This window comes from Bauldia litoralis, assembly GCF_900104485.1.
GTDB classification, from domain to species: domain Bacteria; phylum Pseudomonadota; class Alphaproteobacteria; order Rhizobiales; family Kaistiaceae; genus Bauldia; species Bauldia litoralis.
Genome location: NZ_FMXQ01000001.1, coordinates 1 through 110,902, shown reverse-complemented (window position 1 = coordinate 110,902; position 110,902 = coordinate 1). Strand labels below are relative to the sequence as shown.

The 110,902-nt window shown below is 66.9% G+C and carries 108 protein-coding genes, 1 tRNA gene, 1 other RNA gene, 2 pseudogenes and 1 riboswitch (1 of these 113 cut by a window edge); of the genes and pseudogenes, 64 read left to right on the top strand and 48 right to left on the bottom strand.

Annotation, left to right across the window (positions count from 1 at the left end; all coding sequences use genetic code 11):
* Positions 1-440 carry the 5' end (the start) of an NAD(P)H-quinone oxidoreductase gene (locus tag BLT60_RS00555; protein ID WP_090874273.1) on the bottom strand. The gene continues 571 nt to the left of window position 1, outside the view, so the window shows 440 of its 1,011 coding nt (coding positions 1-440); it begins with the start codon at positions 438-440; its stop codon lies off the left edge, out of view.
* 125 nt (positions 441-565) lie between these two features.
* Between BLT60_RS00555 and BLT60_RS00550 the strand changes: the two genes are divergently transcribed.
* Together BLT60_RS00550 and rcdA are read left to right on the top strand one after the other, a co-directional pair.
* Positions 566-760, top strand: coding sequence for a DUF1192 domain-containing protein (locus tag BLT60_RS00550; protein WP_090874272.1), 195 nt, complete (start codon positions 566-568; stop codon positions 758-760).
* A gap of 327 nt (positions 761-1,087) precedes the next feature.
* Positions 1,088-1,609, top strand: a complete 522-nt coding sequence (rcdA, locus tag BLT60_RS00545) for a protease adaptor protein RcdA (RefSeq protein ID WP_090874271.1) — start codon at positions 1,088-1,090, stop codon at positions 1,607-1,609.
* Between the two features lie 71 nt (positions 1,610-1,680).
* Here rcdA and rpmE read toward each other — a convergent pair whose 3' ends face one another.
* From rpmE to tkt, 11 genes are all read right to left on the bottom strand, one after another.
* On the bottom strand, positions 1,681-1,905 hold the full coding sequence (rpmE, locus tag BLT60_RS00540) for a 50S ribosomal protein L31 (RefSeq protein WP_090874270.1): 225 nt from the start codon (positions 1,903-1,905) through the stop codon (positions 1,681-1,683).
* Between the two features lie 82 nt (positions 1,906-1,987).
* The gene (locus BLT60_RS00535; protein WP_090874269.1) at positions 1,988-3,022 is read right to left on the bottom strand and encodes a peptidoglycan -binding protein; all 1,035 of its coding nucleotides are present in this window, start codon (positions 3,020-3,022) and stop codon (positions 1,988-1,990) included.
* Positions 3,022-3,981 carry a flagellar motor protein MotA gene (locus BLT60_RS00530; protein WP_090874268.1) on the bottom strand — a complete coding sequence of 320 codons (960 nt, stop codon included), beginning with the start codon at positions 3,979-3,981 and terminating at the stop codon, positions 3,022-3,024. The genes BLT60_RS00535 and BLT60_RS00530 overlap by 1 nt, the downstream gene beginning before the upstream one ends.
* A gap of 231 nt (positions 3,982-4,212) precedes the next feature.
* A complete protein-coding gene (locus tag BLT60_RS00525; RefSeq protein ID WP_090874267.1) occupies positions 4,213-5,004 on the bottom strand; it encodes an inositol monophosphatase family protein in 792 nt (263 codons plus the stop codon).
* A 72-nt stretch (positions 5,005-5,076) separates the two neighbouring features.
* Positions 5,077-6,387 (bottom strand): tetratricopeptide repeat protein, encoded by a 1,311-nt coding sequence (locus tag BLT60_RS00520; RefSeq protein ID WP_090874266.1) that lies wholly within the window; start codon positions 6,385-6,387, stop codon positions 5,077-5,079.
* Positions 6,384-7,028, bottom strand: a complete 645-nt coding sequence (locus BLT60_RS00515; RefSeq protein WP_090874265.1) for a thiamine phosphate synthase — start codon at positions 7,026-7,028, stop codon at positions 6,384-6,386. Before BLT60_RS00515 ends, BLT60_RS00520 begins: the two co-directional genes overlap by 4 nt.
* 118 nt (positions 7,029-7,146) lie before the next feature.
* A complete protein-coding gene (locus BLT60_RS00510) occupies positions 7,147-8,178 on the bottom strand; it encodes a class I fructose-bisphosphate aldolase (RefSeq protein ID WP_090874264.1) in 1,032 nt (343 codons plus the stop codon).
* On the bottom strand, positions 8,162-8,644 hold the full coding sequence (locus BLT60_RS00505) for a GNAT family N-acetyltransferase (RefSeq protein ID WP_244521091.1): 483 nt from the start codon (positions 8,642-8,644) through the stop codon (positions 8,162-8,164). Before BLT60_RS00505 ends, BLT60_RS00510 begins: the two co-directional genes overlap by 17 nt.
* Before the next feature lie 3 nt (positions 8,645-8,647).
* Complete coding sequence (locus BLT60_RS00500) at positions 8,648-9,844, bottom strand: phosphoglycerate kinase (RefSeq protein WP_090874263.1); 1,197 nt, start codon at positions 9,842-9,844, stop codon at positions 8,648-8,650.
* A gap of 16 nt (positions 9,845-9,860) precedes the next feature.
* Positions 9,861-10,871, bottom strand: coding sequence for a type I glyceraldehyde-3-phosphate dehydrogenase (gene gap / locus BLT60_RS00495; protein ID WP_090874262.1), 1,011 nt, complete (start codon positions 10,869-10,871; stop codon positions 9,861-9,863).
* 20 nt (positions 10,872-10,891) lie between these two features.
* Positions 10,892-12,886 carry a transketolase gene (gene tkt / locus BLT60_RS00490; protein WP_090874261.1) on the bottom strand — a complete coding sequence of 665 codons (1,995 nt, stop codon included), beginning with the start codon at positions 12,884-12,886 and terminating at the stop codon, positions 10,892-10,894.
* A 331-nt stretch (positions 12,887-13,217) separates the two neighbouring features.
* Between tkt and BLT60_RS00485 the strand changes: the two genes are divergently transcribed.
* The 5 genes from BLT60_RS00485 to BLT60_RS00470 all read left to right on the top strand — a co-directional run bounded on the left by BLT60_RS00485 (position 13,218) and on the right by BLT60_RS00470 (position 15,581).
* Positions 13,218-13,502, top strand: a complete 285-nt coding sequence (locus BLT60_RS00485; RefSeq protein WP_090874260.1) for a DUF4164 domain-containing protein — start codon at positions 13,218-13,220, stop codon at positions 13,500-13,502.
* Between the two features lie 22 nt (positions 13,503-13,524).
* On the top strand, positions 13,525-13,905 hold the full coding sequence (locus BLT60_RS00480) for a cell division protein ZapA (RefSeq protein WP_090874259.1): 381 nt from the start codon (positions 13,525-13,527) through the stop codon (positions 13,903-13,905).
* A gap of 67 nt (positions 13,906-13,972) precedes the next feature.
* Positions 13,973-14,128: non-coding RNA, 6S RNA (gene ssrS, locus BLT60_RS25015), on the top strand.
* Between the two features lie 28 nt (positions 14,129-14,156).
* Entirely contained in the window at positions 14,157-14,750 is a 594-nt protein-coding gene (locus BLT60_RS00475) for a 5-formyltetrahydrofolate cyclo-ligase (protein ID WP_090874258.1), read from the top strand.
* A 6-nt stretch (positions 14,751-14,756) separates the two neighbouring features.
* Positions 14,757-15,581, top strand: coding sequence for a TIGR00282 family metallophosphoesterase (locus tag BLT60_RS00470; RefSeq protein ID WP_090874257.1), 825 nt, complete (start codon positions 14,757-14,759; stop codon positions 15,579-15,581).
* Positions 15,582-15,781: 200 nt separating this feature from the next.
* Here the strand turns inward: BLT60_RS00470 and BLT60_RS00465 are convergent, their stop codons facing one another.
* Positions 15,782-16,789, bottom strand: coding sequence for a hypothetical protein (locus BLT60_RS00465; RefSeq protein ID WP_139167722.1), 1,008 nt, complete (start codon positions 16,787-16,789; stop codon positions 15,782-15,784).
* 119 nt (positions 16,790-16,908) lie between these two features.
* Between BLT60_RS00465 and BLT60_RS00460 the strand changes: the two genes are divergently transcribed.
* From BLT60_RS00460 to BLT60_RS00450, 3 genes are all read left to right on the top strand, one after another.
* Entirely contained in the window at positions 16,909-17,634 is a 726-nt protein-coding gene (locus BLT60_RS00460; RefSeq protein ID WP_175478221.1) for an alpha/beta hydrolase, read from the top strand.
* A 131-nt stretch (positions 17,635-17,765) separates the two neighbouring features.
* A complete protein-coding gene (locus BLT60_RS00455) occupies positions 17,766-18,515 on the top strand; it encodes a YebC/PmpR family DNA-binding transcriptional regulator (RefSeq protein ID WP_090874254.1) in 750 nt (249 codons plus the stop codon).
* A gap of 25 nt (positions 18,516-18,540) precedes the next feature.
* Positions 18,541-19,158 (top strand): Pr6Pr family membrane protein, encoded by a 618-nt coding sequence (locus BLT60_RS00450; RefSeq protein ID WP_090874253.1) that lies wholly within the window; start codon positions 18,541-18,543, stop codon positions 19,156-19,158.
* On the opposite strand, the gene BLT60_RS00445 is transcribed toward BLT60_RS00450, so the two are convergent.
* Positions 19,155-19,898 (bottom strand): sulfite exporter TauE/SafE family protein, encoded by a 744-nt coding sequence (locus BLT60_RS00445; RefSeq protein WP_090874252.1) that lies wholly within the window; start codon positions 19,896-19,898, stop codon positions 19,155-19,157. The genes BLT60_RS00450 and BLT60_RS00445 overlap by 4 nt on opposite strands.
* 97 nt (positions 19,899-19,995) lie before the next feature.
* Here BLT60_RS00445 and BLT60_RS00440 point away from each other — a divergent pair, with 97 nt between their 5' ends.
* The 3 genes from BLT60_RS00440 to ruvC are packed head-to-tail and all read left to right on the top strand — an operon-like array spanning position 19,996 to position 22,112.
* Positions 19,996-20,922: a DMT family transporter gene (locus tag BLT60_RS00440; protein ID WP_090874251.1), complete on the top strand. Its 927-nt coding sequence runs from the start codon at positions 19,996-19,998 to the stop codon at positions 20,920-20,922.
* Positions 20,919-21,551, top strand: coding sequence for a DUF1906 domain-containing protein (locus BLT60_RS00435; RefSeq protein WP_090874250.1), 633 nt, complete (start codon positions 20,919-20,921; stop codon positions 21,549-21,551). Before BLT60_RS00440 ends, BLT60_RS00435 begins: the two co-directional genes overlap by 4 nt.
* 60 nt (positions 21,552-21,611) lie before the next feature.
* A complete protein-coding gene (ruvC, locus tag BLT60_RS00430) occupies positions 21,612-22,112 on the top strand; it encodes a crossover junction endodeoxyribonuclease RuvC (protein ID WP_090874249.1) in 501 nt (166 codons plus the stop codon).
* Here the strand turns inward: ruvC and BLT60_RS00425 are convergent.
* A complete protein-coding gene (locus tag BLT60_RS00425; RefSeq protein ID WP_090874887.1) occupies positions 22,079-23,305 on the bottom strand; it encodes an NAD(P)/FAD-dependent oxidoreductase in 1,227 nt (408 codons plus the stop codon). The two genes, ruvC and BLT60_RS00425, sit on opposite strands and share 34 nt — an antisense overlap.
* Positions 23,306-23,380: 75 nt before the next feature.
* Between BLT60_RS00425 and ruvA the strand changes: the two genes are divergently transcribed.
* Positions 23,381-23,998, top strand: a complete 618-nt coding sequence (gene ruvA, locus BLT60_RS00420; protein WP_090874248.1) for a Holliday junction branch migration protein RuvA — start codon at positions 23,381-23,383, stop codon at positions 23,996-23,998.
* Positions 23,999-24,000: 2 nt separating this feature from the next.
* Here the strand turns inward: ruvA and BLT60_RS00415 are convergent, their stop codons facing one another.
* Positions 24,001-24,333, bottom strand: a complete 333-nt coding sequence (locus tag BLT60_RS00415) for a TraR/DksA family transcriptional regulator (protein WP_090874886.1) — start codon at positions 24,331-24,333, stop codon at positions 24,001-24,003.
* A 140-nt stretch (positions 24,334-24,473) separates the two neighbouring features.
* Here BLT60_RS00415 and ruvB point away from each other — a divergent pair, with 140 nt between their 5' ends.
* The 10 genes from ruvB (at position 24,474) to ftsH (ending at position 34,715) form a co-directional block, all read left to right on the top strand.
* Positions 24,474-25,514 (top strand): Holliday junction branch migration DNA helicase RuvB, encoded by a 1,041-nt coding sequence (gene ruvB, locus BLT60_RS00410; RefSeq protein WP_090874247.1) that lies wholly within the window; start codon positions 24,474-24,476, stop codon positions 25,512-25,514.
* Positions 25,507-25,962, top strand: a complete 456-nt coding sequence (gene ybgC, locus BLT60_RS00405) for a tol-pal system-associated acyl-CoA thioesterase (RefSeq protein WP_090874885.1) — start codon at positions 25,507-25,509, stop codon at positions 25,960-25,962. The genes ruvB and ybgC overlap by 8 nt, the downstream gene beginning before the upstream one ends.
* Before the next feature lie 227 nt (positions 25,963-26,189).
* Complete coding sequence (gene tolQ / locus BLT60_RS00400; RefSeq protein ID WP_090874246.1) at positions 26,190-26,903, top strand: protein TolQ; 714 nt, start codon at positions 26,190-26,192, stop codon at positions 26,901-26,903.
* A gap of 33 nt (positions 26,904-26,936) precedes the next feature.
* The gene (locus BLT60_RS00395; protein ID WP_425284943.1) at positions 26,937-27,353 is read left to right on the top strand and encodes an ExbD/TolR family protein; all 417 of its coding nucleotides are present in this window, start codon (positions 26,937-26,939) and stop codon (positions 27,351-27,353) included.
* A gap of 76 nt (positions 27,354-27,429) precedes the next feature.
* Complete coding sequence (locus BLT60_RS00390) at positions 27,430-28,320, top strand: energy transducer TonB (protein WP_139167721.1); 891 nt, start codon at positions 27,430-27,432, stop codon at positions 28,318-28,320.
* Positions 28,313-29,650 carry a Tol-Pal system beta propeller repeat protein TolB gene (tolB, locus tag BLT60_RS00385; RefSeq protein WP_210185512.1) on the top strand — a complete coding sequence of 446 codons (1,338 nt, stop codon included), beginning with the start codon at positions 28,313-28,315 and terminating at the stop codon, positions 29,648-29,650. The genes BLT60_RS00390 and tolB overlap by 8 nt, the downstream gene beginning before the upstream one ends.
* A 196-nt stretch (positions 29,651-29,846) precedes the next feature.
* Complete coding sequence (gene pal / locus BLT60_RS00380) at positions 29,847-30,341, top strand: peptidoglycan-associated lipoprotein Pal (RefSeq protein WP_090874884.1); 495 nt, start codon at positions 29,847-29,849, stop codon at positions 30,339-30,341.
* 157 nt (positions 30,342-30,498) lie between these two features.
* Positions 30,499-31,350: a tol-pal system protein YbgF gene (gene ybgF / locus BLT60_RS00375; RefSeq protein ID WP_175478220.1), complete on the top strand. Its 852-nt coding sequence runs from the start codon at positions 30,499-30,501 to the stop codon at positions 31,348-31,350.
* On the top strand, positions 31,337-32,656 hold the full coding sequence (gene tilS / locus BLT60_RS00370; RefSeq protein WP_090874241.1) for a tRNA lysidine(34) synthetase TilS: 1,320 nt from the start codon (positions 31,337-31,339) through the stop codon (positions 32,654-32,656). The genes ybgF and tilS overlap by 14 nt, the downstream gene beginning before the upstream one ends.
* 136 nt (positions 32,657-32,792) lie before the next feature.
* Positions 32,793-34,715, top strand: coding sequence for an ATP-dependent zinc metalloprotease FtsH (ftsH, locus tag BLT60_RS00365; protein WP_090874240.1), 1,923 nt, complete (start codon positions 32,793-32,795; stop codon positions 34,713-34,715).
* A 182-nt stretch (positions 34,716-34,897) separates the two neighbouring features.
* On the opposite strand, the gene BLT60_RS00360 is transcribed toward ftsH, so the two are convergent.
* Complete coding sequence (locus BLT60_RS00360; RefSeq protein WP_139167720.1) at positions 34,898-35,977, bottom strand: hypothetical protein; 1,080 nt, start codon at positions 35,975-35,977, stop codon at positions 34,898-34,900.
* A gap of 377 nt (positions 35,978-36,354) precedes the next feature.
* Between BLT60_RS00360 and BLT60_RS00355 the strand changes: the two genes are divergently transcribed.
* Positions 36,355-37,131, top strand: a complete 777-nt coding sequence (locus BLT60_RS00355; RefSeq protein WP_175478219.1) for an outer membrane protein — start codon at positions 36,355-36,357, stop codon at positions 37,129-37,131.
* A 112-nt stretch (positions 37,132-37,243) separates the two neighbouring features.
* Here BLT60_RS00355 and BLT60_RS00350 read toward each other — a convergent pair whose 3' ends face one another.
* From BLT60_RS00350 to BLT60_RS00335, 3 genes are all read right to left on the bottom strand, one after another.
* On the bottom strand, positions 37,244-37,696 hold the full coding sequence (locus BLT60_RS00350) for an Lrp/AsnC family transcriptional regulator (RefSeq protein ID WP_090874237.1): 453 nt from the start codon (positions 37,694-37,696) through the stop codon (positions 37,244-37,246).
* A 416-nt stretch (positions 37,697-38,112) separates the two neighbouring features.
* Positions 38,113-38,811 (bottom strand): hypothetical protein, encoded by a 699-nt coding sequence (locus tag BLT60_RS00340; protein WP_090874235.1) that lies wholly within the window; start codon positions 38,809-38,811, stop codon positions 38,113-38,115.
* Positions 38,808-39,821 (bottom strand): prolipoprotein diacylglyceryl transferase family protein, encoded by a 1,014-nt coding sequence (locus tag BLT60_RS00335; protein ID WP_090874234.1) that lies wholly within the window; start codon positions 39,819-39,821, stop codon positions 38,808-38,810. Before BLT60_RS00335 ends, BLT60_RS00340 begins: the two co-directional genes overlap by 4 nt.
* A gap of 315 nt (positions 39,822-40,136) precedes the next feature.
* Between BLT60_RS00335 and BLT60_RS00330 the strand changes: the two genes are divergently transcribed.
* The 6 genes from BLT60_RS00330 (at position 40,137) to serA (ending at position 45,719) form a co-directional block, all read left to right on the top strand.
* Complete coding sequence (locus tag BLT60_RS00330; protein ID WP_090874233.1) at positions 40,137-40,451, top strand: hypothetical protein; 315 nt, start codon at positions 40,137-40,139, stop codon at positions 40,449-40,451.
* 131 nt (positions 40,452-40,582) lie between these two features.
* Positions 40,583-40,813, top strand: coding sequence for a hypothetical protein (locus BLT60_RS00325; protein WP_090874232.1), 231 nt, complete (start codon positions 40,583-40,585; stop codon positions 40,811-40,813).
* Positions 40,814-41,045: 232 nt separating this feature from the next.
* Positions 41,046-42,068, top strand: a complete 1,023-nt coding sequence (locus BLT60_RS00320) for a YHYH protein (RefSeq protein WP_090874231.1) — start codon at positions 41,046-41,048, stop codon at positions 42,066-42,068.
* Positions 42,069-42,269: 201 nt separating this feature from the next.
* Positions 42,270-42,410 (top strand): hypothetical protein, encoded by a 141-nt coding sequence (locus tag BLT60_RS24245; protein WP_175478218.1) that lies wholly within the window; start codon positions 42,270-42,272, stop codon positions 42,408-42,410.
* A 341-nt stretch (positions 42,411-42,751) separates the two neighbouring features.
* Positions 42,752-43,942: a phosphoserine transaminase gene (locus BLT60_RS00315; protein ID WP_090874230.1), complete on the top strand. Its 1,191-nt coding sequence runs from the start codon at positions 42,752-42,754 to the stop codon at positions 43,940-43,942.
* Positions 43,943-44,129: 187 nt separating this feature from the next.
* Positions 44,130-45,719 carry a phosphoglycerate dehydrogenase gene (gene serA / locus BLT60_RS00310; protein ID WP_090874229.1) on the top strand — a complete coding sequence of 530 codons (1,590 nt, stop codon included), beginning with the start codon at positions 44,130-44,132 and terminating at the stop codon, positions 45,717-45,719.
* A 252-nt stretch (positions 45,720-45,971) separates the two neighbouring features.
* On the opposite strand, the gene BLT60_RS00305 is transcribed toward serA, so the two are convergent.
* A complete protein-coding gene (locus BLT60_RS00305; RefSeq protein WP_342028549.1) occupies positions 45,972-46,898 on the bottom strand; it encodes a DMT family transporter in 927 nt (308 codons plus the stop codon).
* Between the two features lie 231 nt (positions 46,899-47,129).
* Between BLT60_RS00305 and BLT60_RS00300 the strand changes: the two genes are divergently transcribed.
* The 4 genes from BLT60_RS00300 to BLT60_RS00285 all read left to right on the top strand — a co-directional run bounded on the left by BLT60_RS00300 (position 47,130) and on the right by BLT60_RS00285 (position 52,187).
* Positions 47,130-48,422 (top strand): adenylosuccinate synthase, encoded by a 1,293-nt coding sequence (locus tag BLT60_RS00300; RefSeq protein ID WP_090874227.1) that lies wholly within the window; start codon positions 47,130-47,132, stop codon positions 48,420-48,422.
* A 40-nt stretch (positions 48,423-48,462) separates the two neighbouring features.
* Positions 48,463-50,214 carry a hypothetical protein gene (locus tag BLT60_RS00295; RefSeq protein WP_090874226.1) on the top strand — a complete coding sequence of 584 codons (1,752 nt, stop codon included), beginning with the start codon at positions 48,463-48,465 and terminating at the stop codon, positions 50,212-50,214.
* Positions 50,215-50,282: 68 nt separating this feature from the next.
* Positions 50,283-50,387: riboswitch (TPP riboswitch) on the top strand.
* Positions 50,388-50,493: 106 nt separating this feature from the next.
* Entirely contained in the window at positions 50,494-51,237 is a 744-nt protein-coding gene (locus BLT60_RS00290) for an ABC transporter permease (RefSeq protein WP_090874225.1), read from the top strand.
* An 11-nt stretch (positions 51,238-51,248) separates the two neighbouring features.
* Entirely contained in the window at positions 51,249-52,187 is a 939-nt protein-coding gene (locus BLT60_RS00285; RefSeq protein ID WP_090874883.1) for an ABC transporter substrate-binding protein, read from the top strand.
* Between the two features lie 85 nt (positions 52,188-52,272).
* Here BLT60_RS00285 and BLT60_RS00280 read toward each other — a convergent pair whose 3' ends face one another.
* The 4 genes from BLT60_RS00280 to BLT60_RS00265 all read right to left on the bottom strand — a co-directional run bounded on the left by BLT60_RS00280 (position 52,273) and on the right by BLT60_RS00265 (position 55,545).
* Complete coding sequence (locus tag BLT60_RS00280; RefSeq protein WP_090874224.1) at positions 52,273-52,995, bottom strand: carbonic anhydrase; 723 nt, start codon at positions 52,993-52,995, stop codon at positions 52,273-52,275.
* Between the two features lie 79 nt (positions 52,996-53,074).
* Entirely contained in the window at positions 53,075-53,857 is a 783-nt protein-coding gene (locus BLT60_RS00275; RefSeq protein WP_090874223.1) for an SDR family oxidoreductase, read from the bottom strand.
* A gap of 112 nt (positions 53,858-53,969) precedes the next feature.
* Positions 53,970-54,551: a peroxiredoxin-like family protein gene (locus tag BLT60_RS00270; RefSeq protein ID WP_090874882.1), complete on the bottom strand. Its 582-nt coding sequence runs from the start codon at positions 54,549-54,551 to the stop codon at positions 53,970-53,972.
* 103 nt (positions 54,552-54,654) lie between these two features.
* The gene (locus BLT60_RS00265; RefSeq protein ID WP_090874222.1) at positions 54,655-55,545 is read right to left on the bottom strand and encodes an NmrA/HSCARG family protein; all 891 of its coding nucleotides are present in this window, start codon (positions 55,543-55,545) and stop codon (positions 54,655-54,657) included.
* Between the two features lie 118 nt (positions 55,546-55,663).
* On the opposite strand from BLT60_RS00265, the gene BLT60_RS00260 reads away from it, so the two are divergent.
* Entirely contained in the window at positions 55,664-56,626 is a 963-nt protein-coding gene (locus tag BLT60_RS00260; protein ID WP_090874221.1) for a LysR family transcriptional regulator, read from the top strand.
* Between the two features lie 134 nt (positions 56,627-56,760).
* On the opposite strand, the gene rpoH is transcribed toward BLT60_RS00260, so the two are convergent.
* On the bottom strand, positions 56,761-57,666 hold the full coding sequence (gene rpoH, locus BLT60_RS00255; protein WP_090874220.1) for an RNA polymerase sigma factor RpoH: 906 nt from the start codon (positions 57,664-57,666) through the stop codon (positions 56,761-56,763).
* A gap of 140 nt (positions 57,667-57,806) precedes the next feature.
* The gene (locus BLT60_RS00250) at positions 57,807-58,814 is read right to left on the bottom strand and encodes an RluA family pseudouridine synthase (protein ID WP_090874219.1); all 1,008 of its coding nucleotides are present in this window, start codon (positions 58,812-58,814) and stop codon (positions 57,807-57,809) included.
* Between BLT60_RS00250 and BLT60_RS00245 the strand changes: the two genes are divergently transcribed.
* The 3 genes from BLT60_RS00245 (at position 58,813) to BLT60_RS00235 (ending at position 60,522) form a co-directional block, all read left to right on the top strand.
* Positions 58,813-59,184, top strand: coding sequence for a hypothetical protein (locus BLT60_RS00245; RefSeq protein ID WP_090874218.1), 372 nt, complete (start codon positions 58,813-58,815; stop codon positions 59,182-59,184). The genes BLT60_RS00250 and BLT60_RS00245 overlap by 2 nt on opposite strands.
* Before the next feature lie 79 nt (positions 59,185-59,263).
* On the top strand, positions 59,264-60,373 hold the full coding sequence (locus tag BLT60_RS00240; RefSeq protein ID WP_175478217.1) for an AI-2E family transporter: 1,110 nt from the start codon (positions 59,264-59,266) through the stop codon (positions 60,371-60,373).
* A gap of 74 nt (positions 60,374-60,447) precedes the next feature.
* A tRNA-Glu gene (locus BLT60_RS00235) sits at positions 60,448-60,522 on the top strand.
* Positions 60,523-60,594: 72 nt separating this feature from the next.
* Here BLT60_RS00235 and BLT60_RS00230 read toward each other — a convergent pair.
* Complete coding sequence (locus tag BLT60_RS00230) at positions 60,595-61,599, bottom strand: energy transducer TonB (RefSeq protein WP_175478216.1); 1,005 nt, start codon at positions 61,597-61,599, stop codon at positions 60,595-60,597.
* Positions 61,600-61,663: 64 nt separating this feature from the next.
* Between BLT60_RS00230 and hemP the strand changes: the two genes are divergently transcribed.
* The 12 genes from hemP (at position 61,664) to dhaL (ending at position 73,750) form a co-directional block, all read left to right on the top strand.
* Positions 61,664-61,966 (top strand): hemin uptake protein HemP, encoded by a 303-nt coding sequence (gene hemP / locus BLT60_RS24970; RefSeq protein ID WP_342028567.1) that lies wholly within the window; start codon positions 61,664-61,666, stop codon positions 61,964-61,966.
* Between the two features lie 40 nt (positions 61,967-62,006).
* Positions 62,007-62,906, top strand: coding sequence for a heme/hemin ABC transporter substrate-binding protein (locus BLT60_RS00220; RefSeq protein ID WP_244521090.1), 900 nt, complete (start codon positions 62,007-62,009; stop codon positions 62,904-62,906).
* Between the two features lie 16 nt (positions 62,907-62,922).
* Complete coding sequence (locus BLT60_RS00215) at positions 62,923-63,999, top strand: FecCD family ABC transporter permease (RefSeq protein WP_090874213.1); 1,077 nt, start codon at positions 62,923-62,925, stop codon at positions 63,997-63,999.
* A 4-nt stretch (positions 64,000-64,003) separates the two neighbouring features.
* The gene (locus BLT60_RS00210; protein ID WP_090874212.1) at positions 64,004-64,777 is read left to right on the top strand and encodes a heme ABC transporter ATP-binding protein; all 774 of its coding nucleotides are present in this window, start codon (positions 64,004-64,006) and stop codon (positions 64,775-64,777) included.
* Between the two features lie 261 nt (positions 64,778-65,038).
* Positions 65,039-66,895 (top strand): calcium-binding protein, encoded by a 1,857-nt coding sequence (locus BLT60_RS23935; protein ID WP_139167719.1) that lies wholly within the window; start codon positions 65,039-65,041, stop codon positions 66,893-66,895.
* Complete coding sequence (locus BLT60_RS00200; protein ID WP_090874211.1) at positions 66,892-68,916, top strand: TonB-dependent receptor domain-containing protein; 2,025 nt, start codon at positions 66,892-66,894, stop codon at positions 68,914-68,916. Before BLT60_RS23935 ends, BLT60_RS00200 begins: the two co-directional genes overlap by 4 nt.
* 39 nt (positions 68,917-68,955) lie before the next feature.
* Complete coding sequence (locus BLT60_RS00195; RefSeq protein WP_090874210.1) at positions 68,956-69,948, top strand: heme acquisition protein HasA; 993 nt, start codon at positions 68,956-68,958, stop codon at positions 69,946-69,948.
* Positions 69,949-69,969: 21 nt separating this feature from the next.
* Positions 69,970-70,557 (top strand): biliverdin-producing heme oxygenase, encoded by a 588-nt coding sequence (locus tag BLT60_RS00190; RefSeq protein ID WP_175478214.1) that lies wholly within the window; start codon positions 69,970-69,972, stop codon positions 70,555-70,557.
* 285 nt (positions 70,558-70,842) lie between these two features.
* A complete protein-coding gene (locus BLT60_RS00185; RefSeq protein WP_090874208.1) occupies positions 70,843-71,613 on the top strand; it encodes a triose-phosphate isomerase in 771 nt (256 codons plus the stop codon).
* Positions 71,614-71,624: 11 nt separating this feature from the next.
* Positions 71,625-72,080, top strand: coding sequence for a D-erythrulose-4-phosphate isomerase (derI, locus tag BLT60_RS00180; RefSeq protein ID WP_090874881.1), 456 nt, complete (start codon positions 71,625-71,627; stop codon positions 72,078-72,080).
* A gap of 96 nt (positions 72,081-72,176) precedes the next feature.
* Positions 72,177-73,136 (top strand): dihydroxyacetone kinase subunit DhaK, encoded by a 960-nt coding sequence (locus tag BLT60_RS00175; protein WP_090874880.1) that lies wholly within the window; start codon positions 72,177-72,179, stop codon positions 73,134-73,136.
* A 2-nt stretch (positions 73,137-73,138) separates the two neighbouring features.
* Entirely contained in the window at positions 73,139-73,750 is a 612-nt protein-coding gene (gene dhaL / locus BLT60_RS00170; protein ID WP_090874207.1) for a dihydroxyacetone kinase subunit DhaL, read from the top strand.
* 22 nt (positions 73,751-73,772) lie between these two features.
* Here dhaL and oiaX read toward each other — a convergent pair whose 3' ends face one another.
* Together oiaX and dacB are read right to left on the bottom strand one after the other, a co-directional pair.
* Complete coding sequence (gene oiaX, locus BLT60_RS00165) at positions 73,773-75,008, bottom strand: 3-oxo-isoapionate-4-phosphate decarboxylase OiaX (protein ID WP_210185530.1); 1,236 nt, start codon at positions 75,006-75,008, stop codon at positions 73,773-73,775.
* A gap of 141 nt (positions 75,009-75,149) precedes the next feature.
* Entirely contained in the window at positions 75,150-76,673 is a 1,524-nt protein-coding gene (dacB, locus tag BLT60_RS00160; RefSeq protein ID WP_175478213.1) for a D-alanyl-D-alanine carboxypeptidase/D-alanyl-D-alanine endopeptidase, read from the bottom strand.
* A 358-nt stretch (positions 76,674-77,031) separates the two neighbouring features.
* Between dacB and BLT60_RS00155 the strand changes: the two genes are divergently transcribed.
* Complete coding sequence (locus BLT60_RS00155; RefSeq protein ID WP_090874204.1) at positions 77,032-78,756, top strand: IlvD/Edd family dehydratase; 1,725 nt, start codon at positions 77,032-77,034, stop codon at positions 78,754-78,756.
* A 39-nt stretch (positions 78,757-78,795) separates the two neighbouring features.
* On the opposite strand, the gene glgA is transcribed toward BLT60_RS00155, so the two are convergent.
* Positions 78,796-80,235 carry a glycogen synthase GlgA gene (gene glgA / locus BLT60_RS00150; protein ID WP_210185529.1) on the bottom strand — a complete coding sequence of 480 codons (1,440 nt, stop codon included), beginning with the start codon at positions 80,233-80,235 and terminating at the stop codon, positions 78,796-78,798.
* Positions 80,235-81,503, bottom strand: coding sequence for a glucose-1-phosphate adenylyltransferase (glgC, locus tag BLT60_RS00145; RefSeq protein WP_090874879.1), 1,269 nt, complete (start codon positions 81,501-81,503; stop codon positions 80,235-80,237). Before glgC ends, glgA begins: the two co-directional genes overlap by 1 nt.
* A 97-nt stretch (positions 81,504-81,600) precedes the next feature.
* Here glgC and BLT60_RS00140 point away from each other — a divergent pair, with 97 nt between their 5' ends.
* Positions 81,601-82,284, top strand: a complete 684-nt coding sequence (locus BLT60_RS00140) for a DUF938 domain-containing protein (protein WP_090874202.1) — start codon at positions 81,601-81,603, stop codon at positions 82,282-82,284.
* 74 nt (positions 82,285-82,358) lie between these two features.
* Entirely contained in the window at positions 82,359-83,786 is a 1,428-nt protein-coding gene (locus BLT60_RS00135; RefSeq protein WP_090874201.1) for a tetratricopeptide repeat protein, read from the top strand.
* Between the two features lie 13 nt (positions 83,787-83,799).
* Here the strand turns inward: BLT60_RS00135 and BLT60_RS00130 are convergent, their stop codons facing one another.
* Positions 83,800-84,552 (bottom strand): hypothetical protein, encoded by a 753-nt coding sequence (locus BLT60_RS00130; RefSeq protein ID WP_139167718.1) that lies wholly within the window; start codon positions 84,550-84,552, stop codon positions 83,800-83,802.
* 177 nt (positions 84,553-84,729) lie between these two features.
* Between BLT60_RS00130 and BLT60_RS00125 the strand changes: the two genes are divergently transcribed.
* Positions 84,730-85,545 (top strand): DUF1194 domain-containing protein, encoded by an 816-nt coding sequence (locus tag BLT60_RS00125; RefSeq protein ID WP_090874199.1) that lies wholly within the window; start codon positions 84,730-84,732, stop codon positions 85,543-85,545.
* Here the strand turns inward: BLT60_RS00125 and BLT60_RS00120 are convergent.
* Both BLT60_RS00120 and BLT60_RS00115 read right to left on the bottom strand, forming a co-directional pair.
* The gene (locus tag BLT60_RS00120; protein ID WP_090874198.1) at positions 85,532-86,953 is read right to left on the bottom strand and encodes a coiled-coil domain-containing protein; all 1,422 of its coding nucleotides are present in this window, start codon (positions 86,951-86,953) and stop codon (positions 85,532-85,534) included. The two genes, BLT60_RS00125 and BLT60_RS00120, sit on opposite strands and share 14 nt — an antisense overlap.
* A 152-nt stretch (positions 86,954-87,105) precedes the next feature.
* The gene (locus BLT60_RS00115) at positions 87,106-87,780 is read right to left on the bottom strand and encodes a DUF1134 domain-containing protein (protein WP_090874878.1); all 675 of its coding nucleotides are present in this window, start codon (positions 87,778-87,780) and stop codon (positions 87,106-87,108) included.
* A 218-nt stretch (positions 87,781-87,998) separates the two neighbouring features.
* Here BLT60_RS00115 and chpT point away from each other — a divergent pair, with 218 nt between their 5' ends.
* Both chpT and BLT60_RS00105 read left to right on the top strand, forming a co-directional pair.
* A complete protein-coding gene (gene chpT, locus BLT60_RS00110) occupies positions 87,999-88,679 on the top strand; it encodes a histidine phosphotransferase ChpT (protein WP_090874197.1) in 681 nt (226 codons plus the stop codon).
* Between the two features lie 98 nt (positions 88,680-88,777).
* Positions 88,778-89,143, top strand: a complete 366-nt coding sequence (locus BLT60_RS00105; protein ID WP_090874196.1) for a response regulator — start codon at positions 88,778-88,780, stop codon at positions 89,141-89,143.
* Positions 89,144-89,227: 84 nt separating this feature from the next.
* Here the strand turns inward: BLT60_RS00105 and ctrA are convergent, their stop codons facing one another.
* Positions 89,228-89,929 carry a response regulator transcription factor CtrA gene (gene ctrA / locus BLT60_RS00100; protein ID WP_090874195.1) on the bottom strand — a complete coding sequence of 234 codons (702 nt, stop codon included), beginning with the start codon at positions 89,927-89,929 and terminating at the stop codon, positions 89,228-89,230.
* A 453-nt stretch (positions 89,930-90,382) separates the two neighbouring features.
* On the opposite strand from ctrA, the gene BLT60_RS00095 reads away from it, so the two are divergent.
* A complete protein-coding gene (locus BLT60_RS00095) occupies positions 90,383-90,766 on the top strand; it encodes a flagellar export protein FliJ (RefSeq protein ID WP_090874194.1) in 384 nt (127 codons plus the stop codon).
* Here BLT60_RS00095 and BLT60_RS00090 read toward each other — a convergent pair.
* Positions 90,763-91,389: a GNAT family N-acetyltransferase gene (locus BLT60_RS00090; RefSeq protein ID WP_090874193.1), complete on the bottom strand. Its 627-nt coding sequence runs from the start codon at positions 91,387-91,389 to the stop codon at positions 90,763-90,765. The genes BLT60_RS00095 and BLT60_RS00090 overlap by 4 nt on opposite strands.
* Entirely contained in the window at positions 91,386-91,694 is a 309-nt protein-coding gene (locus BLT60_RS00085) for a DUF3572 domain-containing protein (protein WP_090874192.1), read from the bottom strand. The genes BLT60_RS00090 and BLT60_RS00085 overlap by 4 nt, the downstream gene beginning before the upstream one ends.
* Before the next feature lie 97 nt (positions 91,695-91,791).
* Here BLT60_RS00085 and BLT60_RS00080 point away from each other — a divergent pair, with 97 nt between their 5' ends.
* Positions 91,792-92,163, top strand: coding sequence for a response regulator (locus BLT60_RS00080; RefSeq protein WP_090874191.1), 372 nt, complete (start codon positions 91,792-91,794; stop codon positions 92,161-92,163).
* Positions 92,164-92,174: 11 nt separating this feature from the next.
* Positions 92,175-93,542, top strand: coding sequence for a PleD family two-component system response regulator (locus BLT60_RS00075; protein ID WP_090874190.1), 1,368 nt, complete (start codon positions 92,175-92,177; stop codon positions 93,540-93,542).
* Between the two features lie 379 nt (positions 93,543-93,921).
* On the opposite strand, the gene rpmG is transcribed toward BLT60_RS00075, so the two are convergent.
* Complete coding sequence (gene rpmG / locus BLT60_RS00070) at positions 93,922-94,089, bottom strand: 50S ribosomal protein L33 (protein WP_090874189.1); 168 nt, start codon at positions 94,087-94,089, stop codon at positions 93,922-93,924.
* A gap of 83 nt (positions 94,090-94,172) precedes the next feature.
* Here rpmG and BLT60_RS00065 point away from each other — a divergent pair, with 83 nt between their 5' ends.
* Positions 94,173-95,105 carry an SMP-30/gluconolactonase/LRE family protein gene (locus tag BLT60_RS00065; RefSeq protein ID WP_090874188.1) on the top strand — a complete coding sequence of 311 codons (933 nt, stop codon included), beginning with the start codon at positions 94,173-94,175 and terminating at the stop codon, positions 95,103-95,105.
* Here the strand turns inward: BLT60_RS00065 and BLT60_RS00060 are convergent.
* A pseudogene (locus BLT60_RS00060) lies at positions 95,093-96,148 on the bottom strand (aminotransferase class I/II-fold pyridoxal phosphate-dependent enzyme); the annotation flags it as partial. The gene BLT60_RS00065 and the pseudogene BLT60_RS00060 overlap by 13 nt on opposite strands.
* Positions 96,149-96,449: 301 nt before the next feature.
* A pseudogene (locus tag BLT60_RS00055) lies at positions 96,450-97,870 on the bottom strand (aminotransferase-like domain-containing protein).
* 85 nt (positions 97,871-97,955) lie between these two features.
* On the opposite strand from BLT60_RS00055, the gene BLT60_RS00050 reads away from it, so the two are divergent.
* Positions 97,956-98,891, top strand: a complete 936-nt coding sequence (locus BLT60_RS00050; RefSeq protein ID WP_090874186.1) for a DMT family transporter — start codon at positions 97,956-97,958, stop codon at positions 98,889-98,891.
* On the opposite strand, the gene BLT60_RS00045 is transcribed toward BLT60_RS00050, so the two are convergent.
* From BLT60_RS00045 to topA, 3 genes are all read right to left on the bottom strand, one after another.
* A complete protein-coding gene (locus BLT60_RS00045) occupies positions 98,855-99,340 on the bottom strand; it encodes a DUF983 domain-containing protein (RefSeq protein WP_090874185.1) in 486 nt (161 codons plus the stop codon). The two genes, BLT60_RS00050 and BLT60_RS00045, sit on opposite strands and share 37 nt — an antisense overlap.
* A gap of 62 nt (positions 99,341-99,402) precedes the next feature.
* Positions 99,403-101,727 carry a ribonuclease R gene (rnr, locus tag BLT60_RS00040; protein WP_425284958.1) on the bottom strand — a complete coding sequence of 775 codons (2,325 nt, stop codon included), beginning with the start codon at positions 101,725-101,727 and terminating at the stop codon, positions 99,403-99,405.
* The gene (gene topA, locus BLT60_RS00035) at positions 101,724-104,369 is read right to left on the bottom strand and encodes a type I DNA topoisomerase (protein WP_090874183.1); all 2,646 of its coding nucleotides are present in this window, start codon (positions 104,367-104,369) and stop codon (positions 101,724-101,726) included. Before topA ends, rnr begins: the two co-directional genes overlap by 4 nt.
* A gap of 271 nt (positions 104,370-104,640) precedes the next feature.
* On the opposite strand from topA, the gene BLT60_RS00030 reads away from it, so the two are divergent.
* Entirely contained in the window at positions 104,641-104,829 is a 189-nt protein-coding gene (locus BLT60_RS00030) for a hypothetical protein (RefSeq protein WP_090874182.1), read from the top strand.
* Positions 104,830-104,832: 3 nt separating this feature from the next.
* Here BLT60_RS00030 and dprA read toward each other — a convergent pair whose 3' ends face one another.
* From dprA to BLT60_RS00010, 4 genes are read right to left on the bottom strand one after another with little or no spacing between them, the layout of a single operon-like run.
* Entirely contained in the window at positions 104,833-105,954 is a 1,122-nt protein-coding gene (gene dprA / locus BLT60_RS00025; protein ID WP_090874181.1) for a DNA-processing protein DprA, read from the bottom strand.
* Complete coding sequence (gene plsY / locus BLT60_RS00020) at positions 105,951-106,562, bottom strand: glycerol-3-phosphate 1-O-acyltransferase PlsY (RefSeq protein ID WP_090874180.1); 612 nt, start codon at positions 106,560-106,562, stop codon at positions 105,951-105,953. The genes dprA and plsY overlap by 4 nt, the downstream gene beginning before the upstream one ends.
* A 21-nt stretch (positions 106,563-106,583) precedes the next feature.
* Positions 106,584-107,924, bottom strand: coding sequence for a dihydroorotase (locus BLT60_RS00015; RefSeq protein ID WP_244521088.1), 1,341 nt, complete (start codon positions 107,922-107,924; stop codon positions 106,584-106,586).
* Positions 107,917-108,873, bottom strand: coding sequence for an aspartate carbamoyltransferase catalytic subunit (locus BLT60_RS00010; RefSeq protein WP_090874179.1), 957 nt, complete (start codon positions 108,871-108,873; stop codon positions 107,917-107,919). Before BLT60_RS00010 ends, BLT60_RS00015 begins: the two co-directional genes overlap by 8 nt.
* A 111-nt stretch (positions 108,874-108,984) precedes the next feature.
* Between BLT60_RS00010 and BLT60_RS00005 the strand changes: the two genes are divergently transcribed.
* Positions 108,985-110,625 (top strand): acyl-CoA dehydrogenase family protein, encoded by a 1,641-nt coding sequence (locus BLT60_RS00005; protein ID WP_090874178.1) that lies wholly within the window; start codon positions 108,985-108,987, stop codon positions 110,623-110,625.
* Positions 110,626-110,902 lie beyond the last annotated feature (277 nt).

The following is a 110,902-nucleotide window of genomic DNA, read 5'->3' as shown; positions in this document are numbered from 1 at the left end:
AGGGATAGCTGGCCGCGTTCCATAATGCTCGGCCAGATGGTGAAGAAGGTCTCCGGCACCGCCGCCGCCTCGCTGATCGACAGGCGCTTCGGCGCCGGCAAGGCATTCGACTCGTGGACCTTGGCGAACTCGGCATATCCGCCGCCGGGCAACAGGGCGCAAACGGCGTCGCCGAGCGCGAACCGCGTCACGCCGTGGCCGAGCGCGGCGACCTCGCCGGCGACCTCAAGGCCCGGGATATCGGCGGGCGCGCCGGGCGGCGGCGGGTACTGGCCGCGACGCTGCATGATGTCGGGGCGGTTGACCCCAGCTGCCCGGACCTTCACCAGGATCTCGCCGTCACCGAGCCTTGGCAGGGGGCGCTGTTCCGCGACGAGCATCTCCGGGCCGCCCGGGGCCCGGATCACCATGGCGGTCATCGTCTCGGGGAGTGGGGCCATGGGTCAAAATCCTTGTCGGTCGCATCGGTCCGCATCCGGGCCGGCAGCCCGATCTAGCGGTTACCCCCGACGATGACAATCCGGCTATCGTGGATTAGCTTCTGGCGAAGAACGAGGATTGCCCGATGACGATGCCCGAGGATAGCGCGCCCCCGAAAAAGCCGGCCGGGCACATCGTCGGCGAGGACCTGGCGACGCTGTCCCTCGACGAACTGGCGGAGCGGGTGGTCCTCCTCAGGGAGGAGGTTACCCGTATCGAGGCGGCGATCGAAGCCAAGCGGGCCAGTGCCGACGCCGCGGCATCTTTCTTCAAGAAATAGCGGTTCTCGCGCCTCAAGGGGGTCCCGATATGAAACACTACCGGGACGACCGTCGCCCCGATGGCGAGATTCCGTTAACCGATTAAGGGTTCCTTAAGCTTTACAGGTCTTAACTAAGGCTCATCCAGTCATCTGGATTCGAGTGGCTCCTGTCCACTCTGTTTGACGCCTCCCTGTTAAACTCTTCAGAGCCGCCACGAGCGGCTCTTTTTTTGTCTTCTCCCCACGTTCCTTGCGCAACGCTTCGGCATGAGGCTTGCGGCGTGCTAATGTGTCCGTCCCAAACGGGGACGGCACCGTTTGGGGCTGGACGAGATCAATCAAGACATGGCTGACGAAAGAACCGAGACCAATCAACCGATCGTGTTTGCCCGGCGGCTCGTCGCCCCGGAAGTCTTCCGTGGTCTTTTCCGCGAAGGCATGACGCTGGTCGAGGAAACGGCCACGTATCTCGACGGCGATGGCAGGACCGAGTCTCGCAGCCTTCCGAGGTCGGCCTCGCTTGGCTATGCGACCGAATCCATGCGGCTGACCACGCGCCTGATGCAACTGGCGTCGTGGCTCTTGCTGCAGCGCGCCGTCAATGACGGCGAGATGCCGCCCGAGCAGGCGAGCCTGGAGAAAGCCAAGATCAAGCTTGGCGGCCTGGCGACTGCCACGGAAGGCCCGAGCTGGGACGAACTGCCGGAGCAGCTCAGGTCCCTGATCTTGCGGTCGCTCAGCCTGCGGGAGCGGATCCGCATGATCGACAGGGCGGACGCCTCGGTCGAACCGCCGGTTTCCGTTGAAAATCCGGTCGCCCGGCAGATCGACCAGATCGCCCAGGCCTTTGGCGGCGCCGCCAAGTAGGCCGGTCTCCAAACGAAAAAGGGCCCGTCTGGCGGGCCCCTTGTCGATTTCCCGGGAAGTGAAGCGCTGCTTCAGTTGCCCATCAGACCCTTGTAGCGGTTCTTGAACCGCGAGACGCGACCGCCACGGTCGGTCAGGTGCTGGCCGCCGCCGGTCCAGGCCGGGTGCGTCTTCGGGTCGATATCGAGGGTGAGGGTGTCACCGGTGGCGCCGAAGGTGGAGCGGGTGACGTATTCGGTCCCGTCGGTCATCACGACCTTGATCTCGTGATACTCGGGATGGATGTCTTTCTTCATGACGTAGCCCTTGGAATCCTGGGGGCGCGCACGGAACGCGCGCCGGGTTGGGCGTGGATATAGCCGAGCCGGCGCCGCGCGTCTAGCGTTCGGTCAGTTTCAGCTCGATGCGCCGGTTCTTGGCGTAGGCTTCTTCGGTGTCGCCTTCCTCGATCGGCTGGAATTCGCCGAAGCCGGCGGCGACCAGCCGCTCGGGCGGGATGCCTTCGTCGATCAGGTGGCGGACGACCGAGATGGCGCGGCCGGCGGACAGGTCCCAGTTGGACTGGAAGCGCCCGGTGGTGCTGGTGATCGGCCGCTTGTCGGTGTGGCCGTCGATCCGCAGCACCCACGGAATATCTTCCGGGATCTCCTGGCTCAATTCGACGATCGCCGCCGCCAGCTTGTCGAGTTCGGCGACGCCCTCGGCGCCGATCTCCTCCGAGCCGGTCTGAAAGAAGACCTCCGACTGGAAGACGAAGCGGTCGCCGACGATGCGGATGTCCGGCCGATCGCCGAGAATCTCGCGCAGGCGGCCAAAGAAGTCGGAGCGGTAGCGCGACAGCTCCTGGACGCGCTGCGCCAACGCCACGTTCAGCCGGCGTCCGAGGTCGGCGATCTTGGTCTGGCTTTCCTTGTCGCGATCCTCCGACGCGTCGAGGGCGACTTCGAGCGCGGCGATCTGGCGCCGCAAGGCCGATATCTGCTGGTTGAGCAGTTCGACCTGGGCCAGCGCCCGCTGGCTGACCTGGGATTCGGCCTTGAGGTCCTCGGTCAACTGGGCGACCCGGTCGCCGGCGTTGAGCGCGGCATCGGACTGGCTGTCGAGCAGGCCGCGCAGGCGGTCCCGTTCCGATTCCGCGGCGCTCAGGCTGGCGGCGAGGTTGGCTAGGTTGTCGGTGGTCTCGCTCTGGCCGGCGCGCTCAAGGGCGAGCAGTTCGGTCAGTTCCGCGATCTGGGCGTTCAGCCGCAACAGCACCTCGTCGCGACTGGAGACCTCGCGGGTGAGCAGGAACTGCACCAGGGCGAAGATCGACAGCAGGAAGACGAAGACCAGGAGCAGGTTCGTCAGAACGTCGACGAAGCTCGGCCAGTATTCCGTCCGCGCGGCAACGCGTCTCGACCGGGCGGCGGCCATTACTCACCTGCCGCGGGGTTCTGGAGCGCCCGTGAGATCGTCTCGAGAAGCTGCTGCATGTCGCGCTGCTGTTCGGATTGCGTTTCGACCCAGCTCCTGATGACCTGCTGCTCCGTCCGCATGTGCTGGACGAGGCCCTGGATGCCTTCGGCGAGGTTGGCCATGGCGGTCGTCGCCCGCTGGGTCGAGCCGCCGTCCTGTTGTGCGACGCCGCCTTCCTGGATGATCCGCGTCAACCGGTCGATGGCGATGCGGAAATCCTCCGCCGAGGTGCCGCCGCGGCTGTCGAGCAGTTCCGGATCGAGGTCGGTGACGGTCGACAGCCAGTCTTCGAGGTCGTTGTAGAACATGTTCTGCGCCTGCCCGGCCTGCAGGTCGAGGAAGCCGAGAACCAGCGAGCCGGCGAGGCCGAAGAGGGACGACGAGAAGGCCGTGCCCATGCCGCCGAGCGGTTCGGTCAGGCCCGCCTTGAGATCCTCGAAGATGACGCCGGTATTGCCGGATGAGACATCGAGGTTCTGGATCGTGCCGGCGACGGCGGCCACTGTCTGCAGCAGGCCCCAGAAGGTGCCGAGCAGGCCGAGGAAAATCAGCAGGCTGACGAGGTAGCGCGACATGTCGCGATCCTCGTCGAGGCGCATGAGGATCGAATCGAGGATCGACCGCATCGTCTGGGTGGAGATCGCCATGCGGCCGATGCGATCGCCGAGCAACGTCGCCATCGGCGCCAGCAGGATTGGCGCGCGATCGACCTCGATGCCGGGCTCGGCGACGCGGAAGGTGTTGACCCAGCGTATCTCGGGAAACAGCCTCAGCACCTGGCGGAATCCAAGCAGGATGCCGATGATCAGCACCGCGACGATCACACCGTTCAGGCCGGGGTTGGCGAGAAAGGCGGTGTAGACCTGACGGTAGAGAATCAGCGCGATGAAACCCGAGATGATCAAGAAGATGATCATCCGCCAAAGGTAAATCTGTGGGGTGGCGAGCTTGTACGGATCGTACTCGCGCGCGCGGCCTCCTCCAAACAGACGCAAGTTTCCAAGCCCTTTCTCGGTCGCCACGATTCTTAACGTGATTTGCCAACAGAGAGAAACGGCAAAATAGCGGCGACCGCTCTGAAACAGGGAAGAAAGTGCCGGATCGGAGTCGATTCGGCTAGTTTGTCACTGGCGTCGACGGTGACGACGTCAGCGTGATGCGTCGAGCAGTTCGATCATCCGGCGATGGATCGTCTCGTTGGCGGCGAGGATCGAGCCGCTTTCGAGCACATTCTCGCCGCCGGCCTGGTCGGAGACCATCACGCCCGCCTCGCGGGCGATGACGATGCCGCCGGCGACATCCCAGGGCGACAATCCGCGCTGCCAGTAGCCGTCGAAGCGGCCGGAGGCGGTCCAGGCGAGATCCATGGCGGCCGAGCCGTTGCACCGGACGCCGGCGACCTGGCCGATCACCGTGGAGAGTTCCTTGAGATATTCGGGCTGTCCCGGCCGGTTGAGCTGCGGAATGCCGGAGGCGATGACGCAGTCGGCAAGGTGGCTGCGGTTGGCGACGCGGAGCCGGCGGTCGTTGAGAAAGGCGCCGCTGCCGCGCTCGGCCACGTACAACTCATTCAGGATCGGATTGTAGATGACGCCGGCGACCATGGTCCCCTCGCGTTCGAGGCCGACCGAGATGGCGAAGATCGGATTGCCGTGAAGGAAATTCGTCGTGCCGTCGAGCGGGTCGATGATCCAGCGGTGGACGTTGTCGGAGCCTTCGGTGACGCCGGATTCCTCAGCGAGGAAGGAATAGCCGGGCCGCGCCTTGCGCAGTTCGGCAATCAGGGTCTCTTCCGCACGACGGTCGGCGGCGGATACGAAATCGCCGGGGCCCTTCAGGGAGACCTGAAGGTTCTCGACCTCGCCGAAATCGCGCGCAAGACCACGACCGGCCTTGAGGACGGCGTTGACCATGACGTTGAGCAGCGCCGTGCGTGCCATGAGGATCTCCTGCCGCGGAGTGCGGCGAGCGCTTGTCGACCATACTTTCGGAGCCGATTCAAGCCGCCGGCGTCAGTTGGCGGGCCAGCGCTGCGCGGCAGCCAGCGCCGCCTGCTTCTGTTCGCCGCTCAGCCCGTCGACAAAGGTGTCGAGCCATTCGTCGTCCTTGCCGGCCTCAACGGCAAGGAAATGCCATTTGGCGGCTTCGACAGGGGCGGCGGTCTCGCCGATACCGGCGGCGAGGATTCGCGCCAGGCGGTTCTGGGCGATCGCGTCGCCGGCATTGGCCGCCCGCTCCAGCCATTGCGCACCCGCGGTCTCGTCCTTGGCGATGCCCCGGCCGTTGAACAGGCGGATCGCGTATTCGACCTGCGCCGGGACGATCCCGAGCTTCGCCGCCGAGCCGAGCCACTGGGTCGCGAGCGTCTGGTTCGGGGGCACGCCGATGCCCTGCGAATAGAGTTGCGCCAGCGTATACTGGGCGTCGCCGTTCTCGGCCCGAGCGGCGCTCTCGATATATTGCGCGGCAAGCTTCGGATTCGGCGGGCGCACCGAGCCCTCGAGATAAAGCAGTCCGACATTGTAGATCGCGTCGGTCTGGCCCTGCAGCGCGGCTTTCTCAAGATACTCGGCTGCCTTGGCGCGATCGATCGGCGTGCCGCGTCCCTGCAGGTACATGATGCCGAGGGCGAATTGCGCTTCGCGATCGTTGGCGTCCGCGGCCAGCTTGTACCAGTTGACCGCGTCGGGGAAGCTCTGCGGGATGCCGTAGCCGCCTTCGTAGATCAGGCCAATCAGCGTCTGGGCGGCAACGTCGCCGGCCTCGGCGCGCCGGATCGCGAGATCGAAGGCGGTCAGGTAGAGGCCGCGCTGGAAAGCGCCATAGGCCAGGTCCGGTCCTTCGGTATCCGCCGGCTCGGGGCTGAGCGCGGCGAGGTCGACATCGTCCGGCAACTCGCTGGCCACCGGCTGGAGCGGAGGGGCGGCTGCCACGCCAAGATCCGCCGGGTCGGGAATGGGCTCGGGCGAAGCGTTTTCAAAGGCGACTGATGGCAGCGTCGCTGGCGTCGGGGGCGTCAGGTCCTGGGCGAGTGGCTGCTGCAGGTCGTCCGGTTGCGGCAACGCCTCCACCGCCGGAAGCGGTGGCAGGTCGGCGGTGCTCGCCACGTCCGGGTCGCGACCGGGTCTTGGTGTCGGCAGGGGGATCTGGGAGGCGGGGGGCAACACGGCGACCGGTGCGGCGGGGGCAGGGGCGATCGGGACCGGCTCGGCCACGACGGGTGGGCCGCCGGCACCCGGCGGCGTCAGGACGATCGGCTCCTGTGCCAGCGCGCCGCCCGACATGCCGAGCACGGCGAGAAGGACGGAGGGCGCCCGCCTCATGCCGCCTCCCGCCTCACGGCGTCGAGCAGGCGGTTGGCTTCGCTGACGGCGGCGGCCGGGCCGTCCGGATGCCGCCACACTGCGTCGCGCAACGCAACGAATTCGATGCCGGCCCCGGCGGCCTCGGTGACCGAATTGATGCTGCCACCACCCATCACCATCGCGGGGATGACGAAGACCGACGACCACCACGTCGCAAGGTTCAGCGCCTTGGGAAAGATGCCGTCCTTGTTGTCGCCGTCGAGCCGGCCGAAGAAGATGTAGTCGGGGTCCGCCTCGCCGGCGACCATGGCGTCGTGCCGGGTCCGCGGACCGCCGGCGCCGACCAGCTTGTCGGGATGGAAGGCGTCGATTGCCGCCTGCAGGTCGGCCGGACCGGTGTCGACATGGACGCCATCGGCCCTGGCGCGGCCGGCGATGCGGGTGTCGTTGAGCACCAGCGCCGCCACGTCATGGGCCTGGGCGATCGGCACCAGCGCTTCGGCGATCGCCTGAAGGTCGTTGCCGTCACCGGTGATGATGAGCGAGGCAACATCACCTCCGCCCAGCGCCGCATCAAGCAGCGGCCGGAAATCGGCAATGTTGGTGTCCGCCGTCGTCACGAGACAAAGGCGGCACCGGTTTTCGTCGGCATCAGGCATCACAGAATCCGCGGTTCTCTCACCGTCCGCGGCCCCACATGCCGGTGCAATGCGGCCAAAATCGACCGCTCTGCATCGATTGCGGCCAATATAGAACCAAAATCGCGATGCGCGGAAGTCAGGCGGCCTTTTTCTCCAGGTCGGTCGTCCAGGCGCCGGTCGCCGCCAGGCTGTTCATATGGGCCCGGTGCAGCAGCGCGCGCTCGGCCGCGGCAACGTTTTCGGGCTTGCCCGCCCAGGTTTCCAGCGCCGCCGCCTGCAGGGCGCGGCCGTAGGAGAAGGTCACCGCCCAGGGCAGGGGACCGAGCTGGTTGATCAGCGAAAGGTGCTGGGTCGCGGCCACTTCGCTCTGTCCGCCGGAGAGGAAGGCGATCCCCGGAACCGCGCTCGGGACGCAGTTCTTGAGAACCCGCACGGTCTTCTCGGCGACTTCCTCAGGCGAGGCGGCCTTCTGGCTCTTGCTGCCGGGGACGACCATGTTCGGCTTCAGGACCATGCCCTCGAGGCTGACGCCGGCATAGTAGAGTTCCTGGAAGACTGTCTTCAGGGTCCATTCGGTGATCTTGTAGCAGGTGTCGATGTCGTGGTCGGCGTCCGGTCCGTCCATCATCACCTCGGGCTCGACGATCGGCACGATCCCGGCCTCCTGGCACAGCGCAGCGTAGCGGGCCAGGGCATGGGCATTGGCGTTGATGCAGTCGTGGCTCGGCCGGCCCGGTCCGATATCGATCACCGCCCGCCATTTGGCGAAGCGCGCGCCGATCTCGTAATACTCGGCCAGTCGCTCGCGCAGGCCGTCGAGGCCTTCGGTCACCGTTTCGCCAGGCCTGAGGGCGAGCGGCTTGGCGCCGGTATCGACCTTGATGCCGGGGACGGCGCCCGCGGCCTCGATCAGCTTGACCAGCGGCGTCCCGTCCGCCGCCTTCTGGCGAATCGTCTCGTCGTAGAGGATGACGCCGGAAACATAGTTGCGCATCGCCTCGTCGGTGCGGAACAGCATCTCGCGATAGTCGCGCCGGCTGTCGGCGGTGGACTCGAGGCCGATCGCCTTGAACCGCTTGCCGATGGTTCCGGTGCTTTCGTCGGCGGCCAGCAGGCCCTTGCCCTTCGCGACCATGCGCGCGGCGATGTCTTCAAGTCTCTCGGCCATGCCTGTTTTCCTCCTGGAGCAGTCTTCGATACTGGATGAAGCCGGGCCGCGCCGCCACCTTGTCATAAAGGGCGCGCGCAGCGTGGTTGTCTTCGTGGGTGAGCCAATAGACCCGGTTCGCACCGGCCTCAAGGGCCTTGTCCCCCACCGCCTCGATCAGGGAACGCCCAAGGCCGCGCCCGCGCGCCTCCGGGGCGACGAAGAGGTCCTGCAGGTAGCAGTAGTCGCCGACCGTCCAGAAAGAGCGATGAAAGAGGTAGTGGGTGATGCCGAGCAACGTGTCGTCGACCCAGGCGCCAAGCGCATGCATGGGCTCGGCCGGGTCGTGCAGTCGGGTCCAGAGGACGTTGGTCGCTTCCGGCGGCTGCGACGCCTTGTAGAAGGACAGGTAGCCCTGCCACAGCGGCTCCCATTCGGGACGCTCGCGCGACGACAGCGACCGGATACTGACCTCCGGTCCGGACAAGGGTCAGCCTTGCCGAAGGACGTCGACGCCGGGGAGCGGCTTGCCCTCGAGCCATTCGAGGAAGGCGCCGCCAGCCGTCGAGACGAAGGAGAAATCGTCGGAGGCCCCGGCAAGGTGGAGCGCCGAGACCGTTTCGCCGCCGCCGGCCACCGAGTTCAGCCCGGCGGTCCTGGTGCGTTCGGCTGCGTGCTTGGCCGCGGCGACCGTCGCCGTGTCAAAGGGCGGCACCTCAAAGGCGCCGAGCGGGCCGTTCCAGACGAGGGTCTTCGCCTTGTCGATCCAGCCGTTGACGGTGGCGATCGACTGCGGGCCGATATCGAGGATCATCTGATCGTCCGGCACCGCATTCGCATCAACGGTACGGCTTGCCGCGCCGGCCTTGAATTCGCTGGCGACGACGACATCGACCGGCAGCACGATGGCGCAGCCCGACTTGTCGGCCGCGGCCATGATCCGTCGGGCTGTCTCGACCAGGTCTGGCTCGGCCAGCGACTTGCCGACCGCGACGCCCTTGGCCAGCAGGAAGGTGTTGGCCATGCCGCCGCCGATCACCAGCGCGTCGACATTGGACGAGAGGTTTTCGAGGACGTCGATCTTGCTCGATACCTTGGCGCCGCCGATGACAGCGACGACCGGCCGCTCCGGCTTGCCAAGCGCCGATTCCAGCGCTTCCAGTTCGCGCTGCATCGACCGGCCGGCATAGGCCGGCAGCTTGCGGGCGATGCCCTCGGTCGAGCCATGGGCGCGATGGGCGGCTGAGAAGGCGTCGTTGACATAGAGGTCGCCGAGTTTGGCGAGGGCGGCGGCGAACGCTTCGTCGTTCTTTTCCTCGCCGGCGTGGAAGCGCGTGTTCTCGAGGAGCAGGACATCGCCGTCCTGCATCCCGGCGACCGCCGCCTCGGCATCGGCGCCGATGCAGTCGTCGGCGAAGGCGACAGGACGGCCGATGACCGCGCCGACTGCCGTCACGATGTGCTTCAGCGACATCGCGTCGTTGGGCTGTCCCTTGGGGCGTCCGAAATGGGCGAGCAGGATCACCCGCCCGCCCTTGTCGGCGATTTCGTTGATGGTCGGGGCGACGGCACGAATGCGCGTGTCGTCGCTTACCTTTCCATCCGCCATCGGCACGTTGAGATCGACGCGGACGAGGACCCGCTTGCCGGCAAGGTCGGCGTCATCAAGCGTGCGAAAGGCGGTCATGGTGACTCCCGAAGGTCTAGCCGAGCTTGCTCATCGCGATGGCGGTGTCGGCCATGCGATTGGAGAAGCCCCACTCGTTGTCGTACCAGGAAACCACGCGGACGAAGTTGTCCGCGATCACCTTGGTCTGGTCGATGGCGAAGATCGAGGAGTGGGGGTCGTGGTTGAAGTCCGACGAGACCAGCGGCTCCTCGGTAAAGCCGAGGACACCCTTCAGCGGACCGGCGGTCGCCGCGTCCTTGATCGCCTTGCTGACTTCGTCGACGGTCGTTGCGCGCTTCGCGACGAACTTGAAGTCGACCAGCGAGACGTTCGGCGTCGGGACGCGGATCGAGCTGCCGTCGAGCTTGCCCTTCAACTCCGGAATGACCAGGCCGATCGCCTTGGCCGCGCCGGTCGAGGTCGGGATCGAGTTGAGCGCCGCGGCGCGGGCCCGATAGAGATCCTTGTGCATCGTGTCGAGCGTCGGCTGGTCGCCGGTGTAGGAATGGATCGTCGTCATGAAGCCGTGGTCGATGCCAATGGCGTTGTTGATGACGAAGGCGACCGGGGCGAGGCAGTTGGTCGTGCAGGACGCATTGGAAACGATGATGTCGTCCTTGGTCAGCTTGTCGTCGTTGACGCCGTAGACGATCGTCTGGTCGACGTCGGTGCCAGGCGCGGAAATCAGCACCTTGCGAGCGCCGGCTTCGAGATGGGCCGAAGCCTTCTCCTTCGTGGTGAAGATGCCGGTGCATTCCAGCGCGATGTCGACATTGAGCTCCTTCCAGGGGAGCTCGGCCGGATTGCGGATGGCGGTGACCTTGATCGGCCCGCGACCGGCGTCCATCGTGTCGCCGTCGACCGTGACCGTGTGCGGGAACTTGCCGTGGACGGAATCGTGGCGGAGAAGATGGGCGTTGGTCTCGATCGGACCGAGGTCGTTGACGCCGACGACTTCGATGTCGGTGCGGCCGGACTCGACGATGGCCCGCAGAACGAGGCGTCCGATGCGCCCGAACCCGTTGATGGCAACCCTGACGCTCATTTCCCTATCTCCAGTCCTGATCAGGCAAGCGCGGTAAGTCGGTCCAGTGCCGCCTTTGCCGCCGCTTCCGCGGTGATGCCAAACTTGGCGTAAAGTTCCTTATACGGCCCGCTGGCGCCGAACCGGTCCATGCCGATGAAGACGCCGCGATTGCCGATGAAGCGATCCCAGCCCTGGCGGATCGCCGCCTCGATCGCGACCTTGACCGGCGCGGTTCCGAGGATGTCGGCCTGGTAGTCCTCGCTCTGTTCCTCGAACAACTCGAAGCAGGGGACCGAGACGACGCGCGCCTTGTGGCCTGCGGCTTCGATCTGCGCCTTTGCCTCAAGAGCGATCTCGACCTCGGAGCCGCTGGCGAAGATCGACACGTCCGCGTCGCCGTCGGCGGGCGCCAGCTCATAGGCGCCACGGCTGCAGCGGTTGTTGTGTTCGAAGACGGTCCGCACCGTCGGCAGGTTCTGGCGGGTGAGGGCGAGGAGGCTCGGGCCGGTGCGGCGTTCGAGCGATAGTTGCCAGCACTCCGCCGTCTCGACCACATCGGCGGGCCGGAAGACCAGCAGGTTCGGGATGGCGCGCAGCGCCGCCAGTTGCTCGACCGGCTGGTGGGTCGGTCCGTCCTCGCCGAGGCCAATCGAATCGTGGGTCATGACGAAGACGACGCGGTTGCCCATCAGTGCCGCGAGGCGGATCGCCGGGCGGGCGTAGTCGCTGAACACCATGAAGGTGCCCGAATAGGGGATCACGCCGCGATGAAGGGCCATGCCGTTCATCGCCGAAGCCATGCCGTGTTCGCGGATGCCCCAGTGAATGTAGCGGCCGGAGAAATCTTCCGGCGTCACCGCGACCATGCCCTTCGAGCGGGTGTTGTTCGACGGGCTGAGGTCGGCCGAGCCGCCGATGGTCTCGGGAACGGCGGCATTGATGACGTCCAGCGCCATCTCGGAAGCCTTGCGGGTGGCAACCTTCGGCTTGTCGGCCGACAGCTTCTTCTTGTAGTCGGCGATCGTCTCGTCGAAGCCGGCCGGCAGGTCGCCGCGGATGCGCCGTTCGAATTCGGCCCGCTTCTCGGCGTCGATGCTGCCGAGATGCTTCTCCCAGTCCTTGCGGACCTGGCTCGCCATCAGGCCGGCGATCCGCCAGCTGTCGCGGACGTCGGAGGGGATCTCGAAGGGCGGGTAGTCCCAGCCAAGCTGCTTGCGGGCGCCGGCGATTTCCTCGGCGCCGAGCGGCGAACCGTGCGAGCCGGCGGTCCCGGCCTTGGTCGGCGCGCCGAAGCCGATGGTCGTCCGGCAGGCGATCATTGTCGGCCTGTCGCTCTTGTGCGCGGCCTCGACCGCCGCGGCGATCTCGTCGGGATTGTGCCCGTCGATCCGCGAGGCGTTCCAGCCGGCGGCCTCGAAACGGGCAACCTGGTCGCCGGTCTCGGACAGCGATGTCGGGCCGTCGATGGTGATGTGGTTGTCGTCGTAGAAGACGATCAGCTTGGACAGCTTGAGATGGCCGGCGATCGAGATCGACTCGTGGCTGATGCCTTCCATCAGGTCGCCGTCGGACGCGATGACGTAGGTCCGGTGGTCGACGATGTCGTCGCCGAATTCGGCCGCGAGAAGGCGCTCGGCCATCGCCATGCCAACGGCGTTGCCGAGACCCTGGCCAAGCGGGCCGGTGGTCGTCTCGATGCCGGTGGTGACGAAATTCTCGGGATGGCCCGGCGTCTTCGAGCCGAGCTGACGGAAATTCTCGAGCTCCGTCATCGTCATCTCCTCGACGCCGAGGAGGTGGAGCAGCGAATAGAGCAGCATCGAGCCATGGCCGGCCGACAGCACGAAGCGGTCGCGGTCGGGCCAGTTGGGCTCGGTCGGATCGAACTTCAGGAAGCGGCTGAACAGAACCGTGGCGATATCGGCCGCGCCCATCGGCAATCCGGGATGGCCGGAATTGGCTTTTTCTACCGCATCCATGGCAAGCGCGCGGATCGCGTTCGCCATACGTTGGTGTTTGACGAGGTCGGTCATGGTCAGATGTCGATCCGGTGCCGGGGCAGGAATATGCGGCGGTCCGTCGGCCCGGTTTGTAATCGATGACATCGATCATCGACCGGTGCGCGCGAAGCCGGGGCGAGACATAGCAGGTCGATTCGGCGAGTCAATGCGGGCCCCCGCGGTGCCACATGGCGGCAATGGCCCGGCCCTGCTGCCCCGGCGTTGACGTTTTCTTCGGGTGATGCCTAATCTCTTTCATGCAATGCATTGGCAGGCCTTCGATTCTCTCGAGCCGTGTCCAATGCGCCGGTCTTCAGCGGAGACGGTGCGCTTCGTCAATTGTAGGGTCCCGGAGGACAACCGTATGCCCGGTGGGTCAGTTCTGGACGATGCTCTGCGGCGCATGGAAGCAGTGCTCGGCCGTGTCGAAAGCGCGGTGGATCAGCGGCTAGATCATGCCGATCGCGTTTCCGATCTGGAGAGCGAATTGCACCGGGTCGGCAACGACCGGTCGCGGCTCGCCCAATCGCTCGATGCGGCCGAGGCGCGCTCGGGCCGTATCGCCGACGCCAACCAGGAAGTCTCCCGGCGGCTCGTCGACGCGATGGAGTCGATCCGGGAGGTCCTTAACCGCAACGGCGGCGGCTGACCGCATGGCGGGGGAATGAGCGATGGGCCAGGTCAACGTCACCATCAACGGCAAGACTTTCCGCATGGCCTGCGACGACGGCCAGGAAGAGCATCTGTCGAATCTCGGCCAGCAGCTCAGCGAGACGATCGAGCTGCTGCGCGGGCAGTTCGGCGAAATCGGCGACCAGCGGCTGACCGTGATGGCGGCGATCACCATGGCCGACCAGTATGCCGAGACCGAGAAGCGGCTGCGCCATGTCGAGGGCGAGATCGCCGGGCTTGAGGAGGCGCGGGCCGCACTGGTCGAGCGCCAGGAACTGGCCGAAGCCGAACTGGCGCAGTCGATCGATACGCTGACCGATCGCCTCGAAGCGATCGCCGGCCGCCTGAATGGCACCGATCCTCTCGAAGGGAGCGGCTGACCGCCGCGGCCGCGCCGTTTCCATTGCCTCTGGCGCTGGCCGGTGCCCGGCTCTATATCTCTAATCGGCGAGGCTGTGGGGCCCGGCAGGAGAAGCATTCCCCGGGGCCTTATCAATCCTAAAGGGAGCTGTCCCTGTGCGGGCTCGTGGGCTCGCGTATACGGCGCCCACCTACTCTGTAGGTCTCCGGGATTCGATACTCCACCGGCTTTGCGGCCTCGCTCTCTCTTCCCGTTCGCCACAACGGATCCATGCTGGTCACTTCCGCGACACCCAAATCGTCCCTGCGCGCCACGGCCCTAGCGCGGCGAGACGATCTCTCGCCGGAGGCGCGAAGCGCCGGTTCCGCGGCGATCGCCGAAGGCGCGATCGCTCTCCTGGCGCCGCTGCATTTCGATTGCGTCTCCGGCTTCCTGCCGATCCGCAGCGAGTGCGATCCCGGCCCGATCCTGACCCATGCCCGGTCGAAAGGGGCTGCCATCGCATTGCCGGCTTTCCTCGATCCGGTGACGATGGTCTTCCGTCGCTATCGCGATGGCGATGCGCTGGTCGCCGCCGGTTTCGGCACCCGCGAGCCGCACGCCGATGCGCCGGCGGTCCAGCCCGACGTGATGCTGGTGCCACTCGCGGCCTTCGACCGGTCCGGCTCGCGGATCGGCTACGGCAAGGGCCACTACGACCGCACGATCGCCGCCATGCGCAAGGCGGGACATCGGCCGCTGCTGATCGGGCTCGCTTTCTCGGTTCAGGAGGTTGACCGCATTCCCGCCGAAACGCATGACGTGAGGCTCGATTGGCTGGTCAGCGACAGCGAGGTCCTCGACTTTCGCGACCATGCGGCGTGAGGTGACATGCGACTTCTGTTTCTCGGCGACATCGTAGGGCGTAGCGGACGGAACGCGGTGGTCGATCGGCTGCCCGGCCTCGTCGCCGATCGCCGGCTCGATTTCGTCATCGTCAACGGTGAGAATGCGGCCGGCGGTTTCGGGATCACCGAGGACATCCACATGGCGATCCTCGACGCCGGGGCCGATGTCGTGACCACCGGCAATCATGCCTTCGACCAGCGTGAGGCGCTGGTCTTCGCCGAACGGCAGGATCGATTCCTCAGGCCGACGAATTACCCGCCCGGAACACCGGGCAAGGGATCGGGCCTATACACCGCGCGCAACGGCGCCCGCGTCCTGGTGATCAACGTCATGGGCCGGGTGTTCATGGATGCGCTCGACGACCCCTTCGCGGCGATCGACGCCGAACTGGCGGCATGCCCGCTCGGCGAGCAGGCCGACGCGGTGATCATCGACTTTCACGCCGAGGCGTCGAGCGAGAAGCAGGCGGCGGCGCATTATGTCGACGGCCGGGCGACCCTGCTCGTCGGCACCCATACCCATGTCCCGACCTCCGACTACCGGGTGCTGACGCGCGGCACCGCGTTCCAGACCGATGTCGGCATGTGCGGCGACTACGACTCGGTCATCGGCATGGACAAGGAGGAGCCGGTGCGCCGCTTCCTCACCAAGGTGCCGGGCGAGCGCTTCTCGGCGGCAAAGGGCGAGGCAACGCTTGCCGGACTGGCCGTCGAGGTCGACGACACCACCGGACTCGCCATTGCCGTCGCGCCTTTCCGGCAGGGCGGTATGCTGGCGGAGACGATCCCGTCCTTCTGGGTCGACTGAGCGCCGGTGCCTCGGCGTGGTGCGTGCTTCGAGGCGCGCGTTGCGCGCACCTCAGTATTGCGGGGTGGTTTCCCGATGCGATCGATCGATGGGAGGCCGGAAGCCTCTTCTCGGGATTTCCTCAACGCGGACCATCCTGAGGTGCTCCGCGCAGCGGAGCCTCGAAGGACGCACCAACACACGCCAATGAGCCGCGGGCCTCAATCCCCCTGCCAGTAGGAAGCGTAGCCGTCAGGCGTCCAGAAGAACAGCACGCTCGACGAATCCTCCTTGCCGATGACGATCCCGTCGCCGTGCAGCGTCGGGACCGGCTCGCCGGTCGCCCCGGTGCCGACGGACGTGTCCGCAGGGTGGATTCCCCACCAGTCGATGTGGTCGAAATAGGCCGGCACCAGTTCGCCCATCTCGCCATCGAGGCCAACGATATCCAGCCATGTTCCAGCGCGGCAGACGGCGACGGCGCGCTTGCCATCGCCCTCGCGGGCGACCGGCGCGGCGATGTCCAGCGACCCGTCGCCATCGAAATCGCCCTCGAGCGAAGCGGTGTTGAGAAAGGGCTCCAGCGCGAGGTCGGTCGGCAGGCCGCAGGCGCCGAACCGCTCGATGAGTTCCGTCGTGACGACCTCTTCGATCGGCACCATGTCGAGGTTCGACGGCCAGGTCAGGCAGGCCTCGAACTTCAGGTAGGTCATGCGCGCCTGCTGGCTGGGGTCGAGATCGGCAAGCCCGATGTCGAGGAGGCGCAGCCAGCCGCGCCCGCCAGCCTTCTCGGCGTCGTCCGGCGTGATCTCGCCGGAGGGCTTGATGCCGGCCGTGCCGGTCAGGTTCGGCTCGAAGAGAAACAGGCGAAGGTGCTGGGGCGCGTTGACGCTGCCGTCATTCGGCCCGGTATTGTCGGCGTTGCGGAAGTGCCAGCCGTAGATCTGGCGCGCGTTCGGCCCGTGGAGCGGCGGCGTGATCTGGCTGAGGTCGATGCCGCCGGGGTCGAAGACCCGCAGGTCCCATCCCGCCGCCGCCGGCAGGAGCGCCAGCGTGTAGCCGGGGCCGACGGGGAGGGCCAGCCCGTTGGCGCCCGCCACCTCGCCGGAAAGGCCGGCCGCGCTCCGGCCGGGGACCGGTTCGCAGCGCAATTCCTGTCCGACCGAGGCGCTCGCCATGGCCACAAGCGCCGCCAACGGGCCGAGCAGTCTCATCGCCAAACCGCGCATGGATCGTTTCCCCCCGATGACTGTCGCGGCAGTGTCGCCGATGACGAGGGGCGCGCCAACCATCTTCGGGGCTGGTGTGCTCGGAGGTGGTAGACTGCATGCCTCGACGGGCGAATCGCATGAAGCCTCCGATCCTTCTCCTTCACGGGGCCTGCAGCCAGCCGGCCCATCTCGACGCGTGGCAGGCCTTCTTTGCCGCGGCCGGCTATGCCTGCAGGGCGCCGGCATTGCCTGGCCACGTTCCGGACGATCCGGGCGCGCTCGCCCGGCTGACGATGAAGGACTACCTGGCGGCAGTTGTCGCCGCGCATGGCGAATGCGACCAGCCGCCGATTGTCATTGGCCATTCGCTCGGCGGTCTCCTGGCGCAACAGTTGGCCGCTCAGGTCGACTGCGCCGCGATCGTGCTCGTGGCCTCGTTGCCGCCCGGGCCGCTGCCGATGACGGCGTTGGCCGCTCCGCATTTCCTGCCGCTGGCCCCGCTGGTGCTTCTCGGCCGGCCGCTCCGGCCGACGCGCATCGGCCTGGAGATGCTGACGCTGCATGACCTGGCGGTGGCGGAACGCGAGGAGATCCTGCCCGATTTCGTCCACGAATCCGGCCGGGTCTATCGCGCGCTGGTGTTCGGTCTGGCGCGGGTCGACCCGGCCGCGGTGCGCTGTCCGGTCCTCGTCGTCCACGGCAAGTCCGACCGCCTTGTGCCGCTCTCCACAGGGCGGAAGCTGGCGAAACGCTACGGCGCCGAGATCGTCGCGCTCCCCGGCCACGGGCACTGGCTGATTGCCGGTTCGCTGCTGGAAACGGCGGCCGCGCCAGTCCTCGACTGGATTGAAAGCCTGCCCTGAACCGGGCCGACGGACGGACGCACGCCCTTTCTTTCGGCCGGAGGCGGACGTATAAGGCCCGGCATATCATTCAGACCCGCCGAAATGCCGCCGTCGTCAGCGCGGCATTCGATTCGCATACCGGAGAGCACATGGCCGGCCATTCACAATTCAAGAACATCATGCACAAGAAGGGCGCCGCCGATGCGCGCCGTTCGAAGGTTTTCTCCAAGCTGGCGCGCGAAATCACCGTCGCCGCCAAGATGGGGTCGCCCGACCCGGGCATGAATCCGCGGCTGCGCCTCGCCATCCAGAACGCGCGGGCCGAGAACATGCCGAAGGACAATATCGAGCGCGCCATCAAGAAGGCGTCCGGCGGCGATTCCGAGAATTACGAGGAGATCCGCTATGAGGGCTACGGCCCGGGCGGCGTCGCCATTGTCGTCGAGGCGCTGACCGACAATCGCAACCGGACGGCCAGCGCTGTCCGTTCCTGCTTCACCAAGTTCGGCGGCGCCCTCGGCGAGACCGGCTCGGTTTCCTTCATGTTCGATCGCGCCGGGCAGATCTCCTACAAGGCCGAGGTCGGGTCGCCGGACGAGATGCTCGAGGCGGCGATCGAGGCCGGCGCCGATGACGTCCAGAGCGACGAGAACGGCCACATCATCACCTGCGCCTTCACCGATCTCGGCGACGTGGCGAAGGCGCTCGAGGAGAAGCTCGGCGAGGCCGAGACGGTCAAGGCCGTCTGGGTGCCGCAGACGACGACCGATCTCGACGAGGACAAGGCCGGCACGATGCTGAAGCTGGTCGCCGCCCTCGACGACGACGACGACGTCCAGACCGTCTATTCGAACTTCGAGGTCTCGGACGAGATCATGGAGCGGCTGACCGCGGCCTGATCGCGGCGGTCGCAGCGGGGATGCGATGAAGCGAACCTATGCCGGCATTTTCGCCCTGGTCGGCTGGTTCGCGGTCATCGGCCAGTATGTCGTCGCTCACGCCGGCTCACTGGCCGACACGGTCAACTACCTCAGCTATTTCACCATCCTCTCGAACATCCTTGTCGCCGCCACGCTGACCGCGGCGGCGGTCTCGCCTTCGTCGCGGCCCGGACGTTTCCTGCTCGCACCACCGGTGGCGCTGGCGACCGCGGTCTACATCACCGTCACCGGGCTGACCTATTACTTCATCCTGTCGAGCCTCTATCACCTCGAAGGCTGGACGAAGCATTTCGACCACCTGCTGCACTACGTCATGCCGCCGGCCTTCATCGTCTTCTGGCTGGTGGCGGTGCCGAAGGGACGGCTGCATCTCGGCAATGTCGCCTGGATACTGGTGCCGCCACTCGTCTATGCCGGCTGGACGCTGGTCCATGGGCCGCTCTCCGGCTTCTGGCCCTATCCCTTCATCGACCTGCCGAAGATCGGCTGGCCGCATTTCCTCCGCAACGTGGCGGAATTCATCGTCTTCTTCAGCCTCGTCGGATCGATCTATGCGCTGGTCGACCGGGTCGTCGGCCACCTGCAGACGCGTCGGTCCTAGCCAAAGAGCCCGTCGAAGAGCGGTGCGCTGGTCACTGCCGCCAGCGCGATGATCGCGTAGGCGACCGGCCGGTAGGCCGCCCCTTTCGTGCGCCGGAAGAGCCGGGCGCCGACCAGCAACCCGATGGCGTAGACCGGTCCGAGAAGGATGAAGAGATCGGCGACATCGCGGGTGAACAGCCCGTTCCAGAAATAGGCGGCGAAGGACGAGAGACTGATCACCGCGAAGAAGCACAGGAGGTTGGCGCGGATCACCGACGGCGGGTTCGGGCCGCTGATCCAGTAGGCGACGACCGGCGGGCCGGAGACCTGGCCGAAGCCGCCGAGGAATCCCGCCGTGCCACCAACGCCCAGGGAGGGCAGGGGGCGCGGCTCGCCGGCATAGCGCCAACCGGACATCAGCAGGATCAGCAGCGCAAAGACAATGGCGGTGATTGCCCAGCGGATCGCCAACGGATCGCCTTGGGCAAGGACATAGGCGCCGAGCGGCGCGGTGATCAGGGCGCCGATGGCTGCCGGCAGGACGGTTGGCCAATGCACCTGACGCAGCGCCGAGATGACCAGCGGCAGGCCAAGCACGAAGTCTGTTACCAGAAGCACCGGGGCCGCGAGTTGCGGAGAGAAGGCGGCGCCGGCCACCGGCATGAAGATCAGTGCCGAGCCGAACCCGGTGAAGCCCCGCACAAAGCCGGCGACGAAGGTCGCCGCGAGTGCGACCAGATGGGCGATGTCGAGGAGCATGGCGGCCTGAAGCGGGCGGGAGCGACGAGTCGCGACAGAATAGCAGATATGCGATGCTCGTCTGTCGCCGGGCTCGCCATTGGGGTAGTCGGGAGCAATGACCGATCGCACCGCCCCGGCCGCTGAGAACGCGCCACCCTCCGGCTCCAGGATGATCCTCGGCGGCCTGCTCGCCCTGGTCACGGTGGCGATCTGGGCGATCTGGATCGTCGGCACCCGCCAGGCGATGACCCACGATCTGCCGCTTGCCTGGATCGGCCTGCTCCGCTTCGGCGTGCCGGCAATCGTGCTCACGCCCTTCTGGTGGCGGGCGGGACTGCTGCCTGCCGGCGTCGACCGGGGGCTGCTGGCGTTGATGGTTCTCGGCTCGGGCGCGCCGTTCTTCGCCGCGACGGCCTTCGGCATGAACTTCGCCAACGCGGCGCAGGCCGGGGTGCTGTTGCCGGGCACCATGCCGCTCTTCGTCGCTGTGCTTTCCGCTGTCGTGCTCGGCGAGCGGTTTACCGCCTCGCGGCTGGTCGGCTTTGCGCTGGTGGTCATCGCCATGCTGCTGATCGGCGGGCCGGCGCTGATGGCGGGGCAGGGGGCTGGCCTCCTCCTGATCCCGTTCGGCGCCTTCCTCTGGGCGGTCTACACGCTCGCCTTCCGTCGTTCGGGGCTTACCCCTGCGACGGCCGCCGGGATCATCGCCGTCTGGTCGACCTTCTGCCTGCTTCCCTTCGCGATCGTCTCCAGCCCGGCGCCGCTGATCCATGCGGAGCCGCTGATTCTCGGCTGGCAGTTGCTGTCGCAGGCGGTGCTCTCCGGTATTCTCGCGCTGGTCAGCTACGGCGCGTCGGTGCGCCTGCTCGGCTCGTCGCGGGCGGCGATCTTCTCGGCGCTGGCCCCGGCGCTTGCGGCGTTGATCGCGATCCCGGTGCTGGGCGAAATCCCGTCCGGCCTGACGGTGGCGGGGATCGTGCTGGTCGTGATCGGCGTGGCACTGGCAAGCGGGGCGGCGCGGCTCGGACGCAGGCGGTCATGACGATCATCGATACCAGCCGCAGCACGGTCGGATGCGTCGATTGCCTCAAGGATGCCGGGGTGACCACCGTCTTCCGCTACTACGCGCGCGAGACTCGGTTGCCGGAAAAGCGCCTGACGCGTGACGAAGCGGAACGGCTGATCGCGGCCGGCATCGCCATCGGCGCGATCTTCCAGAACGCCGGTGACAGCGCGGCGTGCTTTTCGGCCGAACACGGCGCGGCCGACGCCGGCTCGGCGCGTGACTATGCTGCCTCGGTGATCGGACAGCCGGCCGGGTCGGCGATCTGGTTCGCCGTCGACTACGACGCCGGCGACGGTGATATCGCGGCGCGGATCGTCCCGCATTTCCGGGCGATCGGTCGCGAACTGACGATCGGCGGGGCTTCCTATCGCGTCGGCGTCTACGGCACTGGTCGGGTTTGCGCGGCGGTGGCTGCGGCGGGCCTCGCTGATTTCACCTGGCTGTCGAACCGGCCAGGTGACGGGCCGTTCGCGGACTGGACGCTTCGCCAAGAGGCGCCGGCCGCGCTCTGCGGGCTTCCCGTCGATGGCAACAAGGCGCGTCAGGGTATTGTTGAATTCGGCGCCTTTGCGGGGCTCGACGATCCGGGGCAAACCCGCCTCTGACCGGCGAGGCCGCCGCTCCGGCGTGGCGTCGGGGTCGGATCGGGTTTACCCAAGGCCTTGATGAACGCGCCGATTCGCATCCTCGGGGTCGATCCCGGTCTCCGCCGCACCGGTTGGGGCCTCGTCGTCATGCGCGGCAACAGCCTCAGCTTCGTCGCCTCGGGCACGATCAAGGCGCCGCTCGACGGTGAACTGGCGCAGCGCCTGCTCGCCATTCATGTAGGCCTTGCAGAAATCGTGCGGGTCCATCAGCCGGACGAGGCGGCGGTCGAGCAGACCTTCGTCAATCGCGATGGCGCGGCGACCCTCAAGCTCGGCCAGGCGCGCGGCGTCGCCATGCTGGTGCCCGCGCAGGCCGGCCTCGAGGTTGCCGAATACGCGCCCAACGCGGTGAAGAAGACCATCGTCGGCGCCGGCCATGCCGAGAAGGCCCAGATTCGCGCGATGGTGAAGGTCCTGCTTCCGCGCGCCACCTTCGATACCGACGATGCGGCGGACGCCCTGGCCATCGCCATCTGCCACGCCCATCACCGCACGGCGCGGGTCCTGGCGAAGGCGTAGAGGTCGGCGTCGGGATCGCTCTTGCCCGAGAGCGCGGCGTTGATGATGTCAGCAGCGATGCGGCTGTAGGTGATGCCGTTACCACCGAAACCGAGAACCGCCCACGCGTTCTTCAGGCCGGGGACCGCGCCGATGCTAGGCAGTCCGGTCGGGGTCGATCCGAAGGCGCCGGCCCAGGCGAAGTCCGGCGTCGTATCGATGTGCGGCAGCATCTTGCCAAGCTTTCGGCGGATCGCCTCGGTCTTCTGCGGGATCAACGCATCGCGTGCCTCGTCGTCGGAAAACTCCTCGTCCTCGCCGCCGCAGATCACCCGGCCGTCCGGGGTCGAGCGGAGATAGAGATAGGGATCCGACGCCTCCCAGATGAAGCAGTCCTCGGGCAGCGGCTTCTGTTTCTGGCGGACGGTGGCGATGGCATAGGTCGACATCACCTGGTGCCGCCGTTTCGGCACGTAACGCGGCAGTTCATAGCCGGTGGCGAAGACGATTGCGCCGGCGCGGATCGTCCTGCCGTTGGCGGTCGTCGCGGTGACCCCGTCGCTGCCCGATTCGACATCGGTGATTTCGGTCGGCGCATAGACCCGCGTTCCGCGCTCGATCGCGGCGTTGAGAAAGCCGCTGGTCAATCGGCGTGGATCGAGGGCGAGGTCGTCGAAGGCGAGCAGCGCCGCCGGGCGCTTGATGCCGAAGCGGTCGGCGAGCGTCCGTCGGTCGAGGAACAGCGTCTCGATGCCGGCCTGGCGGCGGGCCTGCGCCTCGGCCGCGATTCCGTCGGCGTCGAGCAGGCTGCCGGCAAGATAGAGATTGTCGGTCCGGCGCGTATCGGCGGCGATGCCCAGCGCGCGGGTCCGTGCGGCCAGCGCATGGAGCGCCAGATGGGACCGGCGCCAGGCGCGTTCGGCCTTGACCCGCCCGATCTGCTTCGACAGGTCGATCAGGGGAGTGTCGATCTCGTATTCGACCAGCGCCGTGCTCGCCGGCGTCGACCCCATCACCGGCCCGCGCTTGTCGACGACGATGACGCGGTGATGGTCGGACAACGCCTCGGCAACCAGCGCTCCGGAAATACCGGCGCCGACGACCAGGACATCCGCCTTCACGTCTCGGGTCAGCGGGCGGTGCGGGACGGCCGGCATCGGCCGGCTCTGCCAATAGGTCCGCCCGGTGCGCAGGTCACGGTCTTCGGTTGTCATGAGAAAAGCCCCTTTGAAGGGCGGCAACGCCCGAAGGGCCATTTCGATCCATCGGACTCATGCTAACAAGGCGCGATGATCGGCAAACTCAAGGGCATCATTGATTCTTACGGCGAGGACTGGGTGATCGTCGACGTCGGCGGCGTCGGCTATCAGGTCCATTGCTCGTCGCGGACCCTGCAGACGCTGCCGTCGCCCGGCGAGGCGGCGAGCCTGGCGATCGAGACCTATGTCCGCGAGGACATGATCCGGCTCTACGGCTTCGCCAGCGACCTCGAGCGCGAGTGGTTCCGCCTGCTCCAGACCGTCCAGGGCGTTGGCGCCCGGGTGGCGCTCGGCGTCCTCGGGGTGATGACCCCCGGCGACCTCGCCACCGCCATTGCGCTGGAGGACAAGGCACAGGTGTCGCGCGCGCCCGGTGTCGGCAAGAAGGTCGCCGAGCGCATCGTCGCCGAATTGCGCGACAAGGCGCCGGCCTATTCCAGCGCCGATCCGGCCCTGATCAACCTGCAGGCCGACCTCGCCGAGCGCCGCGCCCCGCAGCCGATCGCCGACGCGGTCTCGGCCCTCGTCAACCTCGGCTATGCCCAGGTTCAGGCCAGCGCCGCCGTTGCCGCCGCCGCGCGCAAGGCCGGAGAGGATGCGACAACGGCCGACCTCATCCGACTCGGGCTGAAGGAACTGGCGCGGTGACCCTAGCTGCCGCGCGCGCAGTCGACGCAGAGCGTCGCGGCCGGGTCGATCTCCAGCCGTTTCTCGGCGATCTCCTCGCAGCAGCGCAGGCATTCGCCGTAGCTGCCGTCGTCGATGCGGATCAGCGCCGCGTCGATGCGGGCCATCTCGGTCGCCCGGCGCTGCTCGGCCGCCTGCGCCATCGCCTGGCCCTGCAGCGCGTCCATCCGCGACAGCCGGCCGACGCTCTGCTGGTCGAGCGTCACCGGCGCACGGGCTTCGGCGCTCTGCTCGCGCAGCGCTTCGAGCTCGGCGCGCGCGGCGATCAACCTGTTGCGGGCGGCCTCAGGGTCCATGCCGAGAACCATAGGGCGCCATGCCACGCGGGTCGATGTGCGATGCGGTGGCCAACAACGCCGTCTTCGGGGAAACTGCGACGCATGACCGATCGACCGGAAACATTGCGGCCACCGCTGAACAAACGGGGCGCCGTCGCATGAGCCGTGTCGTCACGCCCGATATCCGCGACGACGATGCGCCGGATGCGAGCCTGCGGCCGCAGTTGCTCGCCGATTTCGTCGGCCAGCCACAGGCCTGCGCCAACCTCAAGGTATTCATCGACGCGGCGCGGTCGCGTGGCGAGGCGCTCGATCACGTGCTTTTCGTCGGGCCGCCGGGCCTCGGCAAGACGACGCTCGCCCAGATCGTCGCGCGCGAACTCGGCGTCAACTTCCGGGCCACCTCCGGGCCGGTGATCGCCAAGGCCGGCGACCTCGCGGCGCTGCTCACCAATCTCGAGGAGCGCGACGTGCTCTTCATCGACGAGATCCATCGCCTGTCGCCGGCGGTCGAGGAGATCCTCTACCCGGCGCTGGAGGATTTCCAGCTCGACCTGATCATCGGTGAAGGGCCGGCGGCGCGCTCGGTCAAGATCGAGCTGGCGCCGTTCACCCTGGTCGGCGCAACAACCCGGCTGGGCCTGCTGACGACGCCGCTCCGCGATCGCTTCGGCATCCCGGTTCGCCTCAATTTCTACTCGGTCGCCGAGCTCGAACACATCGTCCGCCGCGGCGCCCGCATCCTCGGCATGACGCTGACCGAGGACGGCGCTACCGAGGTTGCCCGCCGGTCGCGGGGAACGCCGCGGATCGCCACGCGCCTGCTGCGACGGGTCCGCGACTTCGCCTCGGCCGACGCGGTCGAGGCGGTCGACGCCAAGGTGGCCGACCGCGCGCTCCAGCGCCTTGAAGTCGATTCCCTCGGTTTCGACGCCCTCGACCGCCGCTACATGGAGCTCATCGCCATGAGTTTCGGCGGCGGCCCGGTCGGCATCGAGACCATCGCAGCGGCGCTGTCCGAGCCGCGCGACGCGATCGAGGAGATCGTCGAGCCCTTCCTGATCCAGCAGGGTTTCGTCCAGCGCACGCCGCGCGGTCGCCTGCTCGCCGCCAACGCCTTCCGCCACCTCGGCCTCGAAGCCCCGGCCAGCCCGGCGGCACAGTTCGGCCTGTTCCAGGAGGGCGATGCGGATGACTGAGCCCTGGCCCGACCTTGCCGGCAAGCTGGTCCCCGGCGGCCATGTGCTGCCGGTGCGGATCTATTTCGAGGACACCGATTTTTCCGGCGTCGTCTATCACGGCAGCTATATCCGCTTCATGGAGCGCGGCCGGTCGGACTTCGTGCGCCTCATCGGCATCGGCCATACCGGGCTGAATGACGGCGAGCATGGCGAGCCACTGGTCTTCGCCGTCCGCCGGATCAACATCGACTTTCTCAAGCCGGCGCGCATTGACGATCTGCTGGAGGTCCGCACCCTGGTCGGCGAGATGGGCGGAGCGCGGCTCGAACTCAAGCAGTCGGTGCTCCGGGGCGGCGAGACGCTGGTCGAGGCCGATGTGACGATCGTCCTCGTCAGCCGGAACGGTCGAGCCAGGCGCATCCCGGATTCGGTCCGCGCCCGGATGGACGAAGCGGCCCGCGACTAACACTTCGTTAACCCTGACAAGCGTAGATATGCCAAGGGTTTGCGAGGGTGGAGCCGCGTCCGGCGGCCCTCGTTTTGACAAAATTGAAGGCGAGACACCGGCCCCCGAGCAAACGCCCGGACCGATGGCTTCAGGAAGCCCGGACGCGGTCCGACTACCGCTGCGGCGATCCTCGTCAGACCTGCCACGCTGCGCTGTAGCAACCATGTCCGAAAGGTGAATGATCCATGCCAATCGATGGGGTGACGGAGGCGGTCCTGATCTCGCCGGCTGGCGATATTTCGCTGATCTCGCTCTTCTTCCAGGCCCATATCGTGGTCAAGGCGGTCATTCTCGGCCTGCTGCTTGCCTCCGTGTGGAGCTGGGCGATCATCGTCGACAAGACCGTGCTCTATTCCCGCACCCGCCGTCAGATGGACCGTTTCGAGAAGGTCTTCTGGTCCGGCCAGTCGCTGGAGGATCTCTACCGGTCGCTGTCGGGGCGCACGCCGTCGGGCATGGCGTCGATCTTCGTCGCGGCGATGCGCGAGTGGAAGCGCAGCTTCGAGGCCGGCGCCCGTTCGCCGATCGGCCTGCAGACCCGCATCGAGAAGGTCCTCGATGTCACGATCAACCGCGAGACCGACAAACTGGAGCGGCGTCTGCTGTTCCTGGCGACCGTTGGCTCGGCCGGCCCCTTCGTTGGCCTGTTCGGCACGGTCTGGGGCATCATGTCGAGCTTCCAGGCGATCTCGGCGTCGAAGAACACGTCGCTTGCCGTCGTCGCCCCCGGTATCGCCGAGGCGCTGCTGGCGACGGCCCTTGGCCTTCTTGCCGCCATACCGGCGGTGATTGCTTACAACAAGCTGTCAAACGAGGCTGGCAGGATCGGCCAGCGGCTCGAGGGATTTGCCGACGAGTTCTCCGCCATTCTGTCGCGCCAGATCGACGAAAGGGTTTGAGGCATGGCGATGTCGATGGGATCTGGCGGTGGTATGCGCTCCCGGCGCCGCCGCCGCAGCGCCCGGCCGATCAGCGAGATCAACGTCACGCCCTTCGTCGACGTGATGCTTGTCCTGCTGATCGTCTTCATGGTCACCGCGCCGCTGCTTTCGGCCGGCGTGCCCATCGACCTGCCCAAGGCGCCGGCAAGCCCGCTGGCGCTCGAGAAGGAGCCGATCACCGTCACCATCGACCCGGAGGCGCGGATCTTCGTTCTCGAGGAGGAAGTGACCATTGCCGAACTGGTGCCGCGTCTGACGGCGCTGGCCACCGACGGGCTCGACGAGCGCATCTACGTTCGCGGCGACCAGGCGGCCAGCTATGGCACGATCATGAAGGTGATGGGCACGATGAACGGCGCGGGCTTCAAGCGGATCGGCCTGGTCGCGCTGAAAGACCCGGACGGCTGATCGGGTGATGCTGCGCCCCGGGCTCATTGTCTCGGCTATCGTCCACCTCGTCCTGATCGGGTGGGGGGCGATCTCATTGAGCGCGTTCGAGCCGCTCGATGCCAGCGACATCGAAGCCGTGCCGATCGAGTTTGTCGAGATCGACGAGATCAGCACCACACCGCTCGGCCTGAAGGATGCCGAGCCGGCGGAAGAGAACGCCCCGAACGATCCGACCGAGGTCGTGGCCGAGACGCCGGCTCCCGCGCCGGAACCGCCGGCCGAGGAACCGGTGACGCCGACCCCGCCACCGCCACCGCCGCCGCCTTCGCCCGATCCCGAGCCGCTCCCCGTGCCGGAGCCGCCGGAGCCCGAGGCGCTGCCGCAGGACGCCGAAGCGATTCCGGAGCCGCCGCCGGAGGTGGAGCCGATCCCCGAACCGGACCAGCTGGCCGAGCAGGAGCCGCCGGAAGAAACGCCCGAGACGCCGACCGAAGTCGCCGCCGTCGAGACGCCGCTGCCGCGCGCCCGTCCGCCCCGGCCGGCGCCTGCGCCGCCGACGGAAGCGACGGAATTCTCCGACGAGATCACGGCGCTGCTGGACAAGTCGAAACCGGCCGCCGCACCGGCGGAGTCGGACAAGCAGGCGACGATCGGTGCGGTCACCGGGTCGCCCTTCACCCAGCTCAGCCAGAACGAGATCGACGCGCTGCGGGCGCGGCTTGCCGCCTGCTGGGATATCCCGCCGACGCGGGTCGACCCGGTCGAGTTGCGGGTCAAGGTAAAGGTCTTCCTCGGTCCCGACGGTCAGCTGACGCGCGAGCCCGAGGTGGTCGAGTATCGGCCGACCCAGATCGGCCAGGTCGCGGCGGAGAGCGCCATTCGCGCCGTCAAGCGGTGCGCGCCGTTCACGCTGTCGCCGGAAAAATACGCGAGCTGGAAGGAAATCGTCATGACGTTCGATCCGAGGGATATGTTCGGTGGCTGACGCCCGCACCTTGAGCGCTGCGCGCGCCGTGACGTTCGTCATCCGCGGCTTGCTGGTGCTTCTCGCCCTGGCGCTGCCGGCGCGCGCCCAGCTCGAGCTCGACGTCACCCGCGGCAACATCCAGCCGGTGCCGATCGCGATCCCGGCCTTCCTGACGCTGGCCGGCGATCCCCGGCTCGGCCCCGAGATTGCCAACGTCGTTGCCTCCGACCTCCAGCGGTCGGGCCTCTTCCTGCCGCTCGACCAGACGACTTTCGCCGAGCGCTCCGCCAATACCAGCGACGTGCCGAACTTTGCCAACTGGCGACTGGCCAATGCCCAGGCGCTGGTGATCGGCGGTGTCGAACAGCTTGCCGACGGCCGGCTGCGCACCGAATTCCGTCTCTGGGATGTCTTCGCCGGCAACCAGGTCGCCGGGCAGCAATTCTTCACCAGTCCGGAGAACTGGCGCCGGGTCGCTCATATCATTGCCGACGCGATCTACGAGCGGTTGACGGGCGAACGCGGCTATTTCGATACCCGGGTCGTATTCATCGACGAGACAGGCCCGAAGGACAATCGCATCAAGCGCCTCGCCATCATGGACCAGGACGGCGCCAATATCCGCTACCTGACCGACGGGCGCGACCTTGTCCTCACGCCGCGCTTCAGTCCGTCCACCCAGGAAATCACCTACATGTCCTATGAAGGCGGGACGCCGCGGGTCTATCTCCTCAACATCGAGAGCGGCCAGCGCGCGTTGGTCGGCGATTTCCCTGGCATGACCTTCGCGCCGCGTTTCTCGCCCGATGGCCAGCAGGTGATCATGAGCCTGCAGCAGGATGGTAACGCCAACATCTACGCCATGGACCTGCCCACGCGGCGAACGACGCGCCTGACCGACGACGCGGCAATCGACACCAGCCCATCCTATTCGCCCGACGGCTCGAAGATTGTCTTCGAATCCGATCGTGGCGGCTCGCAGCAGCTCTATGTAATGGACGCCAACGGCGGCAACCCGGAGCGCATCACCTTCGGCCAGGGTACCTATTCGACGCCGGTCTGGTCGCCGCGTGGCGATTACGTCGCCTTCACTCGGCAGCGCGCCGGGCAGTTCGGCATCGGCCTGATCAAGCCGGACGGCAGCGGCGAGCGCATGCTGACCGAGGGCTTCCACAACGAAGGGCCGACCTGGGCGCCGAACGGGCGCGTGCTGATGTTCTTCCGTGATACGCCGGGCGGCAATGGCGGCCCGCAACTGTGGACGATCGATGTCAGCGGCTACAACGAATTCCGGGTGCCGACCCCGAGCTTTGCGTCGGATCCGGCCTGGTCGCCCTTGATCAACTAAGGGGCGCCGTTTACCGTGGTCGCCGCGGGGAAGGGGGCCTGACCGTGATGGTGAAATCGAGCCGTCGCGGGGATTTGTCGCCAGGGGCGACGGCAAACGGGCGCGACCTTTGACCGATCATTAACCAAGTCGCTGAACGTGTGCTTAACCACAAGCCGGTTACATGGCCGGCATGGTGCACAAGGAGTTAAATGGAATGCCGCAAGTCTCGCGCTTTGGGCGGATTGTGTTGATCGTCGGTGTGGCGCTGGTCCTGGCGGCCTGTTCCGGAAAGAAGAACCTCACCGGGGCCGACCTCAGCATCACGGGCGCTGCCGCGACCCCGGGAAGCTCGCAGGAATTCGTCGTCAATGTCGGCGACCGGGTCTTCTTCCTGACCGATTCCGTCGAATTCACGCCGCAGGCGATCGCCACCCTCAACCGTCAGGTCCAGTGGCTGAACCAGTATCCGCGCTACACCTTCCTGATCGAGGGCCATGCCGACGAGCGCGGTACGCGTGAATACAACATCGCTCTGGGCGCAAGGCGCGCCACGGCGGTTCGCGACTACTACGTCGCGCGCGGCGTCGCCGCCAACCGCATGCGGGTCATCTCCTATGGCAAGGAACGTCCGGTGGCGGTCTGCAACGATATCTCCTGCTGGTCGCAGAACCGGCGCGCGGTCATCGTTCTCAACAACGCCGGCGTCTGATACAGCCTCCCATCGGGAAGGTGCGAACGGCGGCTTCGGCCGCCGTTCCGGTTTCCAGCGCCCAACTTTGGCCGAACTCGCGCGGCCACTCTGGCGTTTCGGATGGAACTGCGCTGGTGGATGCCAAATCCGCCTTGCGCCGAGGGGATGGACCGACGTGAAGACCAGACTTGGGACGATTGCCCTTGCAGGACCGCTGCTCGCGGCGCTGGCGCTGACGCCGATGGTCGCCGAAGCGGCCTGGCGACCCTTTGCCAAGCGTCAGGAGACCGAACAGCTCCAGCCGGGCGGCGACGGGATCGAGGTTGCGCAGGCCGATGTTAGCGAGCGGCTCAATCGCGCCGAGGCCCGGATCCGCGAGTTGACCGGCGCCGTCCAGGAACTCGACTACCGCATGCGCCAGCTCGAGCAGCAGCTTGGCGTGGCGCCGCCCGAAACCGTGGCGACCGGCGGCGTGGTGACGATCGGCGAAGCTGACGGTGTCATGGTCGACCCGGAGCCGCTCGGGCGGCTGATCATCGATGCGCCGGGGGCCGACCAGCCGATCGACCTGACCGCCCCGGTGGCCGGTGCGGCGGCGGCCAAGACCAACGAGTTGCGCGGCAGCACCCAGGTGGCCTCGCTCGGCGAGCCGGGCGCCGATTACGAGCGCGCCTATTCCAGCATTCTCTCCGGCGACTACCAGCTTGCCGAGGCGTCGTTCCGCAGCTTCCTCGCCACTTATCCCGGCGACGAGCGGGCGCCCGACGCGCAATACTGGCTCGGCGAGAGCCTGTTCGCCCGCGGGCAGTTCGGTGAAGCGGCCGACGAGTTTCTGGCCGGCTACAAGGCTTATCCGCAGAGCGCCAAGGCGGCCGACACCCTGCTCAAGCTCGGGCTGTCGCTGGCGGGGCTCGGCGAACGGGAAGCGGCCTGCTCGACCTATACCGAGGTGTTGCGGAAATTCCCCAATGCTTCCAATGCGCTGAAGCAGCGGGTCGCGACCGAACAGGCCGTTGCGGGCTGCTGAGGCCAACCAGCCGCTGACCGACGCCGAGGTCGAGGCGCTTCTCGATCCGGTTGCCGGGGCCGACGTCATTGCGCTCGCGGTGTCCGGCGGCGCGGATTCCCTTGCTCTTCTCGATGTGGTCGATCGCTGGCGGAGGCGCTCCGGACGGCCGGAGGCGATCGTGCTGACCGTCGATCACGGGCTGCGGCCGGAGTCAGCGGGCGAGGCGGCTGACGTCGCCAAAACCGCGGAACGGCGCGGGTTTTCGGCGCGCGTCCTGACCGCGAGCGGGCCTGCGCCGACCAGCGATATCGAGGCGGCCGCGCGGGATTTGCGGTACCGGCTTCTGGTCCGGGAAGCGAGGGTTTCCGGGGCTTCTCACCTGCTTCTGGCGCATCATCGGGACGATCAGGCGGAGACGTTTCTGATGCGGCTGCAGCGCGGGTCCGGGGTGTTCGGGCTGGCGGCGATGCGACGCTGTGTGACCAGCGATGGAATGGCGGTTTTCCGGCCTTTTCTCGACATTCCGCACACCCGTCTGGTGGCGACGACGGCGGCTGCGGGGCTGGTTCCGGTCGAAGATCCGATGAACCGCGACCCGCGATTCCTGCGTGCAAGGGTGCGGAAGGACATGCCGCGACTTGCCGAAAACGGCATGGATTCCAAGGTCTTGGCGGATCTGGCCAGGCGATTTGCGAATGCTGCCGATGCGATCGATTCCTCGGTGGATCGGCTCATTTCTGCGGTTTCGGTCGACCAGCTGGCGACGGCGCGGGTGGAACTTGTTGATTTTGCTGCGGAAACGGCGGAGGTCCGGCTGCGGTTGCTGGTCCGGCTGCTGGCGGCGATCGGCGGGGAGGGATATCCTCCGCGTTTTCAGAGGCTTGAGGCACTCGACGCGGCGCTGCGGCAGGGCGGGCGGTGCAAGCGGACGCTGGGCGGGGTTGTCGCTGAAACCCGCGGAAAATCAGCGTTTTTCTACCGGGAATCGGGTCGGGACGGGCTTCCCGACATCGCGCTCGGGGCCGACGGGTTTTCGGGCGTCTGGGACGGACGATACAGGGTCCGGACGGGGCCGGACGGGGGGCGGGCGCTGAGGCTTGCCGCACTGGGCGAGGCCGGACGGCGGGCGATACAGGCGCGAATCGCCTCTGTCCCTGCGACAGTGCTCGAAATCCAGCCGGCCCTGTGGCGGGGGGGCGAGGTGGTCGCCGCGCCGACGATCGGCTACCGCGCCGAGGGGGTGCGACTGCCGTCGATCGCCGTCGGGCAGATCGTCGCGGAGCGGCTTGCAAGTCCGTCGCGGTTCCCCAGATATGGCGACTGAGCCGCCGTCCTGTTCACCCTGCCGTAATTTCAGCATGATACGCCAACAGACTCTTGTTGGAATCCTGCCATTCGGCACCTATCTTAATGCCTGAGAAACCGGGCTTGAGCGGACGATGGGCCGCTAAGGGACAAGTATGAACGCCAATTTCCGAAACTTTGCGTTGTGGGTGATCATCGGACTGGTGCTCATCGCCCTGTTCAATCTCTTCCAGAATTCGAGCCAGCGCGTCGCCGGGCAGGACATCTCCTATTCGACCTTCCTCGCGGATGTCGAGGATGGCCGCGTCCGCAACGTGGTGATCTCCGGCCAGCAGATCGCCGGCGTCTATTCGGACGGCGGCGCCTTCCAGACCTTCGCGCCCGAAGATCCCGACCTGGTCAAGCGGCTCGAGGAGCGCGGCGTGATGATCACGGCGAAGCCGCCGGTCGAGGCCGGCCAGTCGCTGATCGGCATGCTGGTCTCCTGGCTGCCGATGTTCCTGATCCTGGCGGTATGGATCTTCTTCATGCGCCAGATGCAGGGTGGCGCCGGCGGCAAGGCGATGGGCTTCGGCAAGTCGAAGGCCAAGCTTTTGACCGAGGCCCATGGCCGCGTCACCTTCGAGGACGTAGCGGGCGTCGACGAGGCCAAGGAAGACCTGCAGGAGATCGTCGAGTTCCTGCGCGACCCGCAAAAGTTCCAGCGGCTCGGCGGACGGATTCCGCGCGGCGTGCTCCTGGTCGGACCGCCCGGCACCGGCAAGACGCTGCTCGCCCGCGCCATCGCCGGCGAGGCCAACGTGCCGTTCTTCACGATCTCGGGCTCCGACTTCGTCGAGATGTTCGTCGGCGTCGGCGCGTCCCGTGTCCGCGACATGTTCGAGCAGGCGAAGAAGAATGCGCCCTGCATCATCTTCATCGACGAGATCGACGCGGTCGGCCGCCACCGTGGCGCCGGCCTCGGCGGCGGCAACGACGAGCGCGAGCAGACGCTGAACCAGCTTCTCGTCGAGATGGACGGCTTCGAGGCGAATGAGGGCGTCATCCTGATCGCCGCGACCAACCGGCCCGACGTCCTCGACCCGGCGCTGCTGCGCCCCGGCCGCTTCGACCGCCAGATCGTCGTGCCCAATCCCGACGTCGTCGGCCGCGAGCGCATCCTCAAGGTCCATGTCCGCAAGGTGCCGCTGGCGCCGGATGTCGACCTCAGGACGGTGGCGCGCGGCACGCCCGGCTTCTCCGGCGCCGACCTGATGAACCTCGTCAACGAGGCGGCGCTGCTTGCGGCCCGTCGCGGCAAGCGGCTGGTCACCATGTCGGAATTCGAGAACGCCAAGGACAAGGTGATGATGGGCGCCGAGCGCCGCACCCTGGTGATGACCGAGGACGAGAAGCGGCTGACCGCCTATCACGAGGCCGGCCACGCCGTCGTCGCCTTCCACGTTCCGGCGACCGACCCGATCCACAAGGCGACGATCATCCCGCGCGGCCGGGCGCTGGGCATGGTGATGCAGCTCCCCGAACGCGACAAGCTGTCGATGAGCCTCGAGCAGATGACCTCCCGCCTCGCCATCATGATGGGTGGCCGGGTCGCCGAGGAAATCGTCTTCGGCCGCGAGAAGGTCACGTCGGGCGCCGCCTCGGATATCGAGGGGGCGACGTCGCTGGCCCGGATGATGGTCACCCGCTGGGGGCTGTCCGAGGAACTCGGCACGGTGTCCTATGGCGAGAATCAGGAAGAGGTCTTCCTCGGCCATTCGGTGTCGCGCCAGCAGAACGTGTCCGAGGAGACGGCGCAGAAGATCGACGCGGAAATCCGGCGGCTGGTCGAGACCGGCCTGTCGGAAGCCCAGAAGATCCTGACCGACCACCGCGACGAACTGGAGACGCTGGCCCAGGGGCTGCTCGAATACGAGACCCTGTCGGGCGACGAGATCCGCGGGTTGTTCGCCGGCCAGGCGCCGGTGCGGGACACCGGCGACGACCAGCCGCCGTCGCGCGGTTCGGCGGTGCCGGTGACCAAGGGCAAGCCCAAGGGCGAACCGCCGGCCGGCCTGGAGCCGCAGCCGCAGGCCTGATCGCCACGCTCATTGCCAAATGCTTCAAACCCCGGGATGGCTGGCGCTGTCCCGGGGGTTTTTGTTTCGGTACACCGACGGGCACGCCGGTGATCAGCGCTTCACACCCAACGGCCGTCTAGATGTCGGGCGTAGCGCCGAAACAGCATTGATCCGCTTGGACGGCATCGTGGCCCGTACTGCTAAGGGGCCCAGCAGATGACTGCATAGCCAGTATGGCCACACCATCCGCCGCCATGGTTCATTGCCGTCTTGATGCTGATGAGTTGGTTGCCTGGTGAGCATAGCTTGCTGAATTCAGCGACGCGTTGTTCCGGTGTACCGAGGGCGGGTCCGCCCAAGTTATGACAGGTAAAGCGAAAATCGGTAGGCCGGTGGTTGTCGCCGACATAGACAGTAAACATCTCAACGCTTTTCAAGCGCTTGTCCAGATGCGCATTCTCCGCTTTCAGCGACGTGACTGCGGCCCGTTCTTGGTTTCTTTCGGCTATAGCCCGGTCGAAAGCGGCTTTTGCTTCGCTCGCTAGGTGGAACCCTTGCAGTCCGTCGCCGGGAAGTACCACTTGGTAGGAACCCTCCGATGTCGATAGCGTAACGACACGACGTGGGTAGAAATCCTCGTCGCCGAATTTGATGGGCGTACGGTCACAACGGATGCCCACGTCCTTCTTCTCAACGGTGAAACCCTGGTCCGTTCCTACGACAACCGACGACTGATCGTCTTTAAGCGACGTTGACTTACAGGCGACGTCATCGCCAATTCCGCCGATGCCGTGGATCACTAATTTCTTATCAGGGTCGTTTATTTGAATATCGAACGTCACGCCCCGCGGGTTGTCGGTCGTGTGTGTGATTTCAATGTCCTTCGCGAGCAAGGCTACGCAATCGTTGAAACTCTGCAGGGCATCAGTCACGACGGTAGTCTCAAACGACGTATCTGCACTCTCGAAAAAGTTGTTACCCGCGCCGATCTGGCAAAATTCGGTGAGCTCCTCCTTACTCCAGTCGCTGTCACCTTCCGCCTTGAAAGGAACCCCCTTGATTGGAAATCCCACAGAGGCCGACGAGACCCAATCCTGCTGGGATCCGTCTTTCCTACAATAGAGATTGAAGTAATAAGATTTTTCAGACCTATTTTTTGTTTCGATCGAAATCTCTGTTACAGCATCTTTATAGACGGCGTCGCAGACGGTCTCTTGCGCTATAGCAGCAGAGGCTAGTGCAAATTGACCAGTGATCGCGGCCAATGTGAGTATCCGCATCGTCTTTCCTCCCTTAGGTCTATTCCGACCGGCCGTCCGGATTGGGAAATGCGGGAGCAGCGCGGCCAACTGACAATTGAAAGTTTGCCCCAAATCAACTAGGGGCTTCAAGGGCGGCGCGCATTAGGGATTGCGCGCAATGACGATCATCGTTCGGTCGTTGGAGTCGGCCAAGATAATAGAACGTGCATTCGAGCGTACCGAAATTTGGCGTTCGAGTTCGCGGTCAAGCCGATTGCCGCCTTAGACATCGCCACAACCCATACGGTTAATGATCGTGGTTAACACGGATTTAACCATTAACCACAACAATCCCTTACCAAGGCGCCGCTGTTGGCGACCGCTTGTTGCTGGGCGCAATGGAAAGGATCGGGACGATGTTGAGTATTCGGGGTTCAGCTCTGCTCGGAGCGATGGCGCTGCTCCTGCCGTCCGCGGCGGCGATGGCGGCGGACCTGGGGGCGATCTACTACGAGGAGCCTGTGGCGACGCCGTATGAGATCGGCAGCAACTGGTACCTGCGCGGCGACATCGGCTACAAATGGTACGCGGCGCCGAATGCCAGCTACAACGTCAACGGCTATGGCGACATGATCGACGAGAGCCTGGCGCCGACGGGGCTCGCCGGCATCGGCTTCGGCTACCGCTTCAACGACTCCTTCCGCTCGGACGTGACGATCGACTACGAGTGGGAAAGCGAATTCAAGGGCAAGCTGACCTGCCCCAATCCCTGCACCGGCAAGCCGGGCAAGGAATACTCCAAGGAATATGCGAACATCGAGGCCTGGAGCGGGCTGGTCAACGCCTACTGGGACTTCGGTCTCGGCGGCGAGGGCATCGCCGGGGTCATCCCCTATGTCGGCGCCGGCATCGGCGTGTCGAGCCTGACGACCTCGAAGGTCAGCTACACCAATCCCAACGGAACCACCGGGACCTGGAAGGGCGCGACGACGACCAACCTCGCCTGGGCGGTGATGGCCGGCGTGTCGGTGCCGATCACCAACAACTGGCTGGTCGACCTCAACTACCGCTACATGGATCTTGGCGACGCGCAGTCGGGCAAGACCATCCCGGCGCTCGGCAACAAGCGGATCAAGTATGACGACATCACCGCTTCGGAAGTGCGTGTCGGCTTCCGCTACCAGTTCGACTAGGCGCTAAATACACAAAGCATGATTTTGGGGCGCATCGAGAACGCGGCGGGGAATTTCCCCGCCGCGTTTCGTTTGAGCGGGCGGGCGATCGAAAAACGGAGAGCGGCAGGGCTCAAAGCCGCATTGCCGTTTCCTCCTTCGCGGTCCGGATGACGATCATCGTGAAGTAGCGGGCGACGTTGTTCTCATCGCGGAACAGCCTGTCGCAGAGTGCATCCAGTTCGTCCATGTCGCGCAGGCCGAGCATCAGAACGACATCGGTTTCGCCCGTCACGGCATAGGCGTGTGAAACGACCTCTTCGGTGCGGGCGATGTCGAGAAAGCGGCGCATATGGTGCTCGCCGTGCAACTTGAGCTCCACCGTGACCAGGGCCTTTATCGCGCGCCCGGCCCGGGCGGGATCAAGAATCGCGACAACGCGGTCGATCACGCCTGACTTGCGCAACCGCTGGACGCGGCGCAGGCAGGAGGAGGGCGACAGACCCACCTCTTCGGCCATGTCGACATTCGTCCGCGACGCGTCGCGCTGCATGAGGTTCAGGAGCTTGCGGTCGATCCGATCCATTCTCCCAGAATAATCGTCACGGACCGATGTGCAATAAAATTGCGCGAAGCTGCAATCTTTGACCGCATATGCGAGGCGGGTCGGGCTACGAGACCGGGGCAACCTTAAAGGAGGTTCCCTTGTCGATCCTGACGACCAACATGCATATCGAAAGACGGTCTCTCTCCGAAAGGCGATCCGGCCCGAAAGACGAAGAAGCGTACCTTCGGGCGCATGAGGCTTGCTACGCGGACTCAGTCCGCAAGCCGCTGGACGCGATCTCGTCGCTTTGCGGAACGCGTCCGGGGCGATGGCTCATGCGGTTGCCTCGGCGACTGTTCGACGGGTCATTCTCCGCGCGGATCGACGCAGTGAAGGCAGAATGACACTGATGTGGCTGAACACGCCCGCCGCTTCTTGTCCGGGCGGGCGCGTCGTCAGTCGGCCTGCTCGAGATCGAGGGCGAGGCGCAGGCCGGGTGCCTGGCGTGACGCGAGGTTGTAGAGGACGACCACGCAAAGGCCGGCCAGCGCGCCGGCGGCAAGGCCGTAGCCAAGGCCGGCGAGGAAGAGGTTTTCCTCGACGCCGCGGATCTGCTCGATGATCGGCAGCGCCACCGCCTCGTAGAGCGACAGGAGGACCACCGGCACCCAGATCGACGTGGCGACGATCCGCCATGGTGTCTCCCCCCAGCGAAAGCGCACCGACAGCCATGGCGCCGGCCCGGCCGACAGCCGGTAGAGGGCCAGCACGATGAGGGTGCTGGCCGCCAGCGAACAGGCGGCGCGCAGCATGACGGTGACGGTGGTGTAGGGGGTGAAGTCGAAGATCGCCTGGAAAAAGAAGATCAGCGCCAGGAAGAGCCCGCCCCAGATCGCGACGACGAAGGGCCGCTCGACATGAAGCGCGCCGCCGGCGATCCGCGTCGACAGCGGCGTGCGGCCGACGAGGTTGATCAGCAGGACGACGGTCAGCATGCCGATATAGCCGAGCAGCAGGCCGGACTCCGGCGGCTTGGAGATCGGGCCGTCGGCCGGCAGGCTGGAGACGAAGGGCAGGATGGCGACCGTGACGCCCTCGAGTGCCGCGGCGATGCCGACCAGGACCCAGGGCAGGCGCGCGACCGCGACCTTCAAGCGGGCTCGTCCTTCCATTCGAAATGCTGGCCGAGCTTCTTGTAGTGGGTGCCCCAGAAATAGAGGTAGGAGACGAAGATGATCGCCATGGCGATGAGGTTCTGGATCTGGAAGACATCGGCCATGAGGAAGCCGCCGATCGTCAGCGGCGCGGCGAAGGTCAGGATCGGCGCCTCGTCCCACAACACGAAGGCGAGGTAGCCGAGGCCGAAGGTCAGGATCAGCGCGGCGACGCCCATGTAGAACTTCATGTGCACCGTCTTGGCCGAGACGTTGACGACGCTGAGCCGGTAGCGCTCGATGAAGATGCGGAAGAGGTTATAGGCGAGGATGAAGACGCCCGAGACGATGCCGGCCCTGGGCGACAGCGAGAGCCCCCATATCATCAGCAGGAAGAGCCCGAAGGCATAGCCGGCGGAGATCAGCTGGGTCGGGACCAGCGGCACGTTGACCAGCTCGGGGAAGACCCGGAGCGCCTTGGTCAGCGGGTGGGTGTAGACGGTGGCGTAGCGGCTCGTGGTTTGGCGGCCGTGGCAGCAGCCGTAGCTGTAGCAGCCGATCCGGCCCAGCGCGAGCGACAGGCAGCCGGCCGTCAGGTTGATGTCCATGCAGGCGAGGAAGTCGATGCCGGTCGACCAGGCGAACCACACCGTGCCGAGGAAGACGCCGATCTGGCCGCCCTGGTTGTAGAAGGCGGTCTCGGCCATGTATTTGCGCGGATTGCGCAGGAACTCGCGGCCGAGCGCGAAAAAGTGGAAGACCTTGCTGAAGACCAGCGAGAAGAAGACGACGCCGACCAGCTTCCACAGCCAGCTGCCGTCGGCGGTCTGGGCCGGGAACATCGTCAGGTAGAAATACGAGGCGACGAGGAAGGAAAGCACCGCGGCGACGGAGTTAATGAAGCCGCCGGTGACGATGTAGACGTCCTTGAACCGGAAGAGGATCGGGTAGTCCTTGAGGACGAGGATCGGCGAGGAAATGGCGTAGAGGATTGACCTGAAGGCTGTCATGTCGGCTCGTGTGGTCCCCGTTTGTCAGGTCGTAATCCGCCCCGCGTGGCGGAGACGCATAGCAAACGGCAACGACTACTGGAAGCCAATTGCCCTCTCTCGCCCGGCAATCCCGGGTAAAGCCGGCCGTGGCGGCGCGAAAAGGCCGCAACGGGCGGGCATTCCGCCGGCAGGCGGGGACCGGACGGGGGCCGATTCACCCGGTCTTAAGCTCCGCGCGCCCATTCAGGGGAAAGCCAATGCGCGCGCCGGGCGGACCCTTGCGCCGGCCGGGCCAAGCGCGATCGTGAGCGGCAACAGGATGGAGAGCGGAAAATGGCGATGCATCGGAGCGTGGCAGCGGGTTTCGCGGCGGTTCTCATGACGGCTGGCGCGGCCGCCGCGGCCGACCCGGCGGCGATCAAGGAAGCCTGCGTCAAGAATACAAGCTGGACCGCGGAGGCGTGCGAGTGCCTTGCCGGAAAGGCGAAGTCGTCGTCGCTGTCGTCGGACCAGCAGGCCTATGTCGTCGCCATCCTTGCCGAGGATTCCGACGGCGCGAAAAAGGCCGAGGCGGCGCTGACAGTGCCGCAATTCGCCGACGTCAGCTCGTTCCTGGTCAACGCCGGCACGGATTGCACCGGCGACTGACCGGCCGGAACTGGCAAGGCCGGTTCCGATGCCTATCTAGAAAACGGGGGCGTGGCCTCGCCCCTCCCAAGCAGCCAGAGGCCTGTCCAGGGCCAGACTTCACCATGGGATCAAAGCAGATGAGACATCCGATGCGTACCGTTGCCATCGCCGCCGCGTTCGCAGTCGTCGCAGGCCTTGCCGCCGCCCCGTCGGTCCTGGCCTTCGGTGGCAGCAGCAACTCGATCGGCGCCGGCCGCGGCTGGGTCGGTGGAACACAGAACCCCAACGACTTCCCGAACTGCATGATCTGGAGCCAGCGCGACCGCGCTTACATGTGGATCTGCGGCAAGCCCTATCCGGCGGGCTACCTCCACCGCTAGGGCTGCGGCCACCGCGAAGATCCGGCTGCGTGTGGTCACGCCGGCCGCCGGGCTTCGCTGCAAGGAAAGACTGCCGCCGGTCGTCCGGCGGTGGTGACCTTCGACCGTCGGCAGCCCGTGCGTTTGCCGACTGACCTGCAGCCTCCCGTTTGCAACCTCGTCATTAGGATGCTAACGATTGGCGAACGGAGCCTCGCGTCCGCATCGGCGGCGCAAGGGAAGAGAGGTCGACATGGCACAGCGCATTCTCAATGGATCGAAACGCCTCCTGATCGCCGGCCTGGCGACGCTTGGGACGATGGGTCTGGCGCAGGCCGCGGATGACAGCCTCGCCGGGGTCGCCGCCTTCTTTGCCGATGCCGACGTGGTCGGCGCACCGACGACCGTCGACTGCACGCTTTCCGGCGGCGCCGAGACGACGTGCTTCTCGATCACGGTCAAGGCCGATCCCCAGAGCTACACGCCGGGTCCCTGGTGTCCGACAAACATCGCGGATGGTGCGGATGCCGGCGGCATCTGGATGCGGGACGGCGACGTCTACGACGTCGATGGCGCCTTCATCGCCAACCTTGCGGAGTTCTACGGCGACACCGAGTGGCAGCTCTTCGATCCCGCCACGGGCGATGTCCGGTTCACCGGAACGCTGGAGGCCTGCGAGGCGGCTGCGCGCCCCGATGTCGATGCGGCCTACAACAATTACTGCGTCCAGTGCCTGCCGGAATACATGCCGGCCGATGCGACCACGACCTATGTCATCCCGCTGGAGCCGCAGGCGGCCAGCCGGCCGCAGCCGACGAACATGTCCGGGTCCGGCATCGCCTATAACGGCATCCGGCTGGACGGGCCGGCGCCGCTCGACGCGATTCTGGCCGCGCACACGATCGCGCCCTTCGACGACTGCGGCGGCCATGTGAACACCCATGTCGGCTATCACTACCATGCCGTCACCGACTGCCTTCCGGACGCGCCGGCCAGCTTCGGTCCGGTCGACGGCGAGTCCGCTGCCGATCATGGCACGCAGATCGGCCTGGCGATGGATGGCTTCCAGATCTTCCCGCACCTTCTGGCATCGGGCATGACGCCCGACGATCTCGACAGTTGCAACGGGCATGAGGGCGAGGGGCTCGCGTATCATTATCACGCGGGTGCGCCGGGCTCGAATGCGATCCTCGGGTGCCTGACCGCCCAGGCCGGGTGCGCGCTCGGCAGTGCGGACGCGTCCTGCGACGCTTCGGTGCGCCCGCCGCGTCCCTGAGCGGGCCGACTGTCACCGGTCATGTGAAGCCGGCGGGCGCCTCCCGGGTGGCTACCCGGCCGCCACTCTCCCCGTCCGTTCCTGACACTTGCGATTGCCGTCGTCGCGAGAGCAACGCCTGCTTGTGATCCGGTTCACTGCGACACGGGAACCGGCCGCGTATTGAGCGGCCAACCGAAATCGAGACAGGGAACACAGATCATGAGCATGACCTCGGAAAAGACGAACCGCGCCGGCAAGCACACCAACGCCAATGCCAAGCATCGGATCGATGGCGCGGACCAGGTGTCCTTCGCCCGCGCCGCATGGCCGGTGTGGCGCATGACCGGGCTCACCCGGTAAGGCCGACGACCGCCGCCGCCAGACGCGGCGCGTGAGCAAAGTCCAGCCGTTCCGATCGATTCAGGACGGCTGACTTTTTGTCCACACGGGGCGGGGGGCGGACAACGTCCGCGGCCGGCAGACGGACAGCCAGCCTCCAGCCCACCCCATCATCCTCTCTTTATCCTGCAAGAGCCTGGCGGCCTGATCCGCCCGGGCGCTTCCTGGCACGTGCCTGCGGCATCCTGCATCACGCCGTTGGAATCGTCGCCGGGGACCTTGCGCTTCGCGTCAGTTCGGGTAGGAAGGCGGCGGGCCACCCCTCCCCAACGAGGGGCTCCTATCTGAGAGGATAGACTACAATGACAGATACCGCCGCCAACGGCATGGCTGCGCCTGCGTGCAAGCCGTCAAATCCCAACTTCTCTTCCGGACCCTGCGCCAAGCGACCTGGCTGGTCGCTCGAAGCCCTGCGCGATGCGGCGCTCGGCCGTTCGCACCGGTCGAAGATCGGCAAGTCCAAGCTCAAGCAGGCCATCGACCTGACGCGCGAGGCGCTCGAGGTTCCGGCCGACTACCGGATCGGCGTCGTGCCGGCCTCGGATACCGGCGCCGTCGAGATGGCGCTGTGGTCGATGCTCGGGGCCCGGCCGGTCGATGTGCTGGCCTGGGAGAGCTTCGGCCTCGGCTGGGTCACCGACGTGGTCAAGCAGCTCAAGCTCGACAATGCGCGGGTGATCAAGGCCGATTACGGCAAGCTGCCCGATCTCGGACAGGTCGATTTCAGCCATGACGTGGTCTTCACCTGGAACGGCACGACCTCCGGCGTCCGCGTTCCGGACGGCGACTGGATCGCCTCCGACCGCGAGGGGCTGACGATCTGCGACGCGACCTCGGCGGCCTTCGCCCAGCCGCTTCCCTTCGACAAGCTCGATGTCGTCACCTTCTCCTGGCAGAAGGCGCTCGGCGGCGAAGCGGCGCACGGCATCCTGATCCTCAGCCCGCGCGCCGTCGAACGGCTGGAAAGCTACGTCCCGGCCTGGCCGCTGCCGAAGCTCTTCCGGATGACCAAGGGCGGCAAGCTCAACGAGGGCATTTTCATCGGCGAGACGATCAACACGCCGTCGATGCTCTGCGTCGAGGACTATCTCGACGCGCTCACCTGGGCCAAGGCCGAGGGCGGGCTCGACGGGCTGATCGGCCGCGCCAACGCCAACTACAAGGTGCTGGCCGACTGGGCGGATCGCACGCCCTGGGTCGACTTCTTCGCCGAGGACCCGGCGACCCGGTCGAACACCTCGATCTGCATGCGGATCGTCGATCCGGAGGTGACCGGGCTCGATCTCGCCGGCCACGAGGCCTTCGTCCGCGCCATCGCATCGCGGCTCGACAAGGAAGGCGTCGCCCATGACATCGCCTTCCATCGCGACGCGCCGCCGCATCTGCGGATCTGGGGCGGGGCGACCGTCGAGGCCTCCGACCTCGCGATCCTGACCGAATGGCTCGACTGGGCCTTCGCCCAGGAAAAGGCATCGCTGAAGCAGGCGGCCTGAGCCGCCCGCCGCTCTTCCTCAAAGGAGCCTCGCGGCCCCTCCACAGCACGTCACCCCGGCGAAAGCCGGGGTCCATCTCCACCGGTGCCGACAGGGTTCCGCGTCAGCGATGGATTCCGGCTTTCGCCGGAATGACCGGGAGAGGGGACATGACGACGGCTCACAAACGACCAGGGAATCAAAATCAATGACTGCTCCCCGCGTACTGGTTTCAGACAAGCTTTCCCCGACCGCCGTGCAGGTCTTCAAGGACCGTGGCATCGACGTCGACTACCAGCCCGATCTCGGCAAGGACAAGGACGCGCTGCTGGCGGCGATCGGCGACTATGACGGGCTCGCCATCCGCTCGGCGACCAAGGCGACCGAGAAGCTGCTTGGCGCGGCGTCCAGGCTCAAGGTGATCGGCCGGGCCGGCATCGGCGTCGACAATGTCGACGTGCCGGCGGCGACGGCGCGCGGCATCATCGTCATGAACACGCCCTTCGGCAACTCGATCACCACGGCCGAGCACGCCATCGCGATGATGTTCGCGGTCGCTCGCCAGATCCCCGCCGCCGACGCCTCGACCCAGGCCGGCAAGTGGGAGAAGAACCGCTTCATGGGCGTCGAGATCACCGGCAAGACGCTCGGAATCATAGGCTGCGGCAACATCGGCTCGATCGTCGCCGAGCGGGCGATCGGCCTCCGGATGAAGGTGGTCGCCTTCGATCCCTTCCTGTCCGACGAGCGGGCGGTGCAACTCGGCGTCGACAAGGTCGACCTCGACGAGCTGCTGCGCCGGGCCGACTTCATCACCCTGCATACGCCGCTGACCGACAACACCCGCAACATCATCGACGCGGCGGCGATCGCCAAGATGAAGAAGGGCGTGCGCGTCATCAACTGCGCCCGTGGCGGGCTGGTGGTCGAGGAAGACCTCGCCGCCGGGATCAAGGACGGCAAGGTGGCCGGCGCCGGCTTCGACGTCTTCGTCACCGAGCCGGCCGAGTCGAGCCCGCTCTTCGGCCTGCCCAACGTCGTCTGCACGCCGCATCTCGGCGCCTCGACCACCGAGGCGCAGGAGAATGTCGCGGTGCAGGTCGCCGAGCAGATGTCCGACTACCTGCTCGACGGCGCGGTGACCAACGCGCTCAACATGCCGTCGATCTCGGCGGAAGAGGCGGTGCGGCTGACGCCCTTCGTCCGGTTGGCCGAGGACCTCGGCTCCTTCGCCGGGCAGCTCACCGAGTCGACCCTGCGCGGCATCACCATCGAATATGCCGGCGAGGTCGCCGAGATGAACACCAAGGCGCTGACCTCGGCGCTGCTGGCCGGCCTGCTGCGGCCGATCCTGACCGAGGTCAACATGGTCAACGCGCCGGTGGTGGCGCAGGGCCGCGGCATCGCCGTCGACGAGGTGCGCCAGTCCCAGCGCGGCATCTTCGAGACCTATATCCGCCTCACCGTGCGGACGGAGCGCCAGGAGCGTTCGGTCGCCGGCACCGTCTTCTCCGACGGCAAGGCGCGGCTGATCCAGATCAAGGGGATCAGCATGGAGGCGAGCTTCGGCCCGCACATGCTCTACATCACCAACCGCGACAAGCCCGGCTTCATCGGTCGTCTCGGCACGCTGCTCGGCGCCGAGGAGGTCAACATCGCCACCTTCAACCTCGGCCGTGCCGCGGTCGGCGAGGAGGCCATCGCGCTGATCGAGGTCGACGGCCCGATCGACGACGCGGTGCTCGACAAGGTGATGGCGCTCGAGGGCGTGGTGCAGGCCAAGCGCCTGCGCTTCTGATCGACGGGTGAGGGGTGGTGCGCGCTTCGAGGCGCGCACCTCGGTCTTCCCTTCTGTCATCCCCGGCGAGGGCGAAGCCCGAGGGAAGGGGATCCAGTAAACGATGGCTGTCGATTTGTGGGCACGGCCTTCGCGGCCGTCCCCGTCGTTGGTCGCCGCGCCAAAACGCCCTGCCGCATCGGTTACTGGATCCCCTTCCCTCGGCCCTTCGGGCCTTGCCGGGGATGACAGTCTAACCTCGCAACCCGTCGTCTACGGTGGCGGCGTCGCCCGGCCCCAGGTGCGCTGGGCGGTGACGATGCCGGCGATGATCAGGGCGTAGCCGACGCCGTGGAACCACTCGGGGCGCTCGCCGAGGAACAGGATGGCGCTTACCGATCCGAAGACCGGGATGAGGTGGAAGAACTGGCCGGCGCGGTTGGCGCCGATCAGCTCGACGCCGCGGTTGAAGAAGAAATAGGACAGGATCGACGGGAAGAGGATGACGTAGAGGATGACGCCGAAGGCCGCCGGCGTCGGGTCCATTCGGTAGCCGGCGCCGTATTCCATCAGGAAGAGCGGGATCATCATCACCGCGCCGGCGGCGATGATGAAGGTGAGGAAGGACAGGAAGTGGATCGCCGGCCGCTTCCTGAGCAGGACGGTGTAGATCGCGTAGACCGCCATCGCGGCGACCAGCCAGATGTCGCCGACATTGAGCGACAGGTGGAGCAGGATGTCGAGACGCCCCTGGGTGACGATGACCAGCACGCCGACCAGCGAGATGAGGATGCCGATCAACTGGGCTCGGGTCAGGCGGTCGCGAAACAGGATCAGCGACCACAGGCCGACCAGCAGCGGCCCGCTCGACTGCATCAGCAGCGCGTTCAGCGCCTGGGTATAGTTGAGGCCGGTATAGGCCATGGTGTTGTAGAGGGTGACGCCGGTCAGGCTGAGGACGATCAGCATCGGCAGGTGGGCGCGGATCGTCGGCCAGTCGTGGCGCAGGTGACGCCAGCCGATCGGCAGGAGAATCAGCGCCGCCCCACCCCAGCGGATCTGCGCCAGTGTCGCCGGCGGAACCGTGCCGGCAATGAACCGGCCGAGGATGATGTTGATCGACCAGAACAGCATGGCGAGCGACAGGAGAAGGTAGGGACGGTCCAGCATGGACCGGCCGCGGGCAGGGCTGGCATCCACGTGATCAGTCTCCTGGCGTTTCCGGCGCCCCGACTACGACGGGCCGCCGTCGGAGTAAAGCGCGGCCGGCGGGCGGATCGGCTATGCTTTGATTAAAGTGCGAATCGTTTGGTGCGGGCGACCTAAGCAGTCGCCGCGAGCGATTCGCGTGTCTATAGTGCGCCCGCCGGGACCGGCCGGGGCCGGGGCAGGCAGTTTATTGCGCGTTCGAGACGGGGGATCGTCATCTAAATGGCCAATGTGGTGGTTGTCGGCTCGCAGTGGGGCGACGAAGGCAAGGGAAAGATCGTCGACTGGTTGTCGGAGCGGGCCGATTTCATCGTCCGCTTCCAGGGCGGTCACAATGCCGGCCACACGCTGGTCATCGACGGCGTCAGCTACAAGCTCAGCCTGCTACCCTCCGGCGTCGTGCGGCCGGGCAAGATGTCGATCATCGGCAACGGCGTCGTCGTCGACCCGATCGCGCTGATCGCCGAGATCGACCGGCTGACCGGGCAGGGGGTCGCGATCTCGCCGGACAACCTGCGAATCGCAGAGAATGCGGCGATGATCCTGCCGCTGCACCAGGAACTCGACGTTGCGCGGGAAACCGCGAATACCGGCACGCGCATCGGCACCACCGGGCGGGGCATCGGCCCGGCCTATGAGGACAAGGTCGGCCGTCGCGCGATCCGGGTGATGGACCTCGCCAATCGCAAGACCCTCGAATTGCGCATCGACCGGCTGCTGACGCACCACAATCCGCTGCGGCGCGGCCTCGGGCTCGCCGAGATCGATCCGGCGACCGTGCTCGCAGACCTCCTGGCTGTGGCGCCGCGCATCCTGCCGTATGTCGCATCGAGCTGGCGGTTGCTCGCCGAGGCGCGTCGCGAGGGCAAGCGGATCCTGTTCGAAGGCGCGCAGGGCATCCTGCTCGACATCGACCAGGGCACCTATCCCTATGTCACCTCGTCCAATACCGGGGCGGGGCAGGCGGCGACCGGATCTGGCCTCGGGCCCGGGGCGATCGACTACGTGCTGGGAATCACCAAGGCCTACACCACCCGGGTCGGCGAGGGGCCTTTCCCGAGCGAGGACCATGGCGAAGCCGGTGAATTTCTTGGCCGGCGCGGCCACGAATTCGGCACCGTCACCGGCCGCAAGCGACGCTGCGGCTGGTTCGACGCGACGCTGGTGCGCCAGAGCATCCAGACGTCGGGGATTGACGGCATTGCCCTGACCAAACTCGATGTGCTTGATGGCCTTGAAACCATCAAGATTGCAGTGGGATATCGCCTCGACGGCGAGGAGATCGATTACTTCCCCGCGGTCGAGGATGCTCAGGCTCGGGTCGAGCCGATTTACGAGACGATGGACGGCTGGCAGGATTCGACTGCCGGCGCGCGGACGTGGAACGATTTGCCGGCTCAGGCGATCAAATACGTCCGCCATGTCGAAGAACTGATTGGTGCGCCGGTGGCCTTACTTTCGACAAGCCCCGAGCGTGAGGATACAATTCTGGTTCACGATCCTTTCCAGGGCTAGGGATCGCACGACAAGAGGGCCCTGTCGGCAGGGCGAACACATGGCCGAATACTATACTGTACTGAAGAGAGCGATTTCCGGAATCGATCCGAAGCTGTCGGACGCGCGCCGGACCGTCTATGACAAGGCGCGCAACGCGTTGATCGGTCAGCTCAAGGCTGTCGATCCGCCGCTGACGACCGCCGAGATTTCGCGGCAGCGACTCGAACTCGAGGAAGCGATTCGTCGCGTCGAGCGCGAAAGCGCCGCCGGACTCGGGTCGCCGCCCCCTCAGGCGCCACCGCGACCGCCGCCGCAATATGCGGCGCCGCCGATCGCCGCGCGCCCGGCACCGTCGCCGACCCCGCGCAGCGAGGCGCCGCGCGGCGAGGGCCAGTCGAACCCGCAGGATGTCTTCCGGCGGGCGATCCAGGAAGCCGGCATGCGCGGCGATGCCGCTGGCCGCGAACCGGCGGAGCGCTCCCGCGTCACCGCCCGCGTCGCGGCCGCACGTCACAGCGCGACCGCGCCCGATCTCAAGCGGCCCGGCAGGCCTGCCGACGAACAGCGGCCGGCGGCGCGCGAACCCGTGCGTCGGACGCCGCCTCCGCCACCACCGCCGCCCGAGCCGCAGGACGAGCCTGCCCAGTTCGAGCGATACGATCCGTCGGAGGAATACGTTCCGGCAAGCGGATACCGGCTGCCGGCCTCGGTCCCGGCCGAGACCCGCAATCCGGAGCCGTCGATTGCTCCCGAATACGACCAGGAATGGGATGAAGCCGGCGACGCCGAGCCGGCGCCCGTGCTGCGTGCGCAGCCCGGACCGCAGGTCGACAGCCGCGACCGGCTCGCCTTCACCCAGAAGAAGCGCCGCGGCCGCGGCAATCCGGAGGCCGAGGCGCCCGAACCGGATTTCGACGAAGACGCCAAGCCACGCCGCTCGCGGTTGCCGGGGCTCATCCTCGCGATCCTGATCATCGGCGTGGTCGGCGGACTGGGTGCGCTCGGCTGGTCGCAGCGGGCCGTTCTTACGGATCTGCTGGCCTCCTTCGAATCGAGCACTCCGCCGGCGATCAGCGAAGCGCCGTCCGAACCGGCAGTCCCGGCTGCGGATTCCGGCAAGAACGACGACCGGCTGCTTGCCGGCGATGCGCCGGCCGCGGATGTCCGCACCGTCGGGGCGCGGGAAGATACGGCACCGGCGATGGCGGCGGCGCCCGCCGCCGATTCGGTTCCGCAGGCACCGGCGGCTCCCGCCGCGGGCGATCCGCTCGTTGCCCAGAAGGCGATCCTCTACGAGGAGCCGGTCGGCGATGCGGGCGACGGCGCCGGCGTTACCGCGATCAACGCGGCCGTCACCTGGCGGTTCATCAACGACGGGCCGAACGGTCCGGAAGTCGAGGCCCGGCTGGACGTGCCGGAGCGCGACATGTCGGTGCGCTTCTCGTTCCACAAGAACTCGGACGAAACCCTGCCGGCCAGCCACCTGATCGAGGTGACGGTCGATACGCCGGCCAGCTTCCCCGGTCAGGACATCACCGAAGTGCCACGGGTGGTGATGAAGTCGAGCGAGGAAGAGCGCGGCCAGCCGCTGGTCGGCGCAGCGGCGAAGGTTGCGGACGGTTTCTTCTGGGTGGCGCTTTCGGCCAACCAGAACGATATTGCCTCCAACGTCGCGCTGCTTCGGGCCCGCAACTGGATCGACTTGCCCTTCGTCTACGGTACCGGGCAACGGGCGATCCTGACCTTCGAGAAGGGAACCCCCGGCGAACGCGTCTTCGAGGAAGCGTTCGCGGCCTGGGGAACCGGCTGACCGCGCAGCGTATAGCTGCCTCCCGACCAAGCGGCTTGCCCTTTGGCGCGCCGCCTGCAATGCTGATGACTTGTTCCGAGGGGTGCTCGTTCGCGAGCTGAGATGGCCTGAAGGCCGAACCCTTCGAACCTGATCCGGGTCATGCCGGCGAAGGAACGGAACGGGTATCTCCGACGCCCTCGTTTTGCATGACCGGATCGCTTTGGGAGAGGCGGTTCTACGGTCGATGACGTTCGCGGCGGAGACAATTTCCGACAGTTCCGACCATGGCAGCGGGCGATGATCGTCGTCCGCGCCTTCTTCGTCGCGCTCGGCCTTGTCGTGGTCTGGCAAGCGATCATCGTCGTCTTCTCGCCGCCGTCCTTCATGCTGCCGTCGCCGCTCAGCGTCTTCGAGGCGCTGCGCGACCGGCCGAGCCTGTGGCAGGTCGATGCCGTGACCACGGCGACCGAGACGGTGATCGGGCTGATCGCCGGCACCGCGCTCGGCGTCATGCTGGCGCTGCTGATGAGCTTCATCCCCCAGACCAAGCGGATGCTCCTGCCGATGATGGTGGTGAGCCAGGCGCTGCCGGTCTTCGCCATTGCGCCGCTGCTGGTGCTGTGGTTCGGCTTCGGGCTCGCCTCGAAGATCGTCATGGCGACCATCGCCATCTTCTTTCCCGTCGCCTCGGCCTTCAACGACGGCCTTGCCCGGACCGACGGAAATCTTCTCGACATCGGCCGGCTCTACGGCGCCAGCCACGTCCAGCAGGTGACGCTGCTCAGGATCCCCTCGGCGCTGCCGGCGCTGGTCACCGGGGTGCGGCTCGCCGCCGTCTATGCGCCGATCGGCGCGCTGATCGGCGAGTGGGTCGGCGCCTCGTCGGGGCTTGGCTACGCGATGCTGCAGGCCAATGCCCGCTCGCAGACGGCGGTGATGTTCGCCTGCCTGTTTCTTCTCGCCGCGATGTCGGTGCTGTTGCGCGCCGTCGTCGATCTTTCCACCCGCAACCTGACCCCCTGGGTCCCGGAAACCGAATGATGGGAATGAAAATGCTTCGCAAATGCTCCGCTGCCCTTGTCGCCATGGCGCTTTTCGCCAGTCCGGCCGTCGCCCAGGACAAGGTGACCGTGCTGCTCGACTGGTTCGTCAATCCGGACCATGCGCCGCTGATCATCGCGCAGGAGGAGGGATATTTCGAACGCCACGGCCTCGACGTCGAACTGATCGCGCCGGCCGACCCGAGCGCGCCGCCGCGACTGGTCGCCGCCGGCCAGGCCGACATCGCGATCACCTACCAGCCCGACCTGATGCTGCATCTCAACGAAGGGCTGCCGCTGGTCCGCTTCGGCACGCTGATCGAGACGCCGCTCAATGCGCTGATCGTGCTGAAGGACGGGCCGGTCAAGTCGTTGGCCGATCTCAAGGGCAAGAAGGTCGGCTATTCGATCGCCAGCATCCAGACCGCCTATCTGGCCGAGTTGCTGAAGTCGGTCGGGCTGACCGCCGACGATGTCGAACTGGTCAACGTCAACTTCAACCTGGTCAGCGCGCTGCTTTCCGGACAGGTCGATGCGGCGATGGACGGCTACCGCAATTTCGAACTGACGCAGCTCGATATCGAGGGCAAGCCCGGCGTCGCCTTCTTCCCGGAAGAGCACGGCGTGCCGATCTATGACGAGTTGATCTTCGTCGCCAAGTCGGACCGGCGCGATGATCCAATGCTCGGTCGCTTCATCGCGGCGATCGAGGAGGCGACGATCTTCCTCACCAACCATCCGGAGGAGGCGCGCGACATCTTCATGGCGTCGAACGCCGATCTCAACGACGAACTGAACCTTCGCGCCTTCGACCTGACGCTGCCGCGCTTCGCCAAGCGGCCGGCCGCCTTCGACGCCGGGCGCTACGAGCGGTTCGCCGAATTCCTCATGTCGCATGGCCTGATCGACGAGGTGCTGCCGGTCGACGGCTACGCGGTGGCGCCGCGCTAGCGCCAGAAAAAAGGCGATTGCCCGGTGGGGCAATCGCCGATCTGCGTGCGCGCCCGCCGATAGCGGCGGACAGGCGTAAGGGCCGCTAGGAGGCGAACTCGACCTTGCCGGTGTCGAGGTCGTAGACGGCGGCCGCCGTGCCGAGCTTGCCGGAGGTCTTCAGGTCCGAAAGGATCGGGCCGGCGGAAGCCGCATAGGCGGCGTTGAGCTTGGCATTCTCCATGGTGGCCGCAGCGAGCAGATCGTCGGGCTTGGCAGCCATTGCAGATTCGACGGCCGGCTTGAGCGCGTTGGCCAGGCTCGGAAGGTGACCCGGAAGTTCGGTGCCATTCTCGATGACGTCGATCGTGGCGACGACCGCGCCGCAGGCCGTATGGCCGAGGACGACGATCAGCTTGAGGCCGAGAACCGCGGTTCCGAATTCGAGACTGGCCAGGCCATCCTCGTTGATGAAGTTGCCGGCAACCCGGACAACGAACAGGTCGCCCGGTCCCTGATCGAAGATCAGCTCCGGCGCGACCCGCGAGTCGGCGCAGCTGACGATCGCCGCGAACGGGGCCTGGCCGGCGGACCGCTTGCTGCGGTTGACCGAGAAGTCCGTATTGATCGGCTTGTTGGCGACGTAACGGGCATTGCCTTCGATCAGGCGCTGCAGCGCCTCCTCCGGCGAGACCGGCATCGCTTCCTCCGCGTGGGCGGGGGCGGAAGACATGTCGAATCCGGCCGTCGCGGCCAGGGCAAGGGCGGCTCCGCCCCCGCGAATCAGGTTTCTGCGGCTAAGTCCGCTGGCAACGCATTTCTCGCACATGGGTTTCCTCCGATGATGGAGCGGGCAGATTGCCCGCAAATCGACTATGAACAGATTAAGATCGCAGACGAAATTGCATTTAGGCGCCGAGTGCGCCACCGCCGTCGACGACGATGTCCTGCATGGTCAGGTAGCTCGAACGATCCGACAGCAGGTAGGCGACCGCGTCCGCGATCTCCTCCGAACGCGCCAGCCGGCCAATCGGTACGCCGACGCGGAACCCGTCGAGGCTGCCCTTGATCACCACCTCGGGCGTTTCCATCGTCGCCATCAGGCGCTGGACCATGCCGGTCTCGGTGACGCCGGGGGAGACGCAATTGACGCGGATGTCGTGCGGCGCCATTTCGAGGCCCAGGACGCACATCATCTGGGCGACCGCCGCCTTGGAGGCGCAATAGGCGCCCTGGCCGATGCGCGGCGTGCGGGCGGCCGTCGAGGCGACGGCGACGATCGATCCGCGCTTGCGCGGCAGCATCCGCTTCGAGACGGCGCGGGCGACCAGGAAGGCGGCGCGGACGTTGACGTTGAAGGTCGCGTCGAAATCCTCGTCGCTGAGTTCGGCGATCGGTCCGAAGCGCTGGATGCCGACGACATGGGCCAGGCGATCGATCGGGCCGAGCTTGTCCTCGGTTTCCGCGACGCAGGCCTCGACCGCGGCGCCATCGGTAACGTCGAGCGGGAAGGTCAGGACGTCGCCGCCGAGTTCACCGGCCATTGCCTTGAGGCCGTCGCCGTCGACATCGGCCAGCGCCAGCTTCATTCCGGCGCCGTGCAGCTTGCGGGCGACGCCTTCGCCGATACCCTTCGCCGCTCCCGTGACCAGTCCGACCGTTCCCTTGAGACCGGCAAATTCGTCCGACATGATTGCTCCCCGCTTTCGATGATTTGATCAGGGCGCAACGTTTAGCGGTCGGGGACGGCGACGAAAACCAAAAAAAGGCCGGGTTGTGCGCCCGGCCTCGTTTCGCGTCGGTTCAGCCGGCCGATTGGTCGGCCATCGCCTTTCCAAGGTCGGCGACCTGGCCGCGGGCCGGGTAGTCCTTGGCGATGATCGCCGTATCGAGCGCAGCGATCAGCGGGGCGAAGTGCATCCGCACGAAAGGCATGGTCTGGACGATGGCGGCGTAGAGGGTGCCGTCGGGCCGGACGAGGAAGACGCCGGGCTCGGAAAACAGCGCCGGCTCCTCGATGCCGATCGAGGTCATGCCGCGGCCGGTCGACATGTAGAGGCCCCAGCGGCGAGCCTCTTCGAGCGGCAGGTCGTAGCCGATGGCGATGTCGCCGAGTTCCCAGTCCGCCTTGCTCTGCTCGGCGCGGTCCTTCGGGTCGCAGGAAAGCGCCAGGATGCCGACGCCGCGCTCGGCGAAATCGCCGGCCTTGCGGTTCAGCTCCTGAAGCTGGTTGCGGCATTGCGGGCAATGGGCGCCGCGATAGAAGTTGAGGAGGGTGAAATGCGCCGGCGTCTGCTCGGCCAGCGTCCAGTCACCGCCGCCAACCAGCGGGACCGACAGCGCCGGGACGGGCTGGCGCGGGATGAGCGGTACGAGATCAGTCATGTCGGTTCCCTTCGGGGCCAAGGCGGTCGAAGTTAGCGACATAGAGGCCCGGGGCGGCGATGGGAACCGCCCCGGGCGTCACTTCGGCGTGAACCGACGGTCGTCAGGCGGCCTTCGTGGCATCCTTGCCGAGGACGCTCCAGTCGTAGGCTTTCGCCCAGTCGGCGAAGCGATGCCACTTCACCTCGGGGAAATCACGTCGCAGGGCATCGATGTCGGCCGAGTAGCCGACCTTGCCGAACCATTCGAACATGATGGCGAAGTCCTCGCTCTGCTGGCGCACCATGTCGAGCGGGACGTCGAAGTAGTTGAAGGCCCGGCCGGTGGCGGCGGACAGAGCCTCGGTCAACTGATCGCCTGTCAGCTCGTCGCCGGCAATGTCATAGCGCTTGCCGAACACCGCCTCGCGCTTCTCGACGAGGGTGGCGACGAAGGCGCCGATATCCTCGACCGCGACCTGCTGCAGCGGCTTGGTCTTGTCGAGGGCGATGGCGACATTGCCGTCACGCAGCGCGTCGACCATCCACGCGGCGACGAGGTTGTCCATGAACCAGACCGGCGCGCTGATCGTGTAGTCGAGGCCGCTTGCGGCGAGGTGCTGCTCGACAGCGTATTTGCTCTCGAAATGCGGGATGCCGGTCTGCTTGTCGGCCGAGGCGACCGACGAGAAGACGACGTGGCCGACGCCGGCGGCCTTGAGCGCATCCACGGCGGCCTTGCCCTGTGTGGCCTCGCCGGCACTGCCGACCTCGAAGGACGTGCTCATCAGGAAGGCGGTGTCGACGCCGGTGGCGGCGGCGGTGAGGGTGGCGGGGTCGTTGAAGTCGCCTTCGCGGACGTCGACGCCGGCGGCGGCGAGCGCCCTGGCGGCATCGCCGGCGGGGTTGCGGGTGAGGGCGCGGACCTTGTGGCCGCGGGTGAGAAGGGCGCGGGCGACGGCGCCGCCCTGCTGGCCGGTGGCGCCGGTAACGAAGACGGTGAGCTGGCTGGTCATGATCGTGAACTCCGCTGGGTTGTGTCTGGAGACCGTGATCTAGGTCATCGCCAATTGACCCACTAGCGGCTATAATTGGAAATTACTGTTCCGTTTTCAGCTACAATAGGATCGCTGCGTGGATCTCAACGACATTCCGATTTTCCTGAAGGTGGCGGAGACGGGGAGCTTCACTGCGGCGGCGCGCGGCCTCGGCCTGCCGAAGACGACGGTCAGCCGCCGGGTGGCGCGGCTGGAGGATGCGGTCGGTATCCGGCTGTTGCAGCGGACAACCCGCTCGCTCAGCCTGACCGATGCCGGGCGGCGCTATTTCGAGGAATGCAGCGTGGCGATGGCCGCGGTCGACCAGGCCAACCGGCGCACGGCCGAGATGCAGGAGGAGCCGAGCGGCACCATCCGCATCTCGGGCCCGGCCGATACCGGCTTCCTCGCCGACACGGTCACCGATTTCATGGCGCTCTATCCGAAGGTCAGCATGGAGGTCGTGCTGACCGACCATGCGCTCAACCTGGTCGAGGAGGGGATCGACGTGGCGATCCGCGCCGGCCAGCTCGCCGATTCAAGCTTGGTGGCGCGCAAGCTGGCGCCGTCGCGGCGGGCGTTCGTCGCCAGCCCGGATTATCTCGCGACGCGCGGCGTTCCAGAGGCGCCGGCCGATCTCGCCCGGCACGACTGCATCGTCTTCGGGCGCACGATCGAGGGGGCGACGTGGCTGATTCGGGGCGCCGAGGGGCCGGAAACCATCGCGGTCCGGGGCCGCATCGCCGTCAACACGGTGCAGTTCGCCATTCGGGCCGCCGCTGCCGGCCTTGGCGTGGCGCTGATCCCGTCGCCGCTTGCCGGGCTGGAGATCCGGCAGGGCCGGCTTCGCACCGTGCTCGAGGCCTACGAGCCGCCGCATGGCGGCCTCTACGCCGTCTATCCGAGTAATCGCCACATGCCGGTTGCGGTGACCACCTTCGTCGACTTCTTGGCGGAGCGGACGGGGTGGCTGCGGGCGACCGGCGCGATGTCACCGGAGGGGCCGCCGCCCGCCGATGGAGCGGAAGCGGCCGACGTGTCGCTGACGCGGCGACCCTGAACGGCGCCGGCGGGAAGCGGTGACATGAGCCGGATACAACAAGGGCGACCGTCGTCTCTTCCGAGACAGGCGGTCGCCCGATCGTTGTCTCGTCACCCGCCCGAGAGCGGGTGAGCGATCGCGTCGTGCCGAAGCTAGGCGGCCTCGATCTCGGCGCGGGGGCGCTCGAGTTCCTTGGCGCCCTTCTTGACGGCCTTCTGGACCTTCTCGAAGGCCCGCACCTCGATCTGGCGCACGCGCTCGCGTGACACGCCGAACTCGGTGGAGAGCTCTTCCAGCGTGATCGGATCCTCCGACAGACGCCGCGCCTCGAAGATTCGGCGCTCGCGGTCGTTGAGGACGTCCATCGCGTCCTTGAGCAGGGCGCGCCGGCTGTCGAGTTCCTCGCTCTCGGCGTAGAGCTCTTCCTGGCCGGGGCTCTTGTCGACCAGCCAGTCCTGCCACTGTCCGCCGCCATCGTCCTCGGTACGCAGCGGCGCGTTCAGCGACGCGTCGCCGCCGAGCCGGCGGTTCATCGAGATAACGTCGTCCTCGGGCACGCCGAGCTTCTCGGAGATCTCCTTGACCTGGTCCGGCCGCAGGTCGCCATCGTCGATGGCGCTGATCTGGCCCTTGACCTTGCGCAGGTTGAAGAACAGCCGCTTCTGGTTGGCGGTGGTGCCCATCTTGACCAGGCTCCACGAGCGCAGGATGTATTCCTGGATCGAGGCCTTGATCCACCACATGGCATAGGTGGCGAGGCGGAAGCCCTTGTCGGGTTCGAACCGCTTCACCGCCTGCATGAGGCCGACATTGCCCTCGGAGATGACTTCGCCGATCGGCAGACCGTAGCCGCGATAGCCCATGGCGATCTTGGCGACGAGCCGGAGATGGCTGGTCACCAATTGATGCGCGGCGTCGCGATCCCCATGTTCCTTGTAGCTCTTGGCGAGCATGAACTCCTCGTCGGGAGCCAGCATCGGGAACTTGCGGATTTCGGTCAGGTAGTGCGAGAGGCCGGATTCGCCGCTCGCGATAACAGGCAGACTTGTACGGGCCATGATCTGGCGCCCCTTTCTCCCCCGGCATGTCCGGCGGGAACAGTCGCCGTGCCTCCAGCAGGCCACGGCAAATAGCTCATATAGGTATGATGCTCGCTCGAAAAAACGCCCTCTTTGCGGCGATCGAGATTACATTTTGTTCACAATGACTTGAGCGCATCGGTTAAAGCGATCATGTCGGCTGGCGGCGGTCGCTCGAAATGCAGCGCCTCATGTGTGGCGGGGTGTTCGAAGCCGAGCCGGAAGGCGTGCAGCGCCTGGCGCGGGAAGGCGGAAACCACACTTCGTGCGGGTTCGGGCAGTCGTGCCGCCTTGGTGGCGAAGCCCGCGCCGTAGCCCCGGTCGCCGATCACCGGATGGGCGATCGAGGCGAGGTGAACGCGGATCTGGTGGGTGCGGCCGGTCTCCAGCCGGCACTCGATCAGCGAGGCGATCGGCGGCTTGCCGGCCGCGCCATATCGCTCGGCAACCGCAAAATGGGTGATCGCGTGGCGGCCGCCCGTGCGCTTGATCTCCATCTTCTCGCGGTTCTGGTTGGACCGACCGATGGCGGCGTCGATGATCCCCTTCGTTCGCTCCGGCACGCCCCAGCAGAGCGCCATATAGGCCCGCTCGAGCGGGCCCTCGCGGCCATGATCGGCGAATTGCGCGGCGAGGCCCTGGTGGGTGCGGTCGTTCTTGGCGACCACCAGAAGCCCGCTGGTATCCTTGTCGAGACGGTGGACGATGCCCGGCCGGGCGACGCCGCCGATGCCGGACAGGCTGTCGCCGCAATGGCGGATCAGTGCGTTGACCAGGGTGCCGGAGTGGTTGCCGGCGCCGGGGTGAACCACCATGCCCGGCGGCTTGTCGATTACGATCAGATCGTCGTCCTGGTAGACGATGTCGAGGGCGATCGCCTCGCCGGCGGGAATCGCCGGCTCCGGTGGCGGCACGGTGACGATGACCGTCTCGCCCGGTTTGACCGGCCTTTTCGGCTCCTCTATCGTCGCGCCGCCGACCGACACCATTCCCGAAACGATCAAGGCCTTGGCGCGGCTGCGCGACAGATCGGCGACCGCGCCGGCCAGCCATGCGTCAAGGCGGGCGCCGGCATCGGCCTCGTCCACGACAACCTCGATTTTCGACTCGAACGCACCGGCTGACATGGCTGACCCACACGACGAAGAAGAAAAGCCGCTCGATCCCGCCGTCGCGCGGGTTCAGGAGCGGTTGCGCCGGCTGATGCTGATCGCCGGGCTGACCCTGGGAATCGGCCTTCTCGCCGTCCTCGCCGGGATCGTGTACCGCATTGTTATCACGGATCCAGGTGGATCGGCGGCGCTGCCAAAGGACGCGGCAACGCCGACCGTCTCGCTGTCCGGCCTCGGGTTGGCGCCGGGGGCGCGAATCGTCTCCTCGGCGATGGACGGCAACCGCCTGTCGCTGACCTATGCGGACGACGACGGGACCAGCGTCGTCATCTTCGAGATGCCGGCGATGACAGTCGTCGGCCGGTTGCGGGTGACGGCCGACTGACCGCGGGGTTCTGGCGACCGCGCGAATGCGGTATGACTTCGGCCATCACGACGGACAGGCGCGCGGGGGGCAAGCCAGGGTGCAGCGCAAACGCGGACAGGGCGGGCCGATCCCGACGACATTCGACGGCGCCCTGGCGGCGATCGTCGCCGGCTTCCTGCTGTTCGCGACCTACCTGACGCTGCAGCCCTTCATTCCGGCGATCCTGTGGGCGATCGTGTTGGCGATCGCCGCGGCACCCCTGCATGCCTGGGTGCTGCGAAAGATGCCGGCCAGGCGCAAGCTGGCCGCGACGCTGACCAGCATCTTCCTCGTCCTCGTGCTGGTGGTGCCGGCGATCGGGCTGACCCGCGGCATCATCGCCTATACGCCGGGGCTGATCGCCTGGGTCGACGCGGCCTCGACCAGCGGCGTCGAGACGGCGCCGCAGAGCATCAAGACGCTGCCATGGATCGGCGACTTCCTGAGCCGCAACTGGGAACTGATCGCGTCCGAGGGCAAGACCTACGTCGCCCATTTCAGCGCCGACATCCAGGAATGGCTGGTCTGGGGGCTGAAGGAGGTCGAGAATGTCGGCCTGTTCATGTTCGAGATCGCGCTCGGCGTCGTCCTCGGCGGGGTCTTCCTCGCCAACCGCGACCGGCTATCCTCCTTCGCTTCGACCTTCTTCCACCGCGCCGGCGGCGACCTCGGCACGACGCTGCTCGAGCGCGGGGTGCGCACGACGCGCAGCACCGTGCGCGGGGTTGTCGGCAGCGCCGTCGCGGAAGCCATGGTCGCGGCCGTCGCCTACCTGATCGCCGGGGTTCCGGCCTGGCTGCTGCTCGGCGGGCTGACCTTCTTCGCAGCACTCGTCCAGGTCGGCGCGCCGCTTGTGTGGATCCCGGTGGCGCTGTGGCTGTTGGCCCAGAACGAGCTCGGCTGGGCGATCTTCATCGTCCTGTGGGGAATGCTCGTCGTCTATCCGGTGGAAAACCTGTCACGGCCGATCCTGGCCGGACGCGATGCCGAACTGCCGGGGCTGCTGATCTTCGTCGGCGTGCTGGGCGGTCTGGTCGCCTGGGGGCTGATTGGCGTCTTCCTCGGGCCGGTGATCCTCGCCGTCGCCTATGACCTGATCCGGGAGTGGTTCCGCGCCGAGCCGGGCGAGCCACCGGAGGAGGAGCAGCCGGTCGATCCTCTGCCCTAGGGGCGCGCAAGGGAGATGCAAGACACGGCTTGAAGTGGGGCCGGCCGATGACTATAAACTGCCCCACTGGTGCTGCTCCCTTCGTCTAGCGGTTAGGACGCTGCCCTCTCACGGCAGAAACAGGGGTTCGATTCCCCTAGGGAGTACCAGTCTCCCCATCACCCATGATCTTCTTGCGAAGCGCCCGCGCTATCGCTGCGCCGATGATTGGCCGACGACGCCTATCGCGGCATCTCGAAGCGGAGCGGTGCGCGGATCGCGACGGAGTCGCCGAGCGATGCCGGCGGCGGGGGGAAGGGCTCGGCGCGGCGGACCATCGATCGCGCCGCTTCGTCCAGAATTTCCGAGCCGCTTGACCGCACCACCGCGATATCGCCGGCCCGGCCCCTGCGGTCGATCATGAAGGCGACGGTAGCGGTCCCCTCGAGGCGGTCGCGACGCGCGCCGTTCGGGTAGAAGCGGTTGGCCATCAGCTTCGCCGCGACCTGGCTGCGATAGCGGCTCGCCTGGGGATCGCCCTGGCCGAGGCCCTGGCCGCCACCGCCGGCGCCGCTGCTCGCCGCGCCCGCGTCGGACGGGGCGGATGCCCGCTTGGGCGGTCGCGGCTTTTTCGCTGCAGGGGGCTCCCACGGCGGTTCGACGGCTCGCGCGGCCGTCTCGACCGGCGGGGTTGGTCGAGGCGGCCGGGCGCGCGGTTGCGGCGGCGCAGGCATCACGGTCGGATCGACGTCGGGTTCGGCCTCCGGTTCCGCCGCATCGGCTGGTGCGGGCTCGTCGGGGTCCGGAGGATCGGTCGGCTCGTCAGGAACCGGCGGTTCGGTATCGAGGGGGGCGGGCTCGGGCGGCTCCGCTTCGTCCGGCGGTGGATCGACCGGTTCCGGTTCCGCCTCGGTCGGCGGTTCGGGAGGTTCCACCGATTCCTCGGGCGGTTCATCGGCGTCTGCCTCGCCGTCGGAGGCGAGGCTCGGCAGCGACGGGACCGACTCGACCAGCGTCACCGGAATCCCCTCGATGAAGACCAGGTCGTCGCCCTCCCCGGCCGTCCGCTCCGTACTGCCCAGCGTGAAGGTCGCGGCGGCGATCAGGACGACATGGACCGCCAGCGACAGCAGGCCGGAGGACAGCCATTGGTGTCGCCACCAGGTCCCGGCGCCGTCCGCCATCCATCGCGGCAGGACCCGGGACACGGCGGGACGAAAGAACGATAGCGGCTTGTCGGAACGCACGAAGGGGGCACGGCCATTTGGGAGCGGTGGAGCGCGTCCATCCGCCGGTTTTACAGTAACTACAATGTATTTTACGAATGCGTATGATGAAATTGAGTGTATTGCAATAACGTATCGTGCGTGCGATGCACTGATTCCGCATATTCGAGTCTTTATTGGAATTAGAATAAGTGTAATGAAAGAGCCGTCAGTAAAAATGACTCAAGATGATGAGCGACGGGGCAAGCGGCACGTTGTTTGCGTTTCCGATGGTGTCGTGGACAGTCAAGAACTATTCCAGAAAGATCGTGAAATCCGTATCCGTCACGGAAATCAGACGTATCGCCTGCGATTGACCGGCCTCAACAAGCTTATCCTGACGAAGTAGGAACGAAGTCATGTGTCGACATGTATTTGGCGGAGCTGCCATGCTTATGGTTGCGCTCATTGCACCCGCGCTTGCCGCCGAAATCGCGCCGCGAGCGCCCGTCGCGGCCGATGCCTCGCGGATCGTGGCGATCGGCGGCACCGTCACCGAAGTGCTCTATGCGCTGGGGCTCGAGGACAGCGTCGTCGGCGTCGACCTGACCAGCGATTTTCCCGAACGCGCCGCCGAGAAGCCGAAGGTCGGCTACATGCGCGCGCTGTCCGCCGAGGGCGTGCTGGCACTGGCGCCGACCCTGATCCTCGCCATCGAGGATGCCGGCCCGCCGGAAACGATCGCGGTTCTCGAATCGGCTTCGGTTGCCTTCGTCCGCGTTCCCAAGCCGGGCACCGCCGGCGAGGTTGCCGACACCATCCGGCTGATCGCCGACACGGTCGGCGTTCCGGACAAGGGCGCGGCGCTCGCCTCCGCCGTCTCAGCGGATCTCGCCACGGTCGCGGCGATGCTCGCCGAGGTCGATGCGCGGCGACGGGCGGTCTTCGTGCTCGGGCTGAACGGCGGCGCGCCGCTCGCCGCCGGAAGCGATACCGCCGCCGCCGACGTCTTCGCGCTGGCGCGCATCGACAACGCGCTGGCCGGCATGCAGGGCTACAAGCCGGTCAGCGACGAGGCCGGGGTCGCTGCCGCGCCGGACGCGGTCGTGCTGATGGCGGACCAGACCCACGGCCTGAGCGACGATGTCGTGCTGGCCGCGCCGGCCTTTGCCGGCACGCCCGCGGCGCGGGACGGGCGGCTCATCCGGGTGAGCGGCAGCTACCTGCTGAATTTCGGTCCGCGCACCGCTCATGCGGTCCGCGATCTCGCCGCCGCGCTCTATCCCGAACTGGCGCTGCCCGCGCTGCCCGAGCGGCCATGGACGGCCGACGCGGCCGGGCGCGACTAGCGCAAGCCGGGCCGGCATGACCGATACAGCGGCAGTTGGTGCGCGACCGCCCGGATTACTGCCGGGGCGGTTCGGGCTTGCGATTGCCTGCACCGCCGGTATCGCGGTCGTCGCGGCGCTGGTGTCGCTCGGCGTCGGGCCGGTCGGCATTGCGCCCGACCGGGTACTGGCGATGCTCTTCGGTGGCGTCCAGGGCGATACGGCGACGGATCTCCGCGACGCGGTGATCCTCTTCGACATCCGCCTGCCGCGCACCGCGCTGGCCGCACTGGTCGGCTCGGCGACCGCCGTCGCCGGTGCGGTGATGCAGGGCCTGCTCCGCAATCCGCTGGGCGATCCCGGCGTCATCGGGGTCTCGGCCGGGGCCGCGCTGGCCGCCGCCCTGTGGATCGTCTTCGGCGCGTCGCTTGCGGCAACGCTCGGCGGCTGGGCCGAACTCGGCCTGCCGCTCTCCGCTTTCCTCGGTGGGCTGGCGATGACCGGCATCCTCCAGCTCGTCGCCACCCGCGACGGCCACACATCGGTGGTGACGGTGCTGCTCGCCGGTATCGCGCTCACCGGGTTCACCGGCGCGATGACCGGGCTGCTGGTCTTCGTGTCGAGCGACCAGCAACTGCGCGACTTCACCTTCTGGATGCTGGGAAGCCTTGGCGGGGCGACGTGGGACAAGGTGATGCTCGTCCTGCCCTTCGCGGCGGCACTGGTGCTCGGCGCGCCGGCGCTGGCGCGCGGGCTCGACACGCTGGCGCTTGGCGAGGCCGATGCCGCCTATGCCGGGATCGCCGTCGAGCGGACCAAGCGGCTTGCGGTGCTGGCGGTCGCGGTCGGAGTCGGCGGCGCGGTCGCGGTCAGCGGCGTCATCGCCTTCTTCGGGCTCACCGTGCCGCACCTGGTGCGGCTGTCGCTCGGGCCATCGCACCGGCTGCTGCTTCCCGTATCGGCGCTCGCCGGCGCGGCGCTCCTCACCGTCGCCGATGTCTTCGCCCGCACGGTCGCCGCGCCGGCCGAATTGCCGCTCGGCATCGTCACCTCGGCGGTCGGCGCGCCGATGATGCTGTGGCTGCTGATGCGGCGCTTGCGAATCACGGGCTGAGCCGATGTATGTGGCCGAGGACATATCCCGCCGGGCCGGCGGCAAGACCATTCTCGACGGTGTCTCGCTGGCGCTGCCGCCCGGCACGGTCACGGTGCTGGTCGGGCCGAACGGCGCCGGCAAGTCGACGCTGCTGCGGATCATGGCCGGCGGCCTGCCGCCGTCGCGCGGGCGGGTCCTGCTGCATGGCCGCGACCTCGCCGCGTGGCGTCCCGCCGAACTCGCCGGGATCCGTTCGGTGCTGTCGCAATCGACCGGCCTCGCCTTCGGCTTCCGGGTCGAGGACGTGGTGCGGATGGGGCTGCCGCGGCATGGCGTGGCAGAGCCGCCGGCGGCCCTTGTCGCCTGGGGGTTGGAGGTCGTCGGTCTCGCCGACGCGGCGGGTCGCGACTGCACGACGCTGTCCGGCGGCGAGCAGCAGCGGGTCCATCTCGCCCGGGTGCTGGTGCAGTTGAAGGCGACGCCCGCCGACGGCCGCGCCCGATACCTCTTCCTCGACGAGCCGACGACCGGTCTCGATCTGGCGCACCAGCTCCTCCTGCTCGACATCGCCCGGCGGCATGCCAGGGCCGGTGGCGGCGTGCTGGCGGTCCTCCACGATCTCAACCTCGCGGCCCAGGTGGCGGACACCATCGTCGCCCTCGATGGCGGCCGGGTGGTGGCGGAGGGGACGCCCGAGGCGGTGATCACCGACCGCCTGCTGACGCAAGTCTATGGCGTCGACCTCAGGGTCAACCAGGCGTCCGCACGGGTTTTCGTGCTTCCGGTCGCTGGCTGATACGCCTCCTGTTTAGAACTACTATAATATTGATTTTGTTAACGTTTTTCGATTGACTCAAGTGCGGCCCTGGCTAATATGCCGCCACACGCGAGCCGAATAGCCGCGCATCAGCCAGGTCCCGGACCGTTTCGTCGGTCCACCCAGCCAACCGAATCCGTAACAGCAGATTGCCCGTAGCGCGGGGTTTCCCGCGTCGAGCGTTCTGCCGCGTCCTGTCCGATCCTTGACGTCGGGCCGGGCCATGGCTGGAGCCTACGCATGATCACCATCGACGCATCAAACGCCGAGTCCGGCATCGATTTCGAGACCTTCGTCCGCGGCGGCTTCCTCGCCGACCAGAGCGGCGGCGGCTTCCCGGTCTTCGACAACGGCACTGCCTTTGACGGAACCGAGATGTTCCTTGGCTACGGCACCGGGCCGACCGACAAATACGTCCTCGCCCGGGGCGAGATCGCCTATTCCTTCGCCACCCACACGGTCTGGGGCTCGATCGATACGGTCGAATACGGCCGCATCGGCAGCGGCGATTTCGATGACGACGGCGCCTATACCGGCGGCGATGTCCAGCTCCGGATCACCGGGCTCGACTTCGCCAACGCGCAGCCGGCGAATCCGACCGAGGAAAGCGAGATCGAGGCCAACGGCGTCGTTCACAATTTCTCGGTTGCCCACATGTACGGGAACGCCGGCGATCCGGACAAGATGGCGATCTACGCCAACGCCCTCGACAACGAGGCGCAGCACTTCATCGGCTCGGACTTCGCCGACATCTTCACCGGCACCGGTTTCGACGACATCATCGAAGGCGGTGGCGGCAACGATCTGCTCGCCGGCAACGGCGGCAACGACCTGATCGACGGCGGCGACGACTTCGACACCGCAGTCTTCGCCGGAAACTTCGCCGACTATCTCGTCGTTCGCTATGCCGACGGCCGGACGGTCGTCAGCCCCTCGGCCGTCTCGGCCGGGACGGGCGAGACGACGCTGAAGAATATCGAATCCGTCGCCTTTAACGACCAGACGATTGCGGTCGAGGACCTGGCGGTCCTGACGGCGCGCGGCCGGCTGACCATCGACGCCTCGATGTCCGGTGGCGTCGACTTCACCACCTATCTTGCCGCCTATTTCGCCGCGACCGCAGGGGAGGGCAGCTATGCCTTCCACGGTGGCACCATCGACAATGCCTATGGACGCGAATTCTATCTCAACGGCGACCAGTTGAGCTTCCAGTACGCCGCAGCCGACGACCCCGAAGGTGACTCCGTCTATGTCGCCGTGCTCGACGGCGAGGAGATCGCCTACGACTTCATCCATCACGGTTCGGCCTATGGACATGACATCTCGGGTGCCGTCGACGCGATGACCTTTGCCACGATCACCGGCGAAGCGCCGGAATCGGGGCCCGATGCGTTCACCGGCTACGAGGCGGAGATCGTCATCTCCGGTTTCGGACTGGCCGATGCGCCGGATGCGACGGACGGCGAGGTGAACGCGCTCTACGAGGCCTTCATGGGCGCCGATGCGGCGGCGATCGAGGCGCTCCTTGCCCAATATGCGCAGGACTTCCTCGGCTCGGACGGCGACGACACCTTCGTCGGCAGCCAGTTCGACGACAACATCTTCGGGCGCAATGGCAACGACACGCTGGGTGGCAGCGGCGGCGACGACCTGATCAAGGGCAATCGTGGCAGCGATGACCTGAGCGGCGGCGATGGCGTCGACACCCTGGTCGGCGGACGCGGCAAGGACACGCTTTCCGGCGGCGCCGACGCCGATATCCTGGTCGGCGGCAAGGGCAGGGATGTCCTCACCGGCGGTGCCGATGCCGACGTCTTCGTCTTCAAGGGCTTCCGCGACAGCGGCGGCAAGGCGAAGGGGCGCGACAAGATCCTCGACTTCTCCACCGACGACGGTGACCAGATCGACCTGACCGGCTTCGGCGGACTCGATTTCATCGGCGGCAGCAAATTCTCTGGTGACGGCGACGAGCTGCGCGTCGTCGAGCGGAAAAGTGGCGTTGTGGTCAAGGTCGATTCCAAGGGTGGCCCTTCGGCGGACTTCTCCATCAAGGTCATGGGCGCCGATGCCTTGTTCGAGGACGACTTCCTCTTGTGAGAACCGGGGTTCGAGAGAACGCGGCGACGCCGGGCCAGTGGCGCGATGCCCTGGCCCGGTGTGCGCTTGCCGCGCTCGGCCTGTCGATGGCCGACGCGGCGCTTGCCGACGACATGAATCTATTGAGCGGCGGCGTGCTCGACCTCGATGCCATCACCGTCACGGCCAGCCCGGGCGGCGAGCCGGCCTATGGCGCCTTGTCGCCGACGACCATATGGACGCGTGGCGCGCTCGAACCGCTGCAGGCGGACACCGTCACCGAGGTCCTGACCCTGATCCCGAGCGTCAATACCCAGACGACCCCGGCCGATGCCGGCACGGCGGTCAGCGTCCGCGGCCTTCAGGATTTCGGCCGGGTCAACGTGCTGGTCGATGGCGCCCGGCAGAATTTCCAGAAGAGCGGCCACGGCGCCAACGGAACCTTCTTCTTCGATACCGAGATGCTGCGCGCCGTCGACGTGACCCGGGGACCGACCTCGGGGGTCAATGGCGGCGGCGCGATCGGCGGCGTGGTCAGCTTCTCGACGCTTGATGCCGACGACGTGTTGCAGGGCGGGGAGACGGTCGCCGCCAGCCTCAAGGCCAAGGCCGAGAGCAACCCGGAGTCGATCCTCCTGCACGGCGAGGCGGCGGCGAGGCTCAGCGACCGCGCCGATGTCGCGGTCGCCGGCACATGGCGCGACGCGGGTGATTACACAAGCGGCAACGGCGAAGAGGTCGTCGCTGCGCAGGACATGCTGTCCGGCCTCGCCAAGGCCCGATTCACCCCGGACGACGACCAGGAGATCACCCTCTCGGCGCTGCACTATGACAGCGGCTTCGACAGCGCCTTCTCGGAAGCCCTGACCAGCCGCGCCATGAGCGATACCTTCACGCTCGGCTACCATTGGGACCCGACGGCAAGCTGGGCCGACCTGACCGCCAAGATCTATTACACGTCGACCCGGCAGGAGCAGAAGGCCGACGACGGACGGACCCGTTTCGAGATCGGAACGCTCGGAGGCGACCTCCACAACACGTCGCGCTTCGTCATCGGATCGATGGCGCATGAACTGACCTATGGCAGCGACCTCTTCCACGACGCGGTCGAGACCCGCGATCCGCATGGGACCAGCGACGACCTGACGCCGTCCGGCGACCGCCTCGTCTACGGCGCCTTCATCGAGGACCGGATCGCGGTGACCGAGCGGGTCGAGCTGGTCGGCGCGCTGCGTTACGACGGGTACGATCTCACCGGCGACAACATCGCCAATTCCGGCGGACGGCTGTCGCCGAAGATAACCCTGGGCTACACGCCCTTCACCCCGGTCACCGTCTACGCCACCTATGCCGAGGCCTATCGGCCGCCGTCGCTGACCGAGACGCTGATCGATGGCTTCCATCCGCCGCCGGTGACGGCCGGGCGCTTCCTGCCCAACCCGGATCTCAAGCCGGAGGTGGCGCGCAACATCGAAGCCGGTGTCGACTTCGCCTTCGACGGTGTCGTCGGGCCGTCGGACTCGCTGAACGTCAAGCTCGGCGTGTTTCACAACCGGGTCGAGGACTATATCGAGCAGGTCTTCGAGTATTTCCCGATCCCGGGCGGCTACCAGTATCAGAACATCGCCGAGGCGACGATCCAGGGCTTCGAGTTCGAGGCCCGGTACGATGCCGAGCGCGCCTTTGCCGGCCTCTCCGGCCAGGTGATGGGCGGTGTCGACAGCAGGACCGGCGACCAGCTGACCAGCGTGCCGCCGAACCGGCTGACGGCCATCGCCGGGATACGCGCCCTCGACGGCGACCTCGAGGCCGGCACCCGCATCACCTTCGTCGGCGCCAAGCGCGACGCCGAAATGCTCGGCCTGGTCGGCGATCCGTACCAGACGGTCGATCTCTTCGCGACGTGGAAGATCAATCCGCGAACGGATGCTTCGCTCTACTTCGCCAACATCTTCAACGAGCAATACACGCAATATCCGAACGGCAGCCCGAGCCCCGGAATCAACGCGAAAGTCTCCCTGACCACCCGGTTCGGCAGCTAGCCGAGGCCGATCCGCACGCAACCATCGACGAGCAGGACCATGATCAAGATCAAGCTTACCGCCAAAGGCAAGAAGGGCGTCGATTTCAACGCCTATGTCGACAGCTATTTCAGTGATTTCACGCCGTCGGGCTGGCCATATTTCCTTGGCGGCGACAGCACCTATGACGGCAGCCAGATCCTCTTCCTCGATGATATCGCCGGCAAGCCGTCGAAGACCAAGGCGATGGTGCTCGATGGCAAGGATTTCTTCTACTACTTCACCGATCACACGCTGAGCGGGACGCTGAAGTCGGTCAGCCTCTCGACGCTCGGCCGCAGCTACGACTCCAAGTCGAAGTCCTTCTCCACCAACAAGAAGGGCGAGATCACCAAGACGGCGACCAAGGTCGAGATTTCCGGCCTCGACATTTCGAATGCCAAGGGCGTCGCGGGAGAACTCCACGATGTCGTCTATGCGCTGATGGGCGGGCCGCATGACAGCGGCGGTACCTCCGATCCCTCGCTGCTGCTCGATGTGATCAACGGCCAGGGGCACAAGGTCAAGGGATCGAAGGGCGGCGATACCTATGTCGGCACCGCGTTCAATGACAAGATCAAGGGCAAGGACGGCAACGACAAGCTCGATGGCGCCGGCGGCAACGACAACGTCAATGGCGGGGCCGGCAACGACACCCTGCGCGGTGGCCTCGGCGCCGACGTGCTGAAGGGCGCCAGGGGCAAGGACGCCTTCGTCTTCGATACCGCGCTTTCGGCCGGCAACGTCGACACGATCAAGGACTTCAAGGCGAAGGACGACACGATCTGGGTGTCGCAGACGATCTTCTCCGATCTCGACAAGGGCGGGTTGGCGAAATCCGCCTTCGTCGTCGGCACGTCGGCCAAGGATGCGAGCGACCGCATCATCTACGACGACAAGTCGGGAGCGCTCTCTTACGACGCGGACGGCAACCAGTCCGCCTTCGCCGCCGTGCAGTTCGCCAAGGTCGGCAAGAAGATCGACGTCGATGCCGACGACTTCCTCGTGATCTGACGGAACATGGGAGCAGAACCAATGGTCACTGACACGCTCGAACGGCCCGATCTCCGCGCCCTGCGCCTGCGGGAAGCGACGCATAGCGCCCATGAGGAACTCGACCAGAGCCTCATGCGCCGACGGCCCTTCCTCGACCGCGACCGCTACGGCCGTTTCGTCGAGATGCAGTATCGATTCTTCTCAGCGGTCGAGCCGTTCTACCGCGACGCGACGCTGGGTCGGCTGGTGCCCGATCTCGGGGCGCGATCGCGTCTCGAGGCGACGGCCCGCGATCTCGCCGATCTCGGCCTTCCGGTTCCGGAACCCATGGAGACGCCGGCGGACCTTCGTGGCGGCATCGGCTGGCTCTACGTCGCCGAAGGGTCGACGCTCGGCGCCGCCTTCCTGCTCAAGGCAGTCCAGAAGATCGGCCTCGACGCGTCATTCGGCGCCCGCCACATGGCGCCGGCGCCAGGCGGTCGCGGCCTGCACTGGCGCACCTTCACCGAGGCGATCAACACCGCCGAACTGTCGGAAGAAGAGGACGCGCTCGCGGTCGAAGGGGCAAAGGCGGCCTTCGCCCATGTCCGCGACCTTGCCGACACGGCGTTTGCTTCGGCCGGGTAGGCCAGCCGGCATCTTCCGAGTGAGGTCAGGCACGGCGTGTCGTCATCGGCGCGCCGTGCCGAGGGCTGTCTCGCCTCGCGCGGCGGCGGTGTTTTCCCGGTCGTCCTGCCGTTTCGGTGCCGATCCCCGGCGATAGTCTCCGTCGTGGCGCCCCCTGACGCGAGATGCGGATTGCCTCGGGGCACCACAATTGGCTAAACCCCAAGGCCGGTCGCACCCGGCCCGTCGCGGCAACCGCAGGGCGCCGGGCCGCGCGGGGCCGGCGCCGTCGCAAGGGGGAGAAGCATGACCGCATCGCCGCATGTCTGGATCGGCACAAGCTGGAAGATGAACAAGACGCTGGCCGAGGCCCGCGCCTTCGCCGAAGGACTGAAGGCCGCCGATGCCGGCCGCGATCCCCGCATCCAGCGCTTCGTCATCCCGCCCTTCACGGCAGTGCGCGAAGTGAAGGCGATGCTGGCCGACACCTCGGTCAAGGTCGGCGCCCAGAACATGCACTGGGCCGACGAGGGAGCATGGACCGGCGAGGTCTCGCCGGTGATGCTCCGGGACTGCAGTCTCGACATCGTCGAACTCGGCCATTCCGAGCGGCGCGAATTCTTCGGCGAGACCGACGAGACCGTCGGTCTCAAGACCGAGGCGGCGGTGCGGCACGGGCTGATCCCGCTGATCTGCATCGGCGAGACGCTGGCCCAGCGCGAGGGCGGCCACGCGCGGGCAGTGCTGGAAACCCAGGTTCGCGCCGCGCTCGGCAAGCTCGACGGCAGCCAGAAGGCGGCGCCGGTGCTCCTCGCCTACGAGCCGGTCTGGGCGATCGGCGTCAACGGCATCCCGGCGACCTCTGACTACGCGGACGCTCGTCAGGCCGAGATCATTGCGGTTGCCAAAGACGTGCTTGGCCGCGCCGTCCCCTGCCTCTATGGCGGGTCGGTCAATCCCGGCAATTGCGAAGAACTCATCGCCTGCCCCCATATCGATGGTCTATTCATCGGACGCTCGGCCTGGAACGTCGAGGGGTATCTCGACATCCTGACGCGCTGCGCCGCCAAACTGTGAAGGAGAGGAACATGAAACTCGCGATCGCCGGAGACAGTGCGGGCGAAGGCCTGGCACGGACCTTGGCCGACTACCTGAGGGACCGCCACGAGGTGTCCGAGATTTCCCACACCGAGTCGGGGCCGGACGACTTCTATGCCGACCTGTCGGACCGCGTCGCCTCCGAAGTTCTCAAGGGAACCTACGACCGGGCGATCCTGGTCTGCGGCACCGGCATCGGTGTCTGCATCTCGGCCAACAAGGTGCCGGGCATCCGCGCGGCGCTGACCCACGACACCTATTCGGCGACCCGCGCCGCCCTGTCGAACAACGCCCAGATCATCACCATGGGCGCCCGGGTGGTCGGCGTCGAGCATGCCAAGGCGATCGCCGACGCCTATCTCGCCGAGACCTTCGACCCGAACGGCCGCTCGGCCGGCAATGTCGCAGCGATCGACAAGGTCGACGCCAAATATACGCCGGCCTGACCGGGCGCGACGTCCTGGCCCTTGGCCGAGCGAGAGGAGCACCGCGTGGATCAGACCCAGAAACTCATCAATGACGGCAATGCCGCCGTCGACGAAATGCTGACCGGCATCATCGCCGCGCATCCGAACCATCTTTGGCGACCCGACAATGCGCCGCGCGCCGTCGTCGCCAGACACGGGCCGCGCGAGGGCAAGGTCGGCCTCGTCATTGGCGGCGGCTCGGGCCACGAGCCGACCTTCCTCGGCTTCGTCGGCAAGGGGCTGGCCGATGCGGCAGCCGTCGGCAACGTCTTTGCCTCGCCGCCGCCGCAGCCGGTGGTCGATGCGGCGCTGGCCGCCAATGGCGGCGCCGGGATCCTCTTCATGTATGGCAACTATGCCGGCGACGTGATGAATTTCGACATGGCGGCCGAGATGCTGGAGATGGAAAGCATCGAGGCCCGCACGGTGGTGACCACCGACGACATCGCCTCGGCGCCCCGCGATGCCCGCGAGAAACGCCGCGGCGTCGCTGGCAATGTCTTCATCTTCAAGGCGGCGGGTGCCGCAGCGGACATGATGATGTCGCTCGACGAGGTGGAGCGGATCGCTCGGCACGCCAACGACCGCACATACACCATGGGGGTGGCGCTGTCGGCCTGCTCGCTGCCGCAGACCCGCCGTCCCAACTTCGAGCTGCCGGTCGGCGAGATGGAGATCGGCATGGGCATCCATGGCGAGCCCGGCGTCCGGCGCGGGCCGCTGCAGAGCGCCAACGCCGTCACCGACGAGATCGTCGATGCGATCCTCGGCGAGATGAACGCCAAGGCCGGGGACAGCGTCGCCGTGCTGGTCAACTCGCTCGGCTCGACGCCGCTGATGGAGCTCTACATCATGCACGCCCGCGTCGCCGAACGCCTGGCGGCGGCGGATATCAGGATCCATTCGGCGCTGGTCGGTCCGTATTGCACGTCGATGGAGATGGCGGGGGCTTCGATCTCGGTCATGCATCTCGACGACGAATTGACGACGATGCTCGATCATCCCTGCGATTGCGCCATGTTCCGGGTGGGCTGACGATGGATTTCACCACCAGCGACCTGCAGGCCCTGCTGACCGACCTGGCCGATTTGATGCGCGCCGAGCGCGATCACCTCTGCGCCCTCGACGGGGCGATCGGCGACGCCGACCACGGCATCGCGATGGAGCAGGGCATGGTCGCGGCCGCCGCCGCGGCGCGCGAGGTCACGGACGGCACGCTTCAGGACATCTTCAACGCGGCGGCGAAGGGGTTCCTCAATGCGGTCGGCGCGTCGTCGGGCCCGCTCTACGCCACCGCCTTCATGCGGGCGGGCAAGGCGCTCGGACCGGAGAAATCCGTGCCGCGCGACAGCCTGCGCCAGGTGATCGTCGCCATGGCCGAGGGCATCGCCCATCGCGGCAAGGCGGAGGCCGGCCAGAAGACGATGCTCGACGCCTGGCTGCCGGCCGCCGAGGCGGCTTCGGCCGGCGCCGATCCGTCGGCCATCGCCGCGGCGGCCACGGAGGGCGCGGAAGCCACCAGCGGCATGGTCGCGGCCCTCGGCCGGGCGGCGCGGCTCGGCGACCGGAGCCTCGGCCATCCGGATCCGGGCGCGGTTTCGGCCGCGATGATCGTCGGGGTGATCTGCAAGGCGCTCGCCGCCAGCTAGCGGCGGACGAGCAGGCCGGAGGCTAGCCCCACTTGGCCAGCGACGCCGCCAGTTCGGCATGGGTCCGGGCATAGGTGGCAAGGTCGATATCCCGCTCCGCCGCCTCCCAGGCCTGGCGGATCGCCGTCACGCCTGCCCCGGCGCCCATCGGGTGGCCGTGGATGCCGCCGCCGCCGAGATACATCAGGTCGAGGGTCCGTCCGGTCCGCTGGTAGGTCTCCACCGCCTGGCCGCCCCACTGGCCGGAGCAGACCACCGGCAGCGGCCGGTCGGCGTCGGAAAAGAGCGGCGTCGCCAGGTCGTGGAACGAGCGGACGAAGCTCTCGTCGGGTTCCCAGTATTTGGCGCGAATGCCGTTGATCTGGAACTGGTCGACGCCGAGCAGGCGCCAGATTTTCTGGTAGGCCTTGAACTCCATGCCCAGCCCGGGATGCCGGGTCAGGATGTCCCAGCCGTTGCGGTGGGCGTGCAGGCAGAGCGCCGAGCGCTTGCGCAGGAAGGTCATGCCGCCATAGCCGACCGAGTTGATGTTGACCACGGCTGCGTTGCCGCCTGCCGCGACGACCATGTCGTGGTTGCGCATCATCACGTCGGGATCGGCCGAGGAGATACCGAAGGCGTACATCACCGTCTTGCCGGTCTTCTGCCGGTGGTCGTCGATGACCGGCATGATCGCCTTGATCCGGTCCTCGATCGGCGAGTAGCCGGGGCTCATCAGCTTCTCGTCGTCCTTGATGAAATCGACGCCTGCCTCGCAGAGCTGGCGCACCACGGCGGCGGTCTCCTCAGGCAGCAGGCCGAGCGACGGCTTGATGATCGAGGCGATCATCGGGCCGCTGGCGACGCCCATCAGGCGGCGCGAGCCGGCGATGCCGAATTGCGGGCCGGGATGGCAGGACCATGCCGGCGGCAGGTCGATATCCATGACGCGGATGCCGGTGACGCCGCGCACCGCGAAGACGCCGTTGATCATGATGGTCATCAGCGCCGCGATGTCGGTGCCGACCGCTTCGAGCGGGAAGGCGACCACCGCGTCGGCGCGATGATAGGGCCCGCGCCCGTCGGGATCGGGGAGCGACGGGGTGGCGATCGGCTCGAGCAATGTCAGGCTCTCGACCCGCGCCGCGCAGCGGGCGCGGACGGCTTCGGTCTCGCCGGGGAGTTCGGTGAAGGTGCCGGTCGACTGGTCGGCCGCGATCTTCGCGGCGATCGCCTCCGGATCCCCGCTTGTCTCGATGCGATAGGTGACCCGGATCATCTCGCCCGCCATGACTCGCCCCTTCTTCTGCGGCTTGCACCGGCACGCGTGGTACCGCCGACTCCGCTCGATCCTACCGCGCCTGGCGAACCGGACGCGACCGAAAGGGCGATGAAGGAGTCCGGTGGGCGCTGCGTGCCGCTAGAAGCGCTTGGCCCAGCCGGTGGTCAGCGTTTCCTCGAGCCGCAGGGCGCTGTTGCGCCACGACCGGGAGGCGCCGTCGATCGCCCGGACATGGCGGTCGAAGGCATCGTCGAGCGCGGCGCGCTTCTCGACATCGTTGAAGAAGATGGCGAAGGCCAGCCGGCTGCCGGATTCCGTGTTGATGTAGCCGGCGAGCCCCCGGGCATAGGACATCGTGCCGGTCTTGACCCGGGCCCATCCATTGACGCCCTTCCACTGAATCTGTTTCAGCAACTCGTTGAAGTCGGCGCCGCCCATCAACTCGCTGGATTCCTCGAGCATCGTGACGATCTGGCGCGGCGTCGTCCGCGACCGCGACGACAGGCCGGAATGGTTCTCCACCGCGAAGCCGGTCCAGTCGGCCTCGGGTCGGCGCAGTTTCCACCAGGCCCCCAGCGCGGTGGCCGAGTCCTTCAGCGTCAGTCGCCGGCCGGTCAGGCGCTGGCTTGCGGCCAGGCCAATCAGTTCCGCCGACAGGTTGTTGGAATAATGGAGCACGCCGCTGGCGATTTCGCCGAGCGGGATGCTGTCGTGGTTGACCAGCGCGCGGGCACCCTCGGGTGTGACGCCGGGCGTCGGATCGGGCAGGTCGACGCCTTCCTCGGCGGCAAGCGCCCTGAATACCTCGGCCGTAACCAGCGACGGGTCGCCGACCGGTAGCCAGTCCTCGCCGGTTTCCGGCAGCGACGGCGCCAGCAGCCAGCGATCCTCGGACGGTGTTCCTGCGCGCACGAAAGGCCCCGGCGGCTCTTCCGCGGCGAAGGCGATGGCGACGCCGTCGAGCGGCAACGCCCGGCTCTCGCTGATCGCGGCGGCGAAGGCCGAGGAGGGATCACGGCCCCTGTTCCAGTTGAGCCGCACCCGGTTGAAGTTGACGGAGAGCGCGCTGACTCCGGTGTTGTAGCCGGCCGCCTCGGGCTGCATGTCGTTGATTTGCGGCACCTCGATCAGCGCGCTGGCGTCGTAATGGAAACTGCCCTCGACCTTCTTGATGCCGCTGGCGGCCAGCGCCTTGGCCATCGTCTGAAGGTCGTCGCTGCTGAGAAAGGGGTCACCGCCGCCGCGCAAGGTCAGCGAGCCGGACAGCACGCCGTCCGTGATCTCGCCGTCGGCCAGCACCGTGGTGGCGAAGCGGTAGTCGCTGCCGAGGATCTCCAGTCCGGCGGCGACGGCCGGGATCTTCGCCACTGAGGCCGGGATGAAGGGCCGGTCCGCGTTATGCTCGGCGACGACCCGGTTGTCGGCGAGGTCGATGACGAAGTAGCCGACATCGTCGGGGGCGAATTTCGACGCCTTGACCAGTGCCACGTCGGCCTGGGTCGAGTCGACATTGACCGCATCCTCTGCCACGGCCGGGCCGGTGACGAAGAAAAGAGCCGTGACGAGCGCCACCGCGCACTGTTTCAGCCACCTGCGCTCCATGGCCCGGCTGGCGGAAACCGGGGCGGTCATCCCGGCGATGAGGCGGTTCGACTGAAACATGGGCGGGCGTAACGGTCCCATCGTTGGCTGCCGGAGTAACTGGAAGGCTCTGGCGGCGGTTCAAGGTGGCGGGCGAATGCGAATCCCAAGGCTCAGACACCAACAATGCGCGTTTTGTTTGTCAGCGTGAATACGGCCTCCGCAACCGACGGGCCGTATGCTTACCGCCCGATTGACCGTCGCCGGCGAAGGCCCGGCGTCCCTGCCGTGATCTCGGCCACCGAATCGCGACGCCGTGTCCGGCTGCTTGTCACAACGGCTATGATACTATGATACCAACCCCGCTCACGGGAACCTGTCGCGATTCTGGGTGCGCAGGCGGACAAAAAGACAGACGAATTCGGAGGAAAACGGATCCATGACCAAACGCAAGCTGCGCTCGGAAGCCTGGTTCGGCGGCACCGGCATGAACGCGATGATGCATCGCAGTTGGATGAAGAACGAAGGTTTGCCGGCCGATTCCTTCGACGGACGCCCGGTCATCGGCATCTGCAACACCTGGTCCGAGCTGACGCCGTGTAACGCGCATTTCCGCCAGATCGCCGAAAAAGTCCGGCGCGGGGTGCTCGAAGCCGGCGGCTTGCCGATGGAATTTCCGGTGATGTCGCTGGGCGAATCCAACCTGCGGCCGACCGCCATGCTGTTCCGCAACCTCGTCAGCATGGATGTCGAAGAATCGATTCGTGGCAATCCGATCGACGGCGTCGTGCTGCTGGTCGGCTGCGACAAGACCACGCCGGCGCTGCTGATGGGCGCGGCGAGCTGCGACCTGCCGACCATCGCCGTCTCTGGTGGGCCGATGCTCAACGGTCGCTTCCGTGGCGAGGAGGTCGGCTCCGGCACGCATCTCTGGCGGTTCAGCGAAGACGTCAAGGCCGGCAAGATGAGCGTCGAGGACTTCATGGATGCGGAAGCCTGCATGGCCCGCTCGGCCGGCCATTGCATGACCATGGGCACCGCCTCGACGATGGCCAGCATGGTCGAGAGCCTCGGCATGGGCATGCCCGGCAACGCCGCGATCCCGGCCGTCGATTCGCGCCGCAACGTGCTTGCCCAGCTCGCCGGGCGGCGCATCGTCGACATGGTCCACGAAGACCTCGTGATGTCGAAGATCCTCACCCGCAAAGCCTTCGAGAACGCCATCCGCACCAATGCGGCGGTCGGCGGCTCGACCAACGCCGTCATCCATCTCCTGGCGATCGCCGGCCGGATGGGCATCCCGCTTGAGCTTGACGACTGGGACCGCTTCGGCCGCGACGTGCCGACCATTGTTGACCTGATGCCGTCAGGCCGCTTCCTGATGGAGGATTTCTATTATGCCGGCGGGTTGCCGGTGGTTCTGCGGGCGCTGGACGAGGCGGGGCTGCTCAACAGCGACGCCCTGACGGTCAACGGCCGGACGATCGGCGAGAACAATGCGACCGCCGAGAACTACAACAAGGAGGTCATCCGCCCGCTCGACAATCCGCTGACCGAGGACGGCGGTGTGATGATCCTGCGTGGCAACCTCGTCCCCGGTGGCGCGGTGATCAAGCCGTCGGCGGCGACCCCGGCGCTGATGCAGCATACCGGCCGGGCGGTGGTTTTCGAGAATATCGAGCAGTACCACGATACCATTAACGACCCCGATCTCGACATCGACGAGACCTGCATCATGGTGCTCAAGAATTGCGGGCCGCGTGGCTATCCGGGCATGGCCGAGGTCGGCAACATGGGCCTGCCGCCAAAGATCCTGAAGAAGGGGATCACCGACATGGTGCGGATCTCCGACGCGCGGATGAGCGGCACCGCCTATGGCACCGTCGTCCTGCATTCGACGCCGGAAGCGGCGCTCGGCGGGCCGTTGGCGATCATCCGGAACGGCGACATGATCACGCTCGACGCGCCGAATCGCAGCCTGACGGTCGACCTGACCGACGCGGAGATCGCCGAGCGGATGCGCGACTGGACGCCGCCGGAGCCGCCGATGACAGGTGGCTACCAGAAGCTCTATTTCGACCATGTGCTCGGGGCCGACAAGGGCTGCGACCTCGACTTCCTGCCCGGCACGCGCGGCGCCGACATTCCGCGTCATTCGCACTGACAAGACGGGGTGGCGCGGGCATTCCGCCGCGCCGCCTCCTCAATTGTCCGGGGCGATTGACCGGTAGAGTTCCGCATAGCGGGCGGCGCTGGCCGTCCATGAGACGTCGGCCTTCATGCCGTTCTTCTGGAGGCGCTGCCAGAGCGGCCGGTCGGCATAGAAGTCGAGCGCCTTGATCAGCGCGCCCTTGAGCGCTTCCGCCTCGACCGGCAGGAACTGGATGCCGGTGGCGACGCCGGCATCGACGGCCGCGATGTTGGCGTTGATGACCGTGTCGGCCAGTCCGCCGACCCGGGCGACGATCGGCACGCAGCCGTAGCGAAGCCCGTAGAACTGGGTCAGCCCGCAGGGCTCGAAGCGCGACGGAATGACGATCGCATCGGCGCCGCCCTGGAGGAGATGCGACAGCGGCTCGCTGTACCCGGTGACGATGCCGACCCGGCCGGGATGGCGGGCAGCGGCGGCGCGCAGCATCGCCTCTATGCCGGCGTCGCCCGAGCCGAGCACCGCCAGCCGGCCGCCGGCAGCGACCAGCGGATCGATGCACTCGCCGAGCAGATCCATGCCCTTTTGCCAGGCAAGCCGGCTGACGACGCAGGCGATCATCCCGTCGCCGCTTTCGAGGCCGAATTCGTTCTCGACCTGCCGCTTGTTGGCGGCGCGGCCGGCCAGCCGTTGCGCCGTATAGGTGCGGGCGAGATGGGTGTCGGTCGCCGGGTTCCAGACATCGGTGTCGATGCCGTTGACGATGCCGGACAGTACCGCCTGACGGGCGCGGAGCAGCCCGTCGAGACCCATGCCGCCTTCAGGCGCCTGGATTTCCCCGGCATAGGTCGGGCTGACCGTGGTGATCGCGTCGGCGCATTGCAGGCCGGCCTTGAGGTAGCCGACACCGCCGAAATATTCGACGCCGTCGATGGTAAAGGCCTCCGCCGGCAGGCCGAGCTCGGGGAAGACGGTCGAGTCGTAGCGGCCCTGGAAGGCGATGTTGTGGATCGTCGTGACGCTCGCCGCCGCTCTGCCCTTCGCGAAGCGAAGATAGGCCGGGGCCAGCCCGGCCTGCCAGTCGTGGCAATGGACGACATCGGGGACGAAGGCGTCGAGCGATCCGGCGCCGATATCGGCGGCGCCGCGGGCGAGCGCGGCGAAGCGCTTCCAGTTGTCGAGCCAGTCGACGCCGTTGTCGTCGACATAGGGATTGCCCGGCCGGTCGAAGAGCTTCGGCGCGTCGAGGACGATGAGCTCCAGCTCGCCGCCGGTCGCCGTCACCAGGCGGGCCGATCCGCCGAACAGGTTGCGGTAGCGCTTGACCACCGTCGCGCCGTCGAGCGCCGCCATCACCGCCGGGTAGCCGGGCAGCATCACCCGCATCTCGACGCCGTGTCCGCTCAAAGCCCCGGGCAGGGCGCCGACGACATCGGCAAGGCCCCCGGTCTTGACCAGCGGAAACGCTTCGGAGGCGACGGATAGGACGCGGATCATGTGGCGGCGAGCTTGTCGATCATCGCCTGGGTGATCAGGCAGACGCCGTCGTCGGTCCGCCGGAAGCGTTTCGCGTCGAGCTCCGGATCCTCGCCGACGACCAGTCCGTCGGGAATGCGGACGCCCCGGTCGATCACCACCTTCTTGAGCTTGGCGGAGCGACCGACATTGACATAGGGCAAGATCACCGCCCGGTCGGCCGCCGCGTAGGAGTTGATCCGGACGCCGGTGAAGAGCAGCGAGCGGCGAACCGAGCCGCCCGACACGATGCAGTCGCCGGCGATCAGGGAATTGACCGCCATGCCGCGGCGGTCCTCCTTGTCATGGACGAACTTGGCCGGCGCGGTCAGCTCGGCATAGGTCCAGATCGGCCAGGACCGGTCGTAGATGTCGAGCGCCGGCACGATGTCGGTGAGGTCGATATTTGCCCGCCAATAGGCGTCGATGGTGCCGACATCGCGCCAATAGGCTTCGGTCTCGCGCGCCGAGCGGACGCAGGAGGCGGTGAAGCGGTGGGCAACGGCCTTACCGTTGGCGACCATCCAGGGAATGATGTCCTTGCCGAAGTCGCGGCTCGATCCCGGCTCGGCGGCGTCGCGTCGCAACTGGTCGAACAGCACGCTCGTCTCGAAGACATAGATGCCCATCGACGCCAGCGCGATCTCCGGCTTGTCGGGGATACCGGGCGGGTCGGCGGGCTTTTCGAGGAAGGAGAGAACGTTGTCCTTCCCGTCGACATGCATGACGCCGAAGCCGGTCGCCTCCATGCGCGGCACCTCGAGGCAGCCGATGGTGACATCGGCGCCGGACTCGACGTGCTGCTGCAGCATCAGCTCGTAGTCCATCTTGTAGATGTGGTCGCCGGCCAGCACGACGATGTGCTTCGGCGCGTAGCTGGCGATGATGTCGATATTCTGGAAGATCGCGTCGGCGGTGCCGGCGTACCAGTGGCTCTCGGAAACCCGCTGGCTGGCCGGCAGGACGTCGAAGCTTTCGTTGCGCTCCGGCCGCAGGAAACTCCAGCCGCGCTGGAGGTGACGGATCAGGCTATGGGCGTTGTATTGGGTGGCGACGGCGATGCGGCGGATGCCGGAATTCAACGCGTTGGAGAGGGCGAAGTCGATGATCCGGGTCTTGCCGCCAAAAAACACCGCCGGCTTGGCGCGCTTGTCGGTCAGTTCGAGCAGCCGGCTTCCCCGGCCGCCGGCCAACACATAGGCCATCGCGTCGCGCGCCAAAGGCGCATGCCCGTTCCTCTCCGCCATCGTTCCCTCCCGTTTCTTGCCCATACGATACGCGAGGAAATGACGGGCCGTCGATGCTTGTTATGATCGGCTTCCTGCGAAGTGGGATGAGTGCCGGATGAAACGTCCTGAATTCCTTGTCGATTTCAGCGAAGCCGTTGCCGCGACGCCGCGCGAAGGCCTGCCGGACTCGCCATCCTTCCAGCGCAACCACCGCCCCATTCTCGATGTCCTGAACCCGTGGCTGGCTGGTCGGGCGGGCGACGTCGTGGAGATCGGCAGCGGCACCGGGCAGCATCTGGTTGCCTTTGCCGAAGCCCTGCCGGGGCTGACGTGGTGGCCGAGCGACCCGAGCGCCGAGCATGTCGCGATCATCGCGCGGCGGCGCAGCGCCGGCGCCCCGGTCAATGTCATGCCGCCGGTCCTGCTCGACGCGGCCGGGGACGACTGGCAGTTCGGAACCGGGGGCCGCCCGCCGGCGGCGGGCCTTGCCGCGATGCTGTGCATCAACGTCCTGCACATCGCGCCATGGCCGGTGACCGGCGGGCTGATGCGTGGCGCGTCCCGGCATCTGGCGCCGGACGGCTGCCTCTTTGTCTACGGCCCCTTCAAGCGCGACGGCGTCCACACCTCTCCCGGCAACGCCGCCTTCGACGAGTCCCTCAGGGCGCGGAACCCCGACTGGGGCGTCCGCGATGTCGCCGAGGTTGAAGCAGAGGCAAACCGCGCTGGCCTCCAGCTTGCCGAAACCCGGTCGATGCCGGCCAACAACCTGACGCTGGTCTTCCAGGCCAGGGCCTGAGCCGTGGCGGACAGGGGCCGGCAATCGTGGTAGGCGGATCGGCAAGCCGTCTGCGCCGTCGCCGGAGTGCACCGATGCCGAGATCGTCGATCCTCATTGCCCTTGTTTCCGTCGCGACTATGGGCGTTTCCGCACCGTCCTTCGCGCAGGAGATCACCGACTGCGACCGGCTGGCGGCGGGACCGGCCGACGGCGACAGGATCGCCGAGGGCGTCGAGCAGCCGGACATGGATGTCGAGGCGGCCCAGGCCGCCTGCCTTGCCGCGGTCGCGGCGGACCCGCAGAATCCACGGCTCCTCTTCCAGCTCGGCCGCGCCTATGACGCGGCGGGCGAGGAGGCGCTGGCGATCGACTGGTATCGCAAGGCCGCCGCGCTCGACTATCCGGCCGCCTTCACCAACATCGGCTACCAGTATGAATATGGCTTCGGCGTTCCGCTCGATCTCGTAGAGGCGGCGCGCTGGTATCGGCAGGCGGCCGATCTCGGCGATCCGACCGGCACGGCCAATCTCGGCAGCTTCCACGAGTTCGGCAAGGGCGTCGACCGCGACCTGCAGGAAGCCGCGCGGCTCTACCGCATCGCCGCCGATGCCGGCGAGGCGCTGGGCCTGCACAACCTCGGCGTCTTCTATTTCTACGGCACCGTCGTCGACCAGGATTACGGCGAGGCGCGCCGCCTGTTCGAGGCTGCCGCCGCGCTTGGTCGGGCCGACGCGATGAGCAAGCTCGGCTACATCTACGACGAGGCGCTCGGCGTTGAGGAGGACAACGTCAAGGCGGCCGGCCTCTATCGCGCGGCGGCCGAAGGCGGCGACCGCGTCGCCATGTACAATCTCGCACTCCTCCACGAAGTGGGCGAGGGCGTCGAGGAGGACCTTGGCGAGGCGCTTGCCTGGTTCCGCAAGGCGGCCGACGCCGGTTATCGCGACGCCTATAACGCGGTCGGCCTCTACTACGCCAATGGCGACGTGGTCGACGAGGACGCTGACGAGGCGGCGCGCTGGTATCTGCTCGGCGCCGAGGCCGGCGACCCGTGGGCGATGAAGAATCTCGGCGACCTGCTGACCCTTGGCGACGGCGATGCCGCCGATCTCGCCACCGGCTTCGACTGGACCCGCAAGAGCGCCGAGGCCGGTCTCGCAGAGGCCAGGACGCGGCTCGGCGTTCTCTATCTCGAGGGGATCGGCACGGCACAGGACGATGCGGCGGCGCTTGGCTGGTTCAAGGCGGCGGCCGAGGATGCCGAACCGGTCGGCATGAACAACTACGGACTGATGCTGCAGACCGGGCGCGGTGTGGCGGCGGATCCGGCACAAGGCTTCAAGTGGATCCTCGCAGCCGCAGAAGCCGGCAACCCGGACGCGATGGCCAACGCCGGCCAGGCCTACGAGAAGGGCTTCGGCGTCGCCGTCGACATGGCCGAGGCGCGGTCATGGATGGAAAAGGCGGCCGAAGCCGGCGACGCCTTTGCCGCGGCGTGGCTGGCGGAGCACCCCGGCTGAGGGGCGGTCCGCGCTACGGTTCGGGAAGGACGCGCCACGGCTTGGGCATCAGCACCCAGTGGCCGTTGACATGGATCAGGCCGTCGAAGGCGAGGCCCAGCGTCTCGCCCTGTTCGACGAACTTGAAGCGGCCGATCGGCACGTCGCTGACGAAGAATTCCAGCACTTCCTTGTAGCCGCCGGGGAATTCGTCCAGCACTGGATCGCCGGCCTTGAGGCGGGCGGTGGTGGTGAAGGTGGTGAGCAGCTGCTTGTGCTCGGGCTTGGGGCCGATCACCGCATCGGGGGTGAACATTTCCTCGTAGTTGGCGATCAGGGCGCTGGCCAGCGGCTCGGCATAGACCGTGCGGACGTCGTCGGATGACGGCCTCAGCGACTGGGTCAGGGCGTGAAGGTCTTCGGCCGGATCGAAGAACCGCAACAGCAGCGCCCGTCCGGCGTCCGCCACCGTCGGCTCCTTCTTGATCTGGCTCTCGGCCAGCTTGTTGGCGAGATCGTACATGCGCATGTCGGGGGCCGCGCGGCATTCGGCGCGCAGCGCGCCGACCATCGTCTCGAGCCGCTCGGTCGTCACCATGTGAGCCTCGCCGGTGGCGGCATCAAGGAAACCGTAAGCCCAGAAGCCGATGGCGACCGGGGGGATCTCGCTGGACTCGCCGAGCGCCGCGGCGCATGAGGCGAGGGGATCGAAGCCATTCGCGGCCTGCGCCGCGCCGCCCGCGCCAAGGCCGATGGACAGCATCGCGATCGTCAGGGACTGGCGCATGAACATCGGCTCTTCCTTGCTTGATGGCGTCAGGTGCCAGTCAACGACGTACGGCGGACCCTGTCAAAGTCTATGTCGCCGTGGCGGACGGTTTCGTTTGACCGCGTCGTGGCGCGCGCTACCATCGTACGGGCAGGGGACTCCGGGGCCGTTTCACATCGCGGACGGATGCGCCGTATGAGAAGTCCGAATACCATCAGGACCGCGTTCATCGGCGCGATGGCTGTCGTGGTGTGCTCCGTCCTGCCTGTACATGCGCAGGTCGATGTCGATCTCGAACTGGTGCTCGCCGTCGATGTGTCCGGGTCGATGGACAGCGGCGAGGCCGAGCTTCAGCGCAACGGCTATGTCGACGCGTTTCGCCATCCCGACGTCATCCGGGCGATCGAGACCGGGCTGCATGGCCGGATCGCGGTCTCCTATGTCGAATGGGCCGGCACGCAGCACCAGGCGCTGGTCGTGCCGTGGCGCATCGTGGCGGACGCCGACAGCGCCGACGTCTTCGCCCGCGACATCAACCGCCTGCCCATCCGCCGTCATTTCGGCACGTCGATCTCCTCGGCGCTGGAATTCGCCGCCGCGCAATTCGCCCAAAGTGGCGCGCGCGGCTTCCGGCGGGCGATCGACGTTTCCGGCGACGGGCCGAACAACATGGGAGCGCCGGTCGTCGAGGCCCGCGATGCGCTGGTGCGGAAGGGCATCGCCATCAACGGCCTGCCAGTGATGATCCGCGAGGGCATTGCCGCCGGTCGCGCCCGCATCCCCAATCTCGACGTCTATTTCGAGGATTGCGTCATTGGCGGGCCGGGGGCCTTCATCGTGCCGGTCCGCGATCGCGACGGGTTCGGTCAGGCGATCAGGCGCAAGCTGGTGCTGGAGATTGCCGGCCTGCCGCCCCGGGTGATGCAGGTGGCGGAGTCCGCTGCCGGCAGTCGCATCGACTGCCTGATCGGCGAGAAGAACCGCGGCAACTGGATCCTCAATGATCCGTGACGCTCTCGGCGTCCGGCCGGGCCGGTGCGCGCTGAAGCGAGCGAATCCGTTCCGCCAGGGTCCGGGCCACCGGTCGTGATCCTTCGGCCTGACGGGGCGGTGCCTCGCCTTCGTCTTGCTCGCCCTCATCGCTCGCGCCCTTGGCGGCGGCTCCGCCATGGCCGTTTCCGCTCTCGCCATTGCCGTTGCCGTGCGGCGCAGCGGCTTCCTCGGTCGCGACCGGAGCGGGGGCAGGGGGGGGCGCCGGCTCGGCCGCCCTGGCCATGGCAACGACAGTCGAGGCGACTTCGCTGAGCTTTTCGCGGATGCGCTGGTCTTCGGTGCGCCGGGCTTCCCAGTCGGCGCCGCTCGTCTGCCGGAGTTCTTCATTCTCGGCCCGCAAGCTGGCGTGGTCGTCCTCGAGCGCGGCCAGTCGGGCGGCGAGTTCGTGCTTCTCGACCTCGAGCGCGGAGATCGCCTTGCTGACATTGTCGCCGTCGCCGCCTGCGGCGCTTGCCTCGGCGGCGCTATCGGCGGTGCGCTGGAGCGTCGCCTTGAGCGACTCGACTTCCTCGGAGCGGCGGGTCAGTTCCCGCAACCGCTCGGTCCGCTCGGCTTCGAGCTGGGCGATCTCGGCGGCGATGCTTTCGCGGCGCACCCGCTCGGCCGCCAGTTCGGCCTGCAATGCCTTGACCTCGCCGCCACGGCGCTCGAGCGTCGCCAGGCGGTCGACCCGTTCGGCCTCGAAGGCCGTGATCCGCGCCTCGAGCCCGGCCGCGCGTCGTTTTTCGGCCGTGTGGGCGGCCTGCTCTTCCGCCAGGCTAGCGGCCAGCTTGTCGCGGGCAAGCCCTGTCTGGGCCTCTGCCGCCTTGGAGGCGGCGAGCGAATCGTTGAGGTTGCCGATCGTCGTGTCGCGGGCGACCAACTCCATCTTCTGTTCTTCGGTCAGTACCTGGGCCTTGGCGAGTTCGGCTTCGAGGCCGGTAATCGCAGCCTTCTGCTCGGCCAGGCTGTTGTCACGCCTGGAAATCTCGGCGTTCGCCTCGGTGATCCGCAGTTCAGCCGCCCGCAATTCGCTGACCAGTTCGGCGCCGCGGGCCTCCAGCGCTTCGATGGTCTCTGCCTTGGCATTGCGGTCGGCTTCGAGCCGGGCGATCTCGGTCCGGCTGCGGCTGATCTCCAGCAACTGGCCGTTGGCGTTGGCTTCGAGCTGCTCGACCTTCATCTCCAGCCGCCGGGCCGAGACGGCAAAGCCGGCGCGCAACTGGTCCTTCTCGGCCTGGATCTCGGTCAGGGACAGCGGCAGGTCGCTTTCGACCCGGGCGCGGGCAAGGCGGTCGGCGCGACGCCAGATCGCCGGCGCGATGGCGAGCGCCAGCAGGCCCGCCGTCAGCAAGCCCAGCGCGAAATACATGATCGCCTGAATCAAGGGTCCTCGACTCCAACCACCGCGGTCGCCCGAGCCATGTCGCACAGCTCCCTCGCGGGCGCCAGCCGGGCTACCCCTATCCTAAACCAAAACACCTGACCACGAACAATGCACTCGGTCACACGTGCGTCATCCGCGGCGCAACAGCGCGGTCAGAACGGGTTCCAGGTCGGTCGGTCGGTAAATTTCAGATAGCCGAAATTGACGCCCAGCCTGGCGCCGACGCCCGAAACGATCGGCACGACGTAGACCCCGCGGCGCGACAGGACCGTCATGCCGAGGCCGGCGACGATATAGGCCGAGCCGTTGACGCCGACGTAGCGCTGGTAGATCGATTCGACCGCCGGCAGGTTGTAGATCAGCATCATCACCCGGTTGCCGTTGGCCCCGACATCGAGGCCGATCGACGGGCCCTGCCAGTAGACGCGATGCTGTCCGGCATTCTTCGTGTAAAGGATGCCCTCGCCATAGCGGGCGCCGCCGACGAAGGCGCCGGTCGCTTCCTGGCCAACGACATAGCCGTTCGGCAGGCCATAATTGCCGATCGCGTGCTCGACGACGCTGGCAAGGCCTTGCGAAACTTCACCGAAGAATTCGTGGCCGACATCGATCAGTTCGCCGGCCCCATAGGTCGCCGGCTGCTGGGTCGGCGGTCCGGGCGAGACGACTTCATAATCGCCGGTCCCCGGTTGGGCCGGATAGACCGTGGTTCCAGGCGCCGGTTGCGGCGCGGCGGTCTGGGCCTGGCCTTCGCCGGTCGCCAGCAGAGCCATCGCCATCAGCCCCAGCAGGGCCGCGCACCCGGTCCGGCGCAGTGTCTCGATCATCGGTCGGTCCCTGTTTTCCACTGGTCGCCGCCGCCCCCTCGGAGCGGCGCGGCGAATCGCAGTCCCGCACGGCCAAGTCTATTGCAAAAATTGGCGGGATAGCGGCGCGTCGCTTCGTTGGCCGGGCGCGGTTGGCAGGTTGTCGCCACCGGTGTATCGGTCGAATCCGGCCGTTGGCCGGCGTGATTCGGATTGACGAGAGAAAGAACGGAGGCGTGATGACCGACCGGGCCGAACTGGAAGCGCTCGATCTAGCCGCGCTGCTTTGCAGCCGTGTCTGCCACGACATCATCTCGCCGGTCGGCGCCATCATCAATGGCCTCGAGGTCCTCGACGAGGACAACAGCGAGGACATGAAGGAATTCGCCTTCGATCTCATTCGCCGCAGCGCCAGGCAGGGGTCCGCAAAGCTGCAATTCGCGCGGCTTGCCTTCGGCGCGGCCGGTTCGGCCGGCGCCGAGATCGACCTGGCGGACGCCGAAAAGGTCGCCACCGGCTACATGGAAGGCGAAAAGGCCGACTTCACCTGGTCGGCGCCGCGGGTGCTGATGGCCAAGAACCTGGTCAAGCTGGTGCTCAATCTCGTCCTGCTCGCCAATGCCGCGGTGCCGCGCGGCGGCTCGATCAGCGTGGTGATCGAAGGCGAGGCGGCCACGCCGCGCTTCACCCTGCGTTCGGTCGGGCCGACGGCCCGGATTCCCGCAGCCTTCGAGCGCCTGGTGCCCGGCGACATCGACGGCGCGGACGTCGATGCCCAGTCGGTGCAGGCTTATTATGCCGGCGCATTGGCCCGCAATTGCAGGATGACGGTCTCGGCCAGTCTCGACGGCGAGGACGTGGTGATCACCGCGGTACCGGCAGAGGCCGGAATACAACCGGACGTTTCAGCGGATTCTTAAGGTTTCGCCGTCAGCTTGCCGCTGATAGGGCCGCGTGCCGCGGCGCGTATCGACCCAAACGGTCGATACGTTGTCCCGGGCACCGAGGAAAAACGCCGATGAAGCAATGCCTTGTGATCGATGACTCGAGCGTCGTGCGCAAAGTCGCGCGCCGGATCTTCGAGGAACTCGACTTCACCGTGGCCGAGGCGGAAGATGGCGGCCAGGCCCTCGATGTCTGTCAGCGCACCATGCCGGACATGATCCTGGTCGACTGGAACATGCCGGGCGTCAGCGGCGTCGAGTTCGTCGCCGCGCTGCGGGCGCGCGACGGCGGCGACAAGCCGACCGTCGTCTTCTGCGCCAGTGAGAACGATGTCGCCCAGATCACGCGGGCGATGCGGGCAGGGGCCGACGACTATCTCCTCAAGCCCTTCAATCGCGAGATCGTCGAGGCGAAGCTCCAGGAAATCGGCCTGCTCTGACGCGGGATCGCGAGAGGCCAAAAAAAGAGCCCCGCCGGAAGGAAGCGGGGCTTTTCTTGTTGTTGGCACCACGGGAGGAAACGGTCAGGCGCTTTCGCGTATCTCGTGTTCGTCCGGCTCGCGCAGCACGTAGCCACGACCCCAGACGGTCTCGATGTAGTTCTGTCCGCCGGTGGCGGCTGCCAGCTTTTTCCTCAGCTTGCAGATGAACACGTCGATGATCTTCAACTCCGGCTCGTCCATGCCGCCATAGAGATGGTTGAGGAACATCTCCTTGGTCAGGGTCGTGCCCTTGCGCAGCGAGAGCAGCTCCAGCATCTGGTATTCCTTGCCGGTCAGATGCACGCGCTGGCCGTTGACCTCGACCGTCTTGGTGTCGAGGTTGACCGTCAGGTCACCGGTGGTGATGACGGATTGGGCGTGGCCCTTGGACCGGCGGACAATCGCGTGGATGCGCGCGACCAACTCGTCCTTGTGGAACGGCTTGGTCATGTAGTCATCGGCGCCGAATCCAAGGCCACGGACTTTGTCCTCGATCCCGGCAAGGCCGGAGAGGATCAGAATCGGCGTTTTTACCTTGGAAACCCGTAGCGACCGCAAAACCTCGTAGCCGGACATGTCCGGAAGGTTCAGGTCGAGAAGAATGATGTCGTAGTCGTAGAGCTTTCCAAGATCGACACCCTCCTCGCCGAGGTCCGTGGTGTAGACGTTGAAACTCTCCGACTTGAGCATCAGTTCGATGCTCTGCGCGGTAGCGCTGTCGTCTTCAATCAATAAAACTCGCATGCCACACCCCCTGGCCTGCCCCTCGGACTTGGCGTACCCGCGACTCTCGTGGGCACCAAGGAACGATTAACCTCGATTCGCACGCTACCTGCCATTGGTTAACAAAGTCTGATTCTCTTGCACAAGCGAATTAACGAGAAATCTTTGTGAATCGGTCCATTGTACTGACTTTATGGACAATTCTATCGATTAACATCTTGTTAACCGGGTTGAAGAAATCCCGCTAACTGATTCACATGACTCACGGAAATCGGGTGCTTCAACCGGACTTCGGTTTACCCCGAATTAAGCCATCCCGGTCATGATTAACGCGAGACGTAAACGAAAGGTTACCAACGCCCGCGGTTCGCGCCCCGGGCCGAGGCCGAAAGCCGCCCGTTTGTGGCGGCGGACAATAAGGAATGCCGCTCATTCAGGGTGGTGTGCATGTCGATGCGTGAGGGAGTGCAGTCAATGAAGTCGCGTGAAAGCCTGATCCGGCTCAAGCGTTTCAGGGTTGAGGAGAAGCGCCGCCAGTTGGCGCAGATCGAGACGATGATCGCCGAATTCGAGCGAATGGCGACCGATCTCGACAACCAGATCGCTGCCGAGCAGGAGCGGAGCGGCATCCGTGACGTCACCCATTTTGCCTATCCGACCTTTGCCAAGGCGGCGGCGACGCGGCGCGACAACCTGATGGCCTCGGCCGACGAACTGAAGGAACAGCTGGCCTCGGCCAACGCGGAATTCGCTGAAGCGAGCGAGGAACTGGACAAGATCGAGGCCCTGGCTGAACGGGGCGCCGCGGATCGCGCCACCGATCCCGACCATCCGCCGCGCGCGGCCAACGCCCGCTAGGGATTTTCCGGCTTCGGCCGGATGATGGGAATGTGCGGCGCCGTCGTTTCGGCAATGGCGCCCGACACCCTCGGATCGTCCATCACCTCGATTCCCAGCTTGTAGGGAACGAAGCCGGCGCGGCGGTAGAAGCGCAGCGCCGACGGGTGGTCATGGGTGCAGGTATGCAGCCAGACACGCCGGGTATCGTCGCGGAACGCCGCGGCAAGCACGCCCTGCATCAGGCGATGGGCGGCGCCGGTGCCAACCGCCTCCGGCATCACTCCGAACATGACGATCTCGACCACGCCCGGCGTGCGCCGGTCGAGTTCGGCGATGCCGACAACCGTGCGGTCGCGCTCAAGGGCGTAGATCTCGACCGCCGGATTGGCGACCAGGGCGGCAAGCTGGGGCGCAGGCATCAGCGGGATATGCACCCACAGCCAGTCCGCGCCGATCCGGCCGATAACCTCGCGATACCAGTCGGGATCGGGCGCCTCCATCCGCCGCAGGCGCAGATCGTCGGCTTCGGCCGGCGGGGCCAGCCGGGGCGGGGCTGTCATCTCCAGATACGTCACGATATTCGCGAGCTTGCCGGGCGGCAGGTCGGTATAGCCGTCGAGCTTGAGGGGGATGGTCTTCATGCCTGCCATCCGTGGGGATCGAGCATATGGCGGGCGACGGCGACGTTCTCCGGTGGCATGCCGGCGTCGGCGGCAAAATCGGTCAGCAGTCGGTCGTCGCCGAGGTAGAAATCCAGCACTCCGCCGAGAAAGCCCGGTTCGGTCGCCGTCTGGCGGATCATGTCGATCGCCAGGCCGGTCAGGGCGAAGAAGCGGGACAGGTCCTCTGGTCTCGAAACCAGGAAGGACAGGGCCGCCACGGCAACGGCTTCGGCAGCCTCCCGATCCAGTATTTTCGCCGGTTTCGATGAATCTCGCCTGTGCATATTACCCTTTCCGAAAGAAATCCCGGCTAATTTGACACCATATAAGAATCGCCGGCGCAAGAATCGGCGGGCGGCGCAGAAAACCCGGAACCACCGCATGCCAAAGACGGTCCTCGTCGTGGAAGACAACGAGCTCAACATGAAGCTCTTTCACGACCTGCTGGAGGCGAGCGGCTACGGCATCATTGAGACCCGCAACGGTCTCGAGGCAATCGATCTGGCCCGGACGCACCGTCCGGACTTGATCCTGATGGACATCCAGTTGCCCGAAGTGTCGGGCCTCGAAGTGACCAAGTGGATCAAGGAGGACGATGACCTGCGGTCGATTCCGGTGATTGCGGTAACTGCCTTTGCGATGAAGGGCGATGAGGAACGCATTCGCCAGGGCGGTTGTGAAGCCTACCTGTCGAAACCGATCTCGGTGGTGAAATTCCTCGAGACGGTCAAGTCTTATCTGGGCGACGGTTAGGGAATCGGGACATGACTGCGCGGGTTCTAGTCGTCGACGACCTTGCCGCCAACATCAAGGTGATGGAAGCGCGGTTGACGGCCGAGTATTTCGAGGTGGTCACCGCCACCAACGGGCCGGAGGCGATCGATATCTGTTCGCGCGGGCTCTGCGACATCGTGCTTTTAGACGTGATGATGCCGCAAATGAACGGCCTCGAGGTCTGCCGTCGCCTCAAGGCCGATCCGCGGACCGCCCATATCCCGGTGGTGATGGTCACCGCGCTGGACCAGCCGGCCGACCGGGTCAGCGGCCTTGAGGCGGGCGCCGACGATTTCCTCGTCAAGCCGGTGGACGAGATCGCCCTGATCACCCGGGTCAAGAGTCTCGCAAGGCTGAAGACGCTGACCGACGAGTTGATGATGCGGGCAGCGACCTCAACGGAAATCGGCTTCGACGAGAACATGGATCCGAAGACGATATCCGGCGACGGCGGGCGCATCCTGCTTGTCGAGGACATGACGGCGAGCGTCGATCGCGTCGTCGGCACGCTGTCGCGTCTTCATACCGTCGACGTCAATGCCGACCCGCAGGAAGCGCTGTTTTCGGCCGCCGAGAGCGACTACGACCTCGTCATCATCAGCCTCAGCCTGGCCAATATCGACGGGCTGCGGCTCTGCTCGCAGCTCCGCTCCCTCGACCGGACGCGTCAGCTGCCGATTCTGGTTATCGCCGATCCCGACGACAAGCCGCGGCTGCTGCGGGGCCTCGATCTCGGCGTCAACGACTACCTGCTGCGGCCGATCGATCGCAACGAATTGCTGGCCCGGGTCCGCACCCAGATCCGCCGCAAGCGTTTCTCCGACCGTCTGCGCGACAACGTGCAGATGACCCTCGAGATGGCGGTCACCGACGGTCTCACCGGACTGCATAACCGCCGCTATCTCGAGCGCCACCTCAATTCGCTGGTCCAGCAGGCGCAGGACCGCGGCAAGCCGCTGTCGCTGCTGGTGCTGGACATCGACCTGTTCAAGGCGGTCAACGACGTTCACGGCCACCTTGCCGGCGACGATGTGCTGCGGGAATTCTCGCGGCGGGTCCGCAAGGCGGTACGCGGCATCGATCTCGCCTGCCGGCTGGGCGGCGAGGAATTCGTCGTGGCAATGCCGGACACCGACTCCGCCCTGGCGCTGCTTGTCGGCGAGCGGATCCGACAGAGGATAGCCGGCGAATCCTTCCACATGGCGAATGGCGTATCGCTCGATATCACTGTCTCGATCGGCGTCAGTTCGCTGGAATCCCGCGCTGACACGCCGGAATTGCTGATGAAACGCGCCGACGAGGCGCTCTATCGGGCCAAGCGCGACGGTCGCAACCGGGTCGCCGCAGCCGCGGCGTGACCGCGCCATCGGGCAACGCGCCCAAAATTTAACGATAACACTTTACTAAAGGTGGACCTTTTCCGGTCGACCCTTCGAAATTAGTTCAATTCAGAGCTGTCGGAGGATAAGTTCCGGGGTGTCGGTCCCGCCCGGCCCCCGCAGTAGCTGCGCTGCAGCACGCATGAGTTGCGGACAAGGCGGGGCACATTGTTGTTTGCGAAACCCTGCGGAGTGCTCAGGTCCGCCGCATCTCCTGGGTCCGTGGGGTCGGCCGGTTCCAGAACGGAGTGAGTGGCCTCCTCGTACAAGCCCGTTCTGGACCGGCCACTAATCGGCCAAAGAAAAAGGCACCGCCGATGGCGGTGCCTTTTTTCGTTCCGGTTCCGAGGGAAGCCAGTTACTTGATCTTGGCTTCCCGGAATTCGACGTGCTTGCGGGCGACGGGATCGTATTTCTTCATCGCCAGCTTTTCGGTCTTGGTCCGGGTATTCTTCTTGGTGACATAGTAGAAGCCCGTGTCAGCCGAGCTGACGAGCTTGATCTTGATGGTGGTGGCCTTGGCCATTGAATTATCCCTTCGGCGATTTGGCCGCCAAACTACGAGCGGCGGGTCGAAAGTCAAGCTTTCCTGCGTTGAAAGGCTTCCCGATGGCGCGACTTGGTGATTCCGTGGTTGCCGGGCTGTCGCTTGCGGTGGTCCTGGCGATGGCCGTCAGCCTCGCCGCAGCCGGGGCGCTGACCGTCGTCAATCCCGATTCCGTCTATCCGGAGGGTCCGCTGGTCCGCGACGGCACGCTCTATTACGCCGAGATGGGCAGCGACCGGGTCATGGCCTGGGACGGGGTGTCGAACACCGTCCTGTGGTCGCGCCCCGGCTGCCTGCCGACCACGGTGGCCGCCTGGGCGGCGGACGAACTGATCGTCCTTTGCCACCGCGAGGAACTGCTCGCCCGCATCGGCCTCGACGGGGAGACGCTCGGCCTGATCGATGCGGACGAGACCGGGCAGGGGTTTCCGAACCCCAACGCGGCGACGAGTGACGGCAGGGGCGGGCTTTATTTCTCCTCCTCCGGCCGTTTCGCGCCCCGGGCGGCGGCGACCGGGGCGATCCTCCATCTCGACCGGGACGGACGTCTCAGCCGCGTCGCGGAGGACATCCACTACGCCAACGGCGTCGCGCTTTCCCCGGACGGTGGCACGCTCTTCGTTTCCGAACACCTGTCGCGCAATGTCCTGGCCTTCGACGTCGCCGGAGACGGGAGCCTTTCAGGCCGGCGCGTCTTCCTGAGGCTGGACGATCTTGTTGGCAGCGACGCGGAGCGCGGCTGGGAAGTCGGACCGGATGGGCTCGCCGTCGATCGGCGCGGCAATCTCTACATCGCCGAATATGGCGGCGGCCGGCTGGTCGTCGTCGATGCCGGCGGCGCCCACCTCGCCACGATCCCCGTCCCCAACGCCTTCGTCACCAGCATGGCGCTGTCGGCCGACGAGGCGCAGCTCTTCATCACGGCGCCGGACTCCCAGTTCGCGACCGGCGGCGCGGTCTACGCGATCGCCAATCCCGTCCGTCAGCCGGACTGAGCAACCTCGCGGAAGGCCGGCAGCGACCGCTCGACCATCGCGTCGGAGGCGGTCAGGCTGATGCGGAAATGGTCCGGCGCGTTGAGGATCGATCCGGGCATGACGAAGACGTCGCGGTCGGCCAGCGCGTTCCACGGATCGTTGATGCCGCCGGCCGGCCAGCGGCTGAACAGGTAGAAGGTGCCTTCCGGCGTCACCACGTCGTAGCCGGACGCCTTGAGCGTCGCCATCAGCGTGTCGCGGCGGCGGGCGAGCGCCGCGGTGTCGATGGTCAGGCCCTCGAGGTCGGGGATGGCGTATTGCATCAGCGCGTTGGGGAAGACCCAGCCGAGCGCCATCTGTGCCGGGAAGAACGCCTCGCGCAGCGTGTCGCGGTCGGCGCGGGGCATCAGCGGCGATGCGGCGAGATAGCCAAGCCGCTGTCCCGGCGCCAGCAGCACCTTGCCATAGCTGTAGACGATGAAGGTCCAGGGGTAGACCGCGGCCGGGCTGACGAAGTCGCGATCGTCGAAGCGCAGCCGTCGGTAGGGCTCGTCGGAGATCAGGAAGATGCGCCGGTTGATCCGGGCCGAGGCGCGGTCGAGCAGGTCGGCGAGGGCGGCCAGGGTCTCGCGGTCGTAGATCCGGCCGGTCGGATTATGCGGGGTGTTGACGATGACCATCCGGGTCTTCGGCGTAATCGCCGCGTCGATCGCGTCGAGATCGAGATCGAATGTTCCGGGCGTCAGCATCACCTTCTTCGAGACCGCGTTGGCGGCTTCCAGCATCGGCTCGTAGCAGAACCAAGCCGGCTCTGAGAAGATCGCCTCGTCGCCAGCGTCGAGCACCAGGCGCATCGCCACCGACAGCGCGGCGAAGGCGCCCGGCGTCAGGGCGATGTCCTCGGGCTCGAAGGCGAGGCCGAGTTCCGCCGACATCCGTTCCGCCAGGAATGCGCGCGGCTCGTCCTCGCTGGTCTTGTAGGCGAACCAGTTCTTGTCATGCGGCATCGCGCGGTCGCGCAAGGCGTCGACGATGCCATCCAGCGGCATCTCGTGGGGATTGCCGAAGGTGAAGTCGGAAATGCCCTCGGCGAAGCGGCGGTCGGCATAGCGCGAGCGGAAATAGAAATCGGCGATCGGCCGAAAGGCGGCATCGGCCGCGGCGACCCGTTTCGAGACTTCGCTCATGGGGAACTCCCCGATTGTCGAGCCCCGGCTTGGAGCGTTGCAGGAAGCCCCGTCTGGAGCCTGTGCGGATGATGTATCCTCGCGTGGTGGAATGCTACCCCCGATTCTCCGCGGATCGAAAGGAAAAGGCGCCGTCTCGCGGCGACGCCTGATGGCGCAATGATCCAACGTCCTGTCATGTCGTCCGGTCGATTGCCTGTCGCAGGACCTCGAAGACGCGGTCGTCGCGGGATTGCGAAACGTTGAAGCGCAAGAATCCGCAATCGCCGATTGCGACAGGCTGAAAGCGTTGCCCGGGGCGAGAACGACGTCCCGCGACAGGGCTTTCCGGGCGACCGCCGCCGCATCGATTCCGTCGGGCAATTTCGCCCAAAGGAACATCCCGGCCTGGGGTTCGAGCCAAGGCTCGATGCCAACCGACTTCAGCCGGCCGATCACCTCGCCCATGGCGCGGGACAGCCGGACGCGCAGCGCTTCGATGTATTTCCGATAGCTCGGGTCCCGCAGGATGTTGAAGACCAGTTCGGCGGTCAGGCGCCCGCCACCGAAGGACGTGGCGATCTTGAGGTCGGTCAATCCTTCGATCCAGTCGGGACGCGTGGCGATAAAGCCGCAGCGTGCCGAGGCCGACAGTGTCTTGGAGAAGCTGCCGATATGGATCACGCGGTCGAGCCCGTCGAAGGCGGCGAGACGGGAGGCGGGGGCGTGCTCGAAATCGGCAAGGATATCGTCCTCGACGATGGTCAGGCCGAATTGCTCGGCAAGCTTCAACACACGATGCGCGGTGACCGGCGAAAGGGTGGCGCCGGTCGGATTGTGAACGGCCGAGTTCGTGATGTAGAGGCGGGGACGATGCGTATCGAGAACCTGGGCGAAGTGCTCAACGTCTGGACCGGACGGCGTGTAGGCGACGCTGACGAGACGGGCCCGATGCGCGCGCAGCAGTGCATGGAAGTTGAAATAGCAGGGATCGTCGACCAGCACCGTGTCGCCCGGTTCCAGCAGGAGTCGACACAGGAGATCGAGCGCCTGCGTTCCGGATTCGGCGAGCATGATCTGGTCGGGCGAGGCATCGATGCCGTGATCCGCCATGCGCCGGGCGATGAGTTGGCGCAAGGGGGGTAGCCCGAGCGGCGTGCCATAATCCGCCAGCGTCGACACGTCGCCCCGCGACACGGTCCGGAGCGCGCGGCGCATGGCGTCTTCCGGCAGCCAGGAGGGCGGCAACCAGCCACACCCCGGCATCAGGTCGGTGCTCCCGGCTTCCAGCGACTGGCGTGAAACCCAGAACGGATCGATTGCCCGGTCGCGCTTCGGCCCCACCTCGGACAGCGCCAGGGGAGCCGTCTGGCTGGCGACGTAAAACCCGGATCCCGGGCGGGACCGGATGATCCCTTCGGCCACGAGCCGATCATAGGCCTCGACCACCGTGGAGGCCGATACCTGCATGGTCGCGGCGCAGGACCGGATCGACGGCAACTTGTCGCCGGGCGTCAGGCTCCGCCCGGCAATGCGTCGGCGGATCGCCGCCATGACCATTGCCACACGGGTTCCGCCGCTTGTGTCGCCACTCATCCGTATTGAATCCGATGTCATAACAGTTTGGTCAAACTGTATCGGATTGTCACTGGCCGGGCCAGACGTTGCCGCCGACAACCAGAGGAGAAAGAGGGAGCGTCTAATGGACCGGGTGACAAGCGGCTGGATCAACGGATTGATCGGGGTGGTGATCTTCAGCGCATCGCTTCCGGCGACGCGCGTCGCCGTGATGCAATTCGACCCGGTATTCCTCACGGTCGCGCGGGCAACGATCGCCGGGGGGCTCGCGGTTTTTCTCCTGTTTGTGTTCAGGCAGAAGCGGCCCGGGCGCAGCGACCTCGTCTCGCTGGTGATCGTGGCACTCGGTGTAAGCGTCGGTTTTCCGCTGCTGACCGCGCTTGCGCTCCAGCACATCACCTCGGCGCATTCGATCGTCTTCATCGGCCTGCTGCCATTGTCGACGGCGATCTTCGGCGTGGTGCGCGGCGGCGAGCGGCCGAGGCCTGCATTCTGGATCTTCTCGACCCTGGGCAGCGCATTGGTGGCGGGCTTCGCCCTCACACAGGGGGCGTCCGCCTCGCCGACCGGAGATGCCCTGATGCTTGCGGCCATTGTCGTTTGCGGCCTGGGCTATGCCGAAGGCGCCAGGCTGTCCCGCACCCTTGGCGGCTGGCAGGTCATCTCCTGGGCGCTTGTCCTGTCGCTCCCGGTGATGATCCCGCTGACGGTCCTCACCATGCCGCAGACGTTCACAGGCGTCACGCTGCCGGCATGGCTTGGCCTGGCCTATGTGTCGCTCTTCAGCATGCTGATCGGTTTCGTGTTCTGGTATCGCGGCCTTGCCCAGGGCGGCATTGCCGCCGTCGGCCAGCTGCAGTTGCTGCAACCCTTCTTCGGGCTGGCGCTTGCGGCGGCGCTTCTGCACGAGACTGTCACCTGGACGATGGTGGCGGTCACGGTCGCCGTCATCGTGTGCGTGGTGGTCGCGCGCCGGTTTGCCAGACAGGAACGGGCCCGCCTAACGGCTCAACCTGAGACGTCCTACACGCCCTCGGCGGACGCCTCGCGGGGGAGGTAGCCTTCCGGCATCGCGTCGGGATCCGAGCGCGTGTCGAAGCCGTGCATGTAAAGCGCCCATTGCAGGCCGATGATCGTGCCCTTGACCGGCTGCAGCAGCAGCAGGGTCATCGCCAGCGTCAGCGGCAGCCAGACCGCCATATGGGTCAGGTTCGACCACTCGGTCACCAGGAAAACCGCCAGCATGAGCGGCACGACGATGTGGCCGACGATCATGATGGTGAAATAGGGCGGTGCGTCGTCGGCGCGGTGGTGGCTGAGGTCCTCGCCGCACTGAGCGCATTCAGGCACGGACTTGAGATAGCGATTGAACAGCGCGCCCTCGCCGCAGTTCGGGCAGCGGCAGAAGAAGCCGCGCTTCATCGCCTGCACGGCCGGGCGCTTCGGCAGGCCGAGATCGTTCAACTCGGCGCTCGCTTGCCAGACATGGCTTTGTTCAGTGTTTTCCATGGCCTGAAAAGTAGGCCGATCGCCAATGCCGATCAAGCCGGCCAACCAATATGTCGCGGCGATCAGCGGCGCTTGCCGCGCGCTGCCTTGCCGCCGGCTTTGCCGGCCTTCGCCTTGCCCTTGGTCTTGCCACGGCCGGGCTTTGCCCGCCCGACCTTGTTGCGTCCGGGCGTGCGGGTGTCGGCCGGGCGGTCCTTCTTCGCGGTAACCTTGCCCTCGCTCAGCAGTTCGAAGCGCAGCGCCCCGGCAAGCGGCACCGCCTCGACCAGCTTGACCTCGACGGAGTCGCCAAGCCGGTGGGTCTCGCCGGTGCGCTGGCCGATCACGGCGCGGCGCGCCTCGTCGAAATGGAAATAGTCCGAGCCGAGCGAACGCATCGGCACGAAGCCGTCGGCGCCGGTCTCGTCGAGCTTGACGAACAGCCCGGCCCGGGTGACGCCGGCGATGCGGCCGGTGAAGGTCGCGCCGACCCGGTCGGCCAGCCAGTGCGCCACCAGCCGGTCGACGGTGTCGCGCTCGGCCGCCATGGCGCGGCGCTCGGCCGCCGAGATCTGCGCGGCGATCTCCGGCAGGTCCGCCTCGATGCCCTTCGGCAGCCCGCCTGCGCCGAGCTTCAGCGCGCCGACCAGCGCCCGGTGGACGATGAGGTCGGCATAGCGGCGGATCGGCGAGGTGAAATGCGCGTAGCGGCGCAGGTTGAGGCCGAAATGGCCGATATTCTCCGGGTGATATTCGGCCTGGCTCTGGGTGCGCAGCACCACCTCGTGCAGCAGGTGGTCGTGCTCGGTGTCCCGGACCCGGCTGAGAATCTGGTTGAAGTTCGACGGCCGCAGATTGCCGCCCTTCGGAAAGGTCATGTCGATCGAGCGGAGGAAATCGCGCAGCGCCTCGAGCTTGGCCAGCGAGGGCGCGTCGTGGATGCGGTAGACCAGCGGCGACTTCTTGGCTTCGAGCGTCTCGGCGGCGGCGACATTCGCCTGGATCATGAATTCCTCGATCAGCCGCATCGATTCCAGCCGCTCGGGCACGATGATGCGCTCGATCGAACCGTCCTTGCCGAGCACCAGCCGCCGCTCCGGCAGGTCGAGTTCCAGCGGGCTGCGGTCGTCGCGTCCGCGGCGCAGCGCCATGTAGGCGTCCCACAACACGCCGAGCGCATCGGTGACGCGGCGGTCGGCGTCAATTGTCTTGCCGTCGAAGGCATCCTGGGCCTGGGCATAGGAAAGCTTGGCGGCCGAGCGCATCATCACCCGGTGGAAGAGGTGGCTAAGCTTGCGGCCGTCTTCGGAGAAGACCATGCGCACGGCGAGCGCCGGCCGGTCCTCGCCCTCGCGTAGCGAGCAGAGGTCGTTGGAGATCCGCTCCGGCAGCATCGGCACGACGCGGTCGGGGAAGTAGACCGAATTGCCGCGGACCAGCGCCTCGCGGTCGAGCGGCGAGCCCGGCGTCACATAGGCGGCGACATCGGCGATGGCGACGGTGACGACGAAGCCGCCGGCATTGTCCGGGTCGTCGTCGGCAACCGCGTGGACGGCGTCGTCGTGGTCCTTGGCGTCGGCCGGGTCGATGGTGAGAAGCGGCAGGTCGCGCCAGTCCTCGCGGTCCTTCATCGTCGCCGGCTTCGCCTTGTCCGCCTCGGCGATCACGTCGTCGGGAAAGACATGCGGGATGTCGTGCGACAGGATGGCGATCAGGCTGACCGCCTTCTCGTTCCGCATCGAGCCGATCACCTCGGTGACGCGGGCGAGGTCCATGCCGTAGCGGCCGCGCCGCGACACGGTGACCGAGACGAGGTCGCCGTCCTTCGCGCCCTTGATCCCGTCGCGCTCGATTTCCAGCGCCTTCTGCTTGCGGTCCACCGGTTCGAGTTGCGGCCCGCGCGGCGTCTCGCGATAGACGCCGAGCACGGTCGCCGGCTTGGCTGCCAGCAGCTTGATGATCCGGGCGGTATAGGCGTAGCCTTCGCCAGCGCCTTCCTTCGACAGCCGGGCGAGAATCCGGTCGCCGGCCCCGGCGGTCGGTCCCTTGCCGTGGCCCCGGGCGACGAGCACCTTCGGCGCCGGCCCCTGTTCCTCGAACCACTCGGCCGGCTCGGCGGTCAGTTCGCCGTCGCGGTCTCGGCTGGTCACCTCGAGCACGGTCACCGGCGGCAGGTCGCCTGAGCGGATCAGGCTGCCGCGCCGCTTGTCGATGGCGCCGGATTCGGCGAGGTCCTTGAGCAGCGCCTTCAGCGGAATGCGGTCGGCGCCCTTGATGCCGAAGGCGCGCGAGATCTCGCGCTTGCCCGACTCGCCGGGATTCTCGGCGATGAAGGCGAGGACTTCCTCGCGGGTCGGAAAGGGCCGCTCCGTCCTGGTTGCGCTGGTCGGTTTCTTCGCCAATGTCAGCTCGATTTGGCGGCGGGCTCGGCGGCGTCGGCCTTGGGCTTGGCTTTCGCCTTGGTCGCCTTGGCCTTGGTGGCGGTCTTCGCCTTGGTGGTCTTGGCCTTTGTCGTCTTGGCCTTGGTCGCCTTCGGCTTGGCGCCGCCCTTCTTGGCCTTGGCCGCCAGCAGTTCGAGGGCGACGTTCATCGTCACCTCTTCCGGCGGCACGTCCTTGGGCAGGGTGGCGTTGATCTTGCCGTGGTTGACATAGGGGCCGTACTTGCCGTCGCGCACGGTGATGGCGCCGCCGGCGGTCGGGTGATCGCCGAGTGTCTTGAGCGCCTTCGGCGTCGCCCGGCCACGGCCGCGACCGCCGCCGGCCCGCTTCTCGGCAAGCACCGAGACCGCGCGGTTGAGACCGACCGAGAAGACCTCGTCGACCGAGTCGAGATTGGCGTAGGTGCCGTCGTGGAGGACGAAAGGACCGTAGCGGCCGATGCCGGCGGTGATCACCGTATTGGTCTCGGGGTGCAGCCCGACCTCGCGCGGCAGCGCCAGCAGCGACAGCGCCTGTTCGAGCTCGATGGTCGCCGGGCTCCAGCCCTTGGGCAGGCTGGCGCGCTTCGGCTTCTTCTCCTCCTCGGTCGGCTCGCCAAGCTGGAGATAGGGGCCGAAGCGGCCGGTGCGCACCGTCACGGCAAGGCCGGTCTCCGGATCCTGGCCAAGCTCACGGACGCCGTCGGCGCCCAGTTCGGCAGAGTCGCCATTCTCGCCATTGGTCGCCAACTGGCGGGTGAAGCGACACTCGGGATAGTTCGAGCAGCCGATGAAGGCGCCGAACTTGCCAAGTTTCAGCGACAGCTTGCCGGTGGCGCAGGAGGGGCACTGGCGCGGGTCGCCGCCATCGGCCGGCTTCGGGAAGACATGCGGGGCGAGAAGCTCGTTCAGCGCCTCCAGCACCTCCGAGACGCGCAGGTCCTTGGTGTCGCCGACATCGGCGGAAAACTGGTTCCAGAACTCGCGCAGCACGTCCTTCCAGGCGATGTCGCCGTTGGAGATCTTGTCGAGCTTCTCCTCAAGCTCGGCGGTGAAATCGTACTCGACGTAGCGCTTGAAGAAGCTCGACAGGAAGGCGGTGACCAGCCGGCCCTTGTCCTCGGGGATCAACTGGCGCTTCTCGAGGCGGACATAGTCGCGGTCGCGCAGCACCGACAGCGTCGAGGTATAGGTCGACGGCCGGCCGATGCCGAGCTCTTCCATCTTCTTGATCAGCGTCGCCTCGGTGTAGCGCGGCGGCGGCTCGGTGAAATGCTGGTCGACGGCGATGCCGCGCTCGCTCAGGTTCTCACCTTCCGTCATCGGCGGCAGCCGGTTGGCGTCGTCCTCGTCGGATTCCTCGTCGCGACCCTCCTGGTAGAGGGTGAGGAAGCCGTCGAAGCGGATCACCTGCCCGGTGGCGCGCAGGCCGACCTTGTCGCCGCCGCCGGCCTCGATCTCGACCGTGGTGCGCTCGATCTCGGCGGCCGCCATCTGGCTGGCCAGCAGCCGCTTCCAGATCAGCTCATAGAGCCGCGCCTGGTCGGCCTCGAGCGAGCGCAGCGAAGCCGGGGAGGTCGACGGGTCGGTCGGGCGGATCGCCTCATGCGCCTCCTGGGCGTTCTTGGCCTTGACCTTGTAGTGGCGAGCCTGCTCGGGGACGTAGCGCGGGCCGAAATCCTTGCCGATCGTCGCGCGGGTCGCGGCGAGCGCCTCGGGCGCCACGTCGACGCCGTCGGTTCGCATATAGGTGATGCGGCCGTCCTCGTAGAGCCGCTGGGCGACCTGCATGGTGCGGGCGGAGGAGAAGCCGAGCTTGCGCGAGGCCTCCTGCTGCAGGGTCGAGGTGGTGAAGGGCGGCGGCGGATTGCGGCGGACCGGCTTGGCCTCGATCGAGGCGATGCGATAGTCGCCGGCCTTCAGCGCGGTCTCGACGCGGCGGGCCATGGTCTCGTCGGGAATGTCGAGGCGGGTGATCCGCTTGCCGTCGAAATTGACGACCCGGGCGACGAACTGGGCGTTGGCCACGGTCTCAAGCGTCACCGCGACCGACCAGTATTCGCGCGGGACGAAGATCTCGATCTCGTTCTCCCGGTCGCAGACCAGGCGCAGCGCCACCGACTGGACGCGGCCGGCCGAGCGGGCGCCGGGCAGCTTGCGCCACAGCACCGGCGACAGGGTGAAGCCGACGAGGTAGTCGAGGGCGCGGCGGGCGAGGTAGGCGTCGACCAGGTCGGCGTCGATCTCGCGGGGATGCTTCATCGCGTCGAGCACCGCGTCGCGGGTGATCGCGTTGAACACCACCCGCTGGACCGGCTTGTCGGTCAGCGCCTTCTTGGCGCGCAGCACCTCGAGCATGTGCCAGGAAATCGCCTCTCCCTCGCGATCCGGATCGGTTGCGAGGATCAGCCGGTCGGCGCCCTTGACCGCCTTGGCGATGTCGGCCAGGCGCTTGCTCGACTTGCCGTCGACCGCCCAGCTCATGGCAAAGTCTTCGTCGGGATCGACCGAGCCGTTCTTCGACGGAAGGTCGCGAACGTGGCCATAGGAAGCAAATACCTCGTAGTCGGAACCGAGGTATTTGTTGATGGTTTTTGCCTTGGCGGGCGATTCGACGATGACGATATTCATGGATGCCGTGACGAGGCTTTCGTTCTACTCGGGGCGATTAGGTGGGGTCGCTGCAGCGACGTTGTAAGGGTGTCGGCTGCTCGACCGAGGCGGCGGGACAATCCGAGAATCGCCTCGGCGTGTCAATCGATGGCGTGACACGGGGCCGAACCTGACCGGCGAATACGCTGAAAGTCAGGCGTGCACCTGTCTTGCCGAAGTCCTAGCGGTATAGTTATACTATGTAAATTACACAAGCATAGGTTGTGTAATTTACTTGGGTGGGGGCAGAATGACGATCAAGGGCGTGGAATCGGTGCCGGATCCGGGAGAATCGGCACGTTACATAGAATCCATGGCGCGGGAACTGCGGCGGCTCGCATCGGGATCGGGCTTGGGCTTCCTCGCTTTCCTGCTGCGCATGGTCGAGGACGATGCCGCGGCGGAAGCCAGGCGCCACGACGACGGCCAGACGGGCTGACCGTCAGGTCAGCGACACGCGCTGGCCGGGGTGGCGTTCGAGACGACCGGCCAGCGCCAGTTCGAGCAGGACGAGATGGACCACCGCCGGTCGCCCGCCGGTGAAGCGGATGATCTCGTCGATCTCGACCGGTGTCGGCCCGAGCGCCGACAGGATCGCGGCGCGCTCGTCGTCGGCGACGTCGGCGGGGCGTGGCTCGTCGTCGGCCGCTTCTTCCGCGATCTCGATCGGGGCCGGGGTGCGGTCGCGCATCGGCCCGAGTTCGGAGAGGATGTCGTCGAGGTCGGTGACCATCGTCGCGCCGTCCTTGATCAGCCGGTTGGAGCCGGCGGCGCGCGGATCGAGCGGCGATCCCGGCACCGCGAAGACCACTCGCCCCTGGTCGGCGGCGCGGCGGGCGGTGATCAGCGAGCCCGAGCGGGTCGCCGCCTCGATCACCACGACCCCCAGCGACAGTCCCGAGATGATCCGGTTGCGGCGCGGGAAATCGCGGGCGCGCGGGCTCCAGCCATAGGGCATTTCGCTGACATGGGCGCCGCCGGCGGCGACGATGCGCTCGGCCAGGTCGATATTCTCCGGCGGGTAGAGCTGGTCGAGGCCGCCGGCGAGCACCGCGATCGTCCCGGTGTCGATCGCGGCAGCATGGGCGGCGGCGTCGATGCCACGGGCGAGGCCGGAGGCCACCGCATAGTCTGCCTGGCCGAGTCCGGCGGCGATCTGGGCGGCGAACTTGCGCCCGGCGACGGAGGCATTGCGTGAGCCGACGATGGCGACGGCCGGCCGGGTGAGGCAGGCGGCGTCGCCGCGCACCGTAATCAGCGGCGGCGCGTCGGGGAGGTGGCGGAGGAGGGGCGGGTAGTCACTCTCGCCCATCGCCACCAGCCGCGCCCCCATGCGCGCCAGCCCGTCGCGTTCGCGTTCCGCGTCCTCGATCGAGCAGAGCCGGATCCGTCGCCCGCCGCGTTGGGCGAGGTCCGGCACCGCGGCGATCGCCGCCAGCCCGCTGCCGAAATGGTTGATCAGGTCGCGAAAGGTGACGGGACCGATATTCTCGCTGCGGATCAGGCGGAGCCAGGCCAGCCGCTGGTCGTCGTCGAGCCGGATACCGCGGCCCGCCGGGGTCATGCGCCCTTGCCGCCGCCGATCCGGCTTTCGGTTCGTGCGATCAGCCGGCGAATATTCTCCGCATGCCGCCACCACAGGATGATGGTCAGGACGACGAAGAGGCCGCCGATGCGGTTCTCGCCGAGCAGCAGGATCATCACCGGCGGGGTCAGCAGGCTGGCGACGAGGGCCGAGAGCGAGGAGAAGCGGGTCAACCAGGCGGTCGCAGCCCAGATCACCGCGAAGGCCAGCGCCGCCGGCCAGGCGAGGCCGAGGAGCACACCGAGATAGGTGGCGACGCCCTTGCCGCCCTTGAATTTGAGCCAGACCGGGAAGATGTGGCCGAGGAAGGCGCCGAGCCCGGCGACCATGGCGCCGTCCGAGCCGAAGCCGAACAGGGCGCCGGCGACCAGGACGGCGATGGTGCCCTTGAGGATATCGGCGACCAGCGTCGCGGCGGCAACGTCCTTGCGCCCGGTGCGCAGGACGTTGGTGGCGCCGATATTGCCGGACCCGATGGCGCGCACGTCGCCGAGCCCGGAGAAGCGGGTGAGGATCAGGCCGAAGGGAATCGAGCCAAGCAGGTAGCCGATGGCGAGCGCCGCGAGGATAGTCAAACTGGTCGGCATGACGGCGTCCGCGATTGAAAATCAGCCGGCAGCGTATTCGTAGACAGTCCGCCCGGCAACAAGGGTGCGCAGCACCCGGCCGGAGAAGCGGGCGCCGTCGAAGGCGGTGTTCTTGGAGCGCGAGCGCAACAGGTCCGGGTCGAGCACCCAGGGCATGTCGGGATCGACGACGATGAGATCGGCGGGCGCCCCCGGCGCCAGCCGCCCGACCTCGAGGCCGAGCAGTTCGGCCGGCCGCGTCGCCAGCGCCCGGAACAGGGCGACAAGGTCGATGCTCTCGTCATGAAAGAGCCGGAGCGCCGCCGGCAGCAGCGTCTCGAGGCCGACGGCGCCGTCGGCCGCGTCGGCGAAGGGATGGCGCTTGGTCTCGACATCCTGCGGGTCATGGCTCGACACCACGACGTCGATCGTCCCGTCGGCCAGGCCCGCGACCATCGCCTTGCGGTCGTCCTCGTGGCGCAGCGGCGGCGACAGCTTGAAGAAGGTCCGGTAGGAACCGATGTCGTTCTCGTTCAGCGTCAGGTGGTTGACCGAGACGCCGCAGGTGACGGCAAGGCCCCTGGCCTTGGCGGCGCGCACGACTTCCAGCGACTCGGCGCAGGAGATCAGCGCGGCGTGGTAGCGCCCGCCGGTCAGCGCGGCGAGCCGGATGTCGCGTTCGAGGATGACGATTTCGGCTTCCCGCGGGATCCCTGCAAGGCCGAGGCGGGTCGCCACCTCGCCCTCGTTCATGACGCCCTTGCCGACAAGGTCCGGGTCGGCGGCGTGCTGGACGATCAGCGCGCCGAAGTCGCGGGCATAGGTGAGGGCGCGCCGCATCAGCGCCGGGTTGGTGACGGTGCGTCGGCCGTCGGTGAAGCCGACCGCGCCGGCCTCGCCGAGCAGGCGCAATTCGGTCATCTCGCCGCCTGCCAGGCCCTTGGTCAGCGCCGCCATCGGGTGGACGCGGATCGCGGTCTCGGCCAGCGCGCGGCGGCTGATGAAATCGACCAGCGCGACGTCGTCGATCACCGGATCGGTGTCGGGCATGGTGACGATGGTGGTGACGCCGCCGGCGGCGGCCGCCTGTCCGGCCGAGGCGAAGGTCTCGCGGTGCTCGGCGCCGGGTTCGCCGACGAAGACCCGCATGTCGACCAGTCCCGGCGCGACGATGGCGCCACGGCAGTCGACCACCTCGGCGTCGCTCGGCCGGGCCGTCCGCACATCCTTGCCGGCGGCGACGATCCGCCGGTCGGCGACGACCACGACGCCGGTCTCGTCGAGGTCGCGCGACGGGTCGATGACCCGGGCATTCTCGAAGACGATCGGCCGGTCGTCGTTGCCCCGGCGTCCGCCGGTTGCGTCGCGGGTCATCTCAAGCATTGGGCAGGTGCGCGGCCAGCGCCTCCAGCACCGCCATGCGGACGGCGACACCCATCTCGACCTGCTCGCCGATCAGGCTGCGGCGGCCGTCGGCGACCGCCGAGTCGATCTCGACGCCGCGGTTCATCGGGCCGGGATGCATGACCAGCGCGTCGGGCTTGGCCCAGGCGAGCTTGGCCTCGTCGAGGCCGAAGAAATGAAAATATTCGCGGACCGAGGGGACGAAGCTGCCCTCCATCCGCTCGCGCTGCAGGCGGAGCATCATGACGATATCGGCGTCCGCCAGCCCGGACCGCATGTCGGTGAAGACGTCGACGCCGAGCCGCTCGATGCCGGTCGGCAGCAGCGTCGAGGGACCGACGACGCGGACCCGGGCGCCGAGCGCGTTGAGCAGCAGGATGTTCGACCGCGCCACCCGGCTGTGGGCGATGTCGCCGCAGATCGCCACCGTCAACTGGTCGATGGCGCCCTTGTGGCGGCGGATGGTCAGCGCGTCGAGCAGCGCCTGGGTCGGGTGCTCGTGGACGCCGTCGCCGGCATTGATCACCGAACAGGAGACCTTCTGGGCCAGCAGTTCGACGGCGCCGGCGGCATGGTGGCGGACGACGAGGATATCCGGCCGCATGGCGTTCAGCGTCATCGCCGTGTCGATCAGGGTCTCGCCCTTCTTCACCGCCGAATTGGCGACCGCCATGTTCATCACGTCGGCGCCGAGGCGCTTGCCGGCAAGCTCGAAGGAGGATTGCGTCCGTGTCGAAGCTTCGAAGAAGAGGTTGATCTGGGTGCGGCCGCGCAGCACCGTCTTTTTCTTCTCGATCTGGCGGCTGACCTCGACGGCTTCCTCGGCCAGGTCGAGCAGCGCCAGAATCTCGGCGGCGGACATTCCCTCGATTCCCAACAGATGCCGGTTCGGAAGGGCAATTGCGGTCGGGGGAGGGGGCGCGTTCATTAAAGCCAGTCCTATAGGCAGAGTCGGCCGCGCGGGCAAGCGGCGGTTGGGGCGTCATGGTAAGCTACCCACAGCGAATCGCGGCTTGCCGCTGCGGGGCGGGAGTTTCCATTGAATTCGACCGTCGAAACGCATGAGGTGGTCAACCAGTCGCCACCTCTGTCGGGCATCAACCTGTTCACGTCCGACCCGGCGCTTGCCGCGCTGGTCGAGGGGATCCCGAATGCTGTCATCGACCAGCTGGTCACCCATGGCCAGGTCTGGGGAACGCCGGAAACCTTCGAGCTCGGCCGCATCGCCAATGCCAGCCCGCCGGTCCTGAAGCCGTTCGACCCGAACGGTGCGCGGATCGATGTCGTCGAGTTCCATCCCGCCTGGCACGCGCTGATGAGGCGGAGCATAGCCGCCGGCGTCCATTCCTCGACCTGGGACGCGACGGATGCCGAATCGAGCGTCCGCTCGCTCGCCCGGGCGGCTCGCCTGTTCATGACCGTGCAGGCAGAGGCCGGCCACCTCGGGCCGATTTCCGCGACCAATGCGGCGGTCGCGGCCCTTGCCCATGCGCCGGATCTTGCCGGCCAGTGGCTGCCGAAGATCCGCTCGCGCCAGTACGATTCCGCCGCGCGGCCGATGCAGGACAAGAAGGGCGTCACCCTCGGCGTCGCGCTGGCCGAGAAGCAGGCCGGCAGCGACCTGGCCGCGACCACCACCCGCGCCGAGGACGCTGGCGACGGCTCCTGGCGGATCACCGGCCACAAGTGGTTCGTCTCGGCGCCGATGAGCGACGCCTTCGTCATTCTCGCCCGGACCCGCGACGGTCTTTCGTGTTTCCTGATGCCGCGCTTCCTGCCCGGCGGCCGGCGCAACGCCATCCGGCTGATGCGGCTCAAGGACAAGCTCGGCAACCGCTCGAACGCCACCGCCGAGATCGAGATCGACGGCGCCACCGGCTTCCTGATCGGCGAGATCGGCCGGGGCCTTGCCGCCATCCAGGACATGGTGACCCTGACCCGGCTCGACTGCACGGTCGGCTCGGCCGGGCTGATCCGCATCGCGGTCGCCGAGGCCGTCCATCATGCCCGCCACCGCGAGGCTTTCGGCGAGGTCCTGCTCGAACAGCCGCTGATGAACCGGGTGCTGGCCGACATGGCGCTCGACGCGGTGGCGGCGGCGGCGCTCGCCTTCCGCCTCGCCGAATCCTACGATCGCGCCAGCAACGATCCGGCCGAGGCCGCCTTTGCCCGGCTGATGACGCCGGCGGCCAAATACTGGATCGGCAAGATCGCCCCGGCGTTGATCGCCGAGGCGATGGAGTGCCTCGGCGGCAATGGCTATGTCGAGGAAAGCCGCCTGCCGCGCCTCTATCGCGAGGCGCCGGTCAACGCCATCTGGGAAGGCCCGGGCAACATCATGTGCCTCGAGGTCATGCGGGTGATGCGCAAGTCCTCGGAGCCGCTGGAGGCGGTGCTCGCCACCATCGAGGACGCGCTGGGCGGCACCGCCAAGTCGACGCTCAACGTGCTACGCGCCGCCGCCGCGGTGGCGCTGGCCGACGAGGGCTCCGCCCGGGTGCTGACCGAGCAACTGGCGATGACGGTCGCCGCCGCCTCGCTCCGCCGCCGTTTTCCCTCGGTGATCGCCGATGCCTTCGTCGAAACCCGCCTTGGCAAGCCCTGGCGCTCGACCTACGGCATGCTCGACTCCCGCTTCGACGCCACCGCCTTCATCAACTACATCTGCCCGGCGGTGTAAGCTTTCCTCCCCCGCTTCGCAGGGGAGGACGAGCCCGGTCGCCGCGGCGCCAACCGTCATCGCCGGATACGCCTCCCATCGCCACCGCGATCCTCCCCCGTTCACGGAGGAGAGGGACCACCCGAAGGGTGGTGGAGGGGGCGCTCGCCCGCCAGGAGACTGGCCATCCGGTCGCGCGCCTCCCCGTCATGGCCGCGCTTGACGTGACATGCAGGCCCGCCCCCCCACCGGGCATAACAAAAATCCCATCCCCCTCGTCCGATCCGCCCGTATCCTC

What these genes read in the sequence shown, in the direction of transcription:
- BLT60_RS00550 (WP_090874272.1), top strand. Translation starts at nt 566, where the DNA reads ATGACGATGCCCGAGGATAGCGCGCCCCCGAAAAAGCCGGCCGGGCAC.
- rcdA (WP_090874271.1), top strand. Translation starts at nt 1,088, where the DNA reads ATGGCTGACGAAAGAACCGAGACCAATCAACCGATCGTGTTTGCCCGG.
- rpmE (WP_090874270.1), bottom strand. Translation starts at nt 1,905, where the DNA reads ATGAAGAAAGACATCCATCCCGAGTATCACGAGATCAAGGTCGTGATG.
- BLT60_RS00535 (WP_090874269.1), bottom strand. Translation starts at nt 3,022, where the DNA reads ATGGCCGCCGCCCGGTCGAGACGCGTTGCCGCGCGGACGGAATACTGG.
- BLT60_RS00530 (WP_090874268.1), bottom strand. Translation starts at nt 3,981, where the DNA reads ATGATCATCTTCTTGATCATCTCGGGTTTCATCGCGCTGATTCTCTAC.
- BLT60_RS00525 (WP_090874267.1), bottom strand. Translation starts at nt 5,004, where the DNA reads ATGGCACGCACGGCGCTGCTCAACGTCATGGTCAACGCCGTCCTCAAG.
- BLT60_RS00520 (WP_090874266.1), bottom strand. Translation starts at nt 6,387, where the DNA reads ATGAGGCGGGCGCCCTCCGTCCTTCTCGCCGTGCTCGGCATGTCGGGC.
- BLT60_RS00515 (WP_090874265.1), bottom strand. Translation starts at nt 7,028, where the DNA reads ATGCCTGATGCCGACGAAAACCGGTGCCGCCTTTGTCTCGTGACGACG.
- BLT60_RS00510 (WP_090874264.1), bottom strand. Translation starts at nt 8,178, where the DNA reads ATGGCCGAGAGACTTGAAGACATCGCCGCGCGCATGGTCGCGAAGGGC.
- BLT60_RS00500 (WP_090874263.1), bottom strand. Translation starts at nt 9,844, where the DNA reads ATGACCGCCTTTCGCACGCTTGATGACGCCGACCTTGCCGGCAAGCGG.
- gap (WP_090874262.1), bottom strand. Translation starts at nt 10,871, where the DNA reads ATGAGCGTCAGGGTTGCCATCAACGGGTTCGGGCGCATCGGACGCCTC.
- tkt (WP_090874261.1), bottom strand. Translation starts at nt 12,886, where the DNA reads ATGACCGACCTCGTCAAACACCAACGTATGGCGAACGCGATCCGCGCG.
- BLT60_RS00485 (WP_090874260.1), top strand. Translation starts at nt 13,218, where the DNA reads ATGCCCGGTGGGTCAGTTCTGGACGATGCTCTGCGGCGCATGGAAGCA.
- BLT60_RS00480 (WP_090874259.1), top strand. Translation starts at nt 13,525, where the DNA reads ATGGGCCAGGTCAACGTCACCATCAACGGCAAGACTTTCCGCATGGCC.
- BLT60_RS00475 (WP_090874258.1), top strand. Translation starts at nt 14,157, where the DNA reads ATGCTGGTCACTTCCGCGACACCCAAATCGTCCCTGCGCGCCACGGCC.
- BLT60_RS00470 (WP_090874257.1), top strand. Translation starts at nt 14,757, where the DNA reads ATGCGACTTCTGTTTCTCGGCGACATCGTAGGGCGTAGCGGACGGAAC.
- BLT60_RS00465 (WP_139167722.1), bottom strand. Translation starts at nt 16,789, where the DNA reads ATGCGCGGTTTGGCGATGAGACTGCTCGGCCCGTTGGCGGCGCTTGTG.
- BLT60_RS00460 (WP_175478221.1), top strand. Translation starts at nt 16,909, where the DNA reads ATGAAGCCTCCGATCCTTCTCCTTCACGGGGCCTGCAGCCAGCCGGCC.
- BLT60_RS00455 (WP_090874254.1), top strand. Translation starts at nt 17,766, where the DNA reads ATGGCCGGCCATTCACAATTCAAGAACATCATGCACAAGAAGGGCGCC.
- BLT60_RS00450 (WP_090874253.1), top strand. Translation starts at nt 18,541, where the DNA reads ATGAAGCGAACCTATGCCGGCATTTTCGCCCTGGTCGGCTGGTTCGCG.
- BLT60_RS00445 (WP_090874252.1), bottom strand. Translation starts at nt 19,898, where the DNA reads ATGCTCCTCGACATCGCCCATCTGGTCGCACTCGCGGCGACCTTCGTC.
- BLT60_RS00440 (WP_090874251.1), top strand. Translation starts at nt 19,996, where the DNA reads ATGACCGATCGCACCGCCCCGGCCGCTGAGAACGCGCCACCCTCCGGC.
- BLT60_RS00435 (WP_090874250.1), top strand. Translation starts at nt 20,919, where the DNA reads ATGACGATCATCGATACCAGCCGCAGCACGGTCGGATGCGTCGATTGC.
- ruvC (WP_090874249.1), top strand. Translation starts at nt 21,612, where the DNA reads ATGAACGCGCCGATTCGCATCCTCGGGGTCGATCCCGGTCTCCGCCGC.
- BLT60_RS00425 (WP_090874887.1), bottom strand. Translation starts at nt 23,305, where the DNA reads ATGACAACCGAAGACCGTGACCTGCGCACCGGGCGGACCTATTGGCAG.
- ruvA (WP_090874248.1), top strand. Translation starts at nt 23,381, where the DNA reads ATGATCGGCAAACTCAAGGGCATCATTGATTCTTACGGCGAGGACTGG.
- BLT60_RS00415 (WP_090874886.1), bottom strand. Translation starts at nt 24,333, where the DNA reads ATGGACCCTGAGGCCGCCCGCAACAGGTTGATCGCCGCGCGCGCCGAG.
- ruvB (WP_090874247.1), top strand. Translation starts at nt 24,474, where the DNA reads ATGAGCCGTGTCGTCACGCCCGATATCCGCGACGACGATGCGCCGGAT.
- ybgC (WP_090874885.1), top strand. Translation starts at nt 25,507, where the DNA reads ATGACTGAGCCCTGGCCCGACCTTGCCGGCAAGCTGGTCCCCGGCGGC.
- tolQ (WP_090874246.1), top strand. Translation starts at nt 26,190, where the DNA reads ATGCCAATCGATGGGGTGACGGAGGCGGTCCTGATCTCGCCGGCTGGC.
- BLT60_RS00395 (WP_425284943.1), top strand. Translation starts at nt 26,937, where the DNA reads ATGCGCTCCCGGCGCCGCCGCCGCAGCGCCCGGCCGATCAGCGAGATC.
- pal (WP_090874884.1), top strand. Translation starts at nt 29,847, where the DNA reads ATGCCGCAAGTCTCGCGCTTTGGGCGGATTGTGTTGATCGTCGGTGTG.
- ftsH (WP_090874240.1), top strand. Translation starts at nt 32,793, where the DNA reads ATGAACGCCAATTTCCGAAACTTTGCGTTGTGGGTGATCATCGGACTG.
- BLT60_RS00360 (WP_139167720.1), bottom strand. Translation starts at nt 35,977, where the DNA reads ATGCGGATACTCACATTGGCCGCGATCACTGGTCAATTTGCACTAGCC.
- BLT60_RS00355 (WP_175478219.1), top strand. Translation starts at nt 36,355, where the DNA reads ATGTTGAGTATTCGGGGTTCAGCTCTGCTCGGAGCGATGGCGCTGCTC.
- BLT60_RS00350 (WP_090874237.1), bottom strand. Translation starts at nt 37,696, where the DNA reads ATGGATCGGATCGACCGCAAGCTCCTGAACCTCATGCAGCGCGACGCG.
- BLT60_RS00335 (WP_090874234.1), bottom strand. Translation starts at nt 39,821, where the DNA reads ATGACAGCCTTCAGGTCAATCCTCTACGCCATTTCCTCGCCGATCCTC.
- BLT60_RS00330 (WP_090874233.1), top strand. Translation starts at nt 40,137, where the DNA reads ATGGCGATGCATCGGAGCGTGGCAGCGGGTTTCGCGGCGGTTCTCATG.
- BLT60_RS00325 (WP_090874232.1), top strand. Translation starts at nt 40,583, where the DNA reads ATGCGTACCGTTGCCATCGCCGCCGCGTTCGCAGTCGTCGCAGGCCTT.
- BLT60_RS00320 (WP_090874231.1), top strand. Translation starts at nt 41,046, where the DNA reads ATGGCACAGCGCATTCTCAATGGATCGAAACGCCTCCTGATCGCCGGC.
- BLT60_RS24245 (WP_175478218.1), top strand. Translation starts at nt 42,270, where the DNA reads ATGAGCATGACCTCGGAAAAGACGAACCGCGCCGGCAAGCACACCAAC.
- BLT60_RS00315 (WP_090874230.1), top strand. Translation starts at nt 42,752, where the DNA reads ATGACAGATACCGCCGCCAACGGCATGGCTGCGCCTGCGTGCAAGCCG.
- serA (WP_090874229.1), top strand. Translation starts at nt 44,130, where the DNA reads ATGACTGCTCCCCGCGTACTGGTTTCAGACAAGCTTTCCCCGACCGCC.
- BLT60_RS00300 (WP_090874227.1), top strand. Translation starts at nt 47,130, where the DNA reads ATGGCCAATGTGGTGGTTGTCGGCTCGCAGTGGGGCGACGAAGGCAAG.
- BLT60_RS00295 (WP_090874226.1), top strand. Translation starts at nt 48,463, where the DNA reads ATGGCCGAATACTATACTGTACTGAAGAGAGCGATTTCCGGAATCGAT.
- BLT60_RS00290 (WP_090874225.1), top strand. Translation starts at nt 50,494, where the DNA reads ATGATCGTCGTCCGCGCCTTCTTCGTCGCGCTCGGCCTTGTCGTGGTC.
- BLT60_RS00285 (WP_090874883.1), top strand. Translation starts at nt 51,249, where the DNA reads ATGCTTCGCAAATGCTCCGCTGCCCTTGTCGCCATGGCGCTTTTCGCC.
- BLT60_RS00280 (WP_090874224.1), bottom strand. Translation starts at nt 52,995, where the DNA reads ATGTGCGAGAAATGCGTTGCCAGCGGACTTAGCCGCAGAAACCTGATT.
- BLT60_RS00275 (WP_090874223.1), bottom strand. Translation starts at nt 53,857, where the DNA reads ATGTCGGACGAATTTGCCGGTCTCAAGGGAACGGTCGGACTGGTCACG.
- BLT60_RS00270 (WP_090874882.1), bottom strand. Translation starts at nt 54,551, where the DNA reads ATGACTGATCTCGTACCGCTCATCCCGCGCCAGCCCGTCCCGGCGCTG.
- BLT60_RS00265 (WP_090874222.1), bottom strand. Translation starts at nt 55,545, where the DNA reads ATGACCAGCCAGCTCACCGTCTTCGTTACCGGCGCCACCGGCCAGCAG.
- rpoH (WP_090874220.1), bottom strand. Translation starts at nt 57,666, where the DNA reads ATGGCCCGTACAAGTCTGCCTGTTATCGCGAGCGGCGAATCCGGCCTC.
- BLT60_RS00245 (WP_090874218.1), top strand. Translation starts at nt 58,813, where the DNA reads ATGGCTGACCCACACGACGAAGAAGAAAAGCCGCTCGATCCCGCCGTC.
- BLT60_RS00250 (WP_090874219.1), bottom strand. Translation starts at nt 58,814, where the DNA reads ATGTCAGCCGGTGCGTTCGAGTCGAAAATCGAGGTTGTCGTGGACGAG.
- hemP (WP_342028567.1), top strand. Translation starts at nt 61,664, where the DNA reads ATGTATTTTACGAATGCGTATGATGAAATTGAGTGTATTGCAATAACG.
- BLT60_RS00220 (WP_244521090.1), top strand. Translation starts at nt 62,007, where the DNA reads ATGCTTATGGTTGCGCTCATTGCACCCGCGCTTGCCGCCGAAATCGCG.
- BLT60_RS00215 (WP_090874213.1), top strand. Translation starts at nt 62,923, where the DNA reads ATGACCGATACAGCGGCAGTTGGTGCGCGACCGCCCGGATTACTGCCG.
- BLT60_RS00210 (WP_090874212.1), top strand. Translation starts at nt 64,004, where the DNA reads ATGTATGTGGCCGAGGACATATCCCGCCGGGCCGGCGGCAAGACCATT.
- BLT60_RS23935 (WP_139167719.1), top strand. Translation starts at nt 65,039, where the DNA reads ATGATCACCATCGACGCATCAAACGCCGAGTCCGGCATCGATTTCGAG.
- BLT60_RS00195 (WP_090874210.1), top strand. Translation starts at nt 68,956, where the DNA reads ATGATCAAGATCAAGCTTACCGCCAAAGGCAAGAAGGGCGTCGATTTC.
- BLT60_RS00190 (WP_175478214.1), top strand. Translation starts at nt 69,970, where the DNA reads ATGGTCACTGACACGCTCGAACGGCCCGATCTCCGCGCCCTGCGCCTG.
- BLT60_RS00185 (WP_090874208.1), top strand. Translation starts at nt 70,843, where the DNA reads ATGACCGCATCGCCGCATGTCTGGATCGGCACAAGCTGGAAGATGAAC.
- derI (WP_090874881.1), top strand. Translation starts at nt 71,625, where the DNA reads ATGAAACTCGCGATCGCCGGAGACAGTGCGGGCGAAGGCCTGGCACGG.
- BLT60_RS00175 (WP_090874880.1), top strand. Translation starts at nt 72,177, where the DNA reads ATGCTGACCGGCATCATCGCCGCGCATCCGAACCATCTTTGGCGACCC.
- dhaL (WP_090874207.1), top strand. Translation starts at nt 73,139, where the DNA reads ATGGATTTCACCACCAGCGACCTGCAGGCCCTGCTGACCGACCTGGCC.
- oiaX (WP_210185530.1), bottom strand. Translation starts at nt 75,008, where the DNA reads ATGATCCGGGTCACCTATCGCATCGAGACAAGCGGGGATCCGGAGGCG.
- dacB (WP_175478213.1), bottom strand. Translation starts at nt 76,673, where the DNA reads ATGTTTCAGTCGAACCGCCTCATCGCCGGGATGACCGCCCCGGTTTCC.
- BLT60_RS00155 (WP_090874204.1), top strand. Translation starts at nt 77,032, where the DNA reads ATGACCAAACGCAAGCTGCGCTCGGAAGCCTGGTTCGGCGGCACCGGC.
- glgC (WP_090874879.1), bottom strand. Translation starts at nt 81,503, where the DNA reads ATGGCGGAGAGGAACGGGCATGCGCCTTTGGCGCGCGACGCGATGGCC.
- BLT60_RS00140 (WP_090874202.1), top strand. Translation starts at nt 81,601, where the DNA reads ATGAAACGTCCTGAATTCCTTGTCGATTTCAGCGAAGCCGTTGCCGCG.
- BLT60_RS00135 (WP_090874201.1), top strand. Translation starts at nt 82,359, where the DNA reads ATGCCGAGATCGTCGATCCTCATTGCCCTTGTTTCCGTCGCGACTATG.
- BLT60_RS00130 (WP_139167718.1), bottom strand. Translation starts at nt 84,552, where the DNA reads ATGCGCCAGTCCCTGACGATCGCGATGCTGTCCATCGGCCTTGGCGCG.
- BLT60_RS00125 (WP_090874199.1), top strand. Translation starts at nt 84,730, where the DNA reads ATGAGAAGTCCGAATACCATCAGGACCGCGTTCATCGGCGCGATGGCT.
- BLT60_RS00115 (WP_090874878.1), bottom strand. Translation starts at nt 87,780, where the DNA reads ATGATCGAGACACTGCGCCGGACCGGGTGCGCGGCCCTGCTGGGGCTG.
- chpT (WP_090874197.1), top strand. Translation starts at nt 87,999, where the DNA reads ATGACCGACCGGGCCGAACTGGAAGCGCTCGATCTAGCCGCGCTGCTT.
- BLT60_RS00105 (WP_090874196.1), top strand. Translation starts at nt 88,778, where the DNA reads ATGAAGCAATGCCTTGTGATCGATGACTCGAGCGTCGTGCGCAAAGTC.
- ctrA (WP_090874195.1), bottom strand. Translation starts at nt 89,929, where the DNA reads ATGCGAGTTTTATTGATTGAAGACGACAGCGCTACCGCGCAGAGCATC.
- BLT60_RS00095 (WP_090874194.1), top strand. Translation starts at nt 90,383, where the DNA reads ATGAAGTCGCGTGAAAGCCTGATCCGGCTCAAGCGTTTCAGGGTTGAG.
- BLT60_RS00090 (WP_090874193.1), bottom strand. Translation starts at nt 91,389, where the DNA reads ATGAAGACCATCCCCCTCAAGCTCGACGGCTATACCGACCTGCCGCCC.
- BLT60_RS00085 (WP_090874192.1), bottom strand. Translation starts at nt 91,694, where the DNA reads ATGCACAGGCGAGATTCATCGAAACCGGCGAAAATACTGGATCGGGAG.
- BLT60_RS00080 (WP_090874191.1), top strand. Translation starts at nt 91,792, where the DNA reads ATGCCAAAGACGGTCCTCGTCGTGGAAGACAACGAGCTCAACATGAAG.
- BLT60_RS00075 (WP_090874190.1), top strand. Translation starts at nt 92,175, where the DNA reads ATGACTGCGCGGGTTCTAGTCGTCGACGACCTTGCCGCCAACATCAAG.
- rpmG (WP_090874189.1), bottom strand. Translation starts at nt 94,089, where the DNA reads ATGGCCAAGGCCACCACCATCAAGATCAAGCTCGTCAGCTCGGCTGAC.
- BLT60_RS00065 (WP_090874188.1), top strand. Translation starts at nt 94,173, where the DNA reads ATGGCGCGACTTGGTGATTCCGTGGTTGCCGGGCTGTCGCTTGCGGTG.
- BLT60_RS00050 (WP_090874186.1), top strand. Translation starts at nt 97,956, where the DNA reads ATGGACCGGGTGACAAGCGGCTGGATCAACGGATTGATCGGGGTGGTG.
- BLT60_RS00045 (WP_090874185.1), bottom strand. Translation starts at nt 99,340, where the DNA reads ATGGAAAACACTGAACAAAGCCATGTCTGGCAAGCGAGCGCCGAGTTG.
- topA (WP_090874183.1), bottom strand. Translation starts at nt 104,369, where the DNA reads ATGAATATCGTCATCGTCGAATCGCCCGCCAAGGCAAAAACCATCAAC.
- BLT60_RS00030 (WP_090874182.1), top strand. Translation starts at nt 104,641, where the DNA reads ATGACGATCAAGGGCGTGGAATCGGTGCCGGATCCGGGAGAATCGGCA.
- dprA (WP_090874181.1), bottom strand. Translation starts at nt 105,954, where the DNA reads ATGACCCCGGCGGGCCGCGGTATCCGGCTCGACGACGACCAGCGGCTG.
- plsY (WP_090874180.1), bottom strand. Translation starts at nt 106,562, where the DNA reads ATGCCGACCAGTTTGACTATCCTCGCGGCGCTCGCCATCGGCTACCTG.
- BLT60_RS00015 (WP_244521088.1), bottom strand. Translation starts at nt 107,924, where the DNA reads ATGCTTGAGATGACCCGCGACGCAACCGGCGGACGCCGGGGCAACGAC.
- BLT60_RS00010 (WP_090874179.1), bottom strand. Translation starts at nt 108,873, where the DNA reads ATGAACGCGCCCCCTCCCCCGACCGCAATTGCCCTTCCGAACCGGCAT.